At 68.6% G+C, this 111,959-nt stretch carries 105 protein-coding genes, 2 tRNA genes and 1 rRNA gene (1 of these 108 running past the window's edge); 63 read left to right on the top strand and 45 right to left on the bottom strand.

Features of this window, described 5'->3' with window-relative positions; genetic code table 11:
* Together ffh and ACE3SG_RS19605 are read left to right on the top strand one after the other, a co-directional pair.
* Positions 1 to 219 carry the end of a signal recognition particle protein gene (ffh, locus tag ACE3SG_RS19610; protein WP_374567827.1) on the top strand. 1,173 nt of this gene lie to the left of the window's left edge, so only the last 219 of its 1,392 coding nucleotides appear in the window; its start codon lies beyond the left edge, outside the window; its stop codon occupies positions 217 to 219.
* A 37-nt stretch (positions 220 to 256) separates the two neighbouring features.
* The gene (locus tag ACE3SG_RS19605) at positions 257 to 940 is read left to right on the top strand and encodes a DUF2726 domain-containing protein (protein ID WP_374567826.1); all 684 of its coding nucleotides are present in this window, start codon (positions 257 to 259) and stop codon (positions 938 to 940) included.
* A 3-nt stretch (positions 941 to 943) separates the two neighbouring features.
* Here the strand turns inward: ACE3SG_RS19605 and ftsY are convergent, their stop codons facing one another.
* Positions 944 to 2,179, bottom strand: coding sequence for a signal recognition particle-docking protein FtsY (ftsY, locus tag ACE3SG_RS19600; RefSeq protein ID WP_374567825.1), 1,236 nt, complete (start codon positions 2,177 to 2,179; stop codon positions 944 to 946).
* A gap of 76 nt (positions 2,180 to 2,255) precedes the next feature.
* Here ftsY and ACE3SG_RS19595 point away from each other — a divergent pair.
* The 7 genes from ACE3SG_RS19595 to ACE3SG_RS19565 all read left to right on the top strand — a co-directional run bounded on the left by ACE3SG_RS19595 (position 2,256) and on the right by ACE3SG_RS19565 (position 8,155).
* Positions 2,256 to 2,332: transfer RNA gene (locus ACE3SG_RS19595), tRNA-Met, on the top strand.
* 93 nt (positions 2,333 to 2,425) lie between these two features.
* Positions 2,426 to 3,220 (top strand): 4-hydroxy-2-oxoheptanedioate aldolase, encoded by a 795-nt coding sequence (hpaI, locus tag ACE3SG_RS19590; RefSeq protein WP_374567824.1) that lies wholly within the window; start codon positions 2,426 to 2,428, stop codon positions 3,218 to 3,220.
* 20 nt (positions 3,221 to 3,240) lie between these two features.
* On the top strand, positions 3,241 to 4,320 hold the full coding sequence (locus ACE3SG_RS19585; RefSeq protein ID WP_374567823.1) for a tartrate dehydrogenase: 1,080 nt from the start codon (positions 3,241 to 3,243) through the stop codon (positions 4,318 to 4,320).
* A gap of 52 nt (positions 4,321 to 4,372) precedes the next feature.
* Positions 4,373 to 5,149 (top strand): ferredoxin--NADP reductase, encoded by a 777-nt coding sequence (locus ACE3SG_RS19580; RefSeq protein ID WP_374567821.1) that lies wholly within the window; start codon positions 4,373 to 4,375, stop codon positions 5,147 to 5,149.
* Between the two features lie 182 nt (positions 5,150 to 5,331).
* Positions 5,332 to 6,375 (top strand): M35 family metallo-endopeptidase, encoded by a 1,044-nt coding sequence (locus ACE3SG_RS19575; protein ID WP_374567820.1) that lies wholly within the window; start codon positions 5,332 to 5,334, stop codon positions 6,373 to 6,375.
* Positions 6,376 to 6,597: 222 nt separating this feature from the next.
* Positions 6,598 to 7,629 (top strand): M35 family metallo-endopeptidase, encoded by a 1,032-nt coding sequence (locus tag ACE3SG_RS19570; protein ID WP_374567818.1) that lies wholly within the window; start codon positions 6,598 to 6,600, stop codon positions 7,627 to 7,629.
* A 7-nt stretch (positions 7,630 to 7,636) separates the two neighbouring features.
* A complete protein-coding gene (locus tag ACE3SG_RS19565) occupies positions 7,637 to 8,155 on the top strand; it encodes a hypothetical protein (RefSeq protein WP_374567816.1) in 519 nt (172 codons plus the stop codon).
* Between the two features lie 174 nt (positions 8,156 to 8,329).
* On the opposite strand, the gene ACE3SG_RS19560 is transcribed toward ACE3SG_RS19565, so the two are convergent.
* Entirely contained in the window at positions 8,330 to 9,064 is a 735-nt protein-coding gene (locus ACE3SG_RS19560) for a siderophore-interacting protein (RefSeq protein ID WP_374567815.1), read from the bottom strand.
* Between the two features lie 107 nt (positions 9,065 to 9,171).
* Here ACE3SG_RS19560 and ACE3SG_RS19555 point away from each other — a divergent pair, with 107 nt between their 5' ends.
* The 3 genes from ACE3SG_RS19555 (at position 9,172) to miaB (ending at position 11,550) form a co-directional block, all read left to right on the top strand.
* On the top strand, positions 9,172 to 9,585 hold the full coding sequence (locus ACE3SG_RS19555) for a MarR family winged helix-turn-helix transcriptional regulator (protein WP_374567814.1): 414 nt from the start codon (positions 9,172 to 9,174) through the stop codon (positions 9,583 to 9,585).
* Positions 9,586 to 9,703: 118 nt separating this feature from the next.
* Complete coding sequence (locus tag ACE3SG_RS19550) at positions 9,704 to 10,132, top strand: hypothetical protein (protein ID WP_374567813.1); 429 nt, start codon at positions 9,704 to 9,706, stop codon at positions 10,130 to 10,132.
* Between the two features lie 26 nt (positions 10,133 to 10,158).
* Complete coding sequence (gene miaB / locus ACE3SG_RS19545; protein ID WP_374567812.1) at positions 10,159 to 11,550, top strand: tRNA (N6-isopentenyl adenosine(37)-C2)-methylthiotransferase MiaB; 1,392 nt, start codon at positions 10,159 to 10,161, stop codon at positions 11,548 to 11,550.
* On the opposite strand, the gene ACE3SG_RS19540 is transcribed toward miaB, so the two are convergent.
* The gene (locus ACE3SG_RS19540) at positions 11,551 to 11,829 is read right to left on the bottom strand and encodes a hypothetical protein (RefSeq protein ID WP_374567811.1); all 279 of its coding nucleotides are present in this window, start codon (positions 11,827 to 11,829) and stop codon (positions 11,551 to 11,553) included.
* Positions 11,830 to 11,936: 107 nt separating this feature from the next.
* Here ACE3SG_RS19540 and hemA point away from each other — a divergent pair, with 107 nt between their 5' ends.
* The 6 genes from hemA (at position 11,937) to ACE3SG_RS19510 (ending at position 17,098) form a co-directional block, all read left to right on the top strand.
* Positions 11,937 to 13,256, top strand: a complete 1,320-nt coding sequence (gene hemA, locus ACE3SG_RS19535) for a glutamyl-tRNA reductase (RefSeq protein ID WP_374567809.1) — start codon at positions 11,937 to 11,939, stop codon at positions 13,254 to 13,256.
* A 93-nt stretch (positions 13,257 to 13,349) separates the two neighbouring features.
* Complete coding sequence (gene prfA / locus ACE3SG_RS19530; RefSeq protein WP_374567807.1) at positions 13,350 to 14,450, top strand: peptide chain release factor 1; 1,101 nt, start codon at positions 13,350 to 13,352, stop codon at positions 14,448 to 14,450.
* A gap of 52 nt (positions 14,451 to 14,502) precedes the next feature.
* On the top strand, positions 14,503 to 15,345 hold the full coding sequence (gene prmC / locus ACE3SG_RS19525) for a peptide chain release factor N(5)-glutamine methyltransferase (RefSeq protein WP_374567805.1): 843 nt from the start codon (positions 14,503 to 14,505) through the stop codon (positions 15,343 to 15,345).
* Positions 15,346 to 15,505: 160 nt separating this feature from the next.
* Complete coding sequence (locus ACE3SG_RS19520; protein WP_374567803.1) at positions 15,506 to 16,105, top strand: hypothetical protein; 600 nt, start codon at positions 15,506 to 15,508, stop codon at positions 16,103 to 16,105.
* A gap of 104 nt (positions 16,106 to 16,209) precedes the next feature.
* On the top strand, positions 16,210 to 16,521 hold the full coding sequence (grxD, locus tag ACE3SG_RS19515; RefSeq protein WP_374567801.1) for a Grx4 family monothiol glutaredoxin: 312 nt from the start codon (positions 16,210 to 16,212) through the stop codon (positions 16,519 to 16,521).
* Position 16,522: 1 nt separating this feature from the next.
* Entirely contained in the window at positions 16,523 to 17,098 is a 576-nt protein-coding gene (locus tag ACE3SG_RS19510; RefSeq protein ID WP_374567799.1) for a UbiX family flavin prenyltransferase, read from the top strand.
* Here the strand turns inward: ACE3SG_RS19510 and ACE3SG_RS19505 are convergent.
* Both ACE3SG_RS19505 and ACE3SG_RS19500 read right to left on the bottom strand, forming a co-directional pair.
* A complete protein-coding gene (locus ACE3SG_RS19505) occupies positions 17,087 to 17,755 on the bottom strand; it encodes a lytic transglycosylase domain-containing protein (protein WP_374567797.1) in 669 nt (222 codons plus the stop codon). The genes ACE3SG_RS19510 and ACE3SG_RS19505 overlap by 12 nt on opposite strands.
* Positions 17,755 to 19,500, bottom strand: coding sequence for a proline--tRNA ligase (locus ACE3SG_RS19500; protein ID WP_374567796.1), 1,746 nt, complete (start codon positions 19,498 to 19,500; stop codon positions 17,755 to 17,757). The genes ACE3SG_RS19505 and ACE3SG_RS19500 overlap by 1 nt, the downstream gene beginning before the upstream one ends.
* Before the next feature lie 114 nt (positions 19,501 to 19,614).
* Here ACE3SG_RS19500 and ACE3SG_RS19495 point away from each other — a divergent pair, with 114 nt between their 5' ends.
* Positions 19,615 to 20,238, top strand: coding sequence for an RNA pyrophosphohydrolase (locus ACE3SG_RS19495; protein WP_374567952.1), 624 nt, complete (start codon positions 19,615 to 19,617; stop codon positions 20,236 to 20,238).
* A gap of 136 nt (positions 20,239 to 20,374) precedes the next feature.
* On the opposite strand, the gene proB is transcribed toward ACE3SG_RS19495, so the two are convergent.
* The 4 genes from proB to rplU form a co-directional block, all read right to left on the bottom strand.
* The gene (gene proB / locus ACE3SG_RS19490) at positions 20,375 to 21,496 is read right to left on the bottom strand and encodes a glutamate 5-kinase (RefSeq protein WP_374567794.1); all 1,122 of its coding nucleotides are present in this window, start codon (positions 21,494 to 21,496) and stop codon (positions 20,375 to 20,377) included.
* Positions 21,493 to 22,647, bottom strand: a complete 1,155-nt coding sequence (gene cgtA / locus ACE3SG_RS19485; RefSeq protein ID WP_374567793.1) for an Obg family GTPase CgtA — start codon at positions 22,645 to 22,647, stop codon at positions 21,493 to 21,495. Before cgtA ends, proB begins: the two co-directional genes overlap by 4 nt.
* 105 nt (positions 22,648 to 22,752) lie before the next feature.
* Entirely contained in the window at positions 22,753 to 23,010 is a 258-nt protein-coding gene (rpmA, locus tag ACE3SG_RS19480; protein ID WP_329722106.1) for a 50S ribosomal protein L27, read from the bottom strand.
* Between the two features lie 25 nt (positions 23,011 to 23,035).
* Positions 23,036 to 23,347 carry a 50S ribosomal protein L21 gene (gene rplU, locus ACE3SG_RS19475; RefSeq protein WP_329722104.1) on the bottom strand — a complete coding sequence of 104 codons (312 nt, stop codon included), beginning with the start codon at positions 23,345 to 23,347 and terminating at the stop codon, positions 23,036 to 23,038.
* A gap of 216 nt (positions 23,348 to 23,563) precedes the next feature.
* On the opposite strand from rplU, the gene ACE3SG_RS19470 reads away from it, so the two are divergent.
* The 11 genes from ACE3SG_RS19470 (at position 23,564) to ACE3SG_RS19420 (ending at position 35,150) form a co-directional block, all read left to right on the top strand.
* A complete protein-coding gene (locus tag ACE3SG_RS19470) occupies positions 23,564 to 24,553 on the top strand; it encodes a polyprenyl synthetase family protein (protein WP_374567951.1) in 990 nt (329 codons plus the stop codon).
* 30 nt (positions 24,554 to 24,583) lie between these two features.
* A tRNA-Pro gene (locus tag ACE3SG_RS19465) sits at positions 24,584 to 24,660 on the top strand.
* A gap of 186 nt (positions 24,661 to 24,846) precedes the next feature.
* Positions 24,847 to 26,565: a type IV-A pilus assembly ATPase PilB gene (gene pilB, locus ACE3SG_RS19460; RefSeq protein ID WP_374567792.1), complete on the top strand. Its 1,719-nt coding sequence runs from the start codon at positions 24,847 to 24,849 to the stop codon at positions 26,563 to 26,565.
* Positions 26,566 to 26,629: 64 nt separating this feature from the next.
* Positions 26,630 to 27,850, top strand: coding sequence for a type II secretion system F family protein (locus tag ACE3SG_RS19455; RefSeq protein ID WP_374567790.1), 1,221 nt, complete (start codon positions 26,630 to 26,632; stop codon positions 27,848 to 27,850).
* A 3-nt stretch (positions 27,851 to 27,853) separates the two neighbouring features.
* Positions 27,854 to 28,777, top strand: a complete 924-nt coding sequence (locus tag ACE3SG_RS19450; protein ID WP_374567789.1) for an A24 family peptidase — start codon at positions 27,854 to 27,856, stop codon at positions 28,775 to 28,777.
* A complete protein-coding gene (coaE, locus tag ACE3SG_RS19445) occupies positions 28,777 to 29,427 on the top strand; it encodes a dephospho-CoA kinase (protein WP_374567950.1) in 651 nt (216 codons plus the stop codon). The genes ACE3SG_RS19450 and coaE overlap by 1 nt, the downstream gene beginning before the upstream one ends.
* 64 nt (positions 29,428 to 29,491) lie before the next feature.
* The gene (zapD, locus tag ACE3SG_RS19440) at positions 29,492 to 30,247 is read left to right on the top strand and encodes a cell division protein ZapD (RefSeq protein ID WP_374567788.1); all 756 of its coding nucleotides are present in this window, start codon (positions 29,492 to 29,494) and stop codon (positions 30,245 to 30,247) included.
* Positions 30,248 to 30,257: 10 nt separating this feature from the next.
* Complete coding sequence (locus ACE3SG_RS19435; RefSeq protein ID WP_374567786.1) at positions 30,258 to 30,467, top strand: DNA gyrase inhibitor YacG; 210 nt, start codon at positions 30,258 to 30,260, stop codon at positions 30,465 to 30,467.
* Positions 30,468 to 30,697: 230 nt separating this feature from the next.
* On the top strand, positions 30,698 to 30,988 hold the full coding sequence (gene groES / locus ACE3SG_RS19430; RefSeq protein ID WP_128197167.1) for a co-chaperone GroES: 291 nt from the start codon (positions 30,698 to 30,700) through the stop codon (positions 30,986 to 30,988).
* 128 nt (positions 30,989 to 31,116) lie between these two features.
* A complete protein-coding gene (groL, locus tag ACE3SG_RS19425) occupies positions 31,117 to 32,763 on the top strand; it encodes a chaperonin GroEL (protein ID WP_374567784.1) in 1,647 nt (548 codons plus the stop codon).
* Between the two features lie 140 nt (positions 32,764 to 32,903).
* Entirely contained in the window at positions 32,904 to 35,150 is a 2,247-nt protein-coding gene (locus ACE3SG_RS19420; protein ID WP_374567782.1) for a patatin-like phospholipase family protein, read from the top strand.
* 108 nt (positions 35,151 to 35,258) lie between these two features.
* Here ACE3SG_RS19420 and ACE3SG_RS19415 read toward each other — a convergent pair whose 3' ends face one another.
* The 8 genes from ACE3SG_RS19415 to ACE3SG_RS19380 form a co-directional block, all read right to left on the bottom strand.
* Positions 35,259 to 36,278 (bottom strand): hypothetical protein, encoded by a 1,020-nt coding sequence (locus ACE3SG_RS19415; RefSeq protein WP_374567780.1) that lies wholly within the window; start codon positions 36,276 to 36,278, stop codon positions 35,259 to 35,261.
* Between the two features lie 96 nt (positions 36,279 to 36,374).
* The gene (locus ACE3SG_RS19410) at positions 36,375 to 37,280 is read right to left on the bottom strand and encodes a hydroxymethylglutaryl-CoA lyase (RefSeq protein WP_374567778.1); all 906 of its coding nucleotides are present in this window, start codon (positions 37,278 to 37,280) and stop codon (positions 36,375 to 36,377) included.
* A gap of 13 nt (positions 37,281 to 37,293) precedes the next feature.
* Positions 37,294 to 39,318 carry a biotin carboxylase N-terminal domain-containing protein gene (locus ACE3SG_RS19405; protein ID WP_374567776.1) on the bottom strand — a complete coding sequence of 675 codons (2,025 nt, stop codon included), beginning with the start codon at positions 39,316 to 39,318 and terminating at the stop codon, positions 37,294 to 37,296.
* Positions 39,319 to 39,328: 10 nt separating this feature from the next.
* On the bottom strand, positions 39,329 to 39,985 hold the full coding sequence (locus ACE3SG_RS19400) for a DUF4126 domain-containing protein (protein ID WP_374567774.1): 657 nt from the start codon (positions 39,983 to 39,985) through the stop codon (positions 39,329 to 39,331).
* Positions 39,986 to 40,109: 124 nt separating this feature from the next.
* Positions 40,110 to 40,895, bottom strand: coding sequence for an enoyl-CoA hydratase/isomerase family protein (locus tag ACE3SG_RS19395; RefSeq protein WP_374567773.1), 786 nt, complete (start codon positions 40,893 to 40,895; stop codon positions 40,110 to 40,112).
* Between the two features lie 303 nt (positions 40,896 to 41,198).
* The gene (locus ACE3SG_RS19390) at positions 41,199 to 41,582 is read right to left on the bottom strand and encodes a hypothetical protein (RefSeq protein WP_374567771.1); all 384 of its coding nucleotides are present in this window, start codon (positions 41,580 to 41,582) and stop codon (positions 41,199 to 41,201) included.
* A gap of 5 nt (positions 41,583 to 41,587) precedes the next feature.
* The gene (locus ACE3SG_RS19385) at positions 41,588 to 43,210 is read right to left on the bottom strand and encodes a carboxyl transferase domain-containing protein (RefSeq protein WP_374567770.1); all 1,623 of its coding nucleotides are present in this window, start codon (positions 43,208 to 43,210) and stop codon (positions 41,588 to 41,590) included.
* The gene (locus tag ACE3SG_RS19380) at positions 43,210 to 44,382 is read right to left on the bottom strand and encodes an isovaleryl-CoA dehydrogenase (RefSeq protein WP_374567769.1); all 1,173 of its coding nucleotides are present in this window, start codon (positions 44,380 to 44,382) and stop codon (positions 43,210 to 43,212) included. The genes ACE3SG_RS19385 and ACE3SG_RS19380 overlap by 1 nt, the downstream gene beginning before the upstream one ends.
* A gap of 142 nt (positions 44,383 to 44,524) precedes the next feature.
* Between ACE3SG_RS19380 and ACE3SG_RS19375 the strand changes: the two genes are divergently transcribed.
* Positions 44,525 to 45,247, top strand: coding sequence for a TetR/AcrR family transcriptional regulator (locus tag ACE3SG_RS19375; RefSeq protein WP_374567767.1), 723 nt, complete (start codon positions 44,525 to 44,527; stop codon positions 45,245 to 45,247).
* Between the two features lie 20 nt (positions 45,248 to 45,267).
* On the opposite strand, the gene ACE3SG_RS19370 is transcribed toward ACE3SG_RS19375, so the two are convergent.
* Positions 45,268 to 46,434 carry an acyltransferase family protein gene (locus tag ACE3SG_RS19370; protein WP_374567765.1) on the bottom strand — a complete coding sequence of 389 codons (1,167 nt, stop codon included), beginning with the start codon at positions 46,432 to 46,434 and terminating at the stop codon, positions 45,268 to 45,270.
* A 251-nt stretch (positions 46,435 to 46,685) separates the two neighbouring features.
* Between ACE3SG_RS19370 and ACE3SG_RS19365 the strand changes: the two genes are divergently transcribed.
* Positions 46,686 to 46,928, top strand: a complete 243-nt coding sequence (locus tag ACE3SG_RS19365) for a DUF2789 domain-containing protein (RefSeq protein WP_374567764.1) — start codon at positions 46,686 to 46,688, stop codon at positions 46,926 to 46,928.
* A gap of 33 nt (positions 46,929 to 46,961) precedes the next feature.
* Here ACE3SG_RS19365 and ACE3SG_RS19360 read toward each other — a convergent pair whose 3' ends face one another.
* Positions 46,962 to 47,546, bottom strand: coding sequence for a DinB family protein (locus ACE3SG_RS19360; protein ID WP_374567763.1), 585 nt, complete (start codon positions 47,544 to 47,546; stop codon positions 46,962 to 46,964).
* A gap of 132 nt (positions 47,547 to 47,678) precedes the next feature.
* The gene (locus tag ACE3SG_RS19355) at positions 47,679 to 48,149 is read right to left on the bottom strand and encodes an Lrp/AsnC family transcriptional regulator (protein WP_374567761.1); all 471 of its coding nucleotides are present in this window, start codon (positions 48,147 to 48,149) and stop codon (positions 47,679 to 47,681) included.
* 126 nt (positions 48,150 to 48,275) lie between these two features.
* Between ACE3SG_RS19355 and ACE3SG_RS19350 the strand changes: the two genes are divergently transcribed.
* Positions 48,276 to 51,851 (top strand): indolepyruvate ferredoxin oxidoreductase family protein, encoded by a 3,576-nt coding sequence (locus ACE3SG_RS19350; RefSeq protein ID WP_374567760.1) that lies wholly within the window; start codon positions 48,276 to 48,278, stop codon positions 51,849 to 51,851.
* Positions 51,852 to 51,861: 10 nt separating this feature from the next.
* Here the strand turns inward: ACE3SG_RS19350 and ACE3SG_RS19345 are convergent, their stop codons facing one another.
* Both ACE3SG_RS19345 and ACE3SG_RS19340 read right to left on the bottom strand, forming a co-directional pair.
* On the bottom strand, positions 51,862 to 53,169 hold the full coding sequence (locus ACE3SG_RS19345) for a diguanylate cyclase (protein ID WP_374567759.1): 1,308 nt from the start codon (positions 53,167 to 53,169) through the stop codon (positions 51,862 to 51,864).
* A gap of 51 nt (positions 53,170 to 53,220) precedes the next feature.
* Positions 53,221 to 53,826 carry a 2-hydroxychromene-2-carboxylate isomerase gene (locus ACE3SG_RS19340; RefSeq protein WP_374567758.1) on the bottom strand — a complete coding sequence of 202 codons (606 nt, stop codon included), beginning with the start codon at positions 53,824 to 53,826 and terminating at the stop codon, positions 53,221 to 53,223.
* A 173-nt stretch (positions 53,827 to 53,999) separates the two neighbouring features.
* Here ACE3SG_RS19340 and ACE3SG_RS19335 point away from each other — a divergent pair, with 173 nt between their 5' ends.
* Complete coding sequence (locus tag ACE3SG_RS19335) at positions 54,000 to 54,854, top strand: amino acid ABC transporter substrate-binding protein (RefSeq protein ID WP_374567949.1); 855 nt, start codon at positions 54,000 to 54,002, stop codon at positions 54,852 to 54,854.
* A gap of 116 nt (positions 54,855 to 54,970) precedes the next feature.
* Here ACE3SG_RS19335 and ACE3SG_RS19330 read toward each other — a convergent pair whose 3' ends face one another.
* The 9 genes from ACE3SG_RS19330 to ACE3SG_RS19290 form a co-directional block, all read right to left on the bottom strand.
* On the bottom strand, positions 54,971 to 55,510 hold the full coding sequence (locus ACE3SG_RS19330) for a chorismate lyase (RefSeq protein ID WP_374567756.1): 540 nt from the start codon (positions 55,508 to 55,510) through the stop codon (positions 54,971 to 54,973).
* Positions 55,507 to 56,637: an acyl-CoA dehydrogenase family protein gene (locus tag ACE3SG_RS19325; RefSeq protein WP_374567754.1), complete on the bottom strand. Its 1,131-nt coding sequence runs from the start codon at positions 56,635 to 56,637 to the stop codon at positions 55,507 to 55,509. The genes ACE3SG_RS19330 and ACE3SG_RS19325 overlap by 4 nt, the downstream gene beginning before the upstream one ends.
* Before the next feature lie 24 nt (positions 56,638 to 56,661).
* Complete coding sequence (locus ACE3SG_RS19320; RefSeq protein WP_374567752.1) at positions 56,662 to 57,333, bottom strand: SDR family oxidoreductase; 672 nt, start codon at positions 57,331 to 57,333, stop codon at positions 56,662 to 56,664.
* Positions 57,334 to 57,984: a LysE family translocator gene (locus ACE3SG_RS19315; protein ID WP_374567751.1), complete on the bottom strand. Its 651-nt coding sequence runs from the start codon at positions 57,982 to 57,984 to the stop codon at positions 57,334 to 57,336.
* A 4-nt stretch (positions 57,985 to 57,988) separates the two neighbouring features.
* Positions 57,989 to 59,167, bottom strand: a complete 1,179-nt coding sequence (locus tag ACE3SG_RS19310; RefSeq protein WP_374567750.1) for an acetyl-CoA C-acyltransferase — start codon at positions 59,165 to 59,167, stop codon at positions 57,989 to 57,991.
* Between the two features lie 30 nt (positions 59,168 to 59,197).
* A complete protein-coding gene (gene aceK / locus ACE3SG_RS19305) occupies positions 59,198 to 61,006 on the bottom strand; it encodes a bifunctional isocitrate dehydrogenase kinase/phosphatase (RefSeq protein WP_374567749.1) in 1,809 nt (602 codons plus the stop codon).
* Between the two features lie 20 nt (positions 61,007 to 61,026).
* Positions 61,027 to 61,692, bottom strand: a complete 666-nt coding sequence (gene can / locus ACE3SG_RS19300) for a carbonate dehydratase (RefSeq protein ID WP_374567748.1) — start codon at positions 61,690 to 61,692, stop codon at positions 61,027 to 61,029.
* A gap of 124 nt (positions 61,693 to 61,816) precedes the next feature.
* Positions 61,817 to 62,539, bottom strand: a complete 723-nt coding sequence (locus ACE3SG_RS19295; RefSeq protein WP_374567747.1) for a Type 1 glutamine amidotransferase-like domain-containing protein — start codon at positions 62,537 to 62,539, stop codon at positions 61,817 to 61,819.
* A gap of 1 nt (position 62,540) precedes the next feature.
* The gene (locus ACE3SG_RS19290; RefSeq protein ID WP_374567745.1) at positions 62,541 to 63,053 is read right to left on the bottom strand and encodes a MerR family DNA-binding transcriptional regulator; all 513 of its coding nucleotides are present in this window, start codon (positions 63,051 to 63,053) and stop codon (positions 62,541 to 62,543) included.
* Between the two features lie 63 nt (positions 63,054 to 63,116).
* Between ACE3SG_RS19290 and ACE3SG_RS19285 the strand changes: the two genes are divergently transcribed.
* Positions 63,117 to 64,199, top strand: coding sequence for an MBL fold metallo-hydrolase (locus tag ACE3SG_RS19285; protein ID WP_374567743.1), 1,083 nt, complete (start codon positions 63,117 to 63,119; stop codon positions 64,197 to 64,199).
* A gap of 237 nt (positions 64,200 to 64,436) precedes the next feature.
* On the opposite strand, the gene ACE3SG_RS19280 is transcribed toward ACE3SG_RS19285, so the two are convergent.
* From ACE3SG_RS19280 to glyQ, 5 genes are all read right to left on the bottom strand, one after another.
* On the bottom strand, positions 64,437 to 65,360 hold the full coding sequence (locus ACE3SG_RS19280; RefSeq protein WP_374567741.1) for a M48 family metallopeptidase: 924 nt from the start codon (positions 65,358 to 65,360) through the stop codon (positions 64,437 to 64,439).
* A 69-nt stretch (positions 65,361 to 65,429) separates the two neighbouring features.
* Positions 65,430 to 66,185, bottom strand: a complete 756-nt coding sequence (locus tag ACE3SG_RS19275; protein ID WP_374567740.1) for a lysophospholipid acyltransferase family protein — start codon at positions 66,183 to 66,185, stop codon at positions 65,430 to 65,432.
* A gap of 18 nt (positions 66,186 to 66,203) precedes the next feature.
* A complete protein-coding gene (gene gmhB, locus ACE3SG_RS19270; RefSeq protein ID WP_374567738.1) occupies positions 66,204 to 66,788 on the bottom strand; it encodes a D-glycero-beta-D-manno-heptose 1,7-bisphosphate 7-phosphatase in 585 nt (194 codons plus the stop codon).
* Between the two features lie 34 nt (positions 66,789 to 66,822).
* Positions 66,823 to 68,925, bottom strand: a complete 2,103-nt coding sequence (gene glyS / locus ACE3SG_RS19265; protein ID WP_374567737.1) for a glycine--tRNA ligase subunit beta — start codon at positions 68,923 to 68,925, stop codon at positions 66,823 to 66,825.
* The gene (gene glyQ / locus ACE3SG_RS19260; protein WP_374567735.1) at positions 68,922 to 69,848 is read right to left on the bottom strand and encodes a glycine--tRNA ligase subunit alpha; all 927 of its coding nucleotides are present in this window, start codon (positions 69,846 to 69,848) and stop codon (positions 68,922 to 68,924) included. The genes glyS and glyQ overlap by 4 nt, the downstream gene beginning before the upstream one ends.
* Positions 69,849 to 70,013: 165 nt before the next feature.
* On the opposite strand from glyQ, the gene ACE3SG_RS19255 reads away from it, so the two are divergent.
* Positions 70,014 to 70,493, top strand: coding sequence for a hypothetical protein (locus ACE3SG_RS19255; protein WP_374567734.1), 480 nt, complete (start codon positions 70,014 to 70,016; stop codon positions 70,491 to 70,493).
* Here the strand turns inward: ACE3SG_RS19255 and lnt are convergent.
* The gene (lnt, locus tag ACE3SG_RS19250; protein WP_374567732.1) at positions 70,462 to 71,970 is read right to left on the bottom strand and encodes an apolipoprotein N-acyltransferase; all 1,509 of its coding nucleotides are present in this window, start codon (positions 71,968 to 71,970) and stop codon (positions 70,462 to 70,464) included. The genes ACE3SG_RS19255 and lnt overlap by 32 nt on opposite strands.
* A complete protein-coding gene (locus ACE3SG_RS19245; protein WP_374567730.1) occupies positions 71,967 to 72,908 on the bottom strand; it encodes an HlyC/CorC family transporter in 942 nt (313 codons plus the stop codon). The genes lnt and ACE3SG_RS19245 overlap by 4 nt, the downstream gene beginning before the upstream one ends.
* A gap of 99 nt (positions 72,909 to 73,007) precedes the next feature.
* Between ACE3SG_RS19245 and ACE3SG_RS19240 the strand changes: the two genes are divergently transcribed.
* The 10 genes from ACE3SG_RS19240 to ACE3SG_RS19195 all read left to right on the top strand — a co-directional run bounded on the left by ACE3SG_RS19240 (position 73,008) and on the right by ACE3SG_RS19195 (position 83,256).
* Positions 73,008 to 73,592: a sigma-70 family RNA polymerase sigma factor gene (locus ACE3SG_RS19240; protein ID WP_374567729.1), complete on the top strand. Its 585-nt coding sequence runs from the start codon at positions 73,008 to 73,010 to the stop codon at positions 73,590 to 73,592.
* The gene (locus ACE3SG_RS19235; protein ID WP_374567727.1) at positions 73,589 to 74,371 is read left to right on the top strand and encodes an anti-sigma factor domain-containing protein; all 783 of its coding nucleotides are present in this window, start codon (positions 73,589 to 73,591) and stop codon (positions 74,369 to 74,371) included. The genes ACE3SG_RS19240 and ACE3SG_RS19235 overlap by 4 nt, the downstream gene beginning before the upstream one ends.
* Positions 74,372 to 74,486: 115 nt before the next feature.
* Positions 74,487 to 74,993, top strand: coding sequence for a tetratricopeptide repeat protein (locus tag ACE3SG_RS19230; RefSeq protein ID WP_374567726.1), 507 nt, complete (start codon positions 74,487 to 74,489; stop codon positions 74,991 to 74,993).
* Positions 74,994 to 75,225: 232 nt separating this feature from the next.
* Positions 75,226 to 76,272: a GTP-binding protein gene (locus ACE3SG_RS19225; RefSeq protein WP_374567724.1), complete on the top strand. Its 1,047-nt coding sequence runs from the start codon at positions 75,226 to 75,228 to the stop codon at positions 76,270 to 76,272.
* A 128-nt stretch (positions 76,273 to 76,400) separates the two neighbouring features.
* Positions 76,401 to 77,159: an RNA polymerase-binding protein DksA gene (gene dksA / locus ACE3SG_RS19220; protein WP_374567723.1), complete on the top strand. Its 759-nt coding sequence runs from the start codon at positions 76,401 to 76,403 to the stop codon at positions 77,157 to 77,159.
* A 49-nt stretch (positions 77,160 to 77,208) separates the two neighbouring features.
* Complete coding sequence (locus tag ACE3SG_RS19215; RefSeq protein WP_374567722.1) at positions 77,209 to 79,170, top strand: STAS domain-containing protein; 1,962 nt, start codon at positions 77,209 to 77,211, stop codon at positions 79,168 to 79,170.
* A 193-nt stretch (positions 79,171 to 79,363) separates the two neighbouring features.
* Entirely contained in the window at positions 79,364 to 79,915 is a 552-nt protein-coding gene (gene hslV / locus ACE3SG_RS19210; protein WP_374567721.1) for an ATP-dependent protease subunit HslV, read from the top strand.
* Positions 79,912 to 81,246 (top strand): ATP-dependent protease ATPase subunit HslU, encoded by a 1,335-nt coding sequence (gene hslU, locus ACE3SG_RS19205; protein WP_374567720.1) that lies wholly within the window; start codon positions 79,912 to 79,914, stop codon positions 81,244 to 81,246. Before hslV ends, hslU begins: the two co-directional genes overlap by 4 nt.
* A gap of 108 nt (positions 81,247 to 81,354) precedes the next feature.
* Positions 81,355 to 82,323, top strand: a complete 969-nt coding sequence (locus tag ACE3SG_RS19200) for a Bug family tripartite tricarboxylate transporter substrate binding protein (protein WP_374567719.1) — start codon at positions 81,355 to 81,357, stop codon at positions 82,321 to 82,323.
* Positions 82,324 to 82,380: 57 nt separating this feature from the next.
* Positions 82,381 to 83,256, top strand: a complete 876-nt coding sequence (locus ACE3SG_RS19195) for a potassium channel family protein (RefSeq protein WP_374567718.1) — start codon at positions 82,381 to 82,383, stop codon at positions 83,254 to 83,256.
* 72 nt (positions 83,257 to 83,328) lie between these two features.
* On the opposite strand, the gene ACE3SG_RS19190 is transcribed toward ACE3SG_RS19195, so the two are convergent.
* The gene (locus ACE3SG_RS19190; RefSeq protein ID WP_374567717.1) at positions 83,329 to 84,459 is read right to left on the bottom strand and encodes a DUF1566 domain-containing protein; all 1,131 of its coding nucleotides are present in this window, start codon (positions 84,457 to 84,459) and stop codon (positions 83,329 to 83,331) included.
* A gap of 101 nt (positions 84,460 to 84,560) precedes the next feature.
* Entirely contained in the window at positions 84,561 to 85,328 is a 768-nt protein-coding gene (locus ACE3SG_RS19185; RefSeq protein ID WP_374567716.1) for a type III pantothenate kinase, read from the bottom strand.
* Between the two features lie 174 nt (positions 85,329 to 85,502).
* Between ACE3SG_RS19185 and icmF the strand changes: the two genes are divergently transcribed.
* The 3 genes from icmF to ACE3SG_RS19170 all read left to right on the top strand — a co-directional run bounded on the left by icmF (position 85,503) and on the right by ACE3SG_RS19170 (position 92,095).
* Entirely contained in the window at positions 85,503 to 88,793 is a 3,291-nt protein-coding gene (gene icmF, locus ACE3SG_RS19180) for a fused isobutyryl-CoA mutase/GTPase IcmF (protein ID WP_374567714.1), read from the top strand.
* A 99-nt stretch (positions 88,794 to 88,892) separates the two neighbouring features.
* Positions 88,893 to 90,794, top strand: coding sequence for a M48 family metalloprotease (locus ACE3SG_RS19175; RefSeq protein WP_374567712.1), 1,902 nt, complete (start codon positions 88,893 to 88,895; stop codon positions 90,792 to 90,794).
* Between the two features lie 164 nt (positions 90,795 to 90,958).
* Positions 90,959 to 92,095, top strand: coding sequence for a GGDEF domain-containing protein (locus ACE3SG_RS19170; RefSeq protein WP_374567709.1), 1,137 nt, complete (start codon positions 90,959 to 90,961; stop codon positions 92,093 to 92,095).
* Here the strand turns inward: ACE3SG_RS19170 and ACE3SG_RS19165 are convergent.
* Together ACE3SG_RS19165 and ACE3SG_RS19160 are read right to left on the bottom strand one after the other, a co-directional pair.
* Complete coding sequence (locus ACE3SG_RS19165; RefSeq protein WP_374567708.1) at positions 92,059 to 93,000, bottom strand: sigma-70 family RNA polymerase sigma factor; 942 nt, start codon at positions 92,998 to 93,000, stop codon at positions 92,059 to 92,061. The genes ACE3SG_RS19170 and ACE3SG_RS19165 overlap by 37 nt on opposite strands.
* Positions 93,001 to 93,220: 220 nt before the next feature.
* Positions 93,221 to 93,742: an EF-hand domain-containing protein gene (locus ACE3SG_RS19160; RefSeq protein ID WP_374567706.1), complete on the bottom strand. Its 522-nt coding sequence runs from the start codon at positions 93,740 to 93,742 to the stop codon at positions 93,221 to 93,223.
* 110 nt (positions 93,743 to 93,852) lie between these two features.
* On the opposite strand from ACE3SG_RS19160, the gene ACE3SG_RS19155 reads away from it, so the two are divergent.
* Together ACE3SG_RS19155 and fusA are read left to right on the top strand one after the other, a co-directional pair.
* Positions 93,853 to 95,367: an AMP nucleosidase gene (locus ACE3SG_RS19155; RefSeq protein WP_374567704.1), complete on the top strand. Its 1,515-nt coding sequence runs from the start codon at positions 93,853 to 93,855 to the stop codon at positions 95,365 to 95,367.
* Positions 95,368 to 95,715: 348 nt separating this feature from the next.
* A complete protein-coding gene (gene fusA, locus ACE3SG_RS19150) occupies positions 95,716 to 97,830 on the top strand; it encodes an elongation factor G (RefSeq protein WP_374567703.1) in 2,115 nt (704 codons plus the stop codon).
* Between the two features lie 80 nt (positions 97,831 to 97,910).
* Here the strand turns inward: fusA and ACE3SG_RS19145 are convergent, their stop codons facing one another.
* Positions 97,911 to 98,534, bottom strand: coding sequence for an SRPBCC domain-containing protein (locus ACE3SG_RS19145; protein WP_374567702.1), 624 nt, complete (start codon positions 98,532 to 98,534; stop codon positions 97,911 to 97,913).
* 109 nt (positions 98,535 to 98,643) lie between these two features.
* On the opposite strand from ACE3SG_RS19145, the gene ACE3SG_RS19140 reads away from it, so the two are divergent.
* The 4 genes from ACE3SG_RS19140 (at position 98,644) to ACE3SG_RS19125 (ending at position 101,225) form a co-directional block, all read left to right on the top strand.
* On the top strand, positions 98,644 to 99,264 hold the full coding sequence (locus ACE3SG_RS19140) for a hypothetical protein (protein WP_374567700.1): 621 nt from the start codon (positions 98,644 to 98,646) through the stop codon (positions 99,262 to 99,264).
* Positions 99,265 to 99,728: 464 nt separating this feature from the next.
* Positions 99,729 to 99,896 (top strand): hypothetical protein, encoded by a 168-nt coding sequence (locus tag ACE3SG_RS19135; protein WP_374567698.1) that lies wholly within the window; start codon positions 99,729 to 99,731, stop codon positions 99,894 to 99,896.
* A 60-nt stretch (positions 99,897 to 99,956) separates the two neighbouring features.
* Positions 99,957 to 100,235: a hypothetical protein gene (locus tag ACE3SG_RS19130; protein WP_374567697.1), complete on the top strand. Its 279-nt coding sequence runs from the start codon at positions 99,957 to 99,959 to the stop codon at positions 100,233 to 100,235.
* A gap of 138 nt (positions 100,236 to 100,373) precedes the next feature.
* A complete protein-coding gene (locus ACE3SG_RS19125; RefSeq protein WP_374567695.1) occupies positions 100,374 to 101,225 on the top strand; it encodes an HDOD domain-containing protein in 852 nt (283 codons plus the stop codon).
* A 494-nt stretch (positions 101,226 to 101,719) separates the two neighbouring features.
* On the opposite strand, the gene ACE3SG_RS19120 is transcribed toward ACE3SG_RS19125, so the two are convergent.
* Entirely contained in the window at positions 101,720 to 102,640 is a 921-nt protein-coding gene (locus tag ACE3SG_RS19120) for an esterase/lipase family protein (RefSeq protein WP_374567693.1), read from the bottom strand.
* Between the two features lie 147 nt (positions 102,641 to 102,787).
* Here ACE3SG_RS19120 and ACE3SG_RS19115 point away from each other — a divergent pair, with 147 nt between their 5' ends.
* The 8 genes from ACE3SG_RS19115 (at position 102,788) to ACE3SG_RS19080 (ending at position 111,770) form a co-directional block, all read left to right on the top strand.
* Positions 102,788 to 103,531 (top strand): hypothetical protein, encoded by a 744-nt coding sequence (locus ACE3SG_RS19115; protein WP_374567691.1) that lies wholly within the window; start codon positions 102,788 to 102,790, stop codon positions 103,529 to 103,531.
* 67 nt (positions 103,532 to 103,598) lie between these two features.
* Complete coding sequence (locus ACE3SG_RS19110) at positions 103,599 to 105,332, top strand: long-chain-fatty-acid--CoA ligase (RefSeq protein WP_374567689.1); 1,734 nt, start codon at positions 103,599 to 103,601, stop codon at positions 105,330 to 105,332.
* Complete coding sequence (locus ACE3SG_RS19105) at positions 105,329 to 106,279, top strand: MBL fold metallo-hydrolase (protein WP_374567687.1); 951 nt, start codon at positions 105,329 to 105,331, stop codon at positions 106,277 to 106,279. Before ACE3SG_RS19110 ends, ACE3SG_RS19105 begins: the two co-directional genes overlap by 4 nt.
* A 23-nt stretch (positions 106,280 to 106,302) precedes the next feature.
* A complete protein-coding gene (locus ACE3SG_RS19100; protein ID WP_374567685.1) occupies positions 106,303 to 107,472 on the top strand; it encodes a hypothetical protein in 1,170 nt (389 codons plus the stop codon).
* Positions 107,469 to 108,902: a cytochrome P450 gene (locus tag ACE3SG_RS19095; RefSeq protein ID WP_374567684.1), complete on the top strand. Its 1,434-nt coding sequence runs from the start codon at positions 107,469 to 107,471 to the stop codon at positions 108,900 to 108,902. The genes ACE3SG_RS19100 and ACE3SG_RS19095 overlap by 4 nt, the downstream gene beginning before the upstream one ends.
* 8 nt (positions 108,903 to 108,910) lie before the next feature.
* The gene (locus ACE3SG_RS19090; protein ID WP_329717357.1) at positions 108,911 to 109,243 is read left to right on the top strand and encodes a hypothetical protein; all 333 of its coding nucleotides are present in this window, start codon (positions 108,911 to 108,913) and stop codon (positions 109,241 to 109,243) included.
* Positions 109,243 to 110,502 (top strand): hypothetical protein, encoded by a 1,260-nt coding sequence (locus ACE3SG_RS19085; protein WP_374567682.1) that lies wholly within the window; start codon positions 109,243 to 109,245, stop codon positions 110,500 to 110,502. Before ACE3SG_RS19090 ends, ACE3SG_RS19085 begins: the two co-directional genes overlap by 1 nt.
* Complete coding sequence (locus ACE3SG_RS19080) at positions 110,499 to 111,770, top strand: glycosyltransferase (RefSeq protein WP_374567681.1); 1,272 nt, start codon at positions 110,499 to 110,501, stop codon at positions 111,768 to 111,770. The genes ACE3SG_RS19085 and ACE3SG_RS19080 overlap by 4 nt, the downstream gene beginning before the upstream one ends.
* Before the next feature lie 84 nt (positions 111,771 to 111,854).
* On the opposite strand, the gene rrf is transcribed toward ACE3SG_RS19080, so the two are convergent.
* Positions 111,855 to 111,959 (bottom strand): 5S ribosomal RNA (rrf, locus tag ACE3SG_RS19075); the annotation flags it as partial.

Here is a 111,959-nt window from a genome sequence, read left to right as displayed (position 1 = left end):
CCCGCGCTGCTGCTCGACGGCAAGTCGAAGGCCAGCCGCAAGCGCCGCATCGCCCAGGGCGCCGGCGTGCAGATTCAGGATGTCAACCGCATGCTCAACCAGTTCGAGCAGATGCAGGGCATGATGAAGAAGATGAAGGGCGGCGGCCTGATGAAGATGATGAAGCGCATGGGCGGCATGAAGGGCATGGGCGGCCTGGGCGGCCTCGGCCCCCGTTGACCCGCCACTCCCCGCCACCACCACAGGGTTTGCTCAGATGTATCTGTTGATCGGAATCTTGCTGGCCGTGCTGGTCGTCGGCGGCGCCGCGGCCTGGGTCTGGGACAAGCAGCGCAAGGCCAAGGCCAAGGTGGCCAAGCAACGCGTCGTCGAAGCCCGTGACACCGTGGCCGACTGGCCGCCCACGGCCACGCGCATCCTCAGCGTGCCGGAGCGCCAGGCCTATGAGGCGCTGCTCAAGGCGGTGCCCGAGTACCTGGTGTTCGTCCAGGTGCCGCTGTCGCGCTTCATGCGCGTGCCCACACGCTACTCGTACGGCGAGTGGCTCAGCCGCGTCGGCCAGCTCAGTGCCGACCTGCTGATCTGCGACGCGACGTCAGAGGTGCACGCCGTGGTCGAGATCCGCGGCGCCGAAGAGAGCCCGCGCAGCATCCAGCGCCACAACCGCATGGTCCGCGTGCTGAAGGCGGCGGGGATCGAGGTGCTGGTCTGGCCCGAGAACGCGATCCCGACCGCGCAGGCGGCGCGCCACCAGCTGTTCCCGGAAGAAGCGCAAAAAGCCCGCGCCGAACGCGCAGAGATGCTGGCCCGCGCCGAGCGCGCCGCGGCCGAGCCGATCCCGGTGGCCGATGTGCGCGAGTTGGACGAGCCGCGCGAGCCGCCGCCGACCACCTGGTTCAACGACCTCGACGGCACCGGCCGCCGGCCACCCGAAGAGTGAGCCTCAGCCCAGCAGCGCCTGCGCAAACTCGCGGGCGCTGAAGGTCTCGAGGTCTTCCAGCTTCTCGCCCACGCCGACAAAGTACACCGGCACCGGCCGCTCGCGTGCGATCGCCGCCAGCACACCGCCCTTGGCGGTGCCATCGAGCTTGGTCACGATCAGCCCGGTCAGCTGCAGCGCGTCGTCGAACGACTTGACCTGCGCCAGCGCGTTCTGGCCGGTGTTGCCGTCGACCACCAGCAGCACCTCGTGCGGCGCGCTCGATTCGGCCTTGGTGATCGTGCGGCGGATCTTCTTCAGCTCTTCCATCAGGTGCAGCTGGGTCGGCAGGCGGCCGGCGGTGTCGGCGATCACCACGTCGGCACCGCGCGCCTTGCCGGCCACCACCGCGTCGTAGGTCACCGCCGCGGGGTCGCCGCCCTCCTGGCTGACGATCTGCACCTGGTTGCGGTCGGCCCAAACGGCGAGCTGCTCGCGCGCCGCGGCGCGGAAGGTGTCGGCCGCCGCCAGCAGCACCTTCTGCTCGGAGTCGGCGAGGTGGCGCGTCAGCTTGCCAATGCTGGTGGTCTTACCGGCGCCGTTGACGCCAACCACCATCATCACGGTCGGTTGATGCTCACCGATCTCGAGCGAGCGCTGCAACGGCGTCAACAGATCGGTCAGTGCGTCGGCCAGCAGCGCCCGCACCTCGGCCGGGCTCTCGGCCTTGCGTTCCTTGACCCTGCGCTTCAGGTCGGCCAGCAGATGCTCGGTGGCCTTGACGCCCGCATCGGCCATCAACAGCGCGGATTCGAGCTCCTCGTACAGCGCCTCGTCGATGCGGGTGCCGGTGAAGACCTGGGCGATGCTGGAGCCCGTCTTCGCCAGCCCCTGGCGCAGGCGGCCCAACCACCCGATGCGTTCGGCGGCGACCGCCGGCGGCGGCGCGGGCACCGCAATGGGTGCCGGAGCGGGAGCGGGCGCCACGGCAGCCGTGACCGGTGCAGCCACCGTGGCGGCCGGCGCTGGCGCAGGGGGCACCGCCGGCACCACGACCGGCGGGATCACGACCTGCGGGGGTGCGACCGGTGCAGGCGCGACCACTGGCGCCGCGGCGGCGGGCGGCACCGGCGCGGACGCAGGGACGACCGGTGCCGTGGGCGCGGCGGGAGCGGGCGCGAAATCCCGCAGGTCGACCGGGGCCGGCGAGCCGGGTGCCGGCGGGGGAGGCGCAGACTTTTTCTTGAAGAAACTGAACATTCGGTGGCAGTGCGAGGCGGGTTCGGCGAGGGTGCTTGGCCCTGGCGGTTTTCGCTGTATATAATGGAAGGCTGTTGGCGCTTTAGCTCAGTCGGTTAGAGCGACGGAATCATAATCCGCAGGTCCGGGGTTCGAATCCCTGAAGCGCCACCACCATACCAACCCCTTGCCGATCACTGCCGATCCGCAAGGGGTTTTTCTTTGGCTGGTGTACCGTGGCCGCCTGGCGAACCACGAGAAGACACGATGCCCAACGCATTCAAGGCCGCCCTGTCCCGCCGTGAACAGCAGGTGGGCTTGTGGCTGTCGATGGCCGAGGCCTACAGCGCCGAGATCTGCGCGACGGCCGGCTTTCACTGGCTGCTGATCGACGGTGAACATGGCCCCAACGACGTGCGCAGCCTGCTGGCCCAATTGCGCGCGGTCGCGCCCTACGCCAGCCACGCCGTGGTGCGCTCGGTCGACGGCGACCCGGCCCTGATCAAGCAGTTGCTCGACATCGGCGCGCAGACGCTGCTGGTGCCGATGGTCGATACCGCCGAGCAGGCCACCGCCTTGGTGGCCGCCACGCGCTACGCGCCGCAGGGCATGCGTGGGGTCGGTGCCGGCATCGCGCGCGCCTCGCGCTGGGGCTTGCAGCGCGACTACCTCGACCACGCCAACGACGACACCTGCCTGCTGGTGCAAGCCGAGACGGTGACGGCCCTGGCGCACCTCGAGGCGATCTGCGCCGTCGATGGGGTGGACGGCGTCTTCGTCGGCCCCGCCGATCTGGCGGCCTCGATGGGCCACCGCGGCCGCCCGGGGCACCCCGACGTGCAGGCCGCCGTCGACGACGCGATTCGCCGCATCGTGGCCAGTGGCAAGGCCGCCGGCACCATCAGCCCCGATGCCTCCCTGGCCCGGCACTACTTCGAATTGGGCGCGAGCTTTGTCGCCGTCGGCATCGACGTGACGCTGCTCGCCCAGGCCACGCGGCGGCTGGCGATGGATTTCGGGCTGGGCGAAGCGCCGCCGGGCCCGAGCGCCGCGCCCTACTGACACGAAGCGGGAGCCGCACGATGAGCACCCTCCTGAAGATCGCCGCCATCCCGGGTGATGGCATCGGCAAGGAAGTGATGCCCGAGGGCCGCCGCGTGCTCGAAGCCGCGGCGCGCCGCTTCGGCTTTCAACTGCAGACCACGCTGATCGACTGGGCCAGCTGCGACTACTTCGAGAAGCACGGCACGATGATGCCGGACGACTGGAAGACCCAGCTGGCCGAGCACGACGCCCTGTACTTCGGCGCGGTCGGCTGGCCCGCCACCGTGCCGGACCATGTCTCGCTCTGGGGCTCGCTGCTGAAGTTCCGGCGCGAGTTCGACCAGTACATCAACCTGCGGCCGGTGCGCCTATTCGATGGCGTGCCCTGCCCGCTGGTCGACCAGCAAGGCCGCCCGCGCAAAGCCGGCGACATCGATTTCTTCGTGGTGCGCGAGAACACCGAAGGCGAGTACACCAAGCTCGGCGGCATCCTGTTCGAAGGCACCGAGCGTGAGCTGGTGATCCAGGAATCGGTCTTCACGCGGCACGGCAGCGACCGGGTGCTGAAGTACGCCTTCGAGCTGGCGCGCTCGCGCGCCCGCAAGCACCTGACGGTCGCCACCAAGAGCAATGGCATCGCGATCAGCATGCCCTGGTGGGACAGCCGCGCCGACGCGATGCACGCGCTGTACCCCGACGTGACCGTCGACAAGCAGCACATCGACATCCTGAGCGCGCGCTTCGTGCTGCAACCCACACGCTTCGACGTGGTGGTCGCCAGCAACCTGTTCGGCGACATCCTGTCCGACCTCGGCCCGGCCTGCACCGGCACGATCGGGCTGGCCCCTTCGGCCAACCTGAACCCGGAGCGCCGCTTCCCGTCGCTGTTCGAGCCGGTGCACGGCTCGGCGCCCGACATCTACGGTCGCAACATCGCGAACCCGATCGCGATGATCTGGTCCGGCGCGCTGATGCTCGACTTCCTCGGCCAACGCGCCGCACACGATGCGATCGTGCGCGCGATCGAACAGGTGCTGGTCGAAGGGCCGCACACGCCCGACCTGGGCGGCACCGCGTCTACCACCGCGATGGGTGAGGCCATTGCACGGCTGGTGTAATGGCGAGCCCTCCCCCCAATGCCGCAGCCTTCTGCAGGCTGCATCCCCGTCCATGAGCGCGTACAGCACCGAGAAGGTCACCCACGTCCACCACTGGAACGAATCGCTGTTCACCTTTCAGTGCACACGCGACGCGAGCCTGCGCTTTGACAGCGGGCAGTTCGTGATGATCGGCTTGATGGTCGATGACAAGCCGCTGATGCGCGCCTACAGCGTGGCCAGCGCGCACTACGACGAGCGGCTCGAGTTCTTCAGCATCAAGGTGCCCAACGGCCCGCTGACCTCACGCCTGCAGCACCTGCACGTCGGCGACACGGTGCTGGTCGGCCGCAAGGCCCACGGCACGCTGCTGATCCACGACCTGCTGCCCGGCAAGCACCTGTACCTGTTCGGCACTGGCACCGGCTTGGCGCCCTTTCTCAGCATCATCAAGGACCCGGACGTCTACGCCCGCTTCGACAAGGTGGTGCTGGTGCACGGCGTGCGCACCAAGAGCGAATTGGCGTATGCGCAGATGATCGAAGAAGAACTGCCCGGCAACGAGTTCTTCGGCGAAGACGTGCGGGCCAAACTCATCTACTACCCCACCGTCACGCGCGAGCCCTTCAAGAACCAGGGCCGCCTGACCGACCTGATGCACAGCAACAAGCTGTTCGACGACATCGGCCTGCCGCCGCTGAACCCGGCCGTCGACCGCGCGATGATCTGCGGCAGCCCCAGCATGCTGAAAGACACCTGCGCGCTGCTCGACGAGTACGGGCTGAAGGTGTCGCCCCGCCTGGGCGAGCCGGGCGACTACGTGTTCGAGCGCGCGTTCGTCGAGCGCTGACGCGCGCCCGGCGCTTGGTGTCGTAACACCGCTTGCGACCGCTTGCAAAACAACGGTCAAGAAGCGTCAATCCGAGGGCGAACCCGCTGCGGGCCCCTGTGCATGGCTCTTAGATTTCGTTGGCCGCGGCGCCGCACGCCGCGGTATTCAATCCAACGTCGTTGACCCTTTTCGGAGGAGCCATGCTTCAAATCGCCAAGTGGACACTTCCCGCCGCCGCCCTGCTCGCCGCCGCCGGCGCCTCGGCCGGGCCGCTGGACAAGCTCAACATTCGCCTGAGCGCCGCCAACCCGGTGGTGCAAGGCGACGCCAGCGTCGCGGTCGACGTGACCGTCACCAACGTCTCCGGCCACGCCGTCAAGGTGCTGAAGTGGCACCTGCCGGAAGACGAGCTGCACGCCCCGCTGTTCAAGGTCACCAAGGAAGACGGCAGCGCCGCGCGCTACGTGGGGGCGCTGGTCAAGCGCGCCGCCCCGACCGAGGCCGACTATGTCCGCATCCAGGCGGGCGCGACGCTGACCTACCGCGTCGAGCTGAGCCACCTCTACCAGCTGGGCAACGGCCGCTACTCGGTCGAGTTCATCGGCCGTGAGGGCCGCGGCGCCAGCGAAGCCAGCTACAAGACGTCGACGCCGCTGATGCTGTGGACGTCCGGCCGCAGTGCCGCGGTCGACACCGCCAGCGCCGACACCGAGGGCAACGGCACCGAGGCCAACATCAGCTTCACCGGCGGCTGCACGGCGTCCGAGCAAAGCACGCTGACCAGCGCGGTCGGCGCAGCGACGACCTACTCGACCGAGTCCAAGGGCTACATGAACGGCACGCCGACCGGGTCGCAGCGCTATGTGGAGTGGTTCGGCAAGTTCACGCAAAAGCGCTGGGACAAGATCGAGAAGCACTTCAACAAGATCGACGCGGCCTTCAAGACCAAGCCGATCACGCTCGACTGCTCGTGCACCAGCTCGGCCTACGCCTACGTCTACCCGAACCAGCCGTACAAGATCTACCTGTGCAATGCCTTCTGGTCGGCGCCGATGACCGGCACCGATTCGAAGGGCGGCACGCTGATCCACGAGATGTCGCATTTCGACGTGGTTGCCAACACCGACGACAACGCCTACGGCCAGACCGCGGCGCGCCAACTGGCCAAGACCAACCCGAAGGCCGCGACCGAGAACGCCGACAGCCACGAGTACTTCGCCGAGAACAACCCGCACCTGCCGTGACGGCCGACGGGACGGCGCGTCGTTTGACCTGACACGCCGCGCGAAAGGCAAGCACTGAAACCGGTGCTTGCCTTTTCTCCAGCAGAACAAGGTCAAGATTGATCAAGGCCACGGGTCGACCCGATCTATCGCCATCGACCGGCGACCTAGATTGCGGCGGCCACAGCCCACGAAGCGGTGGCAGTGAGTCCTGATGATCAAACCAAACTTCTGGAGAATCCGATGATTCGATTTGCAAGAAGGACAGTTCCCGCCGTCGCCCTGCTGGCCTGTACCGGTGCCTTCGCCGCGCCCGACCAGCTCGATGTCCAGCTGACGATGGCCAACCCGGTCGTGCAAGGGGACGTGGATGTGGCCGTTGACGTGGCCGTCACCAACACCACGGGCCATGCGGTCAAGGTGCTGAAGTGGCAGCTGCCGTCCAAGCACCTGCAAGGCCCGCTGTTCCGGATCATCAAGGAAGACGGCACCCCCGCCTCCTACGTCGGCCCCCTGGTCAAGCGAGTGGCCCCGCGCGCCGAAGACTACGTGCAGATCGAAGCCGGCGCCACGCTGAACTACCGCGTCGAGCTGACCGGCTCATATGAGTTGGGCAATGGCCGTCACACGGTCGAATACATCGCCCGCGGCCGCCACGGCAACGAGGCTGTCCTGGCCTCGTCGTCGCCGCTGCAGCTGTGGACGCAAGGCCGCAGCGCGCCGGCGCCGGTCACCGAATCGACCGACGCCCTCGCCGCCAGCATCACCTACACCGGCAACTGCACGTCGTCGGAAAAGACCACGCTGGTCAGCGCCGTCAACGCGGCGACGACCTACGCCACACAGTCCAACAGCTATCTGGCCGGCACGCCGTCGGGCACCAAGCGCTACGTCAAGTGGTTCGGCACTTTCAGCTCCAGCCGCTGGAACACCGTGCACACGCACTTCACCAACGAAGAGAACGCCTTCAAGACCAAGCCGCTGACGCTGGATTGCTCGTGCAACGACAGCGGCACCTATGCCTACGTCTACCCGAACTCGCCGTACAAGATCTACCTGTGCGGCGCGTTCTGGAGCGCGCCGATGACCGGCACCGACTCCAAGGGCGGCACGTTGGTTCATGAGATGTCGCACTTCACGGTCGTTGGCGGCACCGACGACTGGGCTTACGGCCAGACCGCGGCGGCCAACCTGGCCAAGAGCAACCCGACCAAGGCAGTCGACAACGCCGACAGCCACGAGTACTTCGCCGAAAACAACCCGTACCTGCCTTGAGCCTGGCATGACGACGACACTGGCCGCGGTCACACTGGCGTTTGCCATGGCCAGCTCGTCCTCATTTGCCGCTTCGCCCGCCACCGCACTGCGCTGCGCCCTCGCGGCGCCGGCGCCCGCGGCGGTGGGCCAGCCGGTGTTGTTGCGCTTCACGCTCACCAACGCCGGCACCGCGCCGCTGCAGGTGTTGCGCTGGAACACGCCGTTCGAAGGCGCGTGGTTCGCGCCCTTCGTCACGGTGACCCGCGGCGGTCGCACGCTGCCTTTCCAGGGCCCGATGGTCAAACGGGCCGAGCCGCAGGCCGCCGACTACCTTCGGCTCGACGCCGGCCAGTCGGTCCAGGCCGAGGTCGATCTCGCGCTGCCTTTCGATCTGTCCAAGCCGGGCCGGTACAAGGTGCAGCCACGCGTCCGGCTGATCGACGTGTTCGATGCGGCGAGCGGCGACGCAGTGCCGCGACCGCGCGAAAAACATCAGGGCGCCGATCTGGCCTGCCCCGCGGTCGAGCTGACGATCGCGCCTTAGGGCGACGCTGAATAAGTCCCCGCGAGGCTGCGCGCCCTGGTTTGGGATGGGCTGCAAGGCGCAAACCACAGCCATAGCTTGTGCTATGGCGAGGATTTGCAACGCAGCACACCGCCCAAAGCAGGCACGCGCGGCCCGCGAGGGACTTGTTCAGCGTTGCCTTAAGACGGCGCCTTAACCTTCCAGGCTCTCGTGGTGCGCGGTCGCGCCACGCTTCCAGTACGCCGCCGCGCGGATCGCGCGTTTGTCGTGGCCCTTCTCGTCGACCAGGATGCGGCGCAGCTCGGCCATCTCGGCCGCTTCGCCCGCGGCCCACACATACCCTTCACCCGGCGGCAGCGCCATCGCCTTCAGCGCCGCGAACAACGCCGCGCCGTCGGCCACCCAGGTGATCTCCAGATCGGCCGCGCTCGCCAGCGCCGGGCGGTCGGCGGCCTCGGGCACCTGCAGCACCACCATCGCGCGCGCGCCGGCCGGCAATTCTTCGAGCCGCCGCGCGATCGCCGGCAGCGCGGTCTCGTCACCCACCAGCAGGTGCCAGGCGTAGTCGAGTGGGATCAGGAACGAACCGCGCGGGCCGCCGATGCGCACCCGCTGGCCCGGCGCGGCCTGCGCCGCCCAGCCGGCAGCCGGGCCGTCGCCGTGCAGCACGAATTCCAGGGTCAGCTCACGCGCGGCGTTGTCGAAACTGCGCGGGGTGTAGTCGCGCCGGGCCGGCTCGTCGGCGCCGGTGTCGATGAAGAGCTTCACATGGTCGTCGAACGAGGGGCTGACGAAATCGGCCAGCGACTCACCGGTGAAGGTCACCGCGCGCAGGTGCGGGGTCACGTCGCGCACGCGCACCACCGTCAGTTCGCGGAACTTCAATTCATGGCGCACACGCTGCACGCGGCCGAGGACACTGCTCATGGCGTAGGCATCTCAATTGATTGACAATGTCCCCTATCATGGGCAAACCACTTGACAATGTCAACCATACCGCCACAAGGCCTTCTGCCGCCCAGGGGGACGACGTGGTGGAACTGGTGCACACCGTGATGCATCAGCTGCGCTCGCTGCAGTACCAGGCGCTGCGCGACGGGCCACTGGCGCTGACCCACATGGAAAGCAAGGTGCTCAACTACTTCGGCCGCCAACCCGGTGCGACACAAAGCGACCTGGTGCAGCACAGCGGGCGCGACAAGGCGCAGCTGGCCCGGCTCATCAAGGGCCTGCGCGAACGCGGCCTGCTCACCAGCGAAGCCGACGCGGCCGACCGGCGCAACCTGCGCCTGACCCTGACCGCCGAAGGCCAGGGCCTGCTGAAGACGCTGCAGCAGCAAACCCGCAAGGTCAATGCGCAGGCGGTGGCCGGCCTGAGCGCCGCCGAGCGTGAACAGTTGCGCGGCTTGCTGCAACGCCTGCGCGACAACCTCGACCGCGAGGCGTGAGCGGGCGTGCGCCGCGGCCCCTCGCCCGGCCCGGCAACGCTAAAATTAGCCCCTTACGCCGGCCTGGACACCCTTCGCGGACCAGGCCGATTCTTTCCACAGCCCCTGGGTCTACACCATGCATCGCTGTGCCGCGCGCGCCGCATCCACCGGCGCCTCTCGCCGCCTCGTCCTTTCTTCGCTGGCTGCTGCCACCTTGCTGGCCGCGCTGCCGGCACAGTCGCAGGCCCTGATGCGCCGGTTTCCGCGCAACGCGTTGCGCGGCGAAATCACCTTCGGCGCCTTCCCCGAGATCCTGCTCAACGGCCGCGCCGCCAGCCTGGCCCCAGGCGCCCGCGTGAAAGACATGGGCAACGCGATGCCGATGCCCGGCGCGCTGGTGGGCAACAAGTACGTCGTCAACTTCACCGTCAACGGCATGGGCCTGGTGCAGGACGTCTGGATCCTGCGGCCCGACGAGATCCGCATGCAACCCTGGCCGCGCACGCCGCTGGAAGCCCAGACCTGGGCTTTCAACGAAGGCGAGCAGACGTGGGCCAAGCCGTGAGCCGGCCCGACCAAGGAGTTGCCGCGATGACCGCCCCGACCGATACCCAAGCTGTCGCCCCCACCGACGCCCAGGCCGCCACGAAGAAGGTCTTCATCCGCACCTTCGGCTGCCAGATGAACGAGTACGACTCGGACAAGATGGCCGACGTGCTGCGCGCCGCCGAGGGCTACGAGCCGACGCAAGATGTCGAGCAGGCCGACCTGGTGCTGTTCAACACCTGCTCGGTGCGCGAGAAGGCGGCCGAGAAGGTCTTCTCCGACCTGGGCCGCGTGAAGCACCTGAAGAAGAAGGGCGTGCTGATCGGCGTCGGCGGCTGTGTCGCCAGCCAGGAAGGCGCGGCCATCATCGAGCGCGCCCCGTACGTCGACATCGTGTTCGGCCCGCAGACGCTGCATCGGCTGCCGCAGATGATTGCGCAGCGCCACGCGCAGCACCGGCCGCAGGTCGACATCAGCTTTCCCGAAATCGAGAAGTTCGACAACCTGCCGCCGGCCAAGGTCGAAGGTGCGAGCGCCTTCGTCTCGATCATGGAGGGCTGCTCCAAGTACTGCACCTACTGCGTTGTGCCCTACACCCGCGGCGAAGAGGTGTCGCGCCCCTTCGACGACGTGCTGACCGAAGTCGCCGGCCTGGCCGACCAGGGCGTGAAGGAAGTGACGCTGCTGGGCCAGAACGTCAACGCCTACCGCGGCACGATGGGCGGCACGGCCGAGATCGCCGATTTCGCGCTGCTGCTCGAATACGTCGCCGAGATCCCCGGCATCGAGCGCATCCGCTACACCACCAGCCACCCGAACGAGTTCACCCAGCGCCTGATCGACGCCTACGGCCGCATCCCGCAGCTGGTGAACCACCTGCACCTACCGGTGCAGCATGGCTCCGACCGCATCCTGATGGCGATGAAGCGTGGCTACACCGCGCTCGAATACAAGAGCACGATCCGCAAGCTGCGCGCGGTGCGGCCCGACATCGCGATGAGCTCCGACTTCATCGTCGGCTTCCCCGGCGAGACCGAAGACGACCACGCGAAAACGATGAAGCTGATCGACGACATCGGCTACGACGCCTCGTTCAGCTTCATCTACAGCCCACGCCCGGGCACGCCGGCCGCCGCGCTGCACGACGAAACGCCGCATGAGGTGAAACTCGCGCGCCTGCAGGCACTGCAAGCCAAGCTCGAAGACAACGTGCGCCGCTACAGCGCGCAGCGCGTCGGCACGGTGCAGCGCATCCTGGTCGAAGGCCCGTCGCGCAAGAGCGCCGCCGAGCTGATGGGCCGCACCGAGTGCAACCGCATCGTCAACTTCGCCGGCTCACCGCGGCTGGTGGGCCAGATGGTCGACGTGACGATCACCGAAGCGCTGCCGCATTCGCTGCGCGGTGAGGTGGTGCTGCGCGAAACCGCAGCCGCCTGATCAACGCAGGTGACGCAAGCCACGCCACCACAGCGCCAGCGCGGTGGTGGCCATCAGCAGGCCATAGGTGGCCATGCGGCCATCACGGCCGAAGATCACCAGACCGCCGACCAGCGCCACCGCCCCGGCAGCCATCGCCCACAGGGCCAGCCCGCTGAAAGCGATAGCGCGCAGGTCCTTCCACCAGATCAGCTTGCACAGCGCGCTGGCGATCAGGCCGACGCCGATGGCGGGGCCGAAGAAGTTGGCGATGTGCCACAGCGCGTCCAGCGGGCCCATGTGTGCGTCGAGTGGTTGGGGCGCGCGGCTTGCGCTGTGTCAAACCGCACGGCCGGCCTTCGGGCCGCCGCCAGCGCCGTGAAAGACACAAATTTTATAATCTGCGCATGAGTGTCATTGCGCTCGGACTGAACCACACGACCGCGCCGCTGGACCTGCGTGGTCGTTTTGCGTTCTCGCCCGAGCAGTTGCCCCCGGCGCTGCGGGCGCTGCGCGAGCAATGGCAGCGCGCGGCGCCCGAGGCGGCGATCCTGTCGACCTGCAACCGCACCGAGCTGTACGTGGCCGGCGGCAACGTCGCCCGGGGCCGCGAGCTGGTCAGCCCGGCGATCGATTGGCTGGCGGCCCAGGGCGGCGTGGACGGCGGCAAGCTGCTGGCCCACACCTATGTGCTCGAAGGCCGCGAGGCGGCACGGCACGCGTTTCGCGTCGCCTCGGGGCTCGATTCGATGGTGCTGGGCGAGCCGCAGATCCTCGGCCAGATGAAAGAGGCCGTGCGCGGCGCCAACGAGGCCGGCACGCTCGGCACGACGCTGCACCAGCTGTTCCAGCGCTCGTTCTCGGTCGCCAAAGAGGTCCGCACCTCGACCGAGATCGGCGCGCACTCGATCAGCATGGCCGCGGCCACCGTGCGCCTGGCCGCCCAGCTGTTCGAAGACCTGCGCCAGACCAAGGTGCTGTTCGTCGGCGCCGGCGAGATGATCGAGCTGGTGGCCACGCACTTCGCGGCGCGCGAGCCCAAGCAGATGGCGTTGGCCAACCGCACCCTGGAACGTGGCGAAAAGCTTGCCGCCCGCTTTGGCGCACAGGCCATTCGCCTGGCCGACCTGCCGGCACGCCTGCACGAGTTCGACGCGGTCATCTCCTGCACCGCCAGCACCTTGCCCATCATCGGGCTGGGGGCCGTCGAGCGGGCCTTGAAGGCGCGCCGCCGCCGCCCGATGTTCATGGTCGACCTGGCTGTGCCGCGCGACATCGAGCCCGAGGTGGCGCGGCTGTCGGACGTGTACCTCTACACCGTCGACGACCTGACCGATGTGGTGCAGACGGCCGGCGAGAAACGCCAGGCCGCCGTCGCCCAAGCCGAGGCCATCATCGACGCCGGCGTGCAGAGTTTTTCGCACTGGCTGGACCAGCGCGCCAGCGTGCCGCTGATCCAGGCGCTGAACCAGCAGGCCGACGACTGGCGCGCCGCCGAGCTGGGCCGCGCGCGCAAGCTGCTGGCCCGCGGCGACGACATCGACAGCGTGCTCGAGGCGATGTCGCGCGCACTGACGCAGAAGATGCTGCACGGCGCGCTGGCCGAGCTGCGCGCCAGCGAAGGCGAAACGCGCCACGCGACCGCCGAGTGGGTCTCGCGCCTGTTCCTGCGCCAGGCCACCCGCAACCTGGCCAGCGACGAGCCCGGCCCGGGCGACAAGCTGTAGCGACGCGGCACCGCCCTGCCGCCCCGCCCGCGCCCTGCGGGCCGCCCTTGTCTCCCCTTTTGACGCCTGCCGGCGATGCCCGGCACGAAGACCATGAAAGACTCGCTGCGCCTGCAACTGCAACGCCTTCAGATGCGCCTGACCGAGCTGGACGCCAACCTGGCCGACCCGCAGGTCACCTCGGACATGGGCCGTTACCGCACGCTGGCACGCGAACAGGCCGAGGCCGCCGAAGTGGTCGGCCTGTTTCGGCGCTACGAACAGCGCGAAAGCGACCTCGCCGCCGCGCGCGAGATGCTGGCCGACCCCGACATGGCCGACATGGCGCGCGAAGAGATCGCCGGCGCCGAGACCGAGCTGGCGCAGTTGCTGGCCGCGCTGCAGACCGCCCTGCTGCCACGCGACCCGGACGACCACCGCAACGCCTTCGTCGAAATCCGCGCCGGCACGGGTGGTGAGGAATCAGCCCTCTTCGCTGCCGACCTCGCCCGCATGTACCTGCGCTATGCCGAAGGCCAGGGCTGGCGCAGCGAGGTGATGAGCGAAAACGCGTCGGACCTGGGCGGCTACAAGGAAATCGTCTTCCGTTTCGAGGGCCAAGGAACGGGCGGTGGGGTCTACGAGAAGATGAAGTTCGAATCGGGTGGCCACCGCGTGCAGCGCGTGCCCGAGACCGAAGCGCAGGGCCGCATCCACACCAGCGCCTGCACGGTGGCGGTGATGCCCGAGCCCGACGAGGCGGCCGAAGTCACGCTGAACCCGGCCGACCTGCGCATCGACACCTTCCGCGCCAGCGGCGCTGGCGGGCAACACATCAACAAGACCGACAGCGCGATCCGCGTCACGCACATCCCCACCGGGCTGGTGGCCGAATGCCAGGACGACCGCTCGCAGCACCGCAACAAGGCCAAGGCGCTGGCGGTGCTGCAAGCGCGGCTGCAGGACCGCGAGCGCAGCGCCCGCGAGGCCAAGGAGGCGGCCACCCGCAAGGCACTGGTCGGCTCCGGCGACCGCTCCGACCGCATCCGCACCTACAACTTTCCGCAGGGCCGGCTGACCGACCACCGCATCAACCTGACGCTGTACAAGCTGGGCGCGATCATGGACGGTGACCTGGGCGACGTGATCGCGGCGCTGCAGGCCGAACAGGCGCAGCAGCAACTGGCCGCCCTGGAAAGCGGCGGCGCGGCATGAGCCTCACCCCGCCGCCCACGCGGGCGCTTTTCCGCTCGACAAGGCCGGCCCCATGACGCTGGCCGACGCATTGGCGCGGGCCGCGGCGCAGAGGCTGGACCGGCTCGACGCGCAGTTGCTGCTGGGCCATGTGCTGGGCCGCCCGCGCAGCTGGCTGATCGCCCACGACAGCGACGCGTTGCCGCCGGACGCCGCGCGCGCCTACGCCGCGCTGTGCGACCGCCGCGCCGCGGGTGAGCCGTTCGCCTACCTGGTCGGTGAGCGCGAATTCCACGGCCTGGCGCTGCAGGTCGGCCCGGCGGTGCTGGTGCCGAGGCCGGACACCGAAACGCTGGTCGACTGGGCGCTGACGTTGCTCGCCACCGAGCCGGCGGGCGGTCTGGCCGACCGGTCGTCGCCCCAGGTTGTCGACCTGGGCACCGGCAGCGGGGCGATCGCGCTGGCGGTCAAACACCGCTGCCCGGGCGCCGAAGTCTGCGCAGTCGATCTGAGCGAAGCCGCGCTGGCGGTGGCCCAGGCCAACGCGACGCGACTGGGTCTGGTGGTCGAATTTCGTGCCGGCTCGTGGTGGCAGGCACTGCCGGGCGATCGGCGCTTCGACCTGGTGTTGAGCAACCCGCCCTACATCGCCGGCGAAGACCCGCACCTTGCGGCGCTGCGCCATGAGCCGACCCTGGCGCTGACGCCCGGGGGCGACGGGCTGGACGCGATCCGCGCCATCGTCGCCGGCGCGCCACCGCACCTGCACGCCGGCGCCTGGCTGCTGCTGGAGCACGGCTGGGACCAGGCCGACGCTGTGGCGGCTTTGCTACAGCAAGCGGGCTTCGAGGCGGTGGCGACCCATCGCGACCTGGCCGGCCGACCCCGTTGCACCGGGGGCCGCTGGCCCGGCTGAGCCGCGCGGCCAATCCGACCATCATCGGCTTTTCGGGCCGTTTTGTAATGCCCCGAAACAGAGGGGTGAGGCGCCAGCATTTCACACGCACGAAAAATGCGGCCGGAGTAGCATGGTTCTAACGGCGGTGTTTGCCGGGCTGTCAGGCAGGAGGTTCACGATGCGCCACCTCGTTGCGATTTCGCTCAGTCTTGCCTTGGCCGGCCCTGCCTTGGCCGCGTCGCCGGTGGTGGGCGACGGCCTGAAGATCAGCCCCGACAGCAGCGAAAACTGGTCGCCCTGGCAGGCGCGCTTGGCCATGTCGGCGCCCAGCCTGCCGGTGCTGGGCAATTGGGCCACTTCGGCGCCGATTGGCACCGCCATGCTGGCCGGCGACCGCTACCTGGGCTGGGGCCGGCTGGGCGATGGCGGCGGCCTGCGGGCCACCGGCGCGTTGCTGCTGGGCTCGGGCGCCCTAGGCCTGGCCGCACCGGCTGGCGCCGCCCGCGGCGAGATGCAGTGGCGCAACAACGGCAGCACCCCCACCAGCCTGGCCGAGCCGGAGTCAAACCCGGCCATGCCCTATCTGGGCGTGGGCTACAGCGCCTGGTGGGCGCGCGCTGGCGTCGGGCTGTCGGCCGATCTGGGCCTGGCGGCCCAGAAGCCGGGGCAGGCGGTGCGGTTCGGGCGCGCCTTTTCGGGCGCGGAAGGTTTCGACGACGTGCTGCGGGCGATGCAGATTTCGCCCATGCTGCAAGTCAACATGTCTTACGCCTTCTAGCCCCGACAATCAGGACATGCGGCCGCCGCGCACCCGCGCGGCGGCTTTGTTTTATAAAGCCATATCGGGCCGGCGAGCCCACATCCACCCTACAGAGAGTGCTCATGAGCGACGTTCAACAACGCATCGACCAAATCGTCAAAGGCCACAAGGTCGTCTTGTTCATGAAGGGCACGGCGCAATTCCCGATGTGTGGGTTCTCTGGCCGCGCGGTGCAGGTGCTGAAGGCCTGCGGCGTCAACGACATGACGACCGTCAACGTGCTGGAAGACGAAGACATCCGCCAAGGCATCAAGGACTACGCGAACTGGCCCACGATCCCGCAGCTGTACGTGAACGGCGAGTTCATCGGCGGCTCGGACATCATGATGGAGATGTACCAGGCGGGCGAATTGCAGCAGGTTCTGGCTGCCTGACATGCCGGTGGACGCGGCCCCGCGCATCGTTGTCGGCATCACGGGAGCGTCCGGAGCGTTGTATGGCGTGAAGCTGCTGGAGCGCCTGAAGGCGCTAGGCGCGTACACGCACCTGGTGGCGACGCCGGCCGGGGTGCTCAACGTGCACCACGAGCTGGGGCTGGACCGGGCCGGGCTGGAAGCCCTGGCCAGCGAATCGCACGCTGCCGGCGACATCGGCGCCTGCATCGCCAGCGGCAGCCACCGCGTCGAGGCGATGGTCGTCGCCCCGTGCTCGATGAAGTCGCTGGCCGCGATCGCCCATGGCTTTGGCGACAACCTGCTGACCCGCGCGGCCGATGTCACGCTGAAGGAGCGCCGCCGCCTGGTGCTGATGGTGCGCGAAACGCCATTCAACCTGGCCCACCTGCGCAACATGACGGCGGTGACCGAAATGGGCGCGGTCGTGTTCCCGCCGCTGCCGGCGTTCTACCACCGGCCACAAACCATCGATGAGCTGGTCGCCGACACGGTCGAGCGGGTGATCGAGTTGATGGGCGTGGGCCATGCCACGCCGCAGCGCTGGTCAGGCCTTTGAGGCCGACGCTGGCACCGACGGCTCGACCACCATCCACTGCTTGCGGGCCCCCAGCACCGCGTTGGGGTATTCAGGCCGGCCGCGGCTGCCGTTGTAGCGGCCCAGCGCCATGAACAGGTCGCCCTGCTCACGCTCCAGGTAGTGGCGCAGGATCACGCAGCCGAAGCGCAGGTTGGTCTGCATGTGGAACAGGCGCGCCGGGTCGCCGTCGCCGATCAACTTGGCCCAGAAGGGCATCACCTGCATGTAGCCGCGCGCGCCGGCGACGCTGATCGCGTACTTGCGAAAACCGCTCTCGACCTGCACCAACCCCAGCACCAGCTCGGGCTGCAGGCTCGCGCGCTTGCTCTCGTACCACAGGGTCTCGAGAAACTCGATGCGCGTTTGCTGCTCGGCCTTGCGGGGCTTGAGCTTGTCGCTCATCGCCCCCAGCCAGCGCAGGTAGACCAGCCGGTCTTCGATGCGCGCAAAGCTGGGCCGCGGCGGGGCGCTGTTGGCCACAGCGGCCGACAACGCGGTGCGCACCGCGTCGGCCAGCGGCTCTTCGGCCTGGGTGCCGGCCATGGCGCCGCGCCAGGCGGCGGGGCCGAGCAGGGTGGTGGCTGCAGCCGCCCGCAGGCAGGCGCGGCGCCCCGGGAGAGCTGCGCCGCCGTCCATCAAAGGGCCAGGCGCGCCTTCACGGTCGCACCCACGTCGGCCACCGCGATCTTGCTGGCTTCAGCGTCGCGTCGGCCCTGCACTTCGAGCAGGCCCTCTTTCAGGCCGCGGTCGGAGATGACCACGCGCAACGGCACGCCGACCAGCTCCCAGTCGGCGAACATCGCGCCGGGGCGCTCGCCGCGGTCGTCCAGCAGCACATCGACGCCGGCCGCGATGAGCTCGTCGTGCAGCTTGTCCGCCGCCGCCTTCACGTCGGCCGAGCGGTCGTAGCCGATCGGGCAGATAACGGTCGCGAAAGGCGCGATCGAAGCCGGCCAGATGATGCCGCGCTCGTCGTGGTTCTGCTCGATCGCGGCACCCAGGATGCGGGTGACGCCGATGCCGTAGCAGCCCATTTCCATCGGCTGCGGCTTGCCGGTTTCGTCCAGGTAGTTGGCGTTCATCGCGCCCGAATACTTGGTGCCGAGGTAGAACACGTGGCCAACCTCGATGCCGCGCTGGATCGCCAGCGTGCCCTTGCCGTCGGGCGAGGGATCACCAGCGACGACGTTGCGGATGTCAGCCACCAGGTCAGGCTCTGGCAGATCGCGGCCCCAGTTGACGCCGGTGAGGTGGAAGTCGGCCTCGTTGGCACCGCAGACGAAATCGGCCATGTTCGCGACCGTGCGGTCGGCGATGACCTTGACCGGCTTCTTCAGCCCGATCGGGCCCAGGTAGCCGGGCTTGCAGCCGAAGTGATCGTCGATCTCGGCGGCGGTCGCAAAGCGGTAGCCCCCCTTCAGGCCCGGGAGCTTGCCGGCCTTGATTTCGTTCAGGTCATGGTCGCCGCGCACCAGCAGCAGCCACACCGTCGTCTTGACGATGTCGCCCTTGTCGTTGAGCTCGTCGGTCGCCAGCACCAGCGACTTGACGGTCTGCGCCAGCGGCAAGCCCAGCAGCTGGGCCACATCGGCGCAGGTGCTCTTGCCCGGCGTCGGCGCCTTGGTCAGGGCCTGGGTGGCGGCACCACGCTCGGCCGACAGCGCCAGTGCCTCGGCCAGCTCGATGTTGGCGGCGTAGTCGCTGGTCGGGCAGTAGACCAGCGCGTCTTCGCCGGTGTCGGCGATGACCTGGAACTCGTGCGACGCGTCGCCGCCGATCGCCCCGGTGTCGGCCGCCACGGCGCGGTACTGCAGGCCGAAGCGATCGAAGATCGCGCAATAGGCCTTGTACATCGTCTCGTAGCTCTTTAGCGCCGAAGCCTTGTCACGGTCGAACGAGTAAGCGTCCTTCATCGTGAACTCGCGGCCGCGCATCACGCCAAAGCGCGGCCGGCGCTCGTCGCGGAACTTGGTCTGGATGTGATAGAAATTCTTCGGCAGCTGCTTGTAGCTGCGCAGCTCTTGTCGGGCGATGTCGGTGATGACCTCTTCGCTCGTGGGCTGGATGATGAAGTCGCGGTCGTGCCGGTCCTTCACGCGCATCAGCTCGGGGCCATAGGCCTGGAAGCGGCCGGTCTCCTGCCACAACTCGGCCGGCTGAACGACCGGCATCAGCAACTCGACCGCGCCAGCACGGTTCATCTCGTCGCGGATGATGGCCTCGACCTTGCGGATCACCCGCAGGCCCATCGGCATGTAGTTGTAGATGCCAGCGCCCAGGCGCTTGATCATCCCGGCGCGCATCATCAACTGATGGCTGACCACCTCGGCGTCGGCGGGCGCTTCCTTGAGCGTGGAGATGAAGAACTGGCTGGCTTTCATGGGCGGCTTGTCAGGGGCGAATCGACCGCGGCGCGCGCTTCGGGAAAGCGAGGGCCTGTGCCCTGTGTGCCGCCGGTGCTATATTGATTTCAGTTCAAAAATTGGGGTTTGATTATGCTCGACCGGGAGGGCTACAGGCCTAACGTCGGCATCATCCTGCTCAACGCCCGCAACCAGGTGTTTTGGGGCAAGCGTTTGCGCACCCATTCCTGGCAGTTCCCGCAAGGGGGCATCAAGTACGGCGAATCGCCTGAGCAGGCGATGTTTCGCGAGCTGCACGAAGAAGTGGGCCTGTTGCCCGAGCATGTGCAGATTCTGGCACGCACCCGTGACTGGCTTCGCTACGAGGTCCCGGATCACTTCATCCGCAAGGATGCGCGCGGCCATTACAAGGGTCAGAAACAGATCTGGTTTCTGTTGCGCCTGATGGGGCGCGACAGCGACATGAATTTGCGCGCCACCGACCACCCCGAATTCGACGCCTGGCGTTGGAATGAATACTGGGTGCCGCTGGATGTGGTGATCGAATTCAAACGCGGGGTTTACCAGATGGCGCTGACCGAATTGGCGCGCTTTCTGCCGAAGGTGAACCACCACAACCGCTACCTGCGCAGCGGCATGCGTCCGCACGCGCGCGACGATCGGCGGCGCGGCGAGTTGGTCGACGAAACCTTGCCTGGCGAAAACCCGGTGGAGCCGCCGGGCGAAGGGCACAACGGGACCAGCGGGCCGCATTGACGCAGACGGCGCCGGCCGGGTCAGCCGGCAGCTCTTGACGCATCCCTGCCGCCAGACCCGGGGGCGCTGCAAGACGCGCCTTCGATGATTCAGGCGGGTTGATCCGTCGTGGGTCTCGCCGCCACACGGCGCTCGCTCAGGCGAGCACCATGTTGTCTCGGTGGATCAGTTCGGGTTCGCTGGCGTAGCCGAGCAGGCCCTCGATCTGCGACGAAGGCTTGCGGGCAATCAGCCTCGCTTCACCGCTGGAGTAGTTGGCAAGCCCCCGCGCCACCTCGACGCCAGCCACCGAACGCACCGCGATCACGTCGCCACGGTGGAATTCGCCCTCCACCTCGACCACGCCGATCGGCAGCAGGCTCTTGCCCTCGTCGCGCAGCTTGATCACCGCACCGTCGTCGACCCGCACCGCGCCACGCAGCTGCAGGTGGTCGGCCATCCACTGCTTGCGCGCCGCGAGTTTGGGGGTGCCCGCCAGCAAGGCGGTGCCGATGGCTTCGCCGGCGGCCAGGCGCAACAACACGTCCGGCTCGCGGCCCCAGGCGATCACCGTGCTGGCGCCGCTGCCGGCCGCGCGCTTGGCCGCCAGCACCTTGGTGATCATGCCGCCGCGGCCGATGCTGGAGCCGGCGCCACCGGCCATGGTCTCCAATGCCGGGTCACCTGCCTCGGCCTCGTCAATGAAGCGGGCCGACGCATCCTTGCGAGGATCGGCCGTATACAGCCCCCGCTGGTCGGTCAGGATCACCAGCGCATCGGCTTCGACCAAGTTGGCCACCAAGGCCCCGAGCGTGTCGTTGTCGCCGAACTTGATTTCATCGTTGACGACCGTGTCGTTCTCGTTGATGACCGGGATGACCTTCAAACCCAGCAGCGTCAACAACGTTGAACGCGCGTTGAGGTAGCGCTCGCGGTCGGCCAGGTCGGCGTGCGTCAGCAGCACCTGCGCACTGCCCATGCCGTGGGCCGACAGCTTGCGCTCATACATCTGCGCCAGGCCCATCTGGCCGACGGCGGCCGCAGCCTGCAGTTCGGGCAGCTCTTTCGGCCGCGTGGCCCAGCCCAGGCGCTTCATGCCCTCGGCGATCGCGCCGGACGAGACCATCACCACCTCACGGCCCTGCGCGGCCAGCGCGGCCAGTTGGCGGCACCAGTTGTCGATCGCATCGGCGTCGACGCCGCGGCCTTCGTTGGTGACGAGGCTGGAGCCGACCTTGACGACGATGCGGCGCGCCGCGTGCAGGGCGCCCGCCGTCACACCGCCCCCTCGCCGTCGACGTTGTCGAAGCGCGGGTCTGGCTCGGGCGGCGGCTTGCTCTGCTCGGCAGCCACGTGCTCCCAGATCGCGTGGATCAAGGGCTGCAAGCCTTCGCGGGCCAGGGCCGAGATCTCGAAGACCGGGCCTTTCCATTTGTAGCGCTTGACGAAATCCTTGACACGCTTGGCCCGCTCTTCGGCCGGCACCATGTCGAGCTTGTTCAGCACCAGCCAACGCGGTTTGTCGAGCAGCGATGCCCCCGGCCGCGGCACGCGCCGATTGCCACCGAGCTCGGCCTGCTCGGCATCGGACAGCTCGGGCGCCATCGCCGATGCCTCGTCGTACTTGCGCAGTTCTTCGACGATGGCCTTCGCTTGCGCGACCGGATCGACCGATTCGTCGAACGGCGCCATGTCGACCACATGCAGCAGCAAGCGGGTGCGCTGCAGGTGCCGCAAGAACAGATGGCCCAGGCCCGCCCCCTCGGAAGCACCTTCGATCAGGCCGGGAATGTCGGCCACGACAAAGCTCTTCTCGGGCCCGACGCGCACGACACCGAGGTTCGGGTGCAGCGTCGTGAACGGGTAGTCGGCGATCTTCGGCCGCGCGTTCGAGACCGCGGCGATCAAGGTCGACTTGCCGGCGTTGGGCATGCCCAGCAGGCCCACGTCGGCGAGCACGCGCAGTTCCAGCCTGACCTTGAAGGCCTCGCCCGGCCAGCCGGGGGTCTTCTGGCGCGGCGCGCGGTTGGTGCTGGTCTTGTAATGCAGGTTGCCGAAACCACCGTCGCCGCCTTTGGCCAGCAGCACCGGCACGTCGGGCTCGATCAGCTCGGCCATCACGCGACCGGTTTCGATGTCGGTGATGATCGTGCCGACCGGCATGCGCAGCGTGATGTCGTCGGCAGCGGCACCGAAACAGTCCGAGCCACGGCCAGCTTCACCGTTCTTCGCCTCATGGCGCCGGGCGTAGCGGTAGTCGATCAGGGTGTTCAGGTTGCGGTCGGCCACCGCCCAGACGCTGCCGCCGCGGCCGCCGTCGCCGCCATCGGGCCCGCCGAAGGGGATGAATTTTTCACGCCGGAAGCTCGCGCAGCCGGCCCCGCCGTTGCCGGCAGCGATGTCGATGGTGGCTTCGTCAACGAACTTCATGATGGAGCGGATGGTAGCGAATGGAACGCCGGGCCTTCGAATCTCCCAGACGTGAAAAAGCCCCGGCAAGCCGGGGCTTTGCAGCAGCAGCAGCGTGCGCCGGGATTACAGCGGCGTGACGCTGACGGTGTGGCGGTTCAACTCGCCCTTGACCGCGAACGACACGGTACCATCGACCAGCGCAAACAGCGAATGGTCACGGCCCATGCCGACGTTCGTGCCGGCGTGGAACTTGGTGCCGCGCTGGCGGACGATGATCGAGCCGGCCGGAATGACCTGACCGCCGAACACCTTCACGCCGAGCATCTTGGGCTGGGAGTCACGGCCGTTCCGGGTGGAACCGCCGCCTTTTTTCTGTGCCATGGTTCAGAACTCCTGCTTCGGCTTGTCAGCCGTTGACCGCGCTGATTTCCAGCTCGGTGTAGTGCTGGCGGTGACCGCCGTGCTTCTGGTAGTGCTTGCGGCGACGCATCTTGAAGATGCGCACCTTGTCGTGCCGACCATGCGCCACCACGGTGGCCTTCACGCTCGCGCCGCTCACCAGGGGGGTCCCGACCGTCAAAGCCGCGCCGTCGCCGACGGCCAGCACTTGATCAATCACGATTTCCTGGCCAACGTCCGCAGCAATCTGTTCTACCTTGATCTTTTCGCCGGCTGCAACCTTGTATTGCTTGCCACCGGTTTTTATGACCGCGTACATATGTGCCCTTCGAAATTTTTGCAGGGAGCCTGCAAAAAGCCCTCGCGCACGGCAGGAACAGCCGCGCACGCCCGCCCGGACCATCCCGAGCGAAGCCCAAAATTATAGCAAACCCTGACTCGCGCCCGCAAGGACGCCAAGGCCCGGCCCGAGCGCTCGCCAGGGTCTTCCTATAATCTGCGGCTTTTGCCGCCTGCGGACCGCGCATTCTTCCTCATGCCTGCCACGGACACCTCTTTGCCGGCCGCCCCGCCGATGGACTTCATTGCCGAAGGCATGGCCCAGGTCGACGAGGTCATCCGCACCCGGCTGGCGTCGGACGTGGCGCTGATCGAGCAGATCTCCCACTACATCATCGGCGCCGGCGGCAAGCGGATCCGCCCTCGGTTGGTGCTGCTGTTTGCCGAGGCGCTGGGGCATCAAGGGCCCGAGCCCTACGAGGCGGCCGCCATCGTCGAGTTCATCCACACCGCCACGCTGTTGCATGACGACGTGGTGGACGAGTCGTCGCTGCGGCGCGGTCGCGCAACGGCCAACGCGCTGTTCGGCAATGCCGCCAGCGTGCTGGTCGGCGACTTTCTGTATTCGCGCGCCTTCCAGATGATGGTGTCGTTGAACCGCATGCGCGTGCTCGATGTGCTGGCCGATGCCACCAACGTCATCGCCGAGGGCGAGGTCCTGCAGTTGATGAACATGCATGACCCCGACCTCGCCGTTGCCGACTACCTGCGGGTGATTCGCTACAAGACCGCCAAGCTGTTCGAGGCCAGTGCGCGCCTGGGCGCCGTCATCGCCGGCGCACCATCCGACATTGAAGAGGCCTGCGCCGACTATGGTCGCGCCCTGGGCACCGCCTTCCAGCTCGTCGATGACCTGCTCGACTACGAAGGCGATACACAAGCCCTGGGCAAGAACGTGGGAGACGATTTGCGCGAGGGGAAGCCGACGCTGCCGCTGCTGGTGGCGATGGAGCGCGGCACGCCAGAAGAGCGGTCGCTGATCCGTCACGCCATCGAACACGGCGAGGTCGAGCGCCTGCCGGAAATCGTCGCCGTCGTTCGCCGCACCGGCGCCTTGCAGGCAACCCGCGACGCCGCGCGCACCGAAGCGCAACGGGCCCGCGAACGACTTTTTGTGCTGCCCCCTTCGAGGGCCCGCGAAGCTCTGCTAGAATTCTCTGCTCGGTCGGTTGAGCGCTCCTCGTAGCGCAAGAAAACGCAACACGACAAGAGACATCGGGGTGTAGCTTAGCCTGGTAGAGCGCTACGTTCGGGACGTAGAGGCCGGAGGTTCGAATCCTCTCACCCCGACCAGAAATTCTGGTTTCCAACTGTCACGCGACTGCGCCCGCTCGGGTGCCTGAATGTCTCGCCAGGGACACGAAGCGTGACCAGGTGTTCATGGGAGCGCCCCAGGCGCACTCTCCACGATTTACAGGCTCTGTTGGTTCGGCGATGATGACCGATCATGGTCTTTCTGCGCCCTGACGGTGCGTGCTTGTGGATACCCTGATCGAAGCCCCTTCTTCCGCGCTGTCCGGCGTCGCACGCGTGCTGGTCCATGGTGGGAAACTGAAAGTCCAACGGGCTGAAGAACTCACCGCGGCGGCGCGTGACAAACGCATCAGTTTCGTTGCCGCCTTGATGGACGCGGGGGACATGACGCCCTCGAGCTTGGCGCACAACCTGTCGGCAGCACTCGCCGTGCCGTTGCTGGACCTGGATGCGGTCGACCCTCAGCGCCTGCCTCGCACCATCCTCGATGCGAAGCTGATCACCCAGTACAAGGTGCTGCCGCTGAGCAAGCGCGGCAGCCGCCTGTTCCTGGCTTGCGCTGACCCGACGGACCAGGAAGCGAGTGAGCGCATCAAGTTCGCCACCCAGCTCGCCCCCGAGTGGGTGCTGGTCGAGTACGACAAGCTCAGCAAGCAGATCGACTCGCAGGCGGCGCCAGCATCTCAGGCCCTGGAGGCCATCGCCAACGCCGATTTCGATTTCGACGTCACGGAAGAGGACACGGCCCCCGCCGCGGCGGCCGACGTCACGACAGAGGTCGAGGACGCCCCGGTTGTCCGCTTCCTGCAGAAGATGCTGGTCGACGCGATCAACATGCGCGCATCCGACCTGCACTTCGAACCGTACGAGTTCAACTACCGGGTGCGTTTTCGCGTCGACGGCGAACTGCGCGAAATCACCCAGCCGCCGATCGCGATCAAGGACAAGCTGGCGTCACGCATCAAGGTGATTTCGCGGCTGGACATTTCCGAGAAGCGTGTGCCGCAAGACGGCCGCATGAAGCTCCGCTTCGGCAACAAGTCGATCGACTTTCGGGTCAGCACGCTGCCCACCCTGTTCGGCGAGAAGATCGTGATCCGGATTCTCGATTCGTCGAGCGCGAAGCTGGGCATCGAGGCGCTGGGCTACGAGCCCGCCGAGAAAGAACGGCTGCTGCACGCCATCCATCGCCCGTATGGCATGGTGCTGGTCACCGGCCCCACCGGCAGCGGCAAGACCGTCTCGCTCTACACCTGCCTCAATATCCTGAACCAGCCGGGCGTCAACATCGCCACGGTGGAGGATCCGGCCGAAATCAACCTGCCCGGCATCAACCAGGTCAACGTCAACGACAAGGCTGGCCTGAATTTCGCCGTGGCGCTGAAATCGTTCTTGCGCCAGGATCCAGACATCATCATGGTCGGTGAAATCCGCGACCTCGAAACGGCCGACATCGCCATCAAGGCCGCCCAGACGGGTCACATGGTGATGTCGACGCTGCACACCAACGACGCACCGTCCACGCTGACTCGTCTGCTGAACATGGGCGTGGCCCCGTTCAACATCGCCTCCAGCGTGCTGTTGATCACCGCGCAGCGCCTGGTCCGCAAGCTGTGCGAGAACTGCAAGAAGCCGGGCGACTACCCGCGCAGCGCCCTGCTGAAGGCCGGCTACGCTGAGAGCGATCTCGATGGCAGTTGGGTGCCCTACAAGTCCGTGGGCTGCAGCAGCTGCAACAACGGCTACAGGGGCCGGGTGGGCATCTACCAGGCGATGCCGATCACCGAGGAAATCCAGCGCATCATCCTGTCCCTGGGTTCGTCGGTCGATATCGCCGCGGCGGCCCAGCGCGACGGCGTGCGCGACCTTCGCCAGTCAGGGCTGTTGAAGGTGCGGCTGGGCGCCACTTCGCTCGAGGAAGTGATCGCCGCCACCAATGAGTGAGCGGCAAGCCATCACAATCACGACAACACGTACATCGATCAATTGGGGATCGGCCGGAGGCTCAATGGCAACTGCAGTAGCGGCGAAAGACGTCAAGGAATTCATCTTCGAGTGGGAAGGCAAGGACCGCAACGGCAAGATCGTGCGCGGCGAACTGCGCTCGGGAGGCGAAGCTGCGGTCAGTGCGAGCCTGCGTCGCCAGGGCGTGATGGTGACCAAGGTCAAGAAGCGCCGCTCGGGCGGCGGCAAGGCCATCAAGGCCAAGGACATCGCCGTCTTCACCCGCCAGTTGGCCACGATGATGAAGGCCGGCGTGCCGCTGCTGCAGGCATTCGACATCGTCGGCCGCGGCAGTCCGAACCCGCGCCTGACCCGGTTGCTGATGGAGATCCGTTCCGACGTGGAGACCGGTACCAACCTGTCGTCTGCGTTCCGGCGCCATCCGCAGTACTTCGACGCGCTGTACTGCAACCTGGTCGAAGCCGGTGAGGCGGGCGGTATTCTGGAAGAACTGCTGTCCCGCCTGGCGATGTACCAGGAAAAGACACTGGCGATCAAGCAGAAAGTCAAGTCCGCGATGATTTACCCAGTCTCGGTGCTGGTCGTCGCCTTCGTCGTGGTCACGGTGATCATGTTGTTCGTGATTCCCGCCTTCAAGGATGTGTTCAAGTCCTTCGGCGCCGAGCTGCCTGCGCCGACCTTGTTCGTGATGGCCATGAGCGACGTCTTCGTCAAATACTGGTGGCTGATCTTCGGTGTCCTTTTCGGTGGCGGCTACACCTTCATACAGACCTGGAAACGGTCGGAGAAGATGCAGTTCGCCATGGACCGGCTGCTGCTGCGCCTACCCATCTTCGGCGACCTGATCCGCAAGGCCATCATCGCGCGCTGGACGCGCACGCTGTCGACGATGTTCGCCGCCGGTGTGCCGCTGGTCGAGGCGCTGGATTCGGTGGGCGGCACCGCCGGCAACTCAGTCTACGCCCAGGCCACCCAGCAGATCCAGCGTGATGTCTCGACCGGCACCGCGCTGACCACGTCGATGACGCAGACCGGCGTGTTCCCGAACATGGTGCTGCAAATGGCCGCGATCGGCGAAGAGTCCGGTGCGCTCGACGACATGCTGTCGCGTGCCGCCGACTTCTACGAAGAAGAGGTCGACGAGATGGTCAAGGGCCTGTCGACGCTGCTGGAGCCGATCATCATCGTCTTCCTAGGCTCATTGATCGGTGGCATCGTGGTATCGATGTACCTGCCCATCTTCAAGCTCGGCCAGGTCGTCTAGCCCATGTCCGCTGAAGCACTGAGCCTGTGGCTGTCGCCACCGGTGCTGGGATTGCTCGGCCTTTGTGTCGGCAGCTTTCTGAACGTCGTTGCCCACCGCCTGCCCCGCATGATGGAGCGAGACTGGTGGACCGACATCGCGCACCAGCTGAGCGACGGCGAATCGTTCAAGCGTTGCTTCGGCCAGGAGGCGCCGAAGGCGCTGGCCGCCACGGCTGGCGAGCTCGAGAAGGGCATCGACGGGTTGGCGCCGTACGGCCTGTCGACACCACGCTCGGCATGCCCGGCCTGTGGGCACCAGATCACGTGGTACGAGAACATTCCGCTGCTCAGCTGGCTGTGGCTGCGCGGCCGCTGCTCGGCATGCAAAACGCCCATTTCGCCGCGCTACCCATTGCTCGAGTTGTTGACCGCGGCCTTGTTTGCCGCAGTCGGCTGGCGCTTCGGTGCCCAACCGGTGGCCTTGCTGTGGTGTGCGGTCCTGGCCACCCTGGTGGCGCTGGCGGCCATCGACTGGGACACCACCTTGCTGCCTGATTCGATGACGCTGCCGCTGCTGTGGGCCGGCCTGGTGGCCGCCGCCATGGGCTGGACGGTGCCCTTGCGCGACGCGCTCTGGGGCGCGCTGGCCGGCTACTTGTCCTTGTGGTCCATCTATTGGCTGTTCAAGAAGGCCACCGGCAAAGAGGGCATGGGCTTTGGCGACTTCAAACTGCTGGCGGCGCTCGGCGCTTGGCTGGGTTGGCACGCCATCCTGCCGATCGTCTTGATGGCCTCCGTGATCGGCGCTGTCGTCGGTATCGCGATGAAGCTCACCAGTGGGCTGCGGCAAGGTGGCTACGTGCCTTTTGGCCCCTTCCTGGCCGGTGGCGGGGTGGTGGTGATCCTGGCCGGCACCGACCGCGTGCTGGGCTGGATCGGGCAGTGATCGGGTCGCTGCCGGCGCGGCTGCGCGTCGGCCTCACCGGTGGCATCGGCAGCGGCAAGAGCACCGTCGCCGTCGCCCTGGCCCAACGCGGCGCGCTGATCGTCGACACCGACCAGATTGCGCGCCAATTGACAGCCCCTGCGGGAGTCGCCCTGCCCGCCATCGCGGCCACCTTCGGCGCGGCAATGATCGATTCGAGCGGGGCGCTCGACCGTGCCCGGATGCGGGCCGAGGTGTTCAGCGATCCCGCGGCGCGGCACAGGCTCGAAGCCATCCTGCATCCGCTGATCGGGCAGCAGGCCCAGGCGCAAGCCGCCAGCGCCGCGCCGGGCCAACCCGTTGTTTTCGACGTGCCGTTGCTGGCCGAATCCGCCCACTGGCGACAACGGGTCGATCGTGTGCTGGTCGTCGATTGCGATGAAAGCCTGCAGGTCCGGCGCGTCGTCCAGCGCTCAGGCTGGGCCGAGGCCGACGTGCGGCAGGTCATCGCGCAACAAGCCTCGCGCCGCTCGCGACGGGCCATTGCCGACGCGGTACTGGTCAACCACGAGGCCTTGGACCTGGGCACGCTGGATGCCCACGTCGGGCGGCTGTGGCAGCACTGGTGGCCCGACGCGGGCCCCACGCCCTTGAAACAGCAGTCGCTGTGAAACAATCGGTGTCGCCCCGGACTCAACCGTCCAGGGCACGGCTGCCGAGCAAGGACGACACGGTTTGGTTCTCTACGAATATCCCTTCAACGAAGGCATTCGCACGATGCTGCGACTGGAGCATCTGTTCGCGCGCTTGCATGCCCTGCTGCCGCGCGATGCCGCGGTCGATCACCATTTCGCGTTGGTCACGCTGTTCGAGATCATGGATGTCTCGTCTCGCGCCGACCTCAAGTCCGACCTGCTGAAAGAACTGGAGCGCCACAAGGCCCAGTTGCAGAGCTACCGCGGCAACCCCAGCGTCTCCGAAGCGGCGCTGGACGAAATCGTCGCCCGCATCGACCATGCCCACGCCGGCCTGAATCACCTGAGCGGCAAGGCCGGCCACACGCTCGTGTCCAACGACTGGCTGATGAGCATCCGCAGCCGCATCAGCATCCCCGGCGGCACCTGCTCGTTCGACCTGCCCGCCTACTACGCGTGGCAGCAGTTGTCGCCGGAGCAACGCCGAAACGACCTGACCCACTGGGTGGACACCCTGGTGCCACTGGCCGAGGCGCTGCTGTTGCTGCTGAACCTGCTGCGTGATGCCGGGGTGCCGCACCGCGTGGTCGCGCAAGCCGGCCAGTATCAGCAAAGCCTGCCGCCTGGGCGGGCGTATCAGCTGCTGCGCGTGCGCATCGACGAATCTCTGGGCCTGGTGCCCGAGATCAGCGGCCACCGGCTGATGGTCTCGGTGCGCTTGATGCGCGCCGACGCCGAGGGCCGGCTCAAGGCCTACCACGGCGATGCCACCTTCGACCTCGCGCTGTGCGCTTGAGCGCCACACCATGTCAGACCCCTCCCCGCCTCCCGCAGCGTCGTCGCCAGCCAAGAAGCGCATGGTGCCCTGCCCCAACTGCCGGGCGCCCGCGCTGTTCTCGCCCGCCAACCCCTACCGGCCTTTTTGCAGCGCCCGTTGCCAAGGGCACGACTTCGGCGCCTGGGCCAACGAGGCCTATCGCGTCGGCGCCAATCCGCCGCCGGACGACAAGGAATAGGGCGCGCAGGCGCGCGGCGCCGGTTGGCAAAGCCAGGTGCCCTCAGCCTCTTGAAAGCTGAAGCCCGATCCCTATAATCATTGTTAGCACTCGAATCGCTGGAGTGCTAGCAGCCAGCGATCAGAGCAGCCTTGCTAGGCGCTCAGTTTCGTGAGCGCCTTTTGTGAATGAGCGCCAACTTCGTTGGAACTCGGCACCCCGTCTTACTGCAAACGCACCAAGGAGATGCAATGAAGCTTCGTCCGTTGCACGATCGCGTGATCGTCAAGCGCCTGGAAAACGAAACCAAGACTGCCTCGGGCATCGTCATCCCCGACAACGCCGCCGAGAAGCCCGACCAGGGTGAGGTGCTGGCCGTCGGCCCGGGCAAGCGCAACGACAAGGGCGACTTCGTGGCCCTGAACATCAAGGTCGGCGACCGCGTCCTGTTCGGCAAGTACTCGGGCCAGACCGTCAAGGTCGATGGCGAGGAGCTGCTGGTCATGAAGGAAGACGACCTCTTTGCAGTGGTGGAGAAGTAAATCGCCCTGAGCGATTTGTTTTCGTCGCAGGCCTGACTTGGCCAAGCCAAGTCAAGTCAAGGGTCGCCAGGTCCGGCCGCCGACAGAAGTCCACGAACACACATCTACTGAATTCGGAGTAATCAAACATGGCAGCAAAAGACGTCATCTTTGGCGCAGACGCCCGTCACCGCATGGTCGAAGGCGTGAACATCCTGGCCAACGCGGTCAAGGTCACGCTGGGCCCCAAGGGCCGCAACGTCGTGCTCGAGCGCTCGTTCGGCGCCCCCACCGTCACCAAGGACGGTGTCTCGGTGGCCAAGGAAATCGAGCTGAAGGACAAGCTCCAGAACATGGGCGCGCAGATGGTCAAGGAAGTCGCTTCCAAGACCAGCGACAACGCCGGTGACGGCACCACCACCGCCACCGTGCTGGCCCAGGCCATCGTGCGCGAAGGCATGAAGTACGTGGCCGCCGGCATGAACCCGATGGACCTGAAGCGCGGCATCGACAAGGCCGTGCTGTCGCTGACGGAAGAGCTGAAGAAGGCCTCCAAGCCCACCACCACCAGCAAGGAAATCGCCCAGGTCGGCACGATCTCGGCGAACTCCGACGAGTCGATCGGCAAGATCATTGCCGACGCGATGGACAAGGTCGGCAAGGAAGGCGTCATCACCGTCGAAGACGGCAAGAGCCTGAACAACGAGCTGGACGTGGTCGAAGGCATGCAGTTCGACCGCGGCTACCTGTCGCCGTACTTCATCAACCAGCCCGAAAAGCAAGTTGCCCTGTTGGACAACCCCTTCGTGCTGCTCTACGACAAGAAGATCAGCAACATCCGCGACCTGCTGCCCACGCTGGAGCAAGTGGCCAAGTCGGGCCGTCCGCTGCTGATCATCGCCGAAGAAGTCGAAGGCGAAGCGCTGGCGACCCTGGTGGTCAACACCATCCGCGGCATCCTGAAGGTCGTCGCCGTCAAGGCCCCGGGCTTCGGCGACCGCCGCAAGGCCATGCTGGAAGACATCGCCATCCTGACCGGTGGCAAGGTCATCGCCGAAGAAGTGGGCCTGTCGCTCGAGAAGGTCACGCTGGCTGACCTGGGCCAGGCCAAGCGCGTCGAAGTGGGCAAGGAAAACACCACGCTGATCGACGGCGCCGGTGCCGCTGCCGACATCGAAGCCCGCGTCAAGCAGATCCGCATCCAGATCGAAGAAGCCACCAGCGACTACGACCGCGAGAAGCTGCAAGAGCGCGTGGCCAAGCTGGCCGGCGGCGTGGCCGTCATCAAGGTCGGTGCTGCCACCGAAGTCGAGATGAAGGAAAAGAAGGCCCGTGTCGAAGACGCGCTGCACGCCACCCGTGCCGCCGTTGAAGAAGGCATCGTGGCCGGTGGTGGCGTCGCGCTGCTGCGCGCCCGCCAAGCTGCTGGCACGATCAAGGGCGACAACGCCGATCAAGACGCCGGCATCAAGCTGGTGCTCAAGGCCATCGAAGCCCCGCTGCGCGAGATCGTCTACAACGCCGGTGGCGAAGCCTCCGTCGTCGTGAACGCCGTGCTGGCCGGCAAGGGCAACTACGGCTTCAATGCCGCCAACGACACGTATGGCGACATGATCGAGATGGGCATCCTGGACCCGACCAAGGTGACCCGCACCGCGCTGCAGAACGCCGCTTCTGTCGCGTCGCTGATGCTGACCACCGAAGCGATGGTCGCCGAAGCGCCGAAGGAAGATGCCCCGGCCGGCGGCATGCCTGGCGGCATGGGCGGCATGGGCGGCATGGGCATGGACATGTAAGTCGGACGTGCGGCCTGCGGGCCGCACACCGGCGACACCGTTCGCCCGAGCGCCCTGCTCGAATCGACGACAAGGCCACCGTGAGGTGGCCTTTTTCATTGGCAGGTACCGCCCCAGACCCCGGGCGACAATCCGCGCCCATGCAATGGCGCGTCTTGCTTCTTCTCTGTGCAGGCCTGCTGTCGGCCGGCCTGTCGTGCGCGCAGGCGGCGGCAGAGGCCGCGCCGCCGCTCGGCCGCCCGCGCATCGGCCTGGTGTTGTCGGGCGGCGGCGCGCGCGGCCTGGCCCACGTGGGCGTGCTGAAGGTGCTCGAACGCGAGCACGTGCCGGTGGACGTGATTGCCGGCACCTCGATGGGTGCGATCGTCGGTGGGCTGTACGCGAGCGGCATGAAGGCCGACGACATCGAGCGTGAGCTCAGGCGCATCGACTGGAACAAGCTCTTCGCCACCCGCGTCAGCCGGCAGCAGCTGAGCCAGCGGCGCAAGGAGGAAGATTTCGAGATCGCCAGCGCGATCGAGCTCGGCATCGACGATGAGGGCTCGTTCCGTGCGCCGCAGGGCGCCGTCTCCAGCCGCGGGCTCGAGACCCTGCTGCGGCGGCTGACGCTGGCGGTGCGGTCCACCGCGCACTTCGACAAACTGCCGATCCCTTTCCGCGCGGTGGCCACCAACATGGAGACGGGCGAGGCCGTCATCCTGGGCGAAGGCGATCTGGCGACCGCGCTGCGCTCCAGCATGAGCGTGCCCGGCGTGTTCCCGCCGATCGAGGTCGATGGCCATGTGCTGGGCGATGGTGGCCTGGTCAACAACGTGCCAATCGACGTGGCCCGCGCGATGGGGGCCGACATCGTGATCGCCGTCAACATCGGCACGCCGCTGGCCGGCCGCGAGACCCTCAGCTCGGCGCTCGGGCTGACGGCACAGATGATCAACATCCTGACCGAGCAGAACGTCAAGCGCAGCCTGGCCACGCTGCTGGCCCGGGACCTGCTGATTGCGCCCGACCTGGGCGCGCTGACCTCGGGCGATTTCAACCGCGCCGCCGACTTCATCCGCATCGGCACCGAAGGGGCCGATGCGCTGCAGCCGCAGCTGGCCGAGCTGGCATTGCCCGCGGGCGACTACGCGGCCTGGCGCACCGCGCGCCACACCGGCACGGTGCCGTCGCCACAGCTGGCCTTCGTCGCGTTCGAAGGCACCAGCGTCACCAACCCCTCACGCTTCGAGGGCCAGTTGCAATCGCAGCCCGGCCAGCCGTTCGACCCCGACAAGGCCGCGCGCGACGCCCGCCACCTGGCGGCCAGCGGCGACTATGTGCGGGCCGACTACCGCCTGGTCGACACCACCAATGGCGCCACCGGCGTCGTCTTCGACCTCGAAGACAAGCCCTGGGGCCCGAACTACCTGCGCGTGGGGCTGGACCTGTCGACCGACTTCGGTGGCCACAGCGCCTTCAACATCAAGATCAGCCACAACCGGCATTGGCTGACACCCTCTGGCACCGAATGGCGCAACCGCCTGCAGATCGGCGAGGTGCCGCAGCTCTACAGCGAGATCTACCACCCGCTGAACTGGACCATCGGCCTGTGGAACGACTGGTTCGTCGCCGGTTGGGGCCTGGCCGAGCGGCGCGTGCTGTCCCTGTACCGGCCCGATGCGGGTAGCGAGATCGGCCAGCTGCGTCGCAGCACCAGCCGCGTCGGCGTCGACCTGGGCCAGCCGTGGGGCAGCCTGGGTGAGCTGCGGCTGGGGCTGACGCACCAGATCGGCCGCACCGAGCCTACGCTGCTGGCCGCCGACTACGCCGGCCCGACCAGCGCCGAGACCTGGAACGAGACCGCCGTGCGCGCCCATGTCGTGGTCGATCAGCTCGACTACGCCAACTTCCCGCAGTTCGGCTACCGGTTGGAAGGCGAGGCCCAGTTCGGTCGCCGGCACCATGAAGGCAGCCAAAGCCTGTCGCGCCTGGAAGGCCAGGTCAGCGGCGCCTACAGCTGGGGCGCGCAGACGCTGAATGTGTTCGGGCTGATGGAGATGTCCGATGCGCGCGCCGACGCGATCGTCGGCCAGTATTCACTCGGCGGCTTCCAGCGCCTGTCGGGTTACCAACCCAACCAGCTCGCCGGCAATGCGGTGTTGTTCGGCCGCCTGAACTGGTACATGCGGCTGGCCGAGCCACCGGTGTTCGCCCGCGGCTTCTTCGTCGGCGCGTCGCTCGAAGCCGGCAACGCCTGGGCCAGCCGGCGCCAGGTGTCGCTGGGTGACCTGCGCGGCGGCGCCAGCCTCTACCTCGGTGCCGACACCGGCATCGGCCCGATGTACCTCGGTTTGACCTGGGCGCCGCAGGGTGAAGCGGGCCTGGCGTTGATGATCGGCCGGCCATAGACAGAGCACCCGGCTGCGGGGTACCGCAGCCACCCTCCGAGAGGGTGCGCGGCCGCTTCGGAGCGGCCGTGCGCTGGCCACGCGGAGAGCGCCCACAGCGGGCACCACTCAGTAAACGATCACCGGCTCGATGTCGAACAGCTGCGGGTCGGCCGGGTCGACGGTCACCTTGACCCAGTGCAGCGACGGGCTGCCGAAGGTTTCGATGCGGGTCAGGTTGGTCAGCTGCTTGCGCTGGCGGTAGACCGGCATGTCGACCTTGTAGAAGTGGGTGTCGCCATGCACCAGCAGCACGCGCCCTTTGAAACTCTCGGTCTCGGCGATCAGCGCGTCCATGAAGCGGCGGTAGCCGTTGTAGCGCGGCGCCTGGCTTTCGTCGTCGTCGGTCTCGGGCAGGTCGAAGCCGGGGTCGGCCTGGAACACGGTGACGACGCCACGCGCCCCCTGCTTCTTGGCTTGCGCAAAGCTCTCGCGCAGCCAGGCGATGTTGGCGGCATCACGCGCTTCGTATTCGGCGTTGTCGGTCGCGCAGTCCGCCGCCTTGCGCGCGCTCTTGAACGTGCACTCTTCGTCGTCCAGCACCCGGTTGTTGTTGCTGCCCGGCATGTTGAAGGTCGCAAAGACGATGCCCTGCCGCTCGAAGCGCAGGTTCTCGACATACGGCGCCGCCTGGTGCTCGAGCGGCATCGTCCGTTGGCCCAGGCTCTCGGGGCGGCCGAACATCACACGGCGCAAGTGGGCCAGCCGCTCCAGGTTGTCGTAGCCGCCGTTGTTCAGGCGGTGGCAGTCGGTCCACTCGTTGTCGCCGGGGGTGTAGACGGCCGGCGCCTTCAGCCGATTGAACAACGCCAGCGCCTCGCCGTAGACGACGTCGTCGCAGCGTGAGCTGCCGTCCTTCACGTCACCGTCGTGGATCGAGAACGCGATGTCGGCCGCGTTGAGGCTGTTGATGATGGCGTTCAGCCCGGGGTCGTCGCCGTTGCGCTTGTACGGCATGTCGCCCCAGAGCGCGAAGCTGAAGCCCCCTTCGGGCACCTTCGCGGCCGGCGGCGGCGAGGCACAGCCCGCCGCCACGGCCAGCGCGGCCGCGGTGATCAATGACAAGGCAAGGCGTGTGGTCTGGCGCATGGTCGGCTCGTCTGGGGCGAAGGCCGCGCAGTATCCCCAAAAGTCTTGCCCGCGTGCATGCCCCCGCGAAGGCCGTGGCCTCGGCCGGCCCGCGGCTCAGCCGCGCTTGGTCAGCAGCGCCTTGGCCACGCGCGAGCCAGTGGGCTGGCCCAGCGCGTTGCGAATCGCCACGCCGGCGTCGATCAGCTTGTCCAGGTCGATGCCGGTCTCGATGCCCAGCCCGTGCAGCAGGTAGACCACGTCTTCGGTCGCCACGTTGCCGGTGGCGCCCTTGGCATAGGGGCAGCCGCCCAGGCCCGACACACTGGTGTCGAAGCTCGCGATGCCGACTTGCAGGCTGGCGTAGACGTTGCTCAGCGCCTGGCCGTAGGTGTCGTGGTAATGGCCGCTGACCTCGTCGATCGGGTAGTGCTTCAGCGCCGCTTCGAGCGCGCGCTGCACCTTGTTCGGCGTGCCGACGCCAATCGTGTCGGCCACGCCCACATGCTGCACGCCGATCTGTTTCATCAACCGCGCGACCAGCTCGACCCGCTCGGGAGCGATCTCGCCCTCGTAGGGGCAACCGACCGCGCACGAGATCGCGCCGCGCACCTTGATGCCGGCCGCGCGCGCGGCCTCGGCCACTGGCGCAAAGCGCTCGATCGACTCGGCGATCGAGCAGTTGATGTTCTTCTGGCTGAAGGCCTCGCTGGCGGCGCCGAAGACCACGATCTCGTCGGGCTTCGTCAGCACCGCGGCATCGAAGCCCTGCATGTTCGGCGTCAGCACCGAGTAGCGCACACCCGGCTGGCGGGCGATGCCGGCCATCACCTGGGCGTTGTCGGCCATCTGCGGCACCCACTTCGGGCTGACGAAGCTGGTGACTTCGATCTCGCGCAGGCCCGCGGCCTGCAGCGCATGCACGAGCGCGATCTTGTGCTCGGCCGCGACCGGCTGCTTCTCGTTCTGCAGCCCGTCGCGCGGGCCGACTTCGACGATCTTGACTCTGGACGGCAGGCTCATCACATCACTCCGATCATTCCGACAGGCGCAGCAGTTCGCCGCCTTCGGCGACCTGGTCCCCGACGGCGTACATCAGTTCGGCCACCGTGCCGGCGCGCGGCGCGCTGATGGTGTGCTCCATCTTCATCGCCTCCATCACCGCCAGCGCCTGGCCGGCCGTGACCACATCGCCCGGTTTCACATGGAAGGCGATGACCTTGCCCGGCATCGGCGCGGTCAACCGGCCGGCGCCGCCAGCGCCCTCGCCCGCATGGGCGATCGGGTCGATCTCTTGCAGCTCGCGGGTGCCACCGGCGCCGAACACCGCCACGCGTTCGCCCTGCAGGTAGACGGCCAGCGTGTGGCGCTCGCCACCCAGCGTCACGTCGTAACGATCACCACCAAGCGCGCGGGTGGCCAGCGGCCAGCTCTCGTTGCCCAGCACCAGGCGCAGGGCACCGTCGTGCAGCCGCTCCAGCGTGGCCACATGCTGCTCGTTGCCGACCTGCAGGTCGATGCGGCGGCGCGCCCCGCCGTGGATGCGCCAGCCATTGCGGTGCGACCAGGGGTCGGCCGACGCCAGCGCGGCCTCGGCCGCCAGCACCTGCGCGATCACGCCGGCGGCAGCCAGCGGCAGCGACAGGCCCGGTGCGTCGAACAACACGGCGCGCTCGCGCTCGATCAGCGCGGTGTCGAGGTCGGCGGTGGCGAACGACGGGCTGGCGGCGACGCGGCGCAGGAACGCCACGTTGGTGTTCAGGCCGACGATGTGCGTGTCGCGCAGCGCCGCATCGAGCCGGGCCAGCGCCTGCGCGCGGTTCTCGCCCCAGACGATCAGCTTGGCGATCATCGAGTCGTAGTACGGGCTGATGGCGTCGCCTTCGCGCACACCGGCATCGACACGCACGGCGGCGGGGTCGTGCCACTGCTGCGCATCGGCGTTGCGGCGAAAGCTCACATGCTCGGGCCAGCGCAGCACCGACAGCGTGCCGGTCGCGGGCAGGAAGTTCGCATCCGGGTTCTCGGCGCAGATGCGCGCCTCGATCGCGTGGCCGTGGATCTTCAGCTCGTGCTGCTTGGCTGGCATCGGCTGGCCGGCGGCCACGCGCAGCTGCCACTCGACCAGGTCGAAACCGGTGATCGCCTCGGTCACCGGGTGCTCGACCTGCAGCCGGGTGTTCATCTCCATGAAGTAGAAGCGCAGGTCGCCGTCGCCCACCTCTTCGGCGATGAACTCGACCGTGCCGGCACCGACGTAACCCACCGCCTTGGCCGCCGCCACCGCGGCCGCCCCCATCTCGGCGCGGCGCGCCTCGCTCATGCCGGGCGCGGGGGCTTCTTCCAGCACCTTCTGGTGGCGGCGTTGCACCGAGCAGTCGCGCTCGAACAGGTAGACGCAGTCGCCCTGCGTGTCGCCGAAAACCTGGATCTCGATGTGGCGCGGCTTGGTGACATAACGCTCGACCAGCACGTGGTCGTCACCGAAGCTGGCCTTGGCCTCGCGCTGGCACGAGGCCAGCGACGAGACGAAGTCTTCGGCCTTGTCGACCCGGCGCATGCCGCGGCCACCGCCGCCGGCGCTGGCCTTGATCAGCACCGGGTAGCCGATGCGCTCGGCTTGGGCCGCCAGGAACTGCGGCTCGTTGTTGTCGCCGTGGTAACCCGGCACCAGCGGCACACCGGCCTTTTCCATCAGCGCCTTGGCGGCCGACTTGCTGCCCATCGCCGCGATCGCCGACGCCGGCGGGCCGATGAACACCACGCCGGCAGCGGCGCAGGCGTTGGCAAAGGCCTCGTTCTCGCTCAGAAAGCCATAGCCGGGGTGAACGGCCTGCGCACCCGTGGCCTTGGCGGCATCGAGGATGCGCTGCCACTGCAGGTAGCTGTCTTTCGCTGCGTTGCCGCCGATGTGAACCGCCTCGTCACAGGCGCGCACGTGCTGCGCATTCGCATCAGCGTCCGAGTACACGGCCACCGTGCGCACGCCCAGGCGGCGCGCGGTCTCGGCCACGCGGCAGGCGATCTCGCCGCGGTTCGCAATCAGGATCTTCTTGAACATCATGTCTCCCTCAGGCGCGCACCGGGGCGGCACCGAAATGTTGGCGCAAGCGGCCCACCAGGCCACGAACGAACTTGAACAGCAGCACGATCAGCCCGGCCATCACCACCAGGGCAATGGCCAGCGCCACAAAGAACAGCACCGGGTGCGACCACGCCAGCCACAGCATCACCGGCACCGTCGCGTCGCCGAGCAGCGACAACCCGATGTTCGAGAACGGCTCGGGCGACGCGTTGACCGCCGCCCGCGTGGTCGCCTTGGCCGCATGCGCCGTGGCGGCCAGGCCGCCGCCCATCAATGCAGCCACGAGACTCCATGCGCCAGCGTCGGCACCGAACGCCCCCGCCGCCAACGCGGCGCCAGCGGGGATGCGGATGAAGGTGTGCACGGCGTCCCACAACGAATCAACCCACGGCACTTTGTCGGCGAAGAACTCGACCAACACCATCACCCCCGCCACCGCCAGCACGGCCGGATGCTGCAGCACCTGCAGGCCCGCCGGCAGCGTGATCCAACCCACGGCGCCCGCCAGGCCGGTCAGAAAGACCACTGCGTACATGCGCAACCCACTTGCCCAGCCCAGCGCCGCCGCGAGCGCGAGCAAATGCATCGCATCCAGGCCGGCGACGGTCTGGGTGATCGAGGGCGGCAGGCTCCAATCCATCATCGGGTTCCGCCCACAGGCGCACCGCAGGTGCCGCCGCACTTCCGGTGGCGTGCGCGGATCCGGCTTTGCCGGTCCGCTGCGCGAGCCCCCTCGGGGGGCAGCGACTGGAAGGAGCGTGGGGGCCTCATGACAACCACGCCGCAGGGCGCTTTTGCAAGAACGACTGCACGCCCTCCTTGCCCTCGGCGCTGGCGCGGATGTCGGCAATGCGTTTGGCGGTGTCGGCCCGCAGCGCCGGCGTGATGGGCTGGCCGGCCAGGTCTTGCACCAGGCGCTTGCAGGCCTTCACCGCGGCCGGGCCATTGACCACCAGCGCGGCGACGATGGTTTGCACCTGCTGGTCGAGCAGGTCCGGCGCGACGCACTCGTGCACAAAGCCCAGCGACTTGGCGGTCGCGGCGTCGAAACGCTCGGCGGTGAGAAAGTAGCGCTGCGAGGCACGCTCACCCAACGCCCGCACGACGTAAGGGCCGATCGTCGCCGGCAACAGGCCGAGCTTGGCTTCACTCAGGCAGAAGTTGACGCCCTCGGCCGCGACCAGGATGTCGCACACCGCCGCAAGGCCGACACCACCGGCATAACAATCGCCGTGGATGCGGCCGACCACCGGCACCGGGCAGCTGTAGATCGCCCACAACATCTCGGCCAGGCCTTCGGCATCGGCGCGGTTCTGCTCCCATGAGTAATCGGCCATCGCACGCATCCAGTTCAGGTCGGCGCCGGCGCAAAAGGCCTTGCCCTCGCCGGCCAGGATCACGGCACGCAGCTCCTTGTCTTCCGCAAATGCGCGGAAGGCTGCCGTCAGCTCAGCGATCACGCCGTCGTTGAAGGCGTTGCGGACTTCGGGGCGGTTGAGCCAGACCTCAGCGACGTGGGGCGTTGGGCGTTTGATGTTGAGGGTGGCGGTCATGACGATGGCTGGTTGAGGTTTGAGAGGGCCGAGGGGACGGGGCGACGGGCTCCGCTCATGTCCCCCGCGCCAGGCCTTGCCTGACGCTCCTCCTTTACTTCGCTGCGCCCGTCACCCCATCCCCTCAGCAGGGCGCGTTTCAGGCCCGCATCGCCAGGCAATACACGGTGCCAGATCGGGACGATGGGGTGTTCTGCGCAGCGAAGTAAAGGAGGAGACGATGGCCGCAGGCCAGCGGCGGGGGACATGAGCGGAGCAGAGCACGCCGTCGGCCCGATCCCACACCAACCATGGCGAAGATGTTCAATCACGCCGATACGCCCCGATCGATTCCGCTGATCGCCAGGCCGGCGGCGCTTCGAAGGTGGCCCAGTATTCGGTGATGTCGGCAATCAGCGCACCATCGAAGCGGAACAGCGAGTTGGCAAAGAAACGGTGCTCGCCGTGCGTGACCTCGATGGCCGAGTGCACGCGGCCATCGGCCAGCGCGTTGACCTCGATCACGCGGATGGCCCACCCCTCGGGGTAGATCGCCTGCACCTTGATCGCCGCATCGGCATCGTCGAAGTGCTCGCCCGAGGTCGGCCAATGCAGCTTCGCGTCGTCACGCAGCAGCGTGCGTGCGCCGGCCCAATCGCGCGCTTCGAAGCGCTGCCACAAGGCATGGACCGTCTCGACGCAGCTCATGCCGATCACATCCGGAACACGCCGAACTTCGCATCGGGGATCGGCGCGTTCAACGACGCCGACAGGCCCAGCGCGAGCACGCGGCGGGTGTCGACCGGGTCGATCACACCGTCGTCCCACAGCCGGGCGCTGGCGTAGTACGGGTGGCCTTGCACTTCATACTGCTGGCGGATCGGCGCCTTGAAGGCTTCTTCTTCCTCGGCGCTCCACTGGCCGCCCTTGGCCTCGATGCCGTCGCGCTTCACGGTGGCGAGCACCGACGAGGCCTGCTCGCCGCCCATCACCGAGATGCGCGCGTTCGGCCACATCCACAAGAAGCGGGGGCTGTAGGCGCGGCCGCACATGCCGTAGTTGCCGGCACCGAACGAGCCGCCGATGATCACGGTGAACTTGGGCACGTTGGCGCAGGCCACGGCCGTCACCATCTTGGCGCCGGCGCGGGCGATGCCTTCGTTCTCGTACTTGCGGCCGACCATGAAGCCGGTGATGTTCTGCAAGAAGACGAGCGGCACCTTGCGCTGGCAGCACAGCTCGATGAAGTGCGCGCCCTTGTTGGCGCTCTCGGCGAAGAGGATGCCGTTGTTCGCGACGATGCCGACCGGCATGCCCTCGATCCACGCGAAGCCGCAAACCAGCGTGGTGCCGTAGCGGGCCTTGAACTCGTCGAACTCCGAGTTGTCGACGACGCGGGCGATGATCTCGCGCACGTCGAACGGCTTGCGCGTGTCGGTGGGTATCACCGACAACAACTCTTCGGCGGCGAACTTCGGCGGCTGCGGGGTGCGCAGCGCCACCGGCACGTCTTTCTTCCAGTTCAGGCTGCCGACGACCTGGCGGGCCAGCGCCAGCGCATGCAGGTCGTTCTCGGCCAGGTGGTCGGCCACGCCCGAGAGGCGCGTGTGCACATCGCCACCGCCCAGGTCTTCGGCGCTCACCACTTCACCGGTGGCAGCCTTCACCAGCGGCGGGCCGCCCAGAAAGATGGTGCCCTGGTTCTTGACGATGATGGTCTCGTCGCTCATCGCCGGCACGTAGGCGCCACCGGCCGTGCACGAGCCCATCACCACCGCGACCTGCGGGATGCCTTGGGCCGACAGGTTGGCCTGGTTGTAGAAGATACGGCCGAAGTGGTCGCGGTCGGGGAACACGTCGTCCTGGTTCGGCAGGTTGGCGCCGCCCGAGTCGACCAGGTAGACGCAAGGCAGGCGGTTCTGCTGCGCGATCTCTTGCGCGCGCAGGTGCTTCTTCACCGTGAGCGGGTAGTAGGTGCCGCCCTTGACCGTCGCGTCATTGCAGACGATCACGCACTCGACGCCCGCGACGCGGCCGATGCCGGCGATCATGCCGGCGGCCGGGGCCGCGTCGGAGCCGTCTTTCTCGGGGTACATGCCCAGCGCGGCCAGCGGCGCGATCTCGAGGAACGGCGTGTCGGGGTCGAGCAGCATCTCGACGCGCTCACGCGGCAGCAGCTTGCCGCGGCCCAGGTGCTTGGCGCGCGCCGCCTCGCCGCCGCCTTCGGCGATCTTCGCGAGCTTGGCGTTCAGGTCGTCGACCAGCGCGCGCATCGCGGCGGCGTTGGCCTTGGCCTCTTCCGAGCGCGGATTGAGCTTGGATGCCAGCGTGGCCATCAGCAGGTCTCCGAGAACAGCTCGCGGCCGATCAGCATGCGGCGGATTTCGCTCGTGCCGGCACCGATCTCATACAGCTTCGCATCACGCCACAGCCGGCCGACCGGGAACTCGTTGGTGTAGCCCACGCCACCCAGCGCCTGGATCGCCTCGCCGGCCATCCAGGTGGCCTTCTCGGCGGTGTAGAGGATGACGCCGGCCGCGTCCTTGCGCAGCGTGCGGGCGTGGTCGCCGCGGTCGCAGGCCTGCGCCACCGCGTAGCCGTAGGCGCGGCAGGCCTGGAAGGTCGAGTACATGTCGGCCACCTTGCCCTGCATCAGCTGGAACTCGCCGATCGCCTGGCCAAACTGCTTGCGCTCGTGGATGAACGGCACCACCGCGTCCATGCACGCCGCCATGATGCCCAGCGGCCCGCCGGACAGCACCACGCGCTCGTAGTCCAGCCCGCTCATCAGCACCTTGGTGCCCTGGCCTTCGACGCCCAGCACGTTCTCGGCCGGCACTTCGCAGTCGTCGAAGAACAGCGGGTAGGTGTTGGAGCCGCGCATGCCCAGCTTGTCCAGGTGCTCACCCTTGGTGAAGCCCTTGAAGCCCTTCTCGATGATGAAGGCGGTCATGCCGCGCGCGCCCATCTCGGGGTCGGTCTTGGCGTAGACCACCAGCGTGTCGGCATCGCCGCCGTTGGTGATCCACATCTTGCTGCCGTTGAGCACATAGCGGTCGCCCTTGCGCTCGGCCTTGAGCTTCATGCTGACCACGTCCGAGCCGGCGCCGGGCTCGCTCATCGCCAGCGCGCCCACATGCTCGCCGCTGATCAGCTTGGGCAGGTATTTCTTCTTCTGCGCGTCGCTGCCGTTGCGGTTGATCTGGTTCACGCACAGGTTGCTGTGCGCGCCGTAGCTCAGGCCCACCGACGCGCTGGCGCGGCTGATTTCTTCCATCGCCACCATGTGGGCCAGGTAACCCAGCTGCGTGCCGCCGTATTCCTCGGGCACGGTCAGGCCCATCACGCCCAGCTCACCCAGCTTGCGCCACATGTCGGCCGGGAACAGGTTGGCCTTGTCGATCTCGGCCGCGCGCGGGGCGATCTCGTTTTGCGCAAAGTCGCGCACGGCTTCGCGCAGTGCGGCGATGTCCTCACCCAGCGGGAACGAGAAAGTGGATTCGAACATCGACGTCTCCTGCAAATGAATTGAGCTTGTCTCAACAATGCCTGGAGGCGCTACCAGTTCAGCACCCGACCAAGCGCAACAGGGGCGAAATCTACCAGTGCAGCGCTTGCGTCGCAAGCAATTGTTGAGTGATACTCAAAAAATGCCGACCCGCCGCGCCCCTGCCGCCCCCCGCCCTGCCCGACGTGAGCCGGCGAGCGCCAAGAGCGAGCAGCGCATCCGCGACATCTTGCGCGTCGGCCGCGAGGTTTTCGCCGAAAAGGGCTACGAGCGCGCGACGACGACCGAGATCGCGCAGCGCCTGGGCGTCTCCGAAGCGACGGTGTTCACATACTTCCGCGGCAAGCGGGCGCTGTGCGAGCGGGTCATCACCGACTGGTACGACGAAATCATTGCGGCGATCGAGGCGGGCCTGCCGCGCGAAGAGCCGGCGCGGGCCCAACTGGACTGGTTCGTGCGCACCCATTTGCGGCTGTTCCTGATCCACGGCACCGGGCTGTGTGCGTTGGTGTTGTCCGAAGGGCGCAGCAAGGGCCAGGACTTCAGCGGCACGCTGCAACCGCTGCAGCGCCGTTACACCGCGCCGCTGATGGATCTGCTCGCCCGCGGCCAGGCCAGCGGCGAGTTCCGCACCGACCTGCCGCTGCGCCTGCTGCGACCGCTGGTACTGGGGCCGATGGAGCACATCCTGTGGGAGGCGGTGGCGCAAGGCGCCGACGGCGCCAAGCCGCCGATCGACATCGAGGCGACCGCCAGCGGCGTGTCAAGGCTGCTGTGGAGCGCGCTGCAAGCGCCGGATGCCGAGCTGGCCGCGCTGCGCGCCCTGCGTGCCGACGTGGCCCAGGCGCTGCGCAGCCACGGCTGAAAACTGAGGGCTGCGGCCGCTCAGCCGCGCCGCTCGACCACGCGGTGCATCAGGGTGCCGACCACCAGGCTGGCCAACCAGGCGACGACCATGCCCACCGCATTCGCCTCAGGCGATTCGGGCCACTGGTTGTAGACCACCGCGCCGGTGACCAGGATCACCGCGTAGTGGAACAGGAACACCGGGTACGAGATCTGCGCGAAGAAGGCCAGCACCGATTGGGCCGCACGCGCCGGCCAGCGCCGAACGGCCGCCGGCTCGGGCAACACGCACAGCAGCAGCGCGGTGGCGCCGGCCAGCGCGATGCGGGTGCGCCACTCGACCACCAGCGCCAGGCCGACGATCAGCATCAGCCCCAACACCGCCGGCTCGCGCGCGGCACGCAGCCCGCGCACCCAGCGCGCCAGAACACCCAGCCCGTAGGCGCCGACGAAATACGGCGCATAGGCATCGAGCGACGAATCGAGGTTCCACGACAGCAGCGACACCAGCACCAGCCCGACCACCACGCCCACCGACGTGGCCGCCCGCTGCCAGGCTCGCCCCGGCAGGCCGCGCAGTGCGGCCGCCAACAGCACCAGCAGTGCATAGAGCTGGAAGTCGATCGCCACATACCAGAAGCCGGCCGACAGCGACTCGATGCCCAGCACGTCCTGCGCCATCACGATGTGCGCGGCCAGTTGGCCCGGCTCGGGCGCCGCGGGAATCGTCGGGTGCTCGATCAGCCCCCGCGCCAGCCAGGCCGCCACGATGACCGCCAGCATCGCCAGCAGGTAGGGCTTGGCCAGGCGCTGGTAACGGCGCCACAGCTGGGCGGGCACGTCCAGCCAGCCGACCTTGGGCTGCGCCCCCGGCGTGGGCCACAACGAGCCGGCGGCCAGGAAACCTCCGGTCACGAGAAACACCTGCACGACCAGCCGCGCATGCTGGTTCAGCGTGTCCAGCAGCGCCGGCGCCAACACATAGGCCACGTCGCACATCGGACCGTACAGCGCCATGTGGTGCCACAGGATCAGCTGCGACGCCAGCGCCTTGAACAGGTTGATCCAGGTCACCGGCAGGGCCGCCGCAGCGGCTTCGCGGCCCGCGGCACCGGCACGCGGCTGCGCCCCCGCCGGCGTAGCGCGCCAACGCGGGTGCCAGGCAGGGGTGGGGGCCGGGAGCGTGGCTTGCTGAGGCTCTGTCATGCGCAGCACCTCTTCCACATCGTCCGGCCTGATTCAGGGGCGGCGCGCCAGCCGGCAGCACCGTCAATCACGAGTCTCACAACAGGGCCTTGGACAACCAACAAGGTCGAAAATGCGGGGCGGAACTTAACATTCTCCCTCAGCCTTGTGGATGGCCGAGTCGTGACTCGACGCAACAAGCCGCAACACGCGCTCTATTCACGGCGCAGCACACCCCCACACCCCACACACCCCCATCAACCGGAGGCTTCATGGACACAACCGCGCACACGCTGGAGCAGTTGTTCGCCCAACTCGGGTTGGCCGACGACAGCGAATCGATCGAACGCTTCGTGGCCCAGCATTCGCCGCTGGCCGGCGAGGTCTTGCTGTGCGACGCGCCGTTCTGGAACCCGTCCCAGTCCACCTTCCTGCGCAGTGCGTGGAAGAGCGACTCGGACTGGGTGCCGATGGTCGATACGCTGGACACGATGCTGCGCAAGCCGCCGCAGTGAGGCCGCGCGCCCCCGCCTGAGCCGACGCGGCCCTCAGCCAGGGCTCTGCGCCGCGTCGCCCATCAGCTGGGCCTCGGTCCAGCCCAAGGCGGCCATGTCGGCCACGCGGTAGACGGCGTCGGCCGGCAGCAAGAACTCGTCGAGCTGCGGTGGCTCGACCGAGGTGCCCGCCAGCATCGCATGCACCTGGCCGCGGTGGTGCGTCTGGTGCATGAACACGTGGGCCAGTGTGCTGCCCATCGAGTTGCGATCGACGTGATCGCGGCGGTCAAGCGGCACGGTGCGGGCGGCCGCGGCCGGGTCCAACCCGTCGCACAGCGCGATGAGCCGGTCGTCACTGGTGGCCTGGCGCCGCGCCCACTCGGCCACGCTGCGGCACGGCACGAACGCGTCGTACTGCGCGGCCATGTCGGCCTCGCCGCGCATGCCGGCGATGTAGTAGATGTCGACCGCCAGGATGTGGTTCAGCGTGGCCGCCAGGCTGGGGAAGAAGCTGACGCGCGGGGCGTTGAACTCTTCATCGCTCAACGGTGCCATCGCCAGAGCGAGGCGGTGATTCGCCAGCCGGTTGGCGCGCGCGCTGGTGCGCAGGTGCTGAAGCCATGGGTCGCTGGGCATCGTGGGCGCTCCGGGCGGATGGGGGGGCGCCGAATTCTGCGCCTGACCACCGCCAACGTCCTGCCACTGCCCTTGACGTCGAAATTCCCGGGCCCCCGGCCCGCTGCGGCGGCGCGCTGACTCGTCGGCCGCTCAGGCCGGCGGCAACGGCAACGCCGTCTCGTACTTGACCTCACGCAGCACGACGTTGGTGCGGATGCTGGCCACGCCCTTCAGCTTGAACAACCGCTCTTGCAGGAAGCGGTCGTAGGCCTTCATGTCCGGCACGACGACCTTGACCACGTAGTCGGCCTCGCCGGTGATGCTGGCGCATTCCATGATCTCGGGGCTCGACGCGACCAGGCGCTCGAAATCTTCGACCGCGCCATCGGTGTGGCGCACCAGCGAGACATAGGCCCAGGCGCAGATCGCCAGGCCGAGCTTCTCGCGGTCCATCAGCACCACCTCGCGGCGGATCACGCCACTTTGCTCCAGCTCTTTCAGCCGGCGCCAGACCGGCGTGGCCGACATGCCGACCGCCTCGGCCAGTTGCTGGGCGCTTTGCCGCCCCTTGCGCTGCAAGGTGTCGATCAGCCGCCGGGTGGTTCGATCGAGTTCAATCATTTCTGAATTGTGCCCATTCTGGAATGAACCAACCCAAATATGGCCAAACTGGCGAACATCGAGAACAACACTTTCGCCGCCCGGGACGAGAATCAGCGCAATTCTTTGCCTGCCGCCAGGTGCCGTATGACCGATGCCCTTGCCTTGCGCGCCCCGTTGCGGGACTACGCGCTGACCGACAACCTGGCCGCCGCCCGGGGCGCGGTGTTCCTGACCGGCACCCAGGCCATCGTGCGCCTGCCGCTGATGCAAAAGCGGCTCGACGAAGCCGCGGGGCTGAACACCGCCGGCTTCGTCTCGGGTTACCGCGGCAGCCCGCTGGGCATGGTCGACCAGCAAATGTGGAAGGCCAAGAAGTTCCTCGCCGAGGCGAAGGTGAACTTTCTGCCGGCGATCAACGAAGACCTGGCCGCCACCGCCTGCCTGGGCACCCAGCGCGTGGCGCTCGACCCGCAACGCACCGTCGAAGGCGTGTTCGCGATGTGGTACGGCAAGGGCCCCGGCGTCGACCGCTCGGGCGACGCGCTGAAGCATGGAAACGTCTACGGCTCCAGCGCGCTCGGTGGCGTGCTGGTGGTGGCGGGCGACGACCACGGCTGCGTCAGCTCGTCGATGCCGCACCAGAGCGATGTCGCGATGCAGGCCTGGAACATGCCGGTGCTGCACCCGGCCAACGTGGCCGAGTACCTCGAGTTCGGCCTGTACGGCTGGGCCTTGTCGCGCTTCTCGGGTGCGTGGGTCGGCTTCAAGGCGATCTCCGAAGTGGTCGAGTCGGGCATGACGGTGGACCTGGACGCAATGCCGCTGGACTTCGTGCTGCCGGTCGAGCACCAGCCGCCTGCGTCGGTCGGCTCGCTGCACGTGCGCTCGGTCGACCTGCCGTCGCTCGGCCTTGAAGAACGCCTGGCCGCCAAGCTCGACGCGGTGCGCGCCTTCGCCAAGGTCAACTCGGTCGACAAGCACATCGTCGCCAGCCCGGCCGCGACGCTGGGCATCGTGACCGTCGGCAAGGCGCACTACGACTTCATGGAGGTGCTGCGCCGCCTCGACCTGGACCCGAACGCGCTGGCCGCGGCCGGCGTGCGCGTCTACAAGGTCGGCCTGGTGTTCCCGCTCGAGCCGACCCGCATGCTCGACTTTGCGCGCGGCCTCGAAGAGATCCTGGTGATCGAGGAGAAGGGGCCGATCGTCGAGCGCCAGATCAAGGAGCTGCTGTACGGCCTGCCCGATGGCCAACGCCCGCGCATCGCCGGCAAGACCACGCCCGAAGGCGCCCCGTTGCTGTCGCCGCTGGGCGAGTTGCGGCCCTCGCGCATCATGCCCACGGTGGCCGACTGGCTGGCGCGGCTGAACCCGGCGCTGGACCGGCGTGACCGCGTGGTCGACTTCCTGATGCCCGCGCTGCTCAGCAACGAGGCCGACGCAGTGCGCCGCCAGCCCTACTTCTGCTCGGGCTGCCCGCACAACACCAGCACCAAGGTGCCCGAAGGCTCGCGCGCGCTGGCCGGCATCGGCTGCCACTTCATGGCCAGCTGGATGGAGCGTGGCACCTCGGGCCTGATCCAGATGGGCGCCGAGGGTGTCGACTGGGCCGCTCACTCGCGCTTCACGAAAGAAAAGCACGTCTTCCAGAACCTGGGCGACGGCACCTACTTTCACTCGGGCCTGCTGGCGATCCGCCAGGCGATCGCGGCCAAGACCAACATCACCTACAAGCTGCTCTACAACGACGCGGTGGCGATGACCGGCGGCCAGCCGGTCGACGGCACGACCAGCGTGCCCGAGATCGCGCGTCAGGTCGAGGCCGAGGGCGCCAAGCGCGTCGTCATCGTCTCGGACGAGATCGAGAAGTACGACGGCCACCACGGCCAGTTCCCGAGCGGCACCACCTTCCACCCGCGCACCGAGCTGGACGCGGTGCAGCGCGAGCTGCGCGAGATCGAAGGCGTGACGCTGCTGATCTACGACCAGACCTGCGCCGCCGAGAAGCGCCGCCGCCGCAAGAAGAAAGAGTTCCCGGACCCGCCGCGCCGCGTGTTCATCAACCAGGCGGTGTGCGAAGGCTGCGGCGATTGCGGCCAGGCCTCGAACTGCCTGAGCGTGATCCCGGTCGAGACCGACTGGGGCCGCAAGCGCCAGATCGAGCAAAGCTCGTGCAACAAGGACTTCTCCTGCGTCAACGGCTTCTGCCCCAGCTTCGTGACGATCGAAGGCGCGGTGCTGAAGAAGAAGGCCGGTGCGAAGTTCACGCCGGCCGATCTCGCGGCCGAGATCACGCGCATCGGCGCACCGAAGCCCTGGGACTGGACCGGCCCGTTCGACATGCTGGTCACCGGCGTCGGCGGCACCGGCGTGGTCACGGTCGGCGCGTTGATCACGATGGCCGCCCACCTCGAAGGCAAGCAGAGCTCGGTGCTCGACTTCATGGGCTTCGCGCAAAAGGGCGGCGCGGTGCTGAGCTTCGTGCGCGTGGCGCCCACGGCCGACCTGCTGAACCAGGTCCGCATCGACACCCAGCAGGCCGACGTGCTGCTGGCCTGCGACCTGGTGGTGGGCGCCTCGGGTGATGCGCTGGGCACCGTCAAGCACGGCCGCACCGTGGTGCTGGCCAACACCCACGAGATCGCCACCGCGGCCTTTGTGCGCAACCCGGACGCGAGCCTGCAGGCGCGTGCGCTGCTGGCCAAGCTGCGCCACGCGGCCGGCGACGAGCAGGTCAGCACGCTCGATGCGCAAGACCTGGCACAACAGCTGATGGGCGACACGATGCCGAGCAACATCGTGATGCTCGGCGCGGCCTTCCAGCGCGGGCTGGTGCCGGTCAGCGAGGCGGCGCTGCTGCGCGCGATCGAGCTGAACGGTGTCGCGATCGACGGCAACAAGGTCGCCTTCGCGATCGGCCGCCTGGCCGCTGCGGACCCGGCCGCGCTGCAGCGCCTGGCCGGTGCGCAGCCGGTGGTCGATGCCGGTGCCGGGCTGCTGTTCGGCCCCGCCGGGCTGGTGGAGCGACGGGTGAAGTTCCTGACCGACTACCAGGACGCCGCGCTGGCCGCGCGCTACCGCGCGCTGGTCGACGCGGTGCATGCGCGCGAGTCGGCCGTGGCCGCCCAGGCCGGCATCGTTGGCACGCCGCTGACCGAGGCGGTGGCGCGCCAGTTCTCGCGCCTGCTGGCAGTCAAGGACGAGTACGAGGTGGCACGCCTGTACACCGACGGCAGCTTCCAGGCGGCGCTGGCCGAGCAGTTCGAAGATGCCGGCTCGCTGCGCTTTCACATGGCGCCGCCGCTGCTGTCGCGCCCCGGCCCCGATGGCCGCGCACGCAAGATGACCTTCGGCCCGTGGATGATGAGCGCCTTTCGCGCGCTGGCGAAGGTGCGCCGCATTCGCGGCCGCTGGTTCGACCCGTTCGGCCACACCGAAGAGCGCAAGATGGAGCGCGCGTTGGCCAACGAGTACGAGGCCCTGCTGCGCGACACGCTGCTGCCGGCGCTGGATGCGCGCAACCACGCGAGCGCCGTCGCGTTGGCCAAGCTGCCCGAGCGCATCCGCGGCTACGGCCATGTGAAGCTGGCCAACGTGGCGACTGCGAAAGCGCAGCAGCCCGAGCTGCTCAAGCGTTTTGCCGCCGGCGAAGCGCCCGCTGCCAGCACCGCCGCGACGACGCGCAAGGTGATCGCGATCAGCGAGCTGACGACGAACTGAGCCTGCGGGTTCAGGCCGAGGGCTCGGCGCAGACCACCCGGTCGCGCCCGGCCTGCTTGGCTTGGTACATCGCCGCATCGGCGCGCGCGATCGCGGCGTCGAGCTCTTGGCCGCGCCGCCATTCGGCCACGCCGAAGCTGCAGCTGATCTTCAAGCCGTGCGGCCAGGTGGCGGCCGCCATGGCCTGGCGCAACCGCTCGGCCACGCCCACCGCCTCGGCCACCGGGGTGTCCTGGCACAGCAGCACGAACTCTTCGCCACCCCAGCGCGTGAGCAGGTCGTTGCGCTGCACATGCTGGCGCACCAGCTCGGCCAGCCCGCGGATGACCTGGTCGCCGACCGCATGGCCCAGCGTGTCGTTGACCCGCTTGAAGTGGTCGATGTCGAAGAAGATCAGCGCTGCCGGAAAGAGCCGGGTGTGGCGCTGCCGGGTCTGGCCCAGCAGCGCCTCGGTCAGGCCGTGGCGGTTCAACGCCCCCGACAGCGAATCGTGCCGCGCCTGCTGCGCCAGGCTCTCGGCCTGTGACTGCAGCGTCGCGTTGAGCTTGCGCAGCGAGGCCTGCAGCGCGGTGCTGTGCTGCAGCCGGCGCCGCGCGGTCAGGCCGTCGAGCACCAGGCAGACCAGCATCGTGCCGCCCCACATGCCGACCAGGCCCAGCCCCAAGGTGCCGGCGCTGACCCATTTGCCACGCAGCGCGATGCGCTCGACGCTGATCGTCTGCAGGCCGGGCTCCACCTTGCCGGCGGTGGCCACCGCGAGGCTGGTCGCGTGGGTCAGCTCCTGGCCCGACAGCTCCAGCGGCAGCGGGTGCTCGTCGACCCACCACGAGGCCACCGCGATGCGCGCCAGCGGAAAGGCCAGCCCACCCGGGTAGTGCGACGGCGTGAACGCGATCTCGTGCACCTTCAGCGAGCCCTCGTCGCCCTCGCGGCTGTAGCGCGGGTTGAAGTTGCGGATGAAGACACGCACCGGCACCTCGGCGGTAGCCGAGCGGGCGCTCATCGTCAGCTCCAGCGTGTCGAAGTCGGACAGGTCCAGCCCTTGCGGCGGGGCGCCGAGGGTGAACTGCAGCTCGCAGAAAGGGTACTGGTAGCCCTGGCCGAGCTGGCAGTCCAGCCGCAGGCGCTGGCCGTCGCGGTGCAGCTGGGCCACGCTGTTGCCGCCGTCGAGCTCGCGGTCGTCGGTGGCCTGCACGGCCCAGCGGCTGTGGGCATCGATGACCAGCCGGTGCTCCATGCCCCAGCGGTTCCAGGCCAGCGTGATCACGGTAACGGCCAGCAAGGCCATCAGCAACCGGCGCCACACCTGGATCGACATCGCGTCAGCCCGGGTGGATCGGCGGTGCGCGCATGGGCGGCCGGTCTGGTGTCAGAAGGGGCCCGACACCAGCCACTGCTCGATCTGCGGCTTGCGGTCGTTGCCCCAGAAGGGCTCGCCATCGATGACGAAGAACGGCGCCCCGAAGACCCCCGCGGCGATCGCCTCGTCGTTGGCGCGCTTGAGCCGGTCCTTCCAGGCCGGGTCGCTCCAGGCGTGCTCGGCAGCGTCCGCGTCCAGCCCCGCTTCGGCGGCCAGCGTCTTCAGCGCCACCGGGTCGTTGAGCAACACCCCGCGGGTGAAGTAGGCGCGAAAGCCGGCCCGGGCCCACGCCGCCGCGGCGTCTTCGCCTTCGCGGTCCTTGAGCCACCAGAACACCCGTGCGGCGTTCTGGGTCGGGATCGGGAAGGTCTGGGGCTGCACGTAAGGCACCCGCTCGAAACCAGCCGAGCGCTGAAAGTCTCGAAACGAGTAGTCGCGCTTGATCGGGTAGGACACCGGGCTCTTCAGCTCGGCGGCGCTGAAGGTCACCCCCAGCAGGATCGCGTGGCGCCGCACGGTGCGGCCGTGGCGGGCGGCCAGCGCGTCGATCCACTCGTTGGCGATGTACGAGTACGGCGATGAGAAGTCGAAAAAGAAATCGATCGGCGCTTTCATCAGCGCGAAGATACGCCCAAACTGCGGCATTCGTGAACAGGCACGGCCCGAGCGTGAAATCCGTGGGCGGCCTTCAGGGTGGTAACTGGGAAAATCGACGGGCTTTTTGCCGAGGGATACCCACAATGACAGCAACACCCCGCCTGGCCCTTTGGGCAGGCCTGGCCACCCTGATGTATGCGGTGGTCGCGCCGGCCCAGGCCGCAGCCCCCGTGCTGGACAAACTGCGCCAAGGCGGCGCGCTGGTGATCGCGCACCGCGAGTCGTCCACCCCGTTCTCGTACCTCGACGCCGACAAGAAGCCCGTGGGCTACGCGGTCGACGTGTGCCTGAAACTGGCCGAGGCGGTGAAGAAGGAGCTGGGGTTGAAGACGATGCCCGTCACCTTCAAGATGGCCACCCCGGCGAACCGCATCGCGATGATCGAGTCGCACGAGGCCGACCTCGAATGCGGCTCGACCACCAACAACGCCGAGCGGCGGCAGAAGGTGGCGTTCACGGTGCCGCACTACATCACCGGCTCACGCTTCATGGTGCGTGCCGACAGCATGATCGAAGAGCTGCACCAGTTCGAAGGCAAGAAGCTGGTCTCGACCAAGGGCACGACGCCGATGAAGGCGGTCGAACAGGCCAACCGCGAGCGGCTGCTGCGCATCAATGTGCTCGAAGCGCCGGACCACGCAAAGGCGGTCGAGATGGTCGAAAAGGGCGAGGCAGATGGCTTCGTGATGGACGACGTGCTGCTGTACGGCCTGATCGCCAGCCGCCCCGACCCGAGCAAGCTCAAGGTCGTCGGCAAACCGCTGACGATCGAGCCGCTGGCCATCATGCTGCCCAAGGACGACCCGACCTTCAAGCGCATCGTCGACGAAGAGATGAAGCGCATGATCCGCAGCCGCGAGGCGCACGCGCTGTACGAGAAGTGGTTCGAGAAGCCGATCCCGCCGAAGAACACATCGCTGAACCTGCCGATGAACTACCTGCTGCGGGACTTCTGGAAGTACCCCACGGACGTCGTCCCGTTCTAGTGGAGCCCCCACGCCCGCTCCGGCGGGCTGCCCCCGAGGGGGCTCGCGCAGCGGGCCGGCAGAGCCGGATCCGCGCACGCCACTTGATCATGAGCGGCGCTGCGCGCGCTCAGAATTCAATCGGTCGGCGGCCATTCGTTGACCAAGTTCGGCATGAAACACTCGGCCACGCGCAGCGCCTGACCGGCGCGGTGGAAGACCGAGTGGCGCATCCACAGGCCGCGTGCGGGCAGTGGTTGTTCGGTGGCCTCTTGCCACTGTCGCGCGATCGCGCGGGCCGAGGGGTCGGCGATCGGCAGCCATTGCCACTGCAGCGGCGTGCGGCGGATCTCGCTGCGGCTGAACAGCAGGTGCGCGAGTGGCCGCGTGCCCAGGCCCTGGATCGCGCGCCAGGCGCCGTGGGCGGCTTGCATCGAGGTCACCGAGCGGGCGAAGACCAGTGGCGTGCCGTTGCCGCACAGGATCACTTCGCGCGCAAGCAGCGGCGTGTGCGCGGGCAGGCCGAGCGAGTCGTGTTCGCCGGGCCACGCGGGCGCGCGGCCCTGGTGCAGCACGCGCACGCTGAACGGTGGGTGTGCGCGGGCCAGGCGGGCCGACAGCGAGCCGGTTGCGCCGACCCACGCCGCAACAGGCGCCCGGGCGGGCTGCGGCCTCACGCGAGGGCGCGGCCGATCAGGATCTTCTGGACTTCCGACGTGCCTTCGTAGATCTGCGTCACGCGCACGTCGCGGTAGATGCGCTCGACCGGGAAGTCGCTGACGTAGCCGTAGCCGCCGTGCACCTGGATCGCCATCGAGCAGACGCGCTCGGCCATCTCGCTGGCGAACAGCTTGGCCATCGCGGCTTCTTTCAGGCAGGGCTGGCCCGCGTCCTTCAGGCTCGCGGCATGCCAGATCAGCTGGCGCGCAGCCTCGATCTGCGTGGCCATGTCGGCCAGCTTGTGCTGGATCGCCTGGTGCTCGAAGATCGGCTGGTTGAAAGCCACGCGCTCCTTCGAATACTTCAACGCCGCCTCGAACGCGGCGCGCGCCATGCCCACGCTTTGCGAGGCGATGCCGATGCGGCCACCTTCGAGCCCCGACAGCGCGATCTTCAGGCCCTGGCCTTCGTCGCCGAGGCGGTTGGCGGCGGGAACGCGGCAGTTCTCGAACAGGATCTGCGCGGTGTCCGAGCTGTGCTGGCCCATCTTGTCTTCGATGCGCGCCACCGTGTAGCCCGGCGTGTGGGTCGGCACGACGAAGGCGCTGATGCCCTTCTTGCCGGCGGCCTTGTCGGTCACCGCCATCACGATCGCGACATCGCCGTTCTTGCCACTGGTGATGAACTGCTTGACGCCGTTCAGCACGTAGTCGTCGCCATCGCGCACGGCAGTGGTGCGCAAGCCACCGGCTTCGGAGCCCACATGCGGCTCGGTCAGGCAGAACGCGCCCAGCATCTCGCCGCGCGCCAGCGGCTTCAGGAAGCGCTGCTTCTGCTCTTCGTTGGCAAACGCCATCAGGATCGAGCAGACCGGGCAGTTGTTGACGCTGACGACCGTCGAGGTGCCACCGTCGCCGGCCGCGACCTCTTCGAGGATCAGCCCCAGCGCCAGGTAGTCCAGCCCGGCGCCGTCGTACTCGGTCGGCACGGCCACGCCGTAGCAGCCCAGCTCGGCCAGGCCCTTCAGCTCGGCCGCGGGAAAGTGGTGTTCCTTGTCCCAGCGCGCGGCATGCGGCGCGATCTGGTCTTGCACGTAGGCGCGCACGGCGTCTTGCACCGCGCGGTGGTCTTCGTTGAGCAACATGGAAACAGTCTCCGGTTCGAGTTCTTACCAGGCCAGCGGCTGGCCGTCGTGGTTCAGGAAGGCGCCGTTGTCGGCCGGCGTCAACGCGGCCAGTGTGCGGCGCAGGTCGCGCGCGCTGTCGTTCACGTCGAGGTCGGCGTCGCTGCCGCCCATGTCGGTGCGCACCCAGCCCGGGTGCAGCGCGACGCAGATCGCCTTGCCGGCGAGCGCGAACGACACGTCTTTCAGCACCGAATTGACCGCCGCCTTCGACGCGCGGTAGAGCCAGCCGCTGCCGTTGCTGCGCAGGCCCATCGAGCCCATGCGCGACGAGATCACGCCCAGCTTCGCGCCTTCGGCCAGGGCATCGACGAGCTGCGGAATGACGCGCATCGGGCCCAGCACGTTGGTGCGCATGACCTGGTCGAAATCGGCTTCGGTCGGCGTCTGCAGCCCGTTGGTGCGTGGGCCATAGACGCCGGCGTTGACGACCACGGTGTCGAAGATCTCGCCGTCGATCTGCCAGGCCAGGCCGGACACGCTGGCCGCGTCGGTCACGTCCAGCTTCAGCACACGGGCGCCTTCGTCGCGCAGCTGCTTCAAGCCCGCTTCATTGCGCGCGGTGGCAAAGATGCGCGCGCCATCGGCCAGGTACTGGCGCACCAGCTCCAGCCCGATGCCACGCGAGGCGCCCACGATCAGAACGGTGTTCGTCATTCAATGCACTTCAGCTTGGGTCAGGCGCGCCGCCAGCCCGAGGAACAACAGGCCGCCCGCGGCGTTGAGCCAGCGCGCCATCCGCGGCGAGCCGCCCAGCCGGCGCAGCGACGCAGTGATCGCGACCAGCACGAACAGGAACAACATGCCCTGCACGATCGACCAGGCGCCCAGCGCCAGGAAGGCCAGCGTCTTGTGCTCGGCCTCGGGCACGATGAACTGCGGCAGGAAGGCGAGAAAGAACAGCGCCACCTTCGGGTTCAGCACATTGGTCAGCATGCCCTGGCGGAACACCGCCCCCATGCCGGCCGGCGCCATGGGCGCCGCGGCCGCGGCGGTGGCCTCGCCACGCCGTGCCGCCTGGCGCAACATGCCGATGCCCAGCCAGACCAGGTAGGCCGCGCCGGCCCACTTGACGAGCGAGAACGCCCAGGCCGACACCGCCATCAACGCCGCCAGGCCGAAGGCCGCGCCGACGGTGTGCACGACACAACCGGCGCACACGCCCAGCGCCGCCGCAACCCCGCCCCGCCAGCCGCCGGTGAGCGTGCGGCTGACGGTGTAGAGCATGTCCACGCCCGGTGTCGCGTTGAGCACGAGCACCGTCAGCGTGAACAGCGCCAGGTCGTGGATGCCGAGCGTGGACAGCATGTCGTCAGAACAGCTCGACTGTCAGCGCAGTCGCTTCGCCACCGCCGATGCACAGCGCCGCGCAACCGCGCTTCAGGTTGCGCTTGCGCAGCGCCCCCAGCAGCGTGACGACGATGCGCGCGCCCGAGGCGCCGATCGGGTGGCCCAGCGCGCAGGCGCCGCCGTGCACGTTGACGATCTCGTGCGCGAGCTTGAACTCGGCCATCGCGGCCATCGTGACCGCGGCGAAGGCCTCGTTGACCTCCCACAGGTCGACCTGGCCCGGCGTCCAGCCGGCCTTCTTCAGCGCCTTGTCGATCGCACCGGCCGGCGCGGTCGAGAACCACTCGGGCGCCTGCGCATGCACCGCGTGCGAGGCGATGCGTGCGATCGGCTTGGCGCCCAGCTTGGCAGCGGTCGATTCGCGCATCAGCACCAGCGCGGCGGCGCCGTCGGAGATGCTGGACGCATTGGCGGCGGTGATCGTGCCGTCTTTCTTGAACGCCGGCTTCAGGCCCGGGATCTTGTCGAGCTTGGCCTTGAACGGCTGCTCGTCGAACTTGACCACCGTGTCGCCGGCCTTGCCGGGCAGCGTGACCGGGGCCATTTCCCAGTCGAAGCTGCCGTCTTCGTTGGCCTGCTTGGCGCGGGTGGTCGAGGCGATCGCGAAGTGGTCTTGCGCTTCGCGGGTGAAGTTGTACTTGGCCACGCAGGCCTCGGCGAACACGCCCATCGCCTTGCCGCGCTCGTAGGCGTCTTCCAGGCCGTCCATCGCCATGTGGTCGAACATCTGCGTGGCACCGTACTTCACGCCCTTGCGCGCGAACATCAGGTGCGGCGCGTTGGTCATGCTTTCCATGCCGCCGGCGACCATCACGTCGGCCGTGCCGGCCAGCAGCATGTCGTGGGCGAACATCATCGCGCGCATGCCCGAGCCGCACATCTTGCTCATCGTGACGGCGCCGGTCGAATCGGGCAGGCCGGCGCGGCGCATGGCCTGGCGCGCGGGCGCCTGGCCTTGGCCGGCCATCAGGCAGTTGCCCATCAGCACCTCGTTGAGAGCGTCGCCCGGCACGCCGGCGCGCTCGACCGCGGCCTTGATGGCCACGCCGCCCAGTTCCCAGGCGGCGAGCGAAGCGAAGTCGCCGAGCAGGCCGCCGATGGGCGTGCGCGCGGCAGAAGCGATGACGATGGAATCGGCCATGGTGGGCTCCTTTTCAGGTCTACAGAAGGGTCAGAAATGCGCGGCGTGCCGGGCGCTGCCGCTACTGCCCCGGCGCTGTGCCGAGAAGCGGCGCTCGGGGTCGTACGGGAAAACATCGTGCACATGGCCGGCGGCGATGCGCTCTTTGTGGCCTTGCCAGAACCCTGCGTCGAGCAGGTCGGCGTGGTGCTTCATGAACACCTCGCGCACCGCCTGGTTGCCGAGCAGGAACGGGCCGAAGGTCTCGGGGAACACGTCGTGCTTGCCGACCGCATACCAGACCTCGCCCGACATCTCTTCTTCTTCGTTGCGCGCCTGCGGCACGCGGCGGAAGTTGCAGTCGGTGATGTACTCGATCTCGTCGTAGTCGTAGAACACGACCTTGCCGTGGCGGGTGACGCCGAAGTTCTTCCACAGCATGTCGCCGGGGAAGATGTTGGCCGCCACCAGGTCCTTGATCGCGTTGCCGTATTCGATGACGGCGTGCTCGGTCTGCGCCGGTGTCGCGTCCTGCAGGAAGATGTTGAGCGGGATCATGCGCCGCTCGATGTAGACGTGCTGCAGGATCACCTCGGTCTGGCCATCGCCGTCGCGGTCGGAGATCTCGAGCAGGCTGGGGCAGAACTTCTGCAGCTCGGCGATCAGCTCGTCTTCGAAGCGCGAGCGCGGGAAAGCCACGTTGCTGAACTCGAGCGTGTCGGCCATGCGGCCCACGCGGTCGTGCTGCTTGACCAGCAGGTACTTGCGCATGATCTGCTCGCGCGTCGTGTCCTTCTGCGGCGGATAGTAGTCCTTGATGACCTTGAACACGAACGGGAAGCTCGGCAGGTCGAACACCAGCATCACCATGCCCTTGATGCCGGGGGCGATGCGCAGCTTGTCCGAGCTGTGGCGCAGGTGCGTCAGGAAGTCGCGGTAAAAGATGTTCTTGCCCTGCTTCTGCAGCCCGATCGCGTTGTAGAGCTCCCAGCGCGGCTTGCGCGGCATCAGCGAACGCAGGAACTGCACGTAGGCCGACGGCACCTCCATGTCGACCAGGAAGTAGGCGCGCGCGAAGCTGAACAGCAGCAGCAGGTCGTCTTCGCCGAACAGCGCCGTGTCGATGACCAGCTGGCCACGCTCGGTGTGCAGGATCGGCAGCGCGAACGGCAGCTCGGAAAAGCCGTTGACGATCTTGCCCACCGCATAGGCGCCCTTGTTGCGGTAGAACAGGCTCGACAGCACCTGGATCTGGAAGTTCGCTCGCGGGCGGAAGTCGCCCAGCGCCTTGAACACCGCCGCCAGCACGTGGTCGGCGTCGCGCCCCAGGTCTTCGAACTCGCGCGCGAGCTGAAAGTTGGTGACCATGCGCAGCACCGTCTCGCGCAGGTTCTCGCGTGTCGGGTAGTAGGCGCGGTAGGTCGGCGTCGCGGCGGGTTCGTCGTTCTCGATGTATTCGGTCGAGACGGCCGGGCGCACGAAGATGAAATCGTTGTGGAAGTAGCTGCGGTGCAGGATCTTCGTGGTCACCGAGTTGAAGAAGGTCTCGGCGCACTCGGGCTGGTGGTGGTTGATCAGCAGGCCGATGTAGTGCAGCTTGACCTGCTGCCAGACGTCCATCGACAGGCTGCTGGCCATGAACTCGGTTTGCAGCCGCTCGGCGTTTTCTTCGACACGCCGGTCGTAGAACTCGATCCGCTCGCGCTGGGCCCGCTGCTGGCCGTGCCAGTCGGCCTGCTCGAAGCGCTGCTTCGCGCTGCGGCTGGCCTCGCGGAACAGGCGGTAGTGCTTGTTGAAGCCATCGAGCATCGCGTCGGCGATGTCGAAGGCGCGGCTGTCGGTGAGCTGCTGCGGAAACATCGGCGGCGCCCCCGGTGGGATCAGGCCGTGACGGCGTAACGGGTGCGGATGCCGGCCAGTGCGGCCTCGTAGGCGGGGTCCACATCCGCCGCGCCGGCCACGGTCATCGACAGGTCTTGCAGCAGGCCGTTGTGCAGCCCGTAGACCCAGCCGTGGATCACCACCGTCTGGCCGCGGCCCCAGGCGTCTTGCACCACCGTGGTGGTGCAGACGTTGCGGGCCTGTTCGAGCACATTGAGCTCGACCAGCGCATCGACCTGCAGCGCCGGGTCGACCTGGTTGAGCCAGGCGCGGTGCTGGTGCCGCACGTCCTGCACATGGCGCAGCCAGTTGTCGACCAGGCCCACGCGCGAGCCATGCAGCGCCGCCTTGACGCCGCCGCAGTTCGAATGGCCGACGACGATGATGTGCTGCACCTTCAGGCTGTCGACCGCGAACTGGATCACCGACAGCGCGTTCAGATCGGAGTGCACGACGACGTTGGCGACATTGCGGTGCACGAACAGCTCGCCCGGCAGCAGGTCGACCAGCTCGTTGGCCGGTACCCGGCTGTCGGCGCAGCCGATCCACAGGTACTGCGGCGTCTGCTGGTTGAGCAGCCGGGTGAAGAACCCGGGTTCGCGCGCTTCGGTCTTCTCGGCCCAGCGGCGGTTGTTGTCGAACAGTTCGGTCAGCTGAGTGGACATGGGCGGGCAGTGGGAGCAGAAGTTGGCGCCAGTGTACGAAGGCGGCCAGCCGCCTCGCTCGGGCCCTGAGGCCTGATGACGCTCAATTGACGTTTACGTAAACGTCAATCATAGCGGGGCCGGCTTACCGTAGCGTTTCGGGGGCCCAATCGTCCCAGTCGGCGCCGGGCTCGGCGCAGCGGCGGCAGTTGGGCGCCGGGGTGCGATCGGCCGGCCGGTCGTGCCAGGCGGCCACCGCGCGCTCGTTGTCGAACTGCACCAGCACGCCCTCGGTGGCGCCCCAGGCCGGGCCGGCTTCGGCGCCCAGCACCGCCGGCCGCCAGGGCTCGCTGTCCAGGTGCGGGCAGAAGGTGCCGGGCAGCAGGCCCAGGCCTTCGCGCACGCCGCCGCCGGGCACGCTGTCGGTGACATAACGCTCGAACCAGCAGTTGGCGCCGGCGCTGATGCCGGCCAGCACGGTGCCCCCCTCGTAGGCCTGGCGCAGCGCGGCGTCGAAGCCGAACTCGCGCCAGACGGCCACCATCGCCACGGTGTTGCCACCGCCGACGAAGACCAGGTCGGCCTCCCGGACCGCCGCGGCGTAGTCGCGCCTCATGTCGAAGGGGAAGAACGCCAGGCAGTCGGGTTCGCAGTCGAGCTTCGAGAAGGCGCGCAGAAACCGCAGCTGGTACAGCTCGCGGTCGCCGCTGGCGGTGGCGACAAACAAGACCTTGGGCCGCGCGCGGCCCGACACGCCGGGCCGCACGAGCGAGAGCAGGTACCGCTCTTGCCACAGGCCGTAGTCTTCGACCGAGAAACCACCGCCGCCGATGGCGACGATGCGGCGCGGGCTGGATGCGCGGGTCATGTCAGCCGGCCGAACGCGCGGGCGCCTTCGCGGCACGGGCCCGCGCCGAGGGCTTCGCGGCGGTGGTCTTGGCCGGCGCCTTGGCCGGTACCTTGATCGCCCCGATCAGCGAGCGGCAACGCGCCTCGTGCTGCTCGATCTCGGCCAGCGTGACCTGGATGTCTTCGAGCTGCTGCTCGAGCTGGCGGCGGTGGTCGCCCAGCACCACCAGGAAGGCCTCGAGCTGCGGCCGCTCGTCGCTGCCCGACTCGTACATGTCGACCAGTTGCTTGACCTCTTGCAGCGACAGCCCGAGCCGCTTGCCGCGCAGCGTGAGCTTCAGCCGCGTGCGGTCGCGGTGGGTGTAGACACGGTTGCGGCCGGCGCGCGCCGGCTCCAGCAGGCCCACATCCTCATAGAAGCGGATCGCGCGCGGCGTGATGTCGAACTCCTGCGCCAGCTCGGTGATCGTGAAGGTGGGCGCAGCGTCCGCCGGGGTGGCGGGCGCCGTCTTCGAGCGCGCGGGTGCAGCCATGGGTAGACTTGACGTTAACGTAAACGTCAGTCTACGCGACTCGCGTCGCCAGCCCCACCTCCCATGAGCAGCCCCAGCGAGAGCGCGTTGAACTACCCCTGGGGCGACCGCCTGCCCGCCATCGGCGAGGCCATCGAGCTGGTGCCCGGCGTGCGCTGGCTGCGCATGGGCCTGCCGTTTGCGCTGGACCACATCAACCTGTGGTTGCTCAAGGACACCGACGAGAACGGCCGCGAAGGCTGGGCCATCGTCGACTGCGGCATCGCCAACGACACGACCCGTGCGGCCTGGGAGCAGATCTTCGCCACCGCGCTCGACGGCTTGCCAGTGCTGCGCGTGATCGTGACCCACATGCACCCCGACCACATCGGCCTGGCCGACTGGCTGTGTCAGCGCCACGGCTGCCGGCTGTGGGTCAGCGCCACCGACTGGAACGCCGCGCGGCTGGCCAGCCAATCGACGACCAGCTTCGGCGGCGAGAGCGCGGCGCAGTTCTTCGCCAGCCACGGGCTGGTCGACCCGGGTGCGCTGGCGGCGGTGCGCGAGCGCCGCAACTACTACGCATCGATGGTGCCCTCGGTACCGAGCGCCTACCACCGCCTGATGGACGGCCAGCCGCTGCGCATCGGCCTGCACGAATGGCAGGCGATCGCCGGCTACGGCCATGCGCCGGAGCACATCGCGCTGTATTCGCGCGGCCTGGGCGTGCTGATCTCGGGCGACATGGTGCTGCCGCGCATCTCGACCAACGTCAGCGTGATCGACCTCGAACCCGAGGCCGACCCGCTGCCGCTGTACCTGCAGTCGATCCGGCGCTTTCTGACGCTGCCGGCCGACACGCTGGTGCTGCCGTCGCATGGCAAACCCTTCAAGGGCCTGCAGGCACGCATCGCGCAACTCGAAGCCCACCACGACGACCGCCTGGCCGACGCATTGGCCGCTTGCCGCGAACGACCCAGGAGCGCCGCTGATTTGCTGCCAGTGCTGTTTCGCCGACCGCTTGATTGGCATCAAACCACCTTCGCGATGGGCGAATCGCTGGCGCACCTGCATGCGCTGCAAAGCCGCGGTCAGCTGCGCGCGCAACGCGACGCGGATGGCATCTGGCGCTTCGGCGCCACCGACACAGCGACGGCGGCGCCATAAAAAAAGGCCGGTCGACATTGCCGACCGGCCCCTCGGGTCTACGGTTTCGCCGTTCGATCCTCCCTGGACCGTCCCTTTTCGCTCACACGTGATGACAGCGAATGGGTGAACTGTGCCTGTGATGCCGGGCACCAACCATCCCCCATTGGGGGGAAGCATCTTGAGAGATACACGGGAGTGCGGCCCCAAATCCCGCAGAGTGTGCGGTTTCGGCGCTCGTTCGCGGACTTCTTGACGTTAGGCAAACACCGGCAGCACCGGGTCGCGCAGTTGCGCCTTGCGGTCTTCGAGGTCGGGGATCACCGAGCGCACCACGTCCCAGAACGCGGCGCTGTGGTTCATCTCGCGCAGATGGGCGAGCTCGTGTGCGACCACGTAGTCGATCACCGGCAGGCCGAAGTGCACCAGCCGCCAGTTCAGGTGGATCGAGCCGTCGGCCGACGCACTGCCCCAGCGCGTTTGCGCCGAGCTCAGGCGCAGCCGCGCGACCCGCACCCCGAGCTGCGGCGCGAAATGCGCGCAGCGCTCTTCGAAGATGCGGCGGGCCTGGCGCTGCAGCCAGCTCTGCACCACATCGCAGATCTGCGCGGCCTGCGCCGACTGCGGCAGGCCGATGTGCAGCGTGAGCTTGGGCACCCCCGGCAAGGCCTCGGCGGACGTGTTCAGCACCGCGCCAGCCACCCGCGGGTCCAACACCAGGATCACGGTCTCGCCAAGAAAGGGCAGCGTCGCCCCATCGCGCCATTCGACCCGCGCCGCCTCGACGCGGCGCTGCCGGTCGCGCTGCTCGACGAGCTTGCGCAGGATCCAGCTCGACTTCTCGCGCAGCGCCGCCTCGATCTCACCTTGCCCGACCCAGCGTGGCGCACTGACCGCGAGCCCCTCGGGCCCGACGGTGAAGCCGATCGACTTGCGCCGCGCCCGCCGCAGCAGATAGGCGACCTGGCATTCGCCGAGGCGAATCTCACGGTCGGCGCGCGGGTGGCGGTGCGTCATCGGGGCGGAAGGAGCAGCCACGGGCGCCGGCGCGGGGCTCGCTGCCGGCGGGGTGCTGTCGAAGGGGTGGGCGCGCGGCGCCGCAGGGGCTGCCGCGACGGGCGGCGGCTCGGCGTCAAACAGCGACAGCTGCTCGGGCGTTTCGGCGGCGGACCTGCGCGACATGAGCGCGCATTTTAGGGGCCCGTGGGCGCAGTGGGCACGCGCCGTGCTACGAATTCAGGGGGCGGATGTTCAAGCTTTGTACGCTTCGGGGTCCAGGCGCCGCATCTCGGCCTCGATCCAGGTTTCGACCTCGCGCATCAGCTCGTCCGGTTCGCGACCCACGGTCGCGATAGGCTGGCCGATCGACACGTCGATCACGCCGGGCCGCAGCAGAAAGCTCTTGCGCGGCCAGCAGCGCGCCGAGGTCACCGCGATCGGCACCACCGGGGTGCCGGTGGCCGCGGCCAGCCGGGTGGCGCCAGACTTGTAGACGCCCTGCTCGCCGCGCGCCGTGCGGGTGCCCTCGGGGAACATGATGACCCAGTTGCCCTGCTCCATGTAGCGCTTGCCCTGCTCGGCCACCTTGGTCCAGGCCTGGGCGCGCTTGCTGCGGTCGATGTGGATCATGTCCAGGCTGCCGATGGCCCAGCCGAAGAACGGGATCCACAGCAGCTCGCGCTTGAACACGTAGCACAGCGGGTGCGGCATCAGCATCGGGAAGGCGAAGGTTTCCCAGGTCGACTGGTGCTTGGGCGCCAGCAGCACGGCGGCGCGCGCGTCGGCCGCGGTCGGCACGTTGTCCATGCCCTGCACGCGCCACTTCACGCCGCAGATGATGCGCGCGCCCCAGATCGCCGTGGCCAGCCAGCGGGCGCAGACCCAGTACAGCGGCGTGCCGCGCACGAAGATCGACATCAGCACGACGAAGGTGGCCCAGGGCACCACCGTGACCGCCAACCACACGAAGAACAATGCCGAGCGCAGGGTCCAGCCGAGACGTTGCATGAAGAAAGAAAGGATCGGTCAGACAGCGAAGCGCGCCGCCAACTCTTGTTGCAGCAGATGGCTCGCGAACGATGCCAGGTCGTCGTGCACCACCGTGCCGGGCACCGCCGCCGCCCATTGGGCCAGCTCGGCCTCGGTGACCAGGCTGGCGCGCCCGCTGCGCACCAGGTGCGGCGGGCAGCCGGCGGCCTGCGCGGCTTCGAGGTCGCGCAGCGTGTCGGCCACCATCGGCACCTGCGACAGATCGGCGCCGTAGCGCTGGGCGATGTCGTGCATCATGCCCGGCAGCGGCTTGCGGCAATCGCAACCGTCGTCGCGGGTGTGCGGGCAGAAGAACACGGCGTCGAGCCGGCCGCCCTTGGTGGCCAGCATCTTCATCATGTGCAGGTGCACCGCGTTGACGGCCGACATGTCGATCATGCCGCGGCCGATGCCGGCCTGGTTGGTGGCCACCACCACGTGCCAGCCGGCATGGTTGAGCTTGGCCACCGCCTCCAGCGCGCCCGGGATCGGCTCCCACTCGGACGGCTCCTTCACGTGGTCCTCGCGGAACCGGTTCAGGATGCCATCGCGGCCGACGATGATCAGCTTGGGGACCTGCATGGTGGTTGCCTTTCGGGAGCCTGCTCGGGGCGGATCAGGCGGCCAGGCGCGACAGGTCGGCCACGCGGTTCATCGCCGCATGCAGCCGGCCCAGCAAGGCCAGGCGGTTGGCGCGCAGCGCCGGGTCGTCGGCGTTGACCATCACGCTGTCGAAGAAGGCATCGACCGGCGTGCGCAGCGCCGCCAGTTCGCGCAGCGAGCCGGTGTAGTCGCCGCTGTCGAACAGCGCGGTCGAGCGCGGCTGCACATCGTTGATCGCGTCGAACAGCGCGCGCTCGGCGCTTTCGGCCAGCAGGCTGTCGCGCACCTCGGTCGGCAACTCGCCCTCGACCTTCTTCAGGATGTTGCCGACGCGCTTGTTGGCCGCCGCGAGCGCGGCCGCTTCGGGCAGCGCCGCGAAGGCCCGCACGGCGTCCAGGCGCTTCTTCACATCGGCCAGGCGTTGCGGCGCCAGCGCCAGCACCGCGTCGACCTCTTGGGCCGTGTAGCCTTGCTCGCGCAGCTGGCCACCCAGGCGCTCGGCGAAGAAGGTCTGCAGCGCGGCGCTCGGGTCCTTGATCAGGCTGCCGAAGGCCGGCACCGCGGCGGCGATCAGGCTGTCCAGCCCCAGCGGCAGCGCGCGTTCGACCAGCATGCGGATCACGCCCAGCGCATGGCGGCGCAGTGCGAACGGGTCTTTGTCGCCGGTGGGCAGCTGGCCGATGCCGAACAGGCCGACCAGGGTTTCGAGCTTGTCGGCCAGCGCCACCACCAGGCCCACGTCGTTGCGCGGCAGCTCGTCGCCGGCGAAGCGCGGCTTGTAGTGGTCTTCGACCGCGAACGCGATCGCCTCGGGCTCGCCGTCGTGGCGGGCGTAGTAGCCGCCCATGATGCCCTGCAGCTCGGGGAACTCGCCGACCATGTCGGTCAGCAGGTCGGCCTTGGCCAGCAGCGCGGCGCGGTCGGCCTGGGCCGCCAGGTTCTCGTTGCCAAGCTGCGCGGCGATCGCACGCGCGATCGCCATCACGCGCTGCACGCGCTCGCCCTGCGAGCCGAGCTTGCCGTGGTAGACCACCTTGGCCAGCCCCAGCACGCGCGACTCGAGCGTCTTCTTGCGGTCCTGATCGAAGAAGAACTTGGCATCGGCCAGGCGCGGGCGCACGACGCGCTCGTTGCCGCCGATCACCGCACTCGCGTCCTCGGGCCGGATGTTGCTGACGAGCAGGAACTGGTTCGTCAGCTTGCCCTGCGCATCGAGCAGCGGAAAGTACTTCTGGTTGGCCTTCATCGTCAGGATCAGGCATTCCTGCGGCACGCCGAGGAATTCTGATTCGAACTGGCAGGCCAGCACGTTGGGCCGCTCGACCAGCGCAGTCACTTCGTCGAGCAGCGCGTCGTCGTCGATCGGCTTCAGGCCGCGCGCAGCGGCCGCTGCGTCGAGCTGGCGCACGATCTCGGCGCGGCGCTCGGCAAAGCCGGCGATCACCGCGCCCTGCTCGACCATCTGCGCCGCGTAGCTGTCGGCATCGACCAGCTCGATCTGCGGCGTCAGCGCTTCGAAGCGGTGGCCCTGCGTCGTGCGGCCGGCGGTGAGGCCCAGCACGCTGACCGGCACCACCGTGGCGCCGTGCAGCGCAACCAGGCCGTGCGCCGGGCGCACGAACTTGACGTCGGTCCAGCCGTCGGCCAACTGGTAGGTCATGACCTTCGGGATCGGCAGCTTGGCCAGCGTCTCTTCGAGCGCCTTCTGCAGCCCTTCGGCCAATGTGGCGCCGGGCACCACGCTGTCGAGGAACAGCGCTTCGGCCTTGCCGTCCATCGCGCGCTTGAGCTGCGGCACGGCCGACGCATCGGCGCCGAGCGCGGCCAGCTTCTTCAGCAGTGCGGGCGTCGGCTGGCCGTCGGCCGTCAGCGCCACGGCCACCGGCATCAGCTTTTGCTGCACCGCGCGGTCGGCGGCCTTGGCCGCCACACCGGCCACCTGCACGCCCAAGCGGCGCGGCGATGCGTACGGCGTGAGGGCTGCATCGGCGGCGGCCAGGCCTTGTGATTTCAGGCTGGCGGCCAGCGTGCCGGCGAATTCTTCGCCCAGCTTCTTCAGCGCCTTGGGCGGCAGTTCTTCGACGAAGAGTTCAACGAGGAGGTTTTGGGCGGTCATGGCTTCGGGCCGTCCTTCTGTTCGAGCTGGGCCAGCACTTCGTCGGCCCAGGCCTTGGGCGCCATCGGGAAGCCCAGGCGGGCGCGGCTGGCGAGATAGCTTTGTGCGACAGCGCGAGCCAGGTTGCGGATGCGGCCGATGTAGGCGGCGCGCTCGGTCACGCTGATCGCACCACGCGCGTCCAGCAGGTTGAAACTGTGGCCGGCCTTCAGCAGCTGCTCGTAGGCGGGCAGCGCGAGCTGCTGTTCCATCAGGTACTTCGATTGCTTCTCGTGCGCGTTGAACGCCGTCAGCAGGAACTCGACGTCGGAGTGCTCGAAGTTGTAGGTGCTCTGCTCGATCTCGTTCTGCAGGAACACGTCGCCGTACTTGATGCCGGGCGCGTACTGCAGGTCGTAGACGTTCTCCACGCCTTGCAGGTACATCGCCAGCCGCTCCAGGCCATAGGTGATCTCGCCGGTCGCGGGCTTGCAGTCGATGCCGCCGACCTGCTGGAAGTAGGTGAACTGCGTCACCTCCATGCCGTTGAGCCAGACCTCCCAGCCCAGGCCCCAGCAACCGAGCGTCGGGTTCTCCCAATCGTCTTCGACGAAGCGCACGTCGTTCTTCTTCAGGTCGAAGCCGAGCGCTTCGAGCGAGCCGAGGTACAGCTCCAGGATGTTGGCCGGCGCGGGCTTGAGCACCACCTGGTACTGGTAGTAGTGCTGCAGGCGGTTCGGGTTCTGGCCGTAGCGGCCGTCCTTGGGCCGGCGGCTGGGCTGCACGTAGGCGGCCTTCCACGGCTCGGGGCCGAGCGCGCGCAAGAAGGTGGCGGTGTGGCTGGTGCCCGCGCCCACCTCCATGTCGTAGGGCTGCAGCAGCGCGCAACCTTGCGCGTCCCAGTAGTCCTGCAGGCGGAGGATGAGTTGCTGGAAGGTCAGCATGGAAGCTCGAGCGATGAAAACTGGGGATTCTAGGAGCCGCCTGTCCTAGGGGGCGGATTCCCTGGGCCTGGGGATCGGCACCGGGCCCCAACCCGGAGACAGTGGCGACGCCGCCGGCGATGGGATCGGGCGGCGCGAAACCACAAACCCAAGGAGAAACCTTCCATGAAGTTCCGTCACCAGGCCGCCTGTGCCGCCGCCCTGTTCGCCCTCGCCGCCGCGGCCCAGGCCAAGGTCATCATCTCGGGCACCTACCCGGCCAACTTCGCCTTCAGCGCAGCGACCGCCTTTGTGCCGCTGGCAACGAACGGCGCCACCTCGCGCACCTTCAACATCACCGCGGCCGCGACCTACGTGATGACGTTCTCGGCCGAGTGCTCGGTCGACGCTCCGGCCGGCAACAGCACCGCCTGGGTCGACCTCGACGTGATGGTCGACGGCGTGGCGGTCGCCCCCACCGTGGGCACGGCCGATGCCTTCTGCGGCGCCAACGGCACCGCGGGCTTCGACGGCTGGGTGCGCCCGTCGATCACGCTGCCGGTGCGGCTGGACGTGGGCAGCCACACGCTGCAGGTGCAGGGCCGCCTGAACAACGGCGCCACCGGCGGCTGGGTCAGCGATATTTCGATGGTGATCCACCAGTGAGGTGGAGGCGTCGGCTGGCGCCCCAGCCGACCAGGCCGATGAGCCACAGCGGCCACAGGCCCAGGGCCCCCAGCCAGCGCGCATAGGGCGTCACGCCGCGCCGGCCCTCGACCTCGGCGTCGAGCGTGCCGGCGGTTTCTGCCGGCAGCCGCGCGGTCACGCGGCCGCGGTGGTCGATCACCGCGGTCGCCCCGGTGTTGGTGGCACGCACCATCGGCCGCTGGAATTCGAGCGCGCGCAGGCGCGAGAACTGCAGGTCCTGGTCTTGCACCATGTGGCGGCCGAACCAGGCCAGGTTGCTGACGTTGACCAGCATCGTCGCGGCCTCGGGGCCGTCGCCGGCGCTGGTCACCATGTGCTCGCCGAACAGGTCTTCGTAGCAGATCAGCGGCCGCAGGCGCTGGCCACCGGCGGCGAACGGCGCCTCGCTGCGGCCGTTGGCCTGGTCGCCGAGCGGGATCTGCATCAGCTCGACGAACCAGCGAAAGCCCAGCGGCACGTATTCGCCGAACGGCAGCAGGTGGCGCTTGCCGTAGCTGTAGCCTTCGCCGGCCGCCGACACGCCGACCACCGAGTTGACATAGCCGTCCTGCTCGTTGCCCAGAAAGGTGCCGATCAGCGCCGATCGGGGCCCGCTGCGGAACGGGTCGGTCAGCTGGCGCCAGTAGGCCGGGTCAAGCTGGTCTTTCGGGATCGGCAGCACCGACTCTGGCGTGACGACCAGGTCGCCCTGCGCCGATTGCAGCTGCGCCTGCAGCGCCGCCATCTGGCCGACGATGCGGTCGGCGTCGAACTTCAGGTCTTGCGGCACGTTCGGCTGCAGCAGGCTGACACGCAGCGTGCCGGCGGGCTCGGTGAATTCATGGGGTGCCAGCCAGGCGACGATCGGCAGCGCCAGCGCCGCCGCCAGCAGTGCCCACGAGCGTGTGCGGGCGTGCCACCCCAGCGCCAAGGTCATCGCCAGCAGCGCGGCCACCGCGCCGATGCCGTACACCCCCACCCACGGCGCCAGTGCCGCCAGCGCGCCATCGCTGTGCGCGTAGCCCGAGGCAATCCATGGGAAACCGGTGAAGAACTGGGCGCGCGCCAGCTCGGCCAGCAGCCAGCAGGCGGCAAAGCCCAACGCATCGGGCACCGGCCGGCCACGGCGGCGCCAGGCGAACAAGGCCATCGCCGCGGCCAGGTAGAGCGACAACGCCGCCGCCAGCACCACCACCGCCGCGGCGGCCAGCGGCGCCGGCATGGCACCGTAGTCGTGCATGCTGATGTAGAGCCACCACCAGCCCGACGCGAGCCAGCCCACGCCGAAACAGAAGCCGCGCCCGGCCGCCTGCCGCGGCGTGGCTTCGCGCACGCTCCAGGCCAGCCCGGCCAGCGCGGCGATCTGCAGCGGCCACCAGCCCAGCGGCGCGAACGACGCCGTGTGCAGCCCGCCGGCGAGCAGCATCGCCAGCGGCCAGAACCCCGGGCGCTTCACGCGTCGGCGTCGGCCGCGTCGGCCGGCTTGGGCAGGCGCTGGACCTTGAACCAGCGCACCGCACCACCGCGCGTCAGCATCACCGAGAAGCGCAGGTTCGCCACCTCGACCGATTCGCCGCGCCGCGGCACCCGGCCCAGCTCGTGGGCAATCAGGCCACCGATGGTGTCGAAATCGTCTTGCGGCAGCGCAACCGCGAAGGCTTCGTTGACCGACGCGATCGCCGCGTCGCCGGCCACCCGGTGGCTGCCGTCGGCCAGCGTGTAGACCGCATCGGCGGCGCTGGCGGCGGCGGCGTCGTCGAACTCGTCCTCGATCTCGCCGACGATCTCTTCGAGCACATCTTCGATCGTCAACAGCCCGGCGGTGGTGCCGAACTCGTCGATCACGATCGCCAGGTGGTTGCGGTTGGTGCGGAAGTCGCGCAGCAGCTCGTTCAGGCCCTTGCTTTCGGGCACGAAGACCGCCGGGCGCAGCAGCGTGCGCAGGTTCAGCTCGGGCGCACGCTGCAGCTTGAGCAGGTCTTTGGCCAGCAGGATGCCGATGATGTTGTCGCGCGACCCTTCGGTGACCGGAAAGCGCGAGTGGCCGGTGCCGATCACGACGGCCAGCAACTCGTCGTAGGGCGCGTCGATGTCCAGCAGGTCCATCCGCGGCGCGGCGACCATCACGTCGCCGGCCACCATGTCGGCCATGCGGATCACGCCTTCGAGCATGGCGCGCGACTGCGGCTCGATCAGCTCGCGGTGCTCGGCCTCGGCCAGCGTCTCGATCAGTTCGTCCTTGGAGTCGGGGCCGGGCGAAATGAATTCGACCAGGCGCTCGAACAGCGTGCGCTTGTCGCTGCGCTCAGGGGCATGGTCGCCGCCTGGGCCGCGGTGAGCGTGGGCGCCCTTTTTCGGCGAGGCCGGGGCGCGATGAGACTGGGGATCGGACACAAGGGTGCCGGCAATTGCGGGGGACCTAGGATACCTGAACGCCTTGACAGGCCCAGCCCCCTACACTGCGGCCCACCCCGCTGCTGCCCGAGCGCCCCTGTGGACGAACCGACCGACGACCTGGCCCAGTTGCTGTCACGCATTGCCCTGCGTGACCGCGCAGCCTTTGCCCGCCTGTACCGCCTGACCAGCGCCCACCTGCTGGGCGTGGCCTGGCGCATCACGCTGCGCCGCGAGCAGGCCGAAGAGGTGCTGCAAGAGGCGTTCGTCAGCGTCTGGCAGCACGCTGGCGGCTACCAGCGCGCGATCGCCAGCCCGATGACCTGGCTGATCAACATCGTGCGCAACCGTGCCATCGACGGCCTGCGCGCCCACCGCGAAGAAATGGCCCGCACCCATGCGCTGGACGACGACACGATGGACCTGCCTGCCGACCCGGCGGCCGAGCCGCCGCAGCTGCTGGCCGCCAGCATCGCCAAGCTGGGGCTGGACCGCTGCATGGCCTCGTTGAGCGCGCCGCAGCGCCAGGCGGTGGCACTGGCCTACTACCGCGGGCTGGCCCACGGCGAGATCGCCGAGACGCTGGCGGCACCGCTGGGCACCGTCAAGGCCTGGGTCCGGCGCGGGTTGGACAAGCTCAAGGCCTGCCTCGGCGACGACACGGCAGCGGAGGGCGCGCGATGAACTACCTGCATCCCCCCCGGCTGGAGGCGCTGGCGCGCGACTACGCCGTCGGCACGCTGCGGGGCCGCGCCCGGCGCCGCTTCGAGCGTGTGCTGCGCGAGGCGCCGCAGGCACGGCCGGTGGTCGAGGCCTGGCAGCAGCGGCTGGCCCGGCTGGCCGAGGCGGTGCCCGCGGCCGCGCCGCGCGACGCCGTCTGGGCGAACATCGAAACACGGCTGTTCGGCCAGGCATCGCCGGCCCCGGCGTCGCAACGACAGGCCGCCGGCTGGTGGGGCCGCTGGTTGCCGGTCGGCCCACGCAGCGGCCCGGCCGGCGCCGGCCTGGTGCTGGGCGTGCTGGCCGGTGCGGTGCTGGCGGTGGCCGCGCTGCGCTGGCAGCCGCCCTGGGCCGCCAAGGTCGGCCTCGAAGCGGCCGGGCCGGGCTTGCCGGCGGCCTACGTCGGCATCCTGTCGGACAGCCAGGGCAACGCGCTGGTGCTGGCCAGCTCGCGCCGGCAGGGCCAGGTGCTGACGATCAAATGGCTGCAGCCGACCTACCAGCTGCCCGCCGGCCAGGTGGCGCGCCTGTGGGCCCTGGGCAAGGACGGCGGGCCCGCGATCCCGGTCGGTGCGCTGCCGGCCGGCCCGGGCCCTGGCACCTTGCAGCTGCCGGCGGCGTCCGAAGCGATCTTCGCCAAGGTCGACCGGCTGGCGGTCAGCCTGGAGCCGGCCGACGCGCCGCCACCCGCAGCCCCGACACAACCCTTCCTGGCCGAAGGCGCCTGCGCCAAGCTCTGGTGACTCTGGTGACGGGCCGACGAAGATTTTTCTGCATCCGCTGCGTCCAAACGCCGGCGCCCCCCGTAGGTGCCAGCGAGCGCCAAGGGTGGCGCCACTTCACACCAGAGGATCCACGATGACCGACTTCGCCCGCACCGTTCGCCTGACCACCGCCCGCCTGGCCCTGGCCGCCCTCGCCACCGCCACGCTGGCCTTGAGCGCCCAGGCGGCCGACACCGGCCCCAGCACCACCAGCGCTGCGCCCGACAAGCTGGCCGGCGCGCGCGAGCTGATCCAGCAGAACAAGTGGGTCGCGGCGATCGACGAGCTGAAGAAGGTCGACGACCGCAGCAGCGCCGACTGGAACAACCTGATGGGCTACAGCCACCGCAAGGCCAAGGTGCCCGACTACGCCGCCGCCGAGCAGTACTACAACGAGGCGCTGCGCATCGACCCCAAGCACAAGGGCGCGCTGGAGTATTCGGGCGAGCTGTACCTGGTGCTGAACCAGTTGCCGCAGGCAGAGGCCCGCCTGGCCACGCTGGACAAGGTTTGCCTCTTGCCCTGCGCCGAATACACCGACCTGAAGGCCTCGATCGCCCGCTACAAGGCCAACGGCAACGTCTACGCCGCCAAGCCCTGAGGCCGGCATGAACCCCCGGCGTGTGGGGTGAAGCAGGCGGTTGAAAATGGGGGCGGTCGCCCCCAATTGCAGGCGACGGCGGGCCATGCCCCTGTCGCTTGACAGGGCATGGTTGCTGCCCCAGAGTCCATGCCCCGGCTGCCCCTGGCAGGCTGGGGCATCGTCGCCCGGGGCTGGCTGCCTTGCTTTGTCTGGCCCGCGCGATGCAGCGCCTTCACCACCACGCCCCACCATGTCCCTGATTCCCGCCACCATCCTCACCGGCTTCCTCGGCTCCGGCAAGACGACCTTGCTCAAGCGCGTGCTGACCGAGGCCCACGGCCAGAAGATCGCCGTCATCGAGAACGAATTCGGCGAAGAGAACATCGACACCGACATCCTGGTCACCGAAAGCAAAGAGCAGGTGATCCAGATGAGCAACGGCTGCGTCTGCTGCACGATCCGCGAAGACCTGCGCTCGACGCTGGCCGACCTGGCCGCCCGCAAGCGCAAGGGTGAACTGGACTTTGAACGCGTGGTGATCGAGACCACCGGCCTGGCCGATCCCGGCCCGGTGGCGCAAACCTTCTTCATGGACGACGAGGTGGCCGAGAGCTACCTGCTCGACTCGATCCTGACCCTGGTCGACGCCAAGCACGCCAACGAGCAGCTCGACAGCCGCCAAGAGGCGCGCCGCCAGGTCGGTTTTGCCGACCAGATCTTCATCAGCAAGACCGACCTGGTCGATGAAGTCGCGGTCGACGACCTGGTGCACCGCCTGAAGCACATGAACCCGCGGGCGCCGCAGCGCCGGGTCAACTTCGGCGATGTGCCGCTGGCCAACGTGTTCGACCTGAAGGGCTTCAACCTCAACGCCAAGCTCGACATCGACCCCGAGTTCCTCAACGACGATGGCGGCCACGACCATGGGCACGATCACGACCATGGTCATGACCACGAGCACGGCGAACACTGCGACCACCCGCACCACCACGCCCACGACGACGACGTGAAGTCCTTCGTCTTCCGCGCCGACAAGCCGCTGAACCCGGCCAAGCTCGAAGACTTCCTGGGCGCCATCGTGCAGGTCTACGGCCCCAAGATGCTGCGCTACAAGGGCGTGCTGTACCTCAAGGGCAGCGACCGCAAGGTCATCTTCCAGGGCGTGCACCAGCTGATGGGCAGCGATCTCGGCCCCAAATGGGCGCCGGGCGAAAAAAAGACCAGCAAGATGGTGTTCATCGGCATCGATCTGCCGAAAGACATCCTGCTGCAAGGCCTGGAGGGCTGCCTGGTTTGAACCGGGTCAGCCAGGGGCACATCACGTGGCTACAATCCGCGCGCCCAAACCGTGGCGGTTGCACCACAAGCGCCCCCGCCCAAGGGGTATAACCGCCATATCCCATGCCATGTGGTGAGGAGACGGACGTGAGCAAGACACCGGCGAAAAGCGCGGCCCCAGCCAAGGAAAGCGCGACCAAGCCCGACGCTGCCCCGAAGGCCACCCCCAAGGCAGCAACGGCAAAAGCCGCGAGCGTGAAATCCGTCGCCGAAGCGCCTGCCAAAGCCCCCGCGGCCAAAGCAGCACCGGCCAAGATACCCGCTCCGGCCGCGCCGTCCCGGGCTCACGCACCCACCCCTTCCACCGCCAGCTTCACCGACCGTTTCGCCCCCGCGAAACAGGCGACAAAGACCTATCCAGAACCGATGAATGCCGTGAAGAGTGCCACCAAGGCGGACCCCAAGCTCGCCAATGCCTGGAAGACGAAGGCCGGTCGCGACCTGACCGAAGCCGAACTGCTGGCGATGCCGGAGTCCGAGTACATGAACGAGAAGCAGCTCGAGTTCTTCCGCAGCCGGCTGCAGGAACAGAAAGACGCGCTGCTGTCCAACGCCGGTGAAACCACCGAGCACCTGCGCGAAGACACCTCGATCGTGCCCGATCCAGCCGACCGCGCGACGATCGAAGAAGAACACGCCCTCGAGCTGCGCACCCGCGACCGCGAGCGCAAGCTGTTGAAGAAGATCTCGCAATCGCTGGGCCGCATCGAGGCCGGCGACTATGGCTACTGCGACGAGACCGGCGAGCCGATCGGCCTGGGCCGCCTGCTGGCCCGCCCGACCGCCACGCTGTCGCTCGAAGCGCAGCAGCGGCGCGAGATGAAGCAGAAGATGTTCGGGGACTGAGCCCTGTCCTGCCCGACCTCACCTTCAGCCCAAGCCTGAGCCGGCCGCCATGTCCAACGACAACGACGGTGAAAGCGGTGGCCTGCTGCGCCGCGTGGTGCGCAAGGTCGCCGGTCCGGCCAAAGACCTGATCCAGAAGGTCGAAGACAGCCGCCTGAGCCAGTTCGCCGATTCCGATCGGGCCGAGCTGAAGGCGATGATCGAGCGCAAGCGGCGCAACGATTTCGTCCGCAAGCGCGAGCTGGACATGCTGCGCCGCATCCGCCGCGAGGGCCTGACGCCCGAGCAGGCGGCGGCGCTGGCCAACTCGAACCTCGACGAGGTCGACGTGCGGGCCAGCCGCCCGTCCAGCCTGGCCGACGGCGCCGTCAAGGCCAAGATCGACGCGATCGAGAAGCAGATGGTCGGCGTGGCGCCGCTGTCGGCCTCGCGGCCGATGGCCTTCACCCCGATCCCGCCGGCCAAGCCGGCAGCGGCCGCGCCGGCCCCGAGCCCGGGGCCGAACACCGGCTTCGGCCCGCCGCACCTGAAGGTGCCGCCGCCGGTGCTGACGCACCCGATCGACCCTGAGGCGACGATCCCGCTCGAGCTGCGCGCCGACGGCAGTGGCCCGATCACCTTGCCGCCGATGGGCGCCGTTGGTGGCGCCGTTGGCGGCGGCGGCGTGGTCGAGCCGCGGGCGGCGCCCGCGCCCCGCCCGGCCGCTGCGCCGCCCGTGGCCCCCACGCCGGCAGCGGCCCCCGTCGCCACCCCGGCCCCGCCGGCGCCCCGCGAGCTGCCGCCGCTGGCGTTCGACTTCGCCCCGACGGCCCCCGCCTCGACCCACGCTGTCGAGCCCCCTGCGCCAGCCACCCCTGCGCCGGCGCCGGCAGCGCGGCTGCCGATCGGCCGCATCACCGACCTGCCCGAGGTCGAGGTGCGCGAGATCAAGCATGACCCGGAGCTGGACGAAGCGGTGATCGCGTTCGCCAACGCCGACTTCGCGCACAGCGAGCACGTGCTGGTGCAACTGACCAGCCACGGCGCGCCGCGCCAGCACCACGAAGACACCTGGCTGGTGCTGTTCGACCTGTACCGCGCCACCGGCCAGCAGCAGCGCTTCGATTCGCTGTCGATGAGCTTCGCCGAGCAGTGCCACCGCTCGCCGCCACAGTGGTATTCGCTGCCCAAGCTGCTGGCCGATGCCGCCGCCGCGCAGCGCGCCGCCAGCGGCACCACTGCCGCCGAGGCCAGCAGTCAGATCGGCTGGGTCTGCGACCCCTTGCTGACCCACGACGGGCTGGCCCAGCTGTCGTCGCAGCTGCTGCAGATGTCGATGCCCTGGGTGCTGGACTGGACCCAGCTCAAGCGCATCGAACCGGCCGCCGCGGCCGAACTGCGCCATCAGTTCCAGCAATGGGCCGGCGAGAAGCTGACGATGCACTGGCTGGCGGCCGACAAGCTGTTCGACGTGCTGCAAGAGGCCGCGCCGGTCGGCGTGCGCGATGCCGACCCGGCCTTCTGGCTGGCACGGCTGGACGCGCTGCGCCTGGTCAACCGGCCCGACCAGTTCGACGATGTCGCGATCGACTACTGCGTGACCTACGAGGTGTCGCCGCCCAGCTGGGAGCCGACCAAGTGCACGGTGCGCGTCAGCGGCCCGTCGGCCAACACCCGCTCGGCGATCCTGTCGTCGGTCGGCGACGTGGTCACCTCGGTGATGGACGCACCGGACGGCCGCGGCGAGGTCGAGGTCACCAGCCTCGAGATCTCGGGCCAGCTGGCGGGGGACCAGACCGCGCTGCTCAAACACCTGGACCAGCGGCTGGGCGATTCGAAGCTGGTGCGCATCTCGTGCGCGCTGCTGATCCGGGTCGACTTCGTCGCCGCCGGCGACCTGCTGAACTGGGTCATCTCCAAGCGCGCCGAGCAGCGCCAGATCACGTTCACCGACGTGAACCGCTTGGTGGCGCTGATGTTCCACGCGATGGGCATCAGCGAACACGTCGCCATGCAACTACGACAAAGTTAGCCCCCACGCCTCTCCCGAGGCTGCCCCCCAAGGGGGCTCGCGCAGCGGCCCGGCGAAGCCGGATCCGCGCACGCCACTTGAAGTGCGGCGGCTCCTGCGGAGCGCCGCCAAAAGACATCACCCTTGAAGGGCATCGCTGTGCCGCCATCTTGTCGTGGCATGCTCGACTTTCGATTTGAAGAAGACTGATTCCATGGACTCCTATCACGGCACGACGATCCTGAGCGTGCGCCGCCAGTTGCCCGACGGGCGCTGGCAGGTGGCGCTGGGTGGCGATGGCCAGGTGACGCTGGGCAACACCGTCATCAAGGCCAGCGCGCGCAAGGTGCGCCGGCTGCACCACGACAAGGTGCTGGCCGGCTTTGCGGGCGCGACGGCCGATGCCTTCACGCTGTTCGAGCGCTTCGAGGCCAAGCTCGACAAGCACCAAGGGCACCTGGTGCGCGCCGCCATCGAGCTGACGCGCGATTGGCGCACCGACAAGGTGCTGCGTAACCTCGAGGCCATGTTGGCGGTGGCCGACCGGCAAGCCTCGCTGATCATCACCGGCAACGGCGATGTGCTGGAGCCCGAGTTGGGCATCGTGGCCATCGGCTCCGGCGGCCCCTACGCGCAGGCCGCGGCGCGCGCGCTGCTCGGCCACAGCGAGCTCAGCGCGCCCGACATCGTCAAGCGTTCGCTCGAGATCGCCGGCGAGATCTGCATCTACACCAATCAGAACCACACCATCGAGATACTCGAATGAGCATGACGCCCCGCGAAATCGTCTCCGAGCTGGACCGCCACATCGTGGGCCAGCAGGACGCCAAGCGCGCGGTCGCGATTGCGCTGCGCAACCGCTGGCGCCGCCAGCATGTCGAGCCCGGGCTGCGGGCCGAGATCACGCCGAAGAACATCCTGATGATCGGGCCGACCGGTGTCGGCAAGACCGAGATCGCGCGCCGGCTGGCCAAGCTGGCCGATGCGCCGTTCATCAAGGTCGAGGCGACCAAGTTCACCGAGGTGGGCTACGTCGGCAAGGACGTCGACTCGATCGTGCGCGACCTGGTCGAGGTGGCGATCAAGCAAGAGCGCGCCGCCGCGCTGGCCCGGGCCCGCATGCGGGCCGAGGACGCGGCCGAAGAGCGGGTGCTCGACGTGCTGGTGCCACCGCCGCGCAACGTTGGTTTCGGCAGCGGCAACGACGACAAGGCCGCCGATTCGACCGCGCGCCAGACGATGCGCAAGCGCCTGCGCGAGGGCTCGATGGACGACAAGGAGATCGAGCTGGAGCTGGCCGAGGCCAAGCCGGGCATGGAGATCGTGACCCCACCCGGCATGGAAGAAATGGCCGAGCAGTTGCAAGGCCTGTTCGCCCAGATGGGCCAGGCGCGCAAGACCACGCGCAAGCTGCGCATCGCCGACGCGTTGAAGGCGCTGACCGACGAAGAGGCCGCCAAGCTGGTCAACGAAGACGAGTTGAAGGGCCGCGCGCTGAGCAACGTCGAGCAGAACGGCATCGTCTTCCTCGACGAGATCGACAAGGTCGCCTCGCGCCAGAACAGCCAGGGCGCCGACGTTTCGCGCCAGGGCGTGCAGCGCGACCTGCTGCCGCTGGTCGAGGGCACCACCGTCAATACCAAGTACGGCCTGGTGCGGACCGACCACATCCTGTTCATCGCCTCGGGCGCGTTCCACCTCAGCAAGCCGAGCGACCTGATCCCCGAGCTGCAGGGGCGCTTCCCGATCCGGGTCGAGCTGCAGGCGCTGTCGGTGGCCGATTTCGAGGCCATCCTCTCGGGCACGCAGGCCAACCTGATCCAGCAATACCAGGCGCTTCTGGCAACCGAAGGCGTCACGCTGGAGATCGCGCCCGACGCGGTGCACCGGCTGGCCGAGATCGCCTACGAGGTCAACGAGCGCACCGAGAACATCGGCGCCCGCCGGCTGTCCACCGTGCTGGAGCGCCTGCTCGACGAGCTGAGCTTCGACGCGCCGCAGCGCAGCGGCGAAACGGTGACCATCGATGCGAACACCGTCTCGGCCCGCCTGGGCGAGCTGGCACGCAACGAAGACCTGTCACGCTATATCCTGTGAAGCCTTGCCGGCCGGCCCCCTGAAAACCCGCAGGGTCGTGCCAGCCGATTGACAGTCTGATCACACAGACTGGGCTCCTCACTTCGAGCTCGGTTGTGGAGGCTTCCCATGGTTCGACGTCGTGAATGCCTGGCGCTGGCCGCCACGGCTTGGGGTCCGTTGGCCGCTCGCGCGGCCAACGGCAAACCCGCGCCTCTGCCGCAGCTGCGCATCTATGTGCCCGGCGGCGAGGGTGGCGGCTGGGACCAGACCGGCCATGCGCTGGGCGATGCGGCGGTGGCCGCGGGCCTGGTGCAGAAGGTGGTCTACGAAAACAAAGGCGGCAAGGGCGGCACGATCGGCCTGGCCGATTTCGTCGAACGCTTCAACAACGACCCCGCCGCACTGCTGGTCGGCGGCATGGTGATGGTCGGCGCGATCGCCGCGTCGCAGCCCAAGGTCACGCTGGCCCAGGTGACGCCGATGGCGCGACTGACCAACGACTACCTGGCGCTGGTGGCGCCGGCCGGCTCGAAGCTGGCCAACCTGAAGGCGCTGACCGCCGAGCTGCAGCGCGGCGTGGGTGGTGTCGTCTTCACCGGCGGCTCGCTCGGCGGTGTCGACCACATGCTGGCCGGCATGATGATCCGCCAGATGCGGCTGGACACCGACCGCCTGCGCTACGAACCCGCCACCGCCGCCAAGGAGTCGCTCGCGCTGCTCGACAGCGGCAAGGCGCAGGTGGCGATCTCGGGCTACAGCGAGCTGAAGGCCGACATCGAAGCCAAGCGCCTGATCGCGCTGGCAGTGTCGTCTCGGCGCAGCCTGCACGGCATTGCCTCGCTCAGCGAGCAGGGCCTGCCGATCGAGCTGGCCAACTGGCGCGGCGTGTTCGGCCCCGCCGGCATCAGCGATGTGCAGAAGGCCGCGCTGCGCGACCTGGTCGTCAGCGCGACCGAAACCAGTGCCTGGCAGCAGACCGTGGCGGCCAAAGATTGGATGGGCGCGCTGCTGGTGGGCGAGCAGTTCAAGCAGGCGCTGGAGGTCGACCAGAGCATCGCCGGGGTCGTGGCGCACATGCTCAAGCTCAAGGGCTGAGCCCGGCGAGATGATCTCGGTCAAGCCGGTGGCCTGTTGGCCGGCTACGCTGGCGAGATGAACTGGGGTCACCTGGCGCTGGACAGCCACAGCTTTGCCAAATCGCCCAACGGGTGGTGGCTGCTGCGCGCGCCGCGCGACAACACGGCGGCCGCCCGCAGCGAACGCCTCTGGCGCTGGCCGGTGCTGCTGGCGCTGTTGGCAACGATCCCCGCCTTTTATGCGCAGCTGATGCAGGCGGCGCCGCCGGCGTGGACGGCGGCGGTCTACGCTGTGGCCGCGCTGGTGGTGGCCTTGGCGCTGCGCAGCGTCAGCCGCCACACCCACTCGCCGGCCGGTCATGTGCGGGCCAACCCGCTCGACCTGCTGTTGATCGTCGGGCTGTCCAGCGCCGCGTGGCTGCCGGCCAGCAGCCACTCGGCCGCCGCGCTGGCCCTGCGCCTGACGGTGGCGTTCGTGACGCTGTGGCGCATGGTCTGGGCGATCCAGCACCTGATCACCCGCGGCGGCCTGGGCTACCTGCTGCTGGTGTCGGTGCTGGTGCTGGGCGCCTGCGGCGTGGGCTTCTGGTGGATCGAACCGACCACGCCGAACCTGGGCGCCGGCCTGTGGCTGGCGTTCACCACCGCCGCCACGGTCGGCTACGGCGACCTGGTGCCCACCACGCCGGCCGCACGCATCTTCGCGGTCTTCGTCGTGCTGCTGGGTTATGGGGTGCTGACGCTGGTCACCGCGGCGATCGCGTCACGCTGGGTCGAGACCGGCGAGCGCCGGATCGAGCACGAGATCCTGCACGACATGCGGCGCGAGATGGCGGCCATCCGGCTGGAGCTGGCCGCGCTGCGCGACGCCCTGCCCAGGGCCGACGACCCAGCGCCACCACCCGGCCCGGCGGTGCAGCTGGATGTGCGGCGGGTCGCCAAAGACCAGTGACTCGATCGGCTGCCACGCCGTGACGGCGCTGCGCGAGTTGCGCGGCCCGCGAGGGACTTGTTCAGCGTTGCCTTAACGCGTATCGCGCACCAGCAGCAGCGTCCCAGGGCGGTGAACGGCCTCGGTGAGCAGGCTCTGCGACAGCACATCGTGGCCGTTGACGAACTGGAACGCCCGGCCCGCCTCACGCGGCGCCGGCGTCGAGGTCCACTGCGCGCCTTCAGACCGGATGGGGAACGCCTCGTAGTACGGGTTCGCCGGGCGATCGAGGATCTGCGCCCCGACCCGGCTCATCGCCTCTTTGGCATTGGGCACACGCCACCCTGGCTGGCCGGCCGCCCAGGCCAGCGCCTCGCGCCAAGTGAACAAGGCGGGTGTCCCCACGCACGCGCCGGTCGACCAGGTGGTGCCAACGGGGCAGCGCGCCCAAATCAGGCCGGTGTACCCGTCTTCGACCTGGCTGCCGTCGCCCAACGGCCGGTAGCGAGGCGCCGGCAGTGGGCGCTTGGGCGACGAGACGGCGCGCAGGTAGTGGGGCTCGATACCGATCCTCGCGTGGGCAAAGCCGCGCCCGAAGTCGATCGCGGTGCGCCAACTGTCGGCCGGCCAGGCGTTGTGGTAGTCGTTGGGTTGGGTATTCGGGAAATAGCGCTGGTCGATGGCCAGACCACCCTCGCCTCGGGGGCGGGAATGGTCGACGATCGAATGCAGTTCAAGCGTGCCGGGCAAGCGCCACGAGGTCATGCCGCAGATGGCGGCGCCGTTCAGCGCATCCAGCAGTGCCAGCGGGCTGGGCTCGTGGACATCGACCACCGTGAACTGCCGCGCCATGTCGCGCACGCTGCCGTCCGTGGTCTTGATCTCCCAGGTCAGCCCCGTGACACGGTCGCGCGTGCAGGCCCACTGTTGCGGCTCGATGCCGAGCACGGGTTCGGCCGGGCAGCCGCCTTGGCCGGCTTCGTCCCCATTGCCGCAGACGCGCACGAAGCGAAAGCCGGCGTGGCCATCGCCGTCGAAGGGCTTGCTCGCATCGCGACCGAACTCGCCGTCCTGCCCGCTGCCGGCGCAGTCGCCACCGAGTTCGCCCCCGGCGTCCAGGCAGCGGGCCTGGCCGGTGTCGTTGAGGGTGAACGGGCCGGCGGCGCGGCTGGCCGGGGCTGCCAGGGCGATGACCGTGAACACGGTCGAGAGCGGCAAGCGCATCGGCATACCTCGATGGTTGGTCAGAGCCGAAGATCCTGGCACGCCGCGGTACCCGTATCCTCAAGATTCGTCACCGGGGGGGCGTCGCGCCCCACAAGCCGTCACAGGGCCAGGCGGTGCGACTGGATGTGCAGCAGGCCGTCGAAGATCAGTGATTCGATCAACTCGTGCGGCAGGTCCAGGTGCGGCGCCACCTTCCAGCCCGCGCCGCCCGTGACCAGCATCACCGGTGGCTCGCCGCAGTGCTCGGCCAGGTGGCGGTGCATGCGCTCGATCGCACCGGTGATCGCGTAGGTGCCGCCGCTGGTCAGCGCGTCGGACGTGTTGGCCGGGAAGCGCATCACCTCGCCGGTAGGCACGCGCAGGCCGGCGGTGCCGCTTTCGAGCGCGCGCAGCATGATGCCGTGGCCGGGCAGGATCAGCCCGCCGAGGAACTTGCCCTGCGTGTCCAGCGCGTCGACCGTGACCGCGGTGCCGATCATCACCACCAGCACCGGCCGGGCCGGCCCGCGCGCCAGCACATGGCCACGCGCGCCGATCATCGCCACCCAGCGGTCGGCGCCGAGCCGCGCCGGGTGGTCGTAGCCGTTGGTCACGCCGGCCTCGTGCGGCGACGAGACGACCCAGCGCGGCGTCAGGTCCCACAGCTCGAGCTGCTCTTCGACGCGGCGGCGCACCGCCTCGCCCGCGACGACGCAGCCCAGCATGCTGCGCGGCGGCACCAGCGTCTTCCACTCTTTCTCGGCCATCTCGTCGATGGTCTCGAGGAACACAGCGCCGTGTGAAAGCAGCGCTGCGCCCGGCTGGGGCGAGGCGTACTGCGCCCACTTCAGCCGCGTGTTCCCGATGTCGATGGCCATGAAGCTCATGGGGCGCGAGCGTAGCAGCCGGCGGCATGGCCCGGCGCGCAGCGGGGAAAACCCCGAGCAAGCCTGGGCGAGCAGTGTCAGACTGACTTTTGCCGAATGCCGGCATCATGCACAATTGACGTTTACGTAAACGTCAACCAGACGCCCCGTCACCGTCCACCCGCGAGTCCTGCCATGACCGACCTGTCCGCCGAGTACAAAGCCCTGGCCGCCTACCGCCCGACGAACAAGGTGCGCTTCGTCACCGCCGCGTCGCTGTTCGACGGCCACGACGCCGCCATCAACATCATGCGGCGCATCCTGCAGGGCATGGGGGCCGAGGTGGTCCACCTGGGCCACAACCGTTCGGTCGACGAGGTCGTCACCGCCGCGCTGCAAGAAGACGCGCAGGGCATCGCCGTCTCCAGTTACCAGGGCGGCCACAACGAATACTTCAGCTACATGGTCGAGCTGCTGCGCGCCCGCGGCGGCGCGCACATCCAGGTCTTCGGCGGTGGCGGCGGGGTGATCGTGCCGGCCGAGATCCGCGCCCTGGCCGACCAAGGCGTGCGCATCTACAGCCCCGAAGACGGCCAGCGCATGGGCCTGGCCGGCATGATCGGCGAGATGGTGATGCGCGCCGATGCCGATCTGTCGGTGCATGCGCCGAAGACTGTGAAGGCGATCCAGGGCCACTCGGAAGCCGCCTGGCGCGCGCTGGCCCAGCTCATCACCGCGCTCGAAAACGGCAAGGCCGATGCCGAGTTGGTGGCCGCCGTGCACGACGCGGCCAAGGCCCACCCGGCCCCGGTGCTGGGCATCACTGGCACCGGCGGCGCCGGCAAATCGAGCCTGACCGACGAGCTGATCCGCCGCTTTCGCCTCGACCAGGACGACGCGCTGCGCATCGCGGTGATCTCGATCGACCCGTCGCGCCGCAAGAGCGGTGGTGCGCTGCTCGGCGACCGCATCCGCATGAACGCGATCTCGCCGTGGAGCCAGGGTTCGCGCGTCTACATGCGCTCGCTCGCGACACGCGACACTGGTAGCGAAGTCTCGGCCGCGCTCCCCGATGTGATCGCCGCCGCCCGCGCGGCCGGCTTCGACCTGGTGATCGTCGAGACCTCGGGCATCGGCCAGGGCGACGCGGCGATCGTGCCACTGGTCAACGTGCCGATGTACGTGATGACGCCCGAGTTCGGCGCCGCCAGCCAGCTCGAGAAGATCGACATGCTCGACTTCGCCGAGTTCGTGGCGATCAACAAGTTCGACCGCAAGGGTGCGGCCGATGCGCTGCGCGATGTCAGCAAGCAGGTGCAGCGCAACCGCGAGGCCTTCACGGTGATGCCGGACCAGATGCCGGTCTTCGGCACGATGGCCAGCCGCTTCAACGACGACGGCGTGACGGCGCTGTACCAGGCCCTTCGTGAGCGCCTGGGCCAGGTGGGCCTGCGCCTGAGCGAAGGCCGGCTGCCGCCGGTGGCCACGCGCCACAGCACGCACCAGACGCCGATCGTGCCGTCGGCGCGTGTGCGTTATCTGGCCGAAATCGCCGACTCGGTGCGCGGCTACAAGGCCCGTGCGCGTGCCCAGTCGCGCCTGGCGCGCGAGGTGCAGCAGCTGAAGGCCACTGCGCGCATGCTGACCGAAGCCAACCCCGACAAGACCAACGCACGCGACGCGGTGCTGAACCTGGCGCAGCAGCGCGAAGGCCAGCTCGGTGCCGACGCACGCCACCTGCTGGCGCAGTGGCCCGACATGCAGAAGGCCTACGCCGGCGACGACTACGTGGTGAAGATCCGCGACAAGGAGATCCGCACCCGCCTGGTCCACACCACGCTGTCGGGCTCGAAGATCCGCAAGGTCGCGCTGCCGGGCTACGAGTGCGACGGCGAGGTGCTGAAGTGGCTGATGCTGGACAACGTGCCCGGCAGCTTCCCCTACACCGCCGGCGTGTTCGCCTTCAAGCGTGAAGGCGAAGACCCGACCCGCATGTTCGCCGGCGAGGGCGATGCGTTCCGCACCAACCGCCGCTTCAAGCTCGTCAGCGAGGGCATGCCGGCCAAGCGCCTGTCGACCGCGTTCGACTCGGTCACGCTGTACGGCGCCGACCCCGCGCCACGGCCCGACATCTACGGCAAGGTCGGCAACTCGGGCGTCAGCATCGCCACGCTCGAAGACATGAAGGTGCTGTACTCGGGCTTCGACCTGTGCAGCCCGACGACGTCGGTCTCGATGACGATCAACGGCCCGGCGCCGACGATCCTGGCGATGTTCATGAACACCGCCATCGACCAGCAGCTCGACAAGTTTCGCGCCGACAACGGCCGCGAGCCGAGCGACACCGAAGCGGCCAAGATCCGCGCCTGGGTGCTGGCCAACGTGCGCGGCACGGTGCAGGCCGACATCCTGAAAGAAGACCAGGGCCAGAACACCTGCATCTTCTCGACCGAGTTCTCGCTCAAGGTGATGGGCGACATCGCCGAGTACTTCGTGCACCACGACGTGCGCAACTTCTACTCGGTCTCGATCAGCGGCTATCACATCGCCGAGGCCGGCGCGAACCCGATCTCGCAGCTGGCCTTCACGCTGAGCAACGGCTTCACCTTCGTCGAAGCCTACCTCGCGCGCGGCATGCACATCGACGACTTCGCACCGAACCTGAGCTTCTTCTTCAGCAACGGCATGGACCCGGAGTACACCGTGCTCGGCCGCGTGGCGCGCCGCATCTGGGCGGTGGCGATGCGCGACCGCTACGGTGCCAACGAGCGCTCGCAGAAACTGAAGTACCACGTGCAGACCTCGGGCCGCAGCCTGCACGCGCAGGAGATCGCGTTCAACGACATCCGCACCACGCTGCAGGCGCTGATCGCGATCTACGACAACTGCAACTCGCTGCACACCAACGCGTATGACGAGGCGATCACCACGCCGACCGAAGAGAGCGTGCGCCGCGCGATGGCGATCCAGCTGATCATCAACCGCGAGTGGGGCCTGGCGAAGAACGAGAACCCGAACCAGGGTGCGTTCGTGATCGAAGAGCTGACCGAACTGGTCGAAGAAGCGGTGCTGGCCGAGTTCGAGAAGATCGCCGAGCGCGGCGGTGTGCTGGGCGCGATGGAGACCGGCTACCAGCGCTCGAAGATCCAGGAAGAGTCGATGCACTACGAGATGCAGAAGCACACCGGCGAGTACCCGATCATCGGCGTCAACACCTTCCGCAACCCGCATGGCGACCCGGTGCCCGAGCACATCGAGCTGGCCCGCTCGACCGACGAGGAAAAGCAGAGCCAGCTGACCCGCCTGGCCGACTTCCACACCCAGCATGCCGGCGAATCACCGGCGATGCTGCAGCGCCTGCAAACCGCGGTGATCGAGAACCGCAACGTGTTCGAGGTGCTGATGGACGCGGTGCGCGTGTGCTCGCTGGGCCAGATCACCACCGCCCTCTTCGAGGTGGGCGGCCAGTACCGACGCAGCATGTGACGGATGCCGCCGGGGCCGGGCTTTCCCCGCTCCGGCCAGCCGAGGCAAACGCGACAATCCCGCCAGGACAGCGCCGCACAGGCGCGCATGGGGGGATGGATGGACGCAGAACGTTTTGCCCAGATGGTGGGCCGGCTCGAGCGCGAGAGCACCGAGCACCCGCGCAGCTACGCGATCAAGGTCGCGGCATTGGCCTTGCTGGGCTTCGGCATCCTGGCCCTGGTGCTCGGCGTGGCCGGGTTGGGGCTGCTGTTGCTGGTGGCTGGCGTGGCCGTCGCCACGCTGCTGACCGGCGGCAAGGCCTTGCTGCTGCTGTTGAAGCTCGGCAAGCTGCTCCTCTTGCTGGCCATCCCGCTGTGGTTCTTGCTGAAGAACTCGCTGCGCGCGCTGTTCGTCCGGTTGCCGCCGCCCGAGGGCCTGGAGTTGACCGCCGCACAGGCGCCCGCGCTGTTCGCCGCCATCGACGACATGCGCCGCCGGCTCGGTGGCCCGAAGGTGCACCACGTGCTGCTGATCGACCAGATCAACGCCGCGATGGTCCAGCGCCCGCTATTCGGCCTGATCGGCTTTCCCCGCAACTACCTGCTGCTGGGCCTGCCACTGCTCGACAGCATGTCGCCCGACGAGGCGATGGCGGTGGTGGCACATGAATACGGCCACCTGGCCGGCTCGCACAGCCGCTTCGGCGCCTTCATCTACCGCCTGCGCCTGAGCTGGGGCACGATCCAGCACCATGCCGAGCAGTGGCAAGGCTTTGCCGGCCGCGGCCTGCAGCGGCTGATCGGCTGGTACGCGCCGTATTTCAACGCCTACACCTTCGTGCTGGCGCGGGCCAACGAATATCAGGCCGACCGCGCATCGGTCGACCTGGTGGGCGCGCAAGCCGCCGCGGACGCATTGAAGCGCGTCAACCTCGCCAGCCCGCGCTACGACAGCTTTCTGAACCAGACGCTCGATCGCATCCCCGACCAGCCGCAGCCGCCGCGCGACCTGCTGGCGCGCTGGGCTGCCGAAGCCGGGACCGAGCTGGCCACCGACAACGCCCAGCGCTGGCTGAGCCAGGCCCTGGCGCGTGAGACCAGCCTGGCCGACACGCACCCGGCGCTGGCAGCGCGCCTGGCCGCCCTGCCCGGCCAGGCCGAGGCGATGCAGGCCCAGCCGCGGCCACGCCAGGGCCCGTCCGCCGCCGAGGCGTGGCTGGGGGCACAACTGCCCAAGTTGCACGAGCATTTCCAGACCGCCTGGGCCGAACGCGTCACCCAGCCCTGGGGCGAACGCCACGGCGAGATCCAGGCCCGGCGCAGCCGCCTGGCCGCCCTGCGCGCGCAGGCCGAACGCAGCCCGGACGACGAGCTCGAGCGCCTGCAACTGCAGGTGCAGCTGGAGCCCGAGACCGACTGGCGCGAGGCGCTGGCCGGCTACAACGCCCAGCACCCGGACCGCGCCGCGGCGCTGTACCTCGAAGGCGTGCTGCGCCTGGACAAGGACGACGAAGACGGCCTGGCCTTGCTGGAGCGCGCGATGGCGCTGGACGCCGACGCGATCAAGCCGGCTTGCGAGCGCGCGTTCAGCTTCTTCAAGCAGCGGGGCGACGACACCCGCGCCGAAAGCTTTGCCGAGCGCTGGCGCCAGCGTGATGCGTTCGACACCCGGCGGCAGCAAGAGGCGAGCCGGCTGAGCACCCAGCACCTGGTGCGGCCGCACGGGCTGGATGCCGACGCGCTGGCCACCGTCCAGCAGTTGCTGGGCCGGGTCGACCGCGACGGCATCGACGCCGCCTACCTGGTGCGGCGCGAGCTGCCATCGGACCCGAGCGCCCACACCTATGTGCTGGGCCTCAGGCTGACCTGGTGGGCACGCCAGCGCAACCGCCAGCAGGACATCGTCAACCGCCTGGCCCGGCTGGAGTGGCCGATCCACGTGATGGTCTGCACGCTGGATGGCGAGTACGGCGACTACGGCGAGAAGCTGCAACGCGTGGACGGCGCCCAGGTCATCTGAGCACGGCCGGGCGCACGCCTCTCGCCCGGCCGCCCGGCCGCCCGGGGGCAGTGAAGTCTGGCGGCGCTTTGTGCCGCTCATCGGCCCACCGCGGGCCTGAGGCGCGACCCAGAATTCCGCCCACGAACCCGGCCCGCGGGTGCCCTGCCCTGCGCCGGATCGACATGAACACCCCGCCCTCCCACCCCACGCTGAACCGCGAGAGCAAGATGCTGCGCGCCTTGCTGCTGGCGGGCTGCGTGGCGATCGGCATCATCTGGGTGCTCGAAGCCCGCAGCGGTGACCTCGCGCCGTGGGACCGCCGCGGCTACCCGGCGCTGATGGTCACGCTGGGCGCCTGCGCCGGCGTGCTGACCTGGTGGCCGCAGCGCGCCGACTGGGCGCGGGTGGCCGCGGTGCTGGCCTTCAACGCCTACCTGCTGTCGACGCTGAACGGTGCGCTGTTCTCCAGCCCCACCACCGAGCCCGACCCCTACCAGCTGCTGACCACGCTGTTCTGGCTGCCGATGGGCTACGGCACCGCGTTCGTCTTCCTGGGCCTGCGGGCGGCGCTGGCGTTTTCGGCGGTGCTGTACCTCGCCAGCACCGGCGTCGTGCTGGGGCACCTGGCCGCAGGCGACATGCCGCACTGGCCCGGCTACCTGAAGCCGATGATGCAGAACCTGGCCATTGCGCAGGTGATCTACGTCTTCGTGCTGCTGGCCATCGCCCGCCTGCGAGCCGATTTCTACCGCAGCGAAGCGACGGTCGAGGTGATGCACCAGGTGGCGTCGACCGACCCGCTGACCGGCCTGCTCAACCGCCGCGCGATCGCCGACCACTTGGCCGCCAACCACGCACTGGTGCGGCGCGGCGTGCACCCGATGTCGGTGATCCTGATCGATGTCGACCACTTCAAGCAGATCAACGACCGCGCCGGCCACGCCGCCGGCGACGAGGTGCTGGTCACGCTGTCGAGCTTGTTGGGCGCCCAGCTGCGCGGCTCGGACCGACTGGCGCGCTGGGGCGGCGAAGAGTTTCTGCTGCTGGTGCCCGCCACCGGCCTGCATGCCGCGCACGAGCTGGCCGAACGCATCCGCCAAGCCGCCGCCGCAGCGCCATGGCGCCACGGGCTGGCGGTGACCCTCAGCCTCGGGGTGGCCGAATGCCGACCCGACGATTCGGTGGACAGCCTGATCGGCCGAGCCGACCGGGCGCTGTACGCCGCCAAGGCCGCCGGCCGCGACCGCGTCTGCGATGAATCACCCGCCGACGGCGAGGCGCATCAGCCCCAGCGCGTGGTCGGCGTGATCTCGATGTAGTCGTCTTCGCCGCTGCTGGGCGGCGGTTTGTCGCGGCCACGCTGGGTGAGCACTTGCTCCATCATTTCGTCCCAGGCGTCTTGCGGCGTGCGGTGCAGCTGCTCTTCGCGCTGGCGCATCAGCTCGGCAAACTCTTCCGACGATTTGTCGGGGTAGCGGTCGGTCGCGCGGCTCGGCACGTTGCCGAAATGCACCGCGACCCGGCGCACCACCGAGTGGTAGATCTGCGAGACGCGTGACGGCGTGACCTTCAGCGACTTGGCCACCTCCAGCGGCGTCAGGCCGACACCCAGGTAGGCGTCGATGACCATGCGCTCACGCTCGGGCAGGTCGGCAAAGAAGCTTTCGAGCCGGCGCATCACGATGCCAGTGTCGACCCGGGCCTCGACTTCTTCTTGCGGCGTGGCCGGGTGGAAGCGGTGGCCGTGGTCGCCGCCTTCGTCGCTCTCGTCGGCGTCGAGGTTGACCTGGTGGCGGCCCATCTGGTCGGCCTGCATCAGCGAGCTGATCTCGTCGGCGGCCAGGCCGGTGGCCGCGGCCAGCTGGGTGTAGTTGGGCTCGGCGCCGTGCGTCTGGCGGTGGCGCTCGCGGGCGATCTGGATGACCTTGATCTTGCGCCGCTCGCCGCGGCTCAGGTAGTCCATCTGGCGCAGCTCGTCGAGCATCGCGCCTTTGACCCGCATGCGCGCGTAGCGCACGAAGGCCTCCTGGGCTTCCGTCGTGTCGCGGTCGCCCTCCCACTCGAAGCTGACGGCAGCCTGCGCGACGGCGATCAGCCCGACCTGGATCAGGTCGGCCCGCTCGACATTCGCCGGCAGGTGGCGCACCAACGCCTGCGCCTGCTTACGAACCCAGGATTGGTTCTTGGCGATCAGGACCGAAGGAACACCCTGCATCGAGATCATGGTGAGTACATCATAGGCCCGCCGCGCGGCCGCACGAGCCCATAAAAGTGGGGGGAAATGCGGCCAATGTCCGCCTTGGCCTGGATGGCAAAGGGCGTGCGGGGGTGGGCGGCGCTGCGGCCGCCCCTCTGGGCCGGAGGGTGCGGTCTCGACACCGCGCCGCGCGTCAAGCGACTTTCGTCACCGGCCGCCCAGGTGCCTGGCGGCCGTGGCGGGCGCCTTACTTGCTCTTGGCCGCCCGGGCTTCGTCGGGCGTCACGCGGCCGTCGTGGTCCAGGTCGGCCGCGTCGAACTTGCGGGCCAGCTTGGGGTTGGCGGCCACTTCGTCGCGGGTGATCACGCCGTCGCCGTTGCCGTCCATCTTCGAGAAGGCGCCCTTGGCGCCGCCGCGGTGCGTCTTGGCGTAGGCCTTCAACTCGGCCGGCGCCACGCGGCCATCACGGTCGGTGTCGATCTCGTCGAACTTGCCGGCCAGCTGCGGCGCCGCGGCGGCTTCGTCACGGCTGATGACGCCGTCGCGGTTGGTGTCGACCTGGGCGAACTTGTCGTGCGGCAGGCGTTGCGGCTTTTCCCCCGGCGCCGGTGGGGCCATCGGCGCCGGCGCCGCCGTGGGTTCGACCGGTGGCGCGGGCGGCGCCAATGAAGGGGCGGGCACGGGGTCGACGGCCGCTTGCGCATGGCTGGCCAGCGGGGTGATCAGGGTCAGGGTGGCGGCCAGCGCGGCCCAGGTTTGGCGGTTCAATGCGTTCTCCTCGAAAGACGAGCGGCGACGACGGTGCCACCACTTCAGGCAACGCACGAGGATGCGGCAGCGGGCGACCGGGCGGTGCGCCCTTTACGCGAATTTACCCGTTGCCGCGCGTGCCGAGCCGTCGCGCGGTGGCGCGAGAATGGTGCATGACCGAAGCCCCCTTCACCCCCCGCCAGACCTTCGACGACCCCGACGCTGCCTTGGCCCAGGTGGCCGCGCTTTACCAGGGCCAGGTGCAACACCTGCGCCACCATTTGCAGAGTTACGTCGCCGGGCACGAGCCGCCGAGCCGCGTGCGCGCCTGGTACCCCAGCGTGCGGGTGCAGACCGACACGGTCGCGCGCGCCGACACGCGGCTGAGCTTCGGCTTCGTCGCCGGCCCGGGCACCTACGAGACCACGCTGACCCGGCCCGAGCTCTTTGCCGACTACTACCGCGAGCAGTTCCGCCTGCTGCTGCGCAACCACGGCGTGACGCTGGACATCGGCCTGGGCACGCAGCCCATCCCCGTGCATTTCTCGCTCGCCGAGGCCGACCACCTCGAAGGCACGATGACGCCCGAGCGGCGCATGCGGCTGCGCGACCTGTTCGACCTGCCCGACCTCGCCGCGATGGACGACGGCATCGCCAACGGCACCTACGAGCCAGCCCCGCGCGACCCGCACCCGCTGGCGCTGTTTACCGCGCCGCGGGTCGACTATTCGCTGCACCGGCTGCGCCACTACACCGGCACCGCGCCCGAGTACTTTCAGAACTTCGTGCTGTTCACGAACTACCAGTTCTACATCGACGAGTTCATCCGCCTGGGTCACCTGTGGATGGGCGATCCGAACAGCGACTACCTCGCCTTCGTCGAGCCGGGCAACGTGGTGACGCCACGCGTCGGCCTGCCCGCAGCCGGCGCCGGCCACCCGCCGCCGCGGTTGCCGCAGATGCCGGCCTACCACCTGGTGCGCGAGGGCCACGGCGGCATCACGATGGTCAACATCGGCGTCGGCCCGGCCAATGCGAAGAACATCACCGACCACGTGGCTGTGCTGCGACCACACGCGTGGATCATGCTCGGCCACTGCGCCGGCCTGCGCAACACGCAGCAGCTGGGCGACTACGTGCTGGCCCACGGCTATGTGCGCGAAGACCATGTGCTGGACGAGGAGCTGCCGCTGTGGGTGCCGATCCCGCCGCTGGCCGAGGTGCAGCTGGCGCTCGAGCACGCGGTGGCCGAGGTCACCCAACTGTCGGGTTATGAGCTGAAGAAGATCATGCGCACCGGCACGGTCGCGTCGACCGACAACCGCAACTGGGAGCTGCTGCCGCACCCGGGCCCCGAGCGCCGCTTCAGCCAGAGCCGGGCGATCGCGCTCGACATGGAATCGGCCACCATCGCGGCCAACGGCTTCCGCTTCCGCGTACCCTACGGCACCTTGCTGTGCGTGAGCGACAAGCCGCTGCACGGCGAGATCAAGCTGCCGGGCATGGCCAACCACTTCTACCGCGAGCGGGTCGACCAGCACTTGCGCATCGGCGTGCGCGCGCTCGAGCTGCTGCGCGAATCGAGCGTCGGCCAGTTGCACAGTCGCAAGCTGCGCGGCTTTGCCGAGGTGGCGTTCCAGTAGCGCGCGCCCCCGCCACCGCGGCCTGGCCCGCGGTATCGATTTCCAACGCCCGGCCCGCGCCGGGCGTTTTTCTTCTCGGTGTTCAGTCGCTTGCGCCCGGCTGCGCGCAGGCGTAGGCTGGACTCACTTGACGGCCCGCCCCAGCAGCGGCGACTTCGTGCCGCGAACGGGTGAATGAGGGGCCCCAGGCGGCTGCCTGGCAGCCACCGCCTCGCGAGGGCGTGAGTCACCTCGGGGGCGCCCCTTCGTTGACTCACGAGAGCCCCAGGACTCGGCAAGCCGAGCCCGCCCCCGAGGGGATCAAGGAACTCGGGAGCGGCCCTTCGTTTCCTTGAGAGGAGAGCCACCATGTCAAGCCCAGATCTTCCGGCGGCCGGGGCCACGGCCGCCGGTGTAACGGCCTCTGGCGCCGTGTCGGCGACCCACCCTGCGATCGCCGCCATCAGAACCCTGGCGCTGGTCGGCCCCGCGGCCGCCGGCAAGACATCGCTCGCCGAGGCGATGCTCGTCAAGGCCGGCATGATCGGCGCCCCCGGCAGCCTGGAGCGCGGCAGCACGGTCAGTGACCACGACCCGCTCGAACGCCGGCTGCAGCACTCGCTGAATTCGTCGGTGATGCACCTGACGCATGCCGACACCCGCATCCACCTGATCGACACCCCGGGGGCGGCCGATTTCGTCGGCCAGTCGCTGCCGGCGCTGGAGGCGGTGGAAACCGCGGCCATCGTGATCAACGCGTCGACCGGCATCGAGCCGATGGCGCTGCGGATGATGCAGCACGCCGCCGAGCGGCACCTCGACCGCATCATCATCGTCAACAAGATCGACGCCCCCGGCGTGGACCTGCAAGGCGTGCTGGAGCAGATCCAGGCGACCTTCGGCAAGGAATGCCTGCCGCTGAACCTGCCGTCGGCCGGCGGCGCGCAGGTGGTCGACTGCTTCTACAACCGCGAAGGCTCGGCCGACTTCTCGTCGGTCGAGGCCGCCCACCGCGCGCTGGTCGAGCAGGTGGTCGAGGTCGATGGCGATTTCGTCGAGCGCTACCTGAACGACGGCGACGTCGATGCCAGCGAGCTGCATGCGCCGCTCGAAGAGGCCTTGCGCCAGGGACACCTGATCCCGGTGTGCTTCGTCTCGGCGCGCTCAGGCGCCGGCGTGCGCGAGTTGCTCGACGTGATCGTGCGCCTGCTGCCCAACCCGAGCGAAGCCAACCCGCCCGACTTCCTGCGCGGCGAAGGGCCCGACGCCCAGCCGATGCAGGCCACGCCCGACCCGACCCAGCACGTGCTGGCCCATGTGTTCAAGGTCACCGTCGACCCATATGTGGGCAAGATGGGCGTGTTCCGCGTGCACCAGGGCACCGTGACGCCGAACAGCCTGCTGTACGTGGGCGACGGGCGCAAACCATTCAAGGTCGGCCACCTGTTCATGCTGCAGGGCAAGGACCATGTCGAGGTGCAGAAGGCGGTGCCGGGCGACATCTGCGCGGTCGCCAAGGTCGACGCCCTGCATTTCGACGCCGTGCTGCACGACGCCGCCGAAGACGACCACATCCACCTGAAGCCGCTGGCCTTCCCGGTGCCGGTGCACGGGCTGGCGATCGAGCCCAAGCGCCACGGCGACGAGCAGCGCATGTGGGAGATCCTGCAGAAGCTGGTCGACGAAGACCCGTGCCTGAAGGTCGAGCACGTGGCGGCCACCAACGAAACCATCGTCAACGGCCTGGGCGACCTGCACCTGCGCATCCTGCTGGACCGCCTGCGCGACGTGCACAAGTTCGAGGTCAACACGCGCCCGCCGCGGGTGGCCTACCGCGAGACCATCACCGCCAAGGCCGAGGGCCACCACCGCCACAAGAAGCAGACCGGCGGCGCCGGCCAGTTCGGCGAGGTGTTCCTGCGCGTCGAGCCCTTGCCGCGCGGCAGCGGCTTCCAGTTCGCCGACGAGGTCAAGGGCGGGGCGATCCCCAACACCTTCATCCCGGCGGTCGAAAAAGGCGTGCGCGAGGCGCTGGCCAGCGGCGTGATCGCCGGCTACTCGGTGGTCGACATCAAGGTCACCGTGCACGACGGCAAGAGCCACAGCGTCGACAGCAAGGAAATCGCCTTCGTCACCGCAGGCCGCAAGGCGGTGGTGGCGGCGATATTGGAAGCGCGGCCGATCGTGCTGGAGCCGATCGTCAACGTGGAGATCACCGCGCCCGAGGCCTCGACCGGCGACATCACCGGCGACCTGTCGTCACGCCGCGCCCAGGTGGCCGGCACCGATGCGCAGATGGCCGGGCTGATGCTGGTCAGGGCGCAAGCGCCGCTGGCCGAGCTGATGAGCTACCAGAACCGGCTCAATGCGCTGACCAGCGGCCAGGGCCGCTACACGCTCAGCCTGTCGCACTACGAGGCGGTGCCGCCGACCGTGCAGCAGCAGCTGACGAGCCAGCACAAGGTGGCGGCGACCGACGATTGACGCCTCAAGGAACGACGGGCCGCTCCCGAGTTCCTTGACCCCCTGGGGGCGGGTCGGCGACAAGCCGGCCCTGGGGGCCCTCACTTGCCCGGCGCGCTGGCGGCTGCTTCGGCAGCCGCCTTGTCTTTGTAGGCTTTCAGCTGCGCCAGCCAGGGCGCCCAGTCCATCGGGCCGCTCTCGAAGCGCTTGCGCAGGTTGTCGAGCACGCGCGGCCAGGCCTTGTCGAAGTAGGCGTAGGTCTGGTCCCACTGGCCGCCGGTGCCCCAGCCGGTGTGGTGCAGGGTCACGCGGGTTTGCTTGTCGCCGACGGGCTCGAAACGCACGATCACGAAGGTGCGCTGCGCGCGCGCCTCGGGCAGGCTGGGCGGCGCGTTCCAGTCGAACGAGATCATCTTCATCGGCTGCAGCGCCATGTAGCGCATGTCGTCGGCGCCACGCTCGCCCGGCGCGGCGCTCGGGTCCATGAAGATGTGGAAGGCCCCGCCGACGCGGGCATCGATCTCGGCGCCGGGTGAGAAGAAGCTGGTGATGCCTTCGCGCGTGGTCCAGGCGGCCCAGGCCTGGTCCAGCGTGGCCGGCACGACCACCTCGCGCTCGATCGCGCGCTCGGCGGCGATGGCGTCGAAGGGCACGGCAACGAGCCCGACGAGCGAGGCGACCAGCAGCGGGATCAGGCCGATCGGCCGGAGGGGGCGGAAGTTCATCGATGCGGCTCCTGATTTCAGTCCTTGGGTGCATTGGAGCCCGCCCCGCCCATTGCGGGCAAGCGGTTTGACCCCATGTCCGGGGCAACGCGGCTTTATCATCAGCGCCATGGAGTTTCCCCGCGACGTGGCGGCGGTTCGGCTCGACAACGCTTTGCTGTTGTTCGACGAATTCGTTCGCAGCACCGTCAAGCACCCCGATGCCGCCACCCTGCGCGGCCTTGAACGGCGATTCGCCGAACGCTTGCAGATTCAACCCAGCTACTGGAGCCAGATCAAGGGCCGCTCGCGGCAAATCGGTGAGCGCCTGGCGCGCCAGTTCGAACAGTGTTGCCACAAGCCATATGGCTGGATGGACCAGCCGCAGGGCGGCGGCCGAGCCGCACTGGGTGCCGCCGCGGCCCCCGAGGCCAGCAGCGATGCCCCCCTGCCGCAAGACGACGACGAACGTTTCATCGTCGGCCTGGTGCTGACCTACTACCGGCGCCACCCGCAGCGGGCCCGCACCCGGCTGCTCGACCTGCTGGGCGAGGTGTTGATGCCGGTGGCAGCGCCCGCCGCGCCGGCGGCCCCACTGGCGCCCCCCGCCCCCGTCGCAGCGCCCACGATGGTGGCCCCCGGCGTGTTGCGCCCGGCCAAGCCGGCGCCTGCCACCGTGCCCGCCGACGACGTGCACTCGCTCTGGCTGAAGACCCAGAGCGGCGTCGCCCCACTGAAGAAGAAGCGCTGAGCCCCGCCGCTGTGGCGCCCGCACCGCAACGCGGTGCAGCGCCAGCGTGTCCCCTGCTTTGTGGATGCTCAACTGATAAAAACCACTTGCGCAAGATAATCAATCGTTTATCATTTGCGTCAGCTCAGGGAGATGAGCAGCCGCCTCGAACACGCTCAAGCGACGCGGTCCCATACACAAGAAGAGCAACCCCCGCCCCGGCCGAAGTTCTTGGCCGGCCCTGCCACCCCACTGGAATGCTGATGCTGCACACCCCGAGCGCCCAACTCGCCCGCCTGTCCGCCCCGTCGGTCACCGGTACGGCAGGTCAGGCACTGTCAACCCGCCACCGTCGTCGCCAAGGTCCACGCTGAAGTCGCACTGACTTCAGCGGCACACCGCAGCACAACGGCCCGGGTTGGTTCACCACCCGGGCCGCTTGCATTTCAGCGATCGATCTGTTCCCTGCCTCGAAGGAGCACCCCATGAAGTTCGTCATTGCCACCGCCAAACCTCGCAACCCGCTGGTGGCTCCTTCGCGCATGCGGCGCGCAGGCAGCCACGGCATCGGCACCAAGGCCCAGCGCCAGCAAGGTCGCCATGAACTGCGGCGCGAACTGCGCCACGCCGAAGCCGAACGACACGGCCCCTGAATCGTCCCCAGGGCAACACCGCCAACCGGCTTGGCGGAGCCCGATCCGGAGAGAACCATCATGCATCGCCCGCTCTACGTTCCCCAAGTCGCCCACGGCCCCGCGCCCTGGCGCCCCGTGGCTGCCGCCCACCCGGCACGCCGCCTCGCTGCCCGGCAGTTGCGCCGCGCTGGCGTCTGGCTCGCCTGGTTCGCACGGCAACTCGCCGTGCCCGTGGCTCGCCCGGCCGAGCCCAGCCCGCTGCCCGAGGTGGAGTTCTGTGCCGAAGCCGGCGCGCCCGAAGGCGCGTTGTTCGTCAACGGCGAATACGTCGGCCGCCTCGACGTGTCCCGCCTGTGATCGGCGCGCATCGCGCGCCGATCCGCCCCACCGGCCGGGGCCCTGGTTTGCCAGGGTCGCCGGCCGGCTCAACTTTGGTGCCGGTCGGCCGATAAAACCGACAACCGGGCTGCTCCCTGCAGCCGGATTCCGGCCCCGATGAACGCCCCTGACGCCTCGCTGTTTTCGCCTCGCCGCACGCCGCTCGACGTGGCCGGCTGGGTGCGCTACTTCCAGCAGGCCGAGATCCCGGTGCTGGCCAGCACCGCCAACACCCTGGAAGACCTGCGCGGCAACGAGGACGCGGTCGACGCCCGCATGCTGGCCGACGTGATTTCGGCCGACCCGTTGATGACGCTGAAGCTGCTGGCCTACACCGCCGGCCTGAAGAACAGCGGCCGCCGCCTGACCGACGTCGAGACGGCGACCGAAGCGCTGGTGCTGATCGGCATCACCCCCTTCTTTCGCGACTTCGGCCCGCAGCCGACGGTCGAACAACACCTGGCCGACCAGCCCGAGGCCCTGCAAGGGTTGCAGGACGTGCTGCAGCGCGCACACCGCGCCGGCAAGTTCGCCCTCAGCTTCGCGGTGCACCGCTTCGACCACGACGCGCCGGTGATCCACGAAGCCGCGTTGCTGCACGACTTTGCAGAGATGCTGCTGTGGCTGCACGCGCCGCACCTGGCACTCGACATCGCCTACCGCCAGAAGGCCGACCCGACGCTGCGCAGCGTTGCCGCCCAGCGCGCGCTGCTCGGGGTGCCACTGACCGAGGTTCAGCACGCGCTGATGCTGGCCTGGCGCCTGCCCGAACTGCTGGTGCGCATCACCGACGACCGGCAGGAAAGCGCGAGCCAGGTGCGCAACGTGATGCTGGCGATCCGCCTGGCGCGGCACACCGCCCACGGCTGGGACAACCCGGCGGTGCCAGACGATGTGCGCGACATCGCCCAGTTGCTGAACCTGGGCCTGGCGCCGACCGAGGCGCTGCTGCGCGAGATCGACAGCTGAACCCCCTCGGGTAATCCCCCAAGGGGGTGATAGTGCCGGCGGCATGCCGACGCGACACTGGATTTCTCGATCGCAAGATCGCCTCACCCAAGAAACAGGTCGGCATGACACCTGACATCAGTCGTCGTTACGGATTGGCCCTGTTCCTGGCTCTGTCCACCGCAGTGGGCGTGGGCCTGCTGTCGATGCCGGCGTTCGACCCGATGTTCCCGCTGCGCCCGTGGCTGGGCGCCTGGCTCGGCGGCGCGCTGCTGGCCACCGCCGCGCTGGTGGGCGGCCACCTCACCTTGCGCCAGCTCGGCCGGCGCATCCACCCCGCCTGGTCCAGCCAGGCCTCGCGGGCGTTGCTCTGGATGGCGTGGGCGCTGGCCTTGTCGACCTGGCTGCTGGGGCTGCTGCAGGCGCAGGTGGCCGATGGCCGCGGCCTGCTGTGGCTGGCGCTGACACCGCTGTGGCTGGCAACGTCGGGCCTGTGGAGCCGCCCGGCCCGCGGCTCAGGCGCCGTCTCGCGGCCCCGGCCGACCGAGCGCCTGCCACAGCGCGGCGAGCGCCTCGGGCCGGTGCAGCAGGTCGATGTGCGCCGTGCCGGCGATGTGCAGCGCGCGGGCGCCGGGAAGCAAAGCGTTCGAGGCCGGGAAGACGATGTTGTCGCCATGGCCGTAGATGCAGAGGAACAGTTCGCGGCGTGAGGCCGGCTCGGCCGCCTCGAGCCGCTGCAGCCAGCCGCTGCCCGGCCGCATCTCGCGGGTGTTGTGCCCGAACTGCGACAGCATCGCCAGCCAGGTGCCGCGGTGCGGCGTGCCGATCGTGATGACGCCGCGCACCCGCGCATCGGCCGCATACCGGGCCAGCCACGCGCGGATCGCCAGGCCCCCCATGCTGTGCCCGACCAGCAGCGGCCTTTCGCCGGTGCAGGCCTCGACCTTGCGCACCGCCGCTTCGATCACCGCCGGGTAGTCGTCGATCGAGCCGAACACCGGCTCCAGGTTGACCGCGACGAAGGGCACGCCTGCCGCCCGCAGCTGCGCGAGCCAGGGCGTCCACAGCCCGCGGTTGCAGACGAAACCGTGCACCAGCACGACACCGGCGTGACCGCGCGCGCCGGCGGGCAGGAAGTCCTGCTCGGCGTTCGAGGCAAAGGGTTGGCGCCAGCCGAACACCTGCGGCGCCATGCGCACCTCGCCCCACCATGCCGCCCACCATTGGCGCCAACTGGCGGGCGGCGCGCCATCCTGCCGGTTGTGCCAGCGCATCAGCGCAAAGGTCACCAGCAACCAGAACGGGTGGCTGGCAAGCACCAGCGCGACGCATACGAGCGCCACGACCGGGTGGCCGGCCCGCCAAGGCAGAACGGCGGCGGCCAGCAAGGCGGCGAACCAGCCGAAGACCATCAGTTGTTGCAAACGGGCCAGCATGGGTCAACCGGGCAGTGTGGGCGGCATCATCTGTCGAGTGTCACACCACCACGCCAGCATCGGGACCGGCCCGTTAGAGCCGGGCCACTAGGTGTTGTTCGGGCTTTGCGCCAAATCATCAGGCAGCTGCGATAGGCTCACAGCATCATGGGCAAGAGCGACGGCACCAGCGCCACCTTGGCGGCCAGCATCCTGGGCCACCTGCAGCAGGTCGAATCCGAGCGAATGGCCCGCGCGGCCGAGCCCGTGTGGGCGGCGCGGGTGCGCGCGCTCAAGGCCTACCAACGCGAGCGTTTCTCGCGCAGCCATGCCGACCTGCTGGCCCATGCGCGTTACGGCGCGGCGGCCCGCTTCTTTCTCGACGACCTGTATGGCCCACAGGACTTCGCCGAGCGTGACGCCCAGTTCGCCCGCATCGTGCCGGCGCTGGTGCGCCTGTTCCCGAGCGAGGTGGTGACCACGGTCGATGCACTGGCCGAGTTGCACGCCTTGTCCGAATCGCTGGACAGCGCGATGGCGCGCGCGCTGCCGAGCGAGCAGATCGATGCCAAGGCCTACCACCACGCATGGCAGACCGTGGGCCGGTCGGGCGACCGGCAGCGCCAGGTCGACCTGGTGATGACACTCGGCGCTCACCTGGACCAGTACACCCGCCACCGCTTGCTGCGCCACAGCCTCAAGCTGATGCGCGGGCCCGCCCGCGCCGCCGGCCTGGGCTCGCTGCAGACCTTTCTCGAGCGCGGCTTCGACACTTTTGGCGCGATGAACGGTGCCACCGAGTTTTTGGCGCTGATCGAGCAACGCGAGCGGGCGCTGATGCAGGCCTTGTTCGATACCCCGCTTGTCACCCCGGCGACAGCCGGGCCTGCTGCGTTGGGACAACTACCGTAGCCGGCTGCCGCAGGCGCCCGCAGCATGAAACGGCAACGCTCACCCTCCGACTTTTCTGGACTCGCCCGTGACCGACCTCGCCCTGGCCGACGCCCCTTCTGCCACCACCGCCCAGCGCCCCTGGTTGGCCCACTACCCACCCGGGGTGCCCGCCCGCATCGATACGGCACGCTACCCGTCGGTCGTCGCGCTGCTCGAAGACGCCTGGCGCCGCCATGCCGCGCGCGATGCGTCGTGCTGCATGGGCAGCCGGCTGCGCTTTCGCGAGGTCGATGAGTTGTCGTCCGCGCTGGCGGCCTGGCTGCAGGACAAGGGCCTGGCCAAGGGCGACCGGGTCGCCGTGATGATGCCCAACCTGCCGCAGTACATGGTGGCGATCGGCGCGATCCTGCGTGCCGGCTGCGTGGTGGTGAACGTCAACCCGCTGTACACCGCCCGTGAGCTGGCGCACCAGTTGAAGGACAGCGGCGCCACCGCCATCGTCGTGCTCGAGAACTTCGCCCACACGCTCGAAGAGGCGATCGACAGCACCGCCGTGCGCCACGTGGTGCTGGCCTCGATGGGCGACCTGCTGGGCTTCTGGAAAGGCCAGTTGGTGAACTTCGCGGTGCGCCACCTGAAGAAGATGGTGCCCGAGTTTCGCTTGCCGCTGGGCCAAGCGCGCACGGTCACGCGCTTCAACATGGCGATCGCCGAGGGCACGCGCCTGAGCCTGAAGCCGGTCGCGATCGGACCCGACGATGTCGCCTTCCTGCAGTACACCGGCGGCACCACCGGCGTGTCGAAAGGCGCCACGCTGCTGCACCGCAACGTCGTGGCCAACATCCTGCAGTCCGAGGCCTGGTTCGGCCCGATGCTCGACAAGCTGGGCGACAAACCGCTGACCGCCGTTTGCGCCCTGCCGCTGTACCACATCTTCGCGCTGACCATCTGCTACCTGATGGGCGCACGGCTGGGGATCATGAACCTGTTGGTGCCCAACCCGCGCGACATCCCCGGGCTGATCCGCACGCTCAGCGAACACCGGATCAACATGTTCCCGGCGGTCAACACGCTGCTCAACGCGCTGGCCAACGAGCCCGACTTCGCGCGACTCGATTTTTCAGAGCTGGTCGTCACCAACAGCGGCGGCATGGCGGTGCAGCAGGCCACGGCCGAGAAGTGGCTGAAGATCACCGGCTGCCCGGTCGTCGAAGGCTACGGCCTGTCGGAGACCTCGCCGGTGGCCACCAGCAACCGGCTCGACGTGGCCGAATTCAGCGGCACGATCGGCATGCCGATCCCGTCAACCGAGATCGCGATCCGCGACGACGAGGGGCGCGACCTGCCACTGGGCACGCCGGGCGAGATCTGCATCCGCGGCCCGCAGGTGATGGCAGGCTACTGGAACCGGCCGGACGAGACCGCAAAGGCGATCAGCCCCGACGGCTTCTTCAAGAGCGGCGACGTGGGCATCATGGACGAGCGCGGCTATGTGCGCATCGTCGACCGCAAGAAAGACATGGTGCTGGTCTCCGGCTTCAACGTCTACCCGACCGAGATCGAGCAGGTCGTCAACCTGCACCCGGGCGTGCTCGAGTGCGCGGCGATCGGCATCCCCGATGCGCGCTCGGGCGAGGCGGTCAAGCTGTTCGTCGTGAAGAAAGACCCGACGCTGTCGGAGGACGACGTGGCCGCCTGGTGCCGCGACAACTTCACCGCCTACAAGCGGCCCAAGGTGATCGAGTTCCGCGACGAGCTGCCCAAGTCGCCGGTCGGCAAGGTGCTGCGCCGCGAGCTGCGCTCGAGCGCCGGCGGATGAGCGACGCGCACGCGGGCACGCTCAACACGCTCGGCGCGCAGGTGCTGCAGCGCGACTGGCTGTCGGCCAACAACATCGTCTTCGCGGCGGCCGGCGAAGAATCGCCCGCCACCGTCGTCGATACCGGCTACGCGCGCCATGCCGAGATGACGATCGCTCTGATCGAGCGCGCGCTCGATGGCGCGGCGCTGGCGCGCATCGTCAACACCCACCTGCATTCTGACCATTGCGGCGGCAACCGGGCGCTGCAGGCGCGCCATGCGGTGAAGACCTATGTGCCGGCACCGTCGCTGGCGGTGGTGCAGGCCTGGGACGAGGCCCGCCTGAGCTACCGCGCCACCGGCCAGCTGTGCGAGCGCTTCCACGCCGATGGCGCGATCGCGCCGGGCGGCACGCTGCGCCTGGGGCCGGCGCTGTGGCAGGTGCATGCGGCGCCCGGCCATGACCCTGACGCCGTGCTGCTGTTCGAGCCGCAGACCCGCACGCTGATCTCGGGCGACGCGCTGTGGCAAGACCGGCTGGCGATCATCTTCCCCGAGCTGTTCGGCGAAGACGGCTTCGGGCCGACGCGGCGCACGCTGGACCTGATCGAGTCGCTCGCGCCGCGCTGCGTGATCCCCGGCCACGGCGCGGTGTTCGACGATGTGCCGGCCGCACTGGCCGCCAGCCGGCGACGCCTGGAAGGCTTCGAGAAAGACCCGGCGCGCCACGCGCAACATGCCGCTCGGGCGCTGGTGATGTTCCACATGATGGAGCACCAGCAGCGTGTGCGCAGCGAGCTGCAGGCCTGGTTGTTGTCGACCCCGATCTTCGACCTGAGCGCTCGCGCCAGCCGCATCACGCTGTCGCCGGCGCGTTGGGCCCACGAACTGGTCGAGAAGCTGGTCGACGACGGCTTGCTGCAATGCGATGACGGGGTGCTGCGGCTGGCGCCACCGGCGGGCTGAAGCCGCCACGCGACAATCCACGGATGCCTTTGCACCGGCGCGTGTTCTTCATTGCGGGCTTCGACCCGAAGAGTCCCCGCTTCTACCACCACCTGTACCGCAGCCTGGCCGCCCATCGCCCCCCTGGCTCGGAGGGCGCCGAGGGCCCGCCGGTGCGCGTCGGCGCACGCCACCGGCTGAACGACTGGGCCGACGAGTGGGATGTGCACTGGCCGGCCACCAAGGGCAGCGACGAGCTGCACACCCGCTACACCTTGCTGCGCTGGGACGACATCGTGCGCACGCACTGGAAGCGCACCGCCGGCCGGGTGTTGCGCGACCACTGGAACTTCTACGCCGACGGTTTCAGGCAAGGCTTCTTCGGCCGTGCGTGGCGCGCCTCGCGGCTGAACTGGGTGTTCGTCGTCTTTCCGCTCGGTGTGGCGCTCCTGATCGCACTGCTGTGGGGGGCGCTCGCCACCGCGGTGGTGGCCGGGCTGCCGCCGGCCTGGTCCCCAGGGGCGGCGCTGGCCATCGGCGGGGTCGCCTGCGCCGGCGCCTGGTGGAGCTGGCGGCGGCTGTCCCACCGGCTGGGCAGCGACTGGCTGATGCGCCTGTACGGCTTCTCGCACGCCCAGGCCGAGGGCCGCGTGCATGAGCTCGACCCGCGAGTCGATGCGATGGCCGCGCTGATCGCCCAGGCCGCCGCAGAGTCACCCGGCCTGCGCGAGCTGCTCGTCGTCGGCCACAGCACCGGTGCCACGCTGGCGGCCAGCGCGGTATCGCGGGCATTGCGGCAGTGCCCCGAGATCGGCCGCAGCGGCCCGCAACTGGGCCTGCTGACCCTGGGCCACTGCACGCCGCTGGTCTATTACTTTGCAACTGCTGACCAATTGCGTAACGAGTTGGACGCACTGACCAGCCATCCGCAACTGACCTGGGTCGACTACACCGCGCCCGCCGACTGGGCAGGTTGCGCCCGCATATCCCCCTGGCACCGCCCCGGGCCGGCCGTGCTGCACCGCTTGTCGCCCCGCTTTCCCAAGATCTTGCGGCCCGATCATTACCGTGCCCTGCGGCGCAACCGGTTGGCGATGCACATGCAGTACCTGAAGCCCGCTGATGCCGCTGGCCAGTACGATCTGCTGGCTTTCACTGCTGGCCGACCGACACTGCGCGAGCGCCACCCGCCCCAGGCAACCACCGCCCCATGACCCCCGAACGTTTTTGCCCGCACTACCCGGCGCCGCAGGCCAAGCGCCCGTCCGCCTGGCGCATGTTCTTCAGCAAACGCCGCTCGTGGCTGGACAGCCTGTATGCCCGCAGCTACCAGATGAAGATGGGCGAGGTGCACCTGCCGGGCGTTGACCTGTACATGGTCAACGAACCGGCCCTGGTCCGGCGGGTGATGGTCGAGGAGGCGGCGGCCTTCCCGAAGCACGCGATGCTGGGTGACGCCCTGCGCCCGCTGCTGGGCGACAGCATCTTCACGACCAACGGTGCCGTGTGGCAACGCCAGCGCGCGCTGATGGACCCGTCGTTCGAGGCAGCACGCATCCGCCATGTCTTCGGGCGCATGCGCGAGGCGGCGGCCGCGATGGCGCAGCGCTTGCGCGCGGTGCCCGAAGGCGCCGAGCACGATGTCGAGATCGAGATGACGCACGTCGCGGCGGACATCATCCTGCGCACGATCCTGTCGCAGCCGCTGGACAGCGGCGGCGCGCAGCAGGTGTTTGCCGCCTTCGAGCGCTACCAGGCGCTTGCCCCGCGCCTGATGATGCCGGCGTTCTTCGGCCTGCGCTGGCTGCGGCCGTGGTGGCAGATCCGCCGCAGCCGCCATGCCGCCGCGGAGATCCGCGCGCTGCTGGCGGCGTTGATCCGGCCACGTTTCGACGCGGCGAAGGCGGGCCAAACGGTCATCGAGGGCGACATCCTGGCCACGCTGCTGCAGGTGCGCGACACCAAGACTGGCGAAGGCTTCGGCTTCGATGAATTGGTCGACCAGGTGGCGATGCTGTTCCTGGCCGGGCACGAGACCTCGGCCAGCGCGTTGTCGTGGGCGCTGCATCTGCTGGCGCATGCCCCGTCGGTGCAGGAACGTCTGCACGAAGAGGCGCGCACCATGTTCGACCCCGACAGCGACGACCCCAGCGCGATGAAAAACCTGGCGCTGGCGCGCAATGTGTTTCGCGAAGCCCTGCGGCTGTTTCCGCCGGTCGGCTTTTTGGCACGGCAGTCGGCGGCCGGCTGCACGATGCGCGACAAGCATGTGCCGGCCAACGCGTCGGTGGTGATCTCGCCGTGGTTGATCCAGCGCCACCGCGAGCTGTGGGCTCGACCGGATGAGTTCGACCCGGACCGGTATGACGACGGCGTTGCGGAAATGTCGAAGGAAGACGAGGCCCTGCCGGTCCGCGAATCCCTGCGCCGCGCGTACCTGCCGTTTGGCATGGGGCCGCGCGTGTGCATCGGCGCCGCGTTTGCACAACAAGAGGCCGCCCTGATCCTGGCCACCTTGGCGCGCGATTTCCGCGTCGAGCCGGTGCCCGGGCATGTGCCGGAGCCGGTCGGCCGGCTGACGATTCGCGCGGAAAATGGCATCCGGCTGCGCGTGTTTCAGCGCCGAGGTGGTGAGGGACGATGAAGGAGCGGATGGCGGGTTTTCTGGTGATGACGGCGATCGTGCCGATGGCCATCGCCGGCTATCTGCTGCTGGTGTTGATCGGGCTGGGCGGCCCGACCGCACGCGGGCGCGCCGGTGTGCGCGCGCTGGACCACTTCGTCAATGCCACGCTGTTCAACGGCTACGCCTGGGAGTCCGTTTCGTCGCATGCCTGGCGCGCTCGCGAGCAGCGTTGGGCCCGTGGGGTCATCTGGTTGACCGACCGTTTCCAGCCCGGCCACTGCCGCCGCGCCAACAAGCGCGAACAACCCCTGGTCGACCTGATGCTCGCCAAGGGCCTGCACAAGCAGACGATCTTCTGATGGCGCCGACCAACGCCGCAACCTCGTCGGGGCCGGCTGCCGGCGAGCGCGTGCGGCGGCGGCACGTGCTCTACCTGAGCGGCTTCGACCCACAAGGCCCGGGCCATTACCACGCGCTGTATGCCGAGCAGGCGGCGCTGCAATCCAAGGTCAGCGGCGACCAGATCACCGTCGGGCCACGCCAGCGTGCCGGCCGCAACGCGGCCTGGGACGTGCAGTGGCGGTCGGCCGACGGCGACGAGACGGTGCAGACCCGCTACGAGTTTCTGCGCTGGGACGACATCGTCCGCCAGCATTGGCCCCGCGGCCAGGCGCGCTTGCTGGCGGTGACCCTGGGCACCACCTGGCGCCTGCTGGCCAACGGCTCGCTGTGGCGCATTCTGCAGACCAGCTGGCCGGCCTTTCTGGCCCTGAGCCTGCCCGCCGCACTGCTGCTGGTGGTGCCGGCGGCCATGCTGGCGTTGTCCGGCCTGGGCTGGTGGATCGGCGCTCAGGTTTCGGCTTGGCTGGGGGTTCTGGTCGTGGCCGCCGGCGCGCTGGCGCTGCGCCACTGGGCGCAGCGTGCACAGGCCAAGGTGCAGATGGCCTGGCTGATGCGCAGCGCGAGTGTCATCCTCGAGCAGGCGCGCGGCCAACTGCCGGCGCTGGAGGAGCGGCTCGATGAGTTCGCGCGCCGCCTGTGCGAGCGGGTCGGCGCATCGGAAGTCGACGAGGTGCTCGTCGTTGGGCACAGCTCCGGCGCCATGCTCGCCGCCAGCGTGGTGGCACGGGCACTGCTTGCCGACGATCATTTGCTGCGGCGGCCCACGACCTTGTCGTTGCTGACGCTGGGTGAGTGCATTCCGCTGCTCAGCTACCAGCCCGAGGCGGCGATGTTTCGCCAGGAGCTCGGCGTTCTGCGCAGCGCGCAAGGCCTGAGCTGGATCGATGTCACCGCGCCCCCCGACGGCTGCTGCTTCGCGCTGATCGACCCGACCGAAGTCTGCGAAGACGGCGTGGCTGACGAAGCCCGCACGTCCGGCGGGCCGAAACGGGTGTCGCCCCGCTTTGCGCGGTGCTTTCCGCCCGAGCGCTACCGCGTGGTCCGGCGAGACAAGTACCGTTGTCACTTTCAGTACTTGATGGCCGTCGAAGTCCCGCGCACCTACGACTACTTCGCCGTCAGCGCCGGGCCGCAGCGGCTGGCGCAGGCCTTCGCGCATCAGCCGGGCGTCACGCGCTTCACCGACTTTCAGTGTTTCGGCGGGCCGCGCCGATGAGATTCGCCGTCGTCACGCTCGGCAGCGCGGGCGATCTCCACCCGTTCCTGGCCATTGCGCGCGAGCTCGTGCGACGGGGCCATCAGGTGACACTGTTGTCGCAGGCCCCGTACGAGGGCCAATCATTGGCCGAAGGTGTGCCTTTCCAGTCAGTGGCCGACACGGCAGCGCATGAGCGCACCTTGAAGCACCCGCTGCTGTGGCACCCCCTGCACGGCTTCGGGGTGCTTTGGCGGCATCTTGCGGTGCCAGCCATCGGGCCGACATGCGAGATCCTGGGCGAGTTGGCACATGGCAGCGCCCAAGAAGGTCTGACCGTGCTGGCCTCCCCGCTGGCCGCCGGTGCCCGTTTTGCGCGGGAGCGCTGGCCAGGCCGCGTCCGCCTGCTGTCAGGCTACACCGCGCCGATGGGCCTGCGCAGCATCGAAGATCCGATGTTCCTGGGTGCCTGGCAGATCCCGAATTGGGCACCGCCACCGCTTCGCAGAGCGCTGTGGCACTTGCTCGACCGCTGGAAGCTCGAGCCAATGTCGCAGCCAGCGCTTCGTCGATGGCAGCGTGAATGGCAAACGCCGAGCATCCAAACCTCCGCGTTTGGAGATTGGCTGCATTCACCCGACGGCGGGGTGGCGCTCTACCCAGAAGAGTTTGCGTCCGTTCCGATGAACTGGCGCCAACGCGGCGTGGTTCAAACCGGCTTTCCGCTCTTCGAGCCGAGCCAGGTGCCGTCGCAGCCTGCCGCGTTGGCCGAATTCACGAGCAGGCATCCGCGCTATGTGTTGGTCTACCCAGGATCGGCGGCCGCAGCCGCGGCACGTTTCACCGATCTGGTGCTACCTGCGTGTCGTCAACTCGGCTTGGCCGCGATCGTCTTGTCGCCCCATCTTCACCGCGACTCGCATCAAGGCATACAAGAGGCCAGCGACGTCTTGGCCATTGAACAGGCGCCGCTCGGGCAATTGCTCTCTGGGGCGGCGGCGTTCGTCCACCACGGTGGCATCGGCAGCGTGGCCCAAGCGCTCCGGCATCGGGTTCCGCAGTTGGTGCTGGCTTCTGCCTACGATCAATTTGAAAACGGCAGCCGCGTGGCTCGGCTGCGAGCCGGCGACTGGATGCCATTGCGCCATGCCAGCACGACGAAGGTGGCCGGGCGGCTTGGCAACCAATTGTCGCCGCCAACGTTAACGGCGCTAGATTCGCGGCCGCCCCAGTGGCCCTTGATTACTCCCTCTGCGACGCGCACATGCGCATATCTGGAGCGCGCCTAAGGGCAGATTTCGGGGAATTTGGCGCAGGCAGGCGGCGAAAAGAAAAAAGCCCGACTGCATACGCAATCGGGCTTCTTGATATTAGCCTGACGATGTCCTACTTTCACACGGGAATCCGCACTATCATCGGCGCAGAGGCGTTTCACTGTCCTGTTCGGGATGGGAAGGAGTGGGACCACCTCGCTATGG

The organism is Ideonella sp., assembly GCF_041914305.1.
Taxonomy (GTDB): Bacteria; Pseudomonadota; Gammaproteobacteria; order Burkholderiales; family Burkholderiaceae_C; genus Ideonella.
This window is presented reverse-complemented; position numbering and strand designations above follow the sequence as displayed.

Coding starts and splice junctions, on each gene's coding strand:
- ACE3SG_RS19370 (WP_374567765.1), bottom strand. CDS start 46,434: ATGACAGAGCCTCAGCAAGCCACGCTCCCGGCCCCCACCCCTGCCTGG.
- ACE3SG_RS19360 (WP_374567763.1), bottom strand. CDS start 47,546: ATGCCCAGCGACCCATGGCTTCAGCACCTGCGCACCAGCGCGCGCGCC.
- ACE3SG_RS19570 (WP_374567818.1), top strand. CDS start 6,598: ATGATTCGATTTGCAAGAAGGACAGTTCCCGCCGTCGCCCTGCTGGCC.
- ACE3SG_RS19400 (WP_374567774.1), bottom strand. CDS start 39,985: ATGATGGATTGGAGCCTGCCGCCCTCGATCACCCAGACCGTCGCCGGC.
- ACE3SG_RS19115 (WP_374567691.1), top strand. CDS start 102,788: ATGGGCAAGAGCGACGGCACCAGCGCCACCTTGGCGGCCAGCATCCTG.
- ACE3SG_RS19145 (WP_374567702.1), bottom strand. CDS start 98,534: ATGAACTTCCGCCCCCTCCGGCCGATCGGCCTGATCCCGCTGCTGGTC.
- ACE3SG_RS19550 (WP_374567813.1), top strand. CDS start 9,704: ATGCATCGCTGTGCCGCGCGCGCCGCATCCACCGGCGCCTCTCGCCGC.
- ACE3SG_RS19090 (WP_329717357.1), top strand. CDS start 108,911: ATGGCGGGTTTTCTGGTGATGACGGCGATCGTGCCGATGGCCATCGCC.
- ACE3SG_RS19310 (WP_374567750.1), bottom strand. CDS start 59,167: ATGGCCGATTCCATCGTCATCGCTTCTGCCGCGCGCACGCCCATCGGC.
- ACE3SG_RS19395 (WP_374567773.1), bottom strand. CDS start 40,895: ATGACCGCCACCCTCAACATCAAACGCCCAACGCCCCACGTCGCTGAG.
- ACE3SG_RS19170 (WP_374567709.1), top strand. CDS start 90,959: ATGAACACCCCGCCCTCCCACCCCACGCTGAACCGCGAGAGCAAGATG.
- ACE3SG_RS19375 (WP_374567767.1), top strand. CDS start 44,525: ATGCCGACCCGCCGCGCCCCTGCCGCCCCCCGCCCTGCCCGACGTGAG.
- hslV (WP_374567721.1), top strand. CDS start 79,364: ATGGACTCCTATCACGGCACGACGATCCTGAGCGTGCGCCGCCAGTTG.
- ACE3SG_RS19340 (WP_374567758.1), bottom strand. CDS start 53,826: ATGAAAGCGCCGATCGATTTCTTTTTCGACTTCTCATCGCCGTACTCG.
- ACE3SG_RS19495 (WP_374567952.1), top strand. CDS start 19,615: ATGCTCGACCGGGAGGGCTACAGGCCTAACGTCGGCATCATCCTGCTC.
- rpmA (WP_329722106.1), bottom strand. CDS start 23,010: ATGGCACAGAAAAAAGGCGGCGGTTCCACCCGGAACGGCCGTGACTCC.
- ACE3SG_RS19225 (WP_374567724.1), top strand. CDS start 75,226: ATGTCCCTGATTCCCGCCACCATCCTCACCGGCTTCCTCGGCTCCGGC.
- ACE3SG_RS19195 (WP_374567718.1), top strand. CDS start 82,381: ATGAACTGGGGTCACCTGGCGCTGGACAGCCACAGCTTTGCCAAATCG.
- ACE3SG_RS19365 (WP_374567764.1), top strand. CDS start 46,686: ATGGACACAACCGCGCACACGCTGGAGCAGTTGTTCGCCCAACTCGGG.
- ACE3SG_RS19355 (WP_374567761.1), bottom strand. CDS start 48,149: ATGATTGAACTCGATCGAACCACCCGGCGGCTGATCGACACCTTGCAG.
- ACE3SG_RS19560 (WP_374567815.1), bottom strand. CDS start 9,064: ATGAGCAGTGTCCTCGGCCGCGTGCAGCGTGTGCGCCATGAATTGAAG.
- ACE3SG_RS19125 (WP_374567695.1), top strand. CDS start 100,374: ATGAACGCCCCTGACGCCTCGCTGTTTTCGCCTCGCCGCACGCCGCTC.
- ACE3SG_RS19175 (WP_374567712.1), top strand. CDS start 88,893: ATGGACGCAGAACGTTTTGCCCAGATGGTGGGCCGGCTCGAGCGCGAG.
- ACE3SG_RS19085 (WP_374567682.1), top strand. CDS start 109,243: ATGGCGCCGACCAACGCCGCAACCTCGTCGGGGCCGGCTGCCGGCGAG.
- groL (WP_374567784.1), top strand. CDS start 31,117: ATGGCAGCAAAAGACGTCATCTTTGGCGCAGACGCCCGTCACCGCATG.
- glyQ (WP_374567735.1), bottom strand. CDS start 69,848: ATGCTGACCTTCCAGCAACTCATCCTCCGCCTGCAGGACTACTGGGAC.
- ACE3SG_RS19285 (WP_374567743.1), top strand. CDS start 63,117: ATGAGCAGCCCCAGCGAGAGCGCGTTGAACTACCCCTGGGGCGACCGC.
- ACE3SG_RS19580 (WP_374567821.1), top strand. CDS start 4,373: ATGAGCGCGTACAGCACCGAGAAGGTCACCCACGTCCACCACTGGAAC.
- hpaI (WP_374567824.1), top strand. CDS start 2,426: ATGCCCAACGCATTCAAGGCCGCCCTGTCCCGCCGTGAACAGCAGGTG.
- ACE3SG_RS19565 (WP_374567816.1), top strand. CDS start 7,637: ATGACGACGACACTGGCCGCGGTCACACTGGCGTTTGCCATGGCCAGC.
- ACE3SG_RS19215 (WP_374567722.1), top strand. CDS start 77,209: ATGTCCAACGACAACGACGGTGAAAGCGGTGGCCTGCTGCGCCGCGTG.
- ACE3SG_RS19130 (WP_374567697.1), top strand. CDS start 99,957: ATGCATCGCCCGCTCTACGTTCCCCAAGTCGCCCACGGCCCCGCGCCC.
- ACE3SG_RS19120 (WP_374567693.1), bottom strand. CDS start 102,640: ATGCTGGCCCGTTTGCAACAACTGATGGTCTTCGGCTGGTTCGCCGCC.
- ACE3SG_RS19435 (WP_374567786.1), top strand. CDS start 30,258: ATGTCAGACCCCTCCCCGCCTCCCGCAGCGTCGTCGCCAGCCAAGAAG.
- ACE3SG_RS19350 (WP_374567760.1), top strand. CDS start 48,276: ATGACCGATGCCCTTGCCTTGCGCGCCCCGTTGCGGGACTACGCGCTG.
- ACE3SG_RS19380 (WP_374567769.1), bottom strand. CDS start 44,382: ATGTTCGAATCCACTTTCTCGTTCCCGCTGGGTGAGGACATCGCCGCA.
- ACE3SG_RS19165 (WP_374567708.1), bottom strand. CDS start 93,000: ATGATCTCGATGCAGGGTGTTCCTTCGGTCCTGATCGCCAAGAACCAA.
- ACE3SG_RS19420 (WP_374567782.1), top strand. CDS start 32,904: ATGCAATGGCGCGTCTTGCTTCTTCTCTGTGCAGGCCTGCTGTCGGCC.
- prmC (WP_374567805.1), top strand. CDS start 14,503: ATGACGCTGGCCGACGCATTGGCGCGGGCCGCGGCGCAGAGGCTGGAC.
- ACE3SG_RS19095 (WP_374567684.1), top strand. CDS start 107,469: ATGACCCCCGAACGTTTTTGCCCGCACTACCCGGCGCCGCAGGCCAAG.
- ACE3SG_RS19520 (WP_374567803.1), top strand. CDS start 15,506: ATGCGCCACCTCGTTGCGATTTCGCTCAGTCTTGCCTTGGCCGGCCCT.
- ACE3SG_RS19345 (WP_374567759.1), bottom strand. CDS start 53,169: ATGTCGATCCAGGTGTGGCGCCGGTTGCTGATGGCCTTGCTGGCCGTT.
- ACE3SG_RS19290 (WP_374567745.1), bottom strand. CDS start 63,053: ATGGCTGCACCCGCGCGCTCGAAGACGGCGCCCGCCACCCCGGCGGAC.
- ACE3SG_RS19105 (WP_374567687.1), top strand. CDS start 105,329: ATGAGCGACGCGCACGCGGGCACGCTCAACACGCTCGGCGCGCAGGTG.
- ACE3SG_RS19140 (WP_374567700.1), top strand. CDS start 98,644: ATGGAGTTTCCCCGCGACGTGGCGGCGGTTCGGCTCGACAACGCTTTG.
- rplU (WP_329722104.1), bottom strand. CDS start 23,347: ATGTACGCGGTCATAAAAACCGGTGGCAAGCAATACAAGGTTGCAGCC.
- ACE3SG_RS19255 (WP_374567734.1), top strand. CDS start 70,014: ATGAAGTTCCGTCACCAGGCCGCCTGTGCCGCCGCCCTGTTCGCCCTC.
- can (WP_374567748.1), bottom strand. CDS start 61,692: ATGTCCACTCAGCTGACCGAACTGTTCGACAACAACCGCCGCTGGGCC.
- ACE3SG_RS19275 (WP_374567740.1), bottom strand. CDS start 66,185: ATGCAACGTCTCGGCTGGACCCTGCGCTCGGCATTGTTCTTCGTGTGG.
- prfA (WP_374567807.1), top strand. CDS start 13,350: ATGAAAGACTCGCTGCGCCTGCAACTGCAACGCCTTCAGATGCGCCTG.
- ACE3SG_RS19335 (WP_374567949.1), top strand. CDS start 54,000: ATGTATGCGGTGGTCGCGCCGGCCCAGGCCGCAGCCCCCGTGCTGGAC.
- ACE3SG_RS19575 (WP_374567820.1), top strand. CDS start 5,332: ATGCTTCAAATCGCCAAGTGGACACTTCCCGCCGCCGCCCTGCTCGCC.
- fusA (WP_374567703.1), top strand. CDS start 95,716: ATGTCAAGCCCAGATCTTCCGGCGGCCGGGGCCACGGCCGCCGGTGTA.
- ACE3SG_RS19405 (WP_374567776.1), bottom strand. CDS start 39,318: ATGTTCAAGAAGATCCTGATTGCGAACCGCGGCGAGATCGCCTGCCGC.
- ACE3SG_RS19385 (WP_374567770.1), bottom strand. CDS start 43,210: ATGGCCACGCTGGCATCCAAGCTCAATCCGCGCTCGGAAGAGGCCAAG.
- ACE3SG_RS19505 (WP_374567797.1), bottom strand. CDS start 17,755: ATGGACGGCGGCGCAGCTCTCCCGGGGCGCCGCGCCTGCCTGCGGGCG.
- gmhB (WP_374567738.1), bottom strand. CDS start 66,788: ATGCAGGTCCCCAAGCTGATCATCGTCGGCCGCGATGGCATCCTGAAC.
- ACE3SG_RS19450 (WP_374567789.1), top strand. CDS start 27,854: ATGTCCGCTGAAGCACTGAGCCTGTGGCTGTCGCCACCGGTGCTGGGA.
- ACE3SG_RS19390 (WP_374567771.1), bottom strand. CDS start 41,582: ATGAGCTGCGTCGAGACGGTCCATGCCTTGTGGCAGCGCTTCGAAGCG.
- ACE3SG_RS19325 (WP_374567754.1), bottom strand. CDS start 56,637: ATGTTGCTCAACGAAGACCACCGCGCGGTGCAAGACGCCGTGCGCGCC.
- ACE3SG_RS19280 (WP_374567741.1), bottom strand. CDS start 65,360: ATGTCGCGCAGGTCCGCCGCCGAAACGCCCGAGCAGCTGTCGCTGTTT.
- ACE3SG_RS19200 (WP_374567719.1), top strand. CDS start 81,355: ATGGTTCGACGTCGTGAATGCCTGGCGCTGGCCGCCACGGCTTGGGGT.
- ACE3SG_RS19315 (WP_374567751.1), bottom strand. CDS start 57,984: ATGCTGTCCACGCTCGGCATCCACGACCTGGCGCTGTTCACGCTGACG.
- ACE3SG_RS19540 (WP_374567811.1), bottom strand. CDS start 11,829: ATGGGCCCGCTGGACGCGCTGTGGCACATCGCCAACTTCTTCGGCCCC.
- groES (WP_128197167.1), top strand. CDS start 30,698: ATGAAGCTTCGTCCGTTGCACGATCGCGTGATCGTCAAGCGCCTGGAA.
- ACE3SG_RS19080 (WP_374567681.1), top strand. CDS start 110,499: ATGAGATTCGCCGTCGTCACGCTCGGCAGCGCGGGCGATCTCCACCCG.
- ACE3SG_RS19320 (WP_374567752.1), bottom strand. CDS start 57,333: ATGACGAACACCGTTCTGATCGTGGGCGCCTCGCGTGGCATCGGGCTG.
- hslU (WP_374567720.1), top strand. CDS start 79,912: ATGAGCATGACGCCCCGCGAAATCGTCTCCGAGCTGGACCGCCACATC.
- ACE3SG_RS19605 (WP_374567826.1), top strand. CDS start 257: ATGTATCTGTTGATCGGAATCTTGCTGGCCGTGCTGGTCGTCGGCGGC.
- ACE3SG_RS19510 (WP_374567799.1), top strand. CDS start 16,523: ATGCCGGTGGACGCGGCCCCGCGCATCGTTGTCGGCATCACGGGAGCG.
- ACE3SG_RS19500 (WP_374567796.1), bottom strand. CDS start 19,500: ATGAAAGCCAGCCAGTTCTTCATCTCCACGCTCAAGGAAGCGCCCGCC.
- miaB (WP_374567812.1), top strand. CDS start 10,159: ATGACCGCCCCGACCGATACCCAAGCTGTCGCCCCCACCGACGCCCAG.
- ACE3SG_RS19235 (WP_374567727.1), top strand. CDS start 73,589: ATGAACTACCTGCATCCCCCCCGGCTGGAGGCGCTGGCGCGCGACTAC.
- glyS (WP_374567737.1), bottom strand. CDS start 68,925: ATGACCGCCCAAAACCTCCTCGTTGAACTCTTCGTCGAAGAACTGCCG.
- ACE3SG_RS19190 (WP_374567717.1), bottom strand. CDS start 84,459: ATGCGCTTGCCGCTCTCGACCGTGTTCACGGTCATCGCCCTGGCAGCC.
- ACE3SG_RS19415 (WP_374567780.1), bottom strand. CDS start 36,278: ATGCGCCAGACCACACGCCTTGCCTTGTCATTGATCACCGCGGCCGCG.
- hemA (WP_374567809.1), top strand. CDS start 11,937: ATGAGTGTCATTGCGCTCGGACTGAACCACACGACCGCGCCGCTGGAC.
- ACE3SG_RS19470 (WP_374567951.1), top strand. CDS start 23,564: ATGCCTGCCACGGACACCTCTTTGCCGGCCGCCCCGCCGATGGACTTC.
- ACE3SG_RS19100 (WP_374567685.1), top strand. CDS start 106,303: ATGCCTTTGCACCGGCGCGTGTTCTTCATTGCGGGCTTCGACCCGAAG.
- icmF (WP_374567714.1), top strand. CDS start 85,503: ATGACCGACCTGTCCGCCGAGTACAAAGCCCTGGCCGCCTACCGCCCG.
- ACE3SG_RS19585 (WP_374567823.1), top strand. CDS start 3,241: ATGAGCACCCTCCTGAAGATCGCCGCCATCCCGGGTGATGGCATCGGC.
- ACE3SG_RS19135 (WP_374567698.1), top strand. CDS start 99,729: ATGAAGTTCGTCATTGCCACCGCCAAACCTCGCAACCCGCTGGTGGCT.
- ACE3SG_RS19410 (WP_374567778.1), bottom strand. CDS start 37,280: ATGAGCCTGCCGTCCAGAGTCAAGATCGTCGAAGTCGGCCCGCGCGAC.
- ftsY (WP_374567825.1), bottom strand. CDS start 2,179: ATGTTCAGTTTCTTCAAGAAAAAGTCTGCGCCTCCCCCGCCGGCACCC.
- cgtA (WP_374567793.1), bottom strand. CDS start 22,647: ATGAAGTTCGTTGACGAAGCCACCATCGACATCGCTGCCGGCAACGGC.
- aceK (WP_374567749.1), bottom strand. CDS start 61,006: ATGTTTCCGCAGCAGCTCACCGACAGCCGCGCCTTCGACATCGCCGAC.
- ACE3SG_RS19455 (WP_374567790.1), top strand. CDS start 26,630: ATGGCAACTGCAGTAGCGGCGAAAGACGTCAAGGAATTCATCTTCGAG.
- ACE3SG_RS19230 (WP_374567726.1), top strand. CDS start 74,487: ATGACCGACTTCGCCCGCACCGTTCGCCTGACCACCGCCCGCCTGGCC.
- grxD (WP_374567801.1), top strand. CDS start 16,210: ATGAGCGACGTTCAACAACGCATCGACCAAATCGTCAAAGGCCACAAG.
- ACE3SG_RS19295 (WP_374567747.1), bottom strand. CDS start 62,539: ATGACCCGCGCATCCAGCCCGCGCCGCATCGTCGCCATCGGCGGCGGT.
- ACE3SG_RS19185 (WP_374567716.1), bottom strand. CDS start 85,328: ATGAGCTTCATGGCCATCGACATCGGGAACACGCGGCTGAAGTGGGCG.